The 85547-nt window shown below is 47.3% G+C and carries 72 protein-coding genes and 1 pseudogene (1 of these 73 cut by a window edge); 32 read left to right on the top strand and 41 right to left on the bottom strand.

Annotated features, from left to right (window positions below; translation table 11 throughout):
- The 6 genes from AC6I1F_RS13050 to nrfD all read left to right on the top strand — a co-directional run.
- A partial coding sequence (locus AC6I1F_RS13050; RefSeq protein WP_497801818.1) for a molybdopterin dinucleotide binding domain-containing protein occupies nucleotides 1-1618 on the top strand: 1618 nt, incomplete at its 5' end.
- A gap of 10 nt (nucleotides 1619-1628) precedes the next feature.
- Complete coding sequence (locus AC6I1F_RS13045) at nucleotides 1629-2234, top strand: DMSO/selenate family reductase complex B subunit (RefSeq protein ID WP_160335031.1); 606 nt, start codon at nucleotides 1629-1631, stop codon at nucleotides 2232-2234.
- A gap of 90 nt (nucleotides 2235-2324) precedes the next feature.
- Nucleotides 2325-2996 carry a MarC family protein gene (locus AC6I1F_RS13040; RefSeq protein ID WP_160335030.1) on the top strand — a complete coding sequence of 224 codons (672 nt, stop codon included), beginning with the start codon at nucleotides 2325-2327 and terminating at the stop codon, nucleotides 2994-2996.
- A 542-nt stretch (nucleotides 2997-3538) separates the two neighbouring features.
- Nucleotides 3539-6685 (top strand): formate dehydrogenase-N subunit alpha, encoded by a 3147-nt coding sequence (gene fdnG / locus AC6I1F_RS13035; RefSeq protein ID WP_160335029.1) that lies wholly within the window; start codon nucleotides 3539-3541, stop codon nucleotides 6683-6685.
- A 2-nt stretch (nucleotides 6686-6687) separates the two neighbouring features.
- Nucleotides 6688-7617, top strand: a complete 930-nt coding sequence (locus tag AC6I1F_RS13030) for a 4Fe-4S dicluster domain-containing protein (RefSeq protein WP_251452242.1) — start codon at nucleotides 6688-6690, stop codon at nucleotides 7615-7617.
- 10 nt (nucleotides 7618-7627) lie between these two features.
- Nucleotides 7628-8527 carry an NrfD/PsrC family molybdoenzyme membrane anchor subunit gene (gene nrfD, locus AC6I1F_RS13025; RefSeq protein WP_160335027.1) on the top strand — a complete coding sequence of 300 codons (900 nt, stop codon included), beginning with the start codon at nucleotides 7628-7630 and terminating at the stop codon, nucleotides 8525-8527.
- Nucleotides 8528-8593: 66 nt separating this feature from the next.
- On the opposite strand, the gene AC6I1F_RS13020 is transcribed toward nrfD, so the two are convergent.
- The gene (locus AC6I1F_RS13020) at nucleotides 8594-10087 is read right to left on the bottom strand and encodes a DegQ family serine endoprotease (RefSeq protein WP_251452246.1); all 1494 of its coding nucleotides are present in this window, start codon (nucleotides 10085-10087) and stop codon (nucleotides 8594-8596) included.
- A gap of 315 nt (nucleotides 10088-10402) precedes the next feature.
- Between AC6I1F_RS13020 and AC6I1F_RS13015 the strand changes: the two genes are divergently transcribed.
- From AC6I1F_RS13015 to AC6I1F_RS13005, 3 genes are all read left to right on the top strand, one after another.
- A complete protein-coding gene (locus AC6I1F_RS13015) occupies nucleotides 10403-11374 on the top strand; it encodes an AEC family transporter (protein ID WP_290432658.1) in 972 nt (323 codons plus the stop codon).
- Nucleotides 11375-11480: 106 nt separating this feature from the next.
- Entirely contained in the window at nucleotides 11481-11888 is a 408-nt protein-coding gene (locus AC6I1F_RS13010; protein ID WP_251452250.1) for a Fur family transcriptional regulator, read from the top strand.
- Between the two features lie 28 nt (nucleotides 11889-11916).
- Nucleotides 11917-12480 carry a 6-pyruvoyl trahydropterin synthase family protein gene (locus AC6I1F_RS13005; protein WP_160335023.1) on the top strand — a complete coding sequence of 188 codons (564 nt, stop codon included), beginning with the start codon at nucleotides 11917-11919 and terminating at the stop codon, nucleotides 12478-12480.
- A 104-nt stretch (nucleotides 12481-12584) separates the two neighbouring features.
- Here AC6I1F_RS13005 and AC6I1F_RS13000 read toward each other — a convergent pair whose 3' ends face one another.
- Complete coding sequence (locus AC6I1F_RS13000; RefSeq protein WP_497801817.1) at nucleotides 12585-13556, bottom strand: DMT family transporter; 972 nt, start codon at nucleotides 13554-13556, stop codon at nucleotides 12585-12587.
- Between the two features lie 184 nt (nucleotides 13557-13740).
- Between AC6I1F_RS13000 and AC6I1F_RS12995 the strand changes: the two genes are divergently transcribed.
- On the top strand, nucleotides 13741-14721 hold the full coding sequence (locus AC6I1F_RS12995) for a LysR family transcriptional regulator (RefSeq protein ID WP_251452254.1): 981 nt from the start codon (nucleotides 13741-13743) through the stop codon (nucleotides 14719-14721).
- 51 nt (nucleotides 14722-14772) lie between these two features.
- Here the strand turns inward: AC6I1F_RS12995 and AC6I1F_RS12990 are convergent, their stop codons facing one another.
- Entirely contained in the window at nucleotides 14773-15303 is a 531-nt protein-coding gene (locus AC6I1F_RS12990) for an anaerobic C4-dicarboxylate transporter family protein (RefSeq protein ID WP_497801816.1), read from the bottom strand.
- A 161-nt stretch (nucleotides 15304-15464) separates the two neighbouring features.
- Between AC6I1F_RS12990 and AC6I1F_RS12985 the strand changes: the two genes are divergently transcribed.
- Nucleotides 15465-17276 (top strand): IS1634 family transposase, encoded by a 1812-nt coding sequence (locus AC6I1F_RS12985; protein ID WP_160336414.1) that lies wholly within the window; start codon nucleotides 15465-15467, stop codon nucleotides 17274-17276.
- A 62-nt stretch (nucleotides 17277-17338) separates the two neighbouring features.
- Here the strand turns inward: AC6I1F_RS12985 and AC6I1F_RS12980 are convergent, their stop codons facing one another.
- The 5 genes from AC6I1F_RS12980 to AC6I1F_RS12960 all read right to left on the bottom strand — a co-directional run bounded on the left by AC6I1F_RS12980 (nucleotide 17339) and on the right by AC6I1F_RS12960 (nucleotide 22821).
- Nucleotides 17339-18157 carry an SLC13 family permease gene (locus tag AC6I1F_RS12980; RefSeq protein WP_497801815.1) on the bottom strand — a complete coding sequence of 273 codons (819 nt, stop codon included), beginning with the start codon at nucleotides 18155-18157 and terminating at the stop codon, nucleotides 17339-17341.
- Nucleotides 18158-18460: 303 nt separating this feature from the next.
- A complete protein-coding gene (locus AC6I1F_RS12975) occupies nucleotides 18461-19426 on the bottom strand; it encodes a LysR family transcriptional regulator (RefSeq protein WP_160335019.1) in 966 nt (321 codons plus the stop codon).
- 37 nt (nucleotides 19427-19463) lie between these two features.
- Nucleotides 19464-20363 carry a DMT family transporter gene (locus AC6I1F_RS12970; protein ID WP_290432656.1) on the bottom strand — a complete coding sequence of 300 codons (900 nt, stop codon included), beginning with the start codon at nucleotides 20361-20363 and terminating at the stop codon, nucleotides 19464-19466.
- Nucleotides 20360-21373 (bottom strand): lyase family protein, encoded by a 1014-nt coding sequence (locus tag AC6I1F_RS12965; protein ID WP_251452260.1) that lies wholly within the window; start codon nucleotides 21371-21373, stop codon nucleotides 20360-20362. Before AC6I1F_RS12965 ends, AC6I1F_RS12970 begins: the two co-directional genes overlap by 4 nt.
- A 14-nt stretch (nucleotides 21374-21387) precedes the next feature.
- On the bottom strand, nucleotides 21388-22821 hold the full coding sequence (locus tag AC6I1F_RS12960; RefSeq protein ID WP_160335016.1) for a lyase family protein: 1434 nt from the start codon (nucleotides 22819-22821) through the stop codon (nucleotides 21388-21390).
- Nucleotides 22822-22997: 176 nt separating this feature from the next.
- Here AC6I1F_RS12960 and AC6I1F_RS12955 point away from each other — a divergent pair, with 176 nt between their 5' ends.
- On the top strand, nucleotides 22998-23813 hold the full coding sequence (locus AC6I1F_RS12955) for an alpha/beta hydrolase (RefSeq protein ID WP_301000485.1): 816 nt from the start codon (nucleotides 22998-23000) through the stop codon (nucleotides 23811-23813).
- Nucleotides 23810-24775 (top strand): LysR family transcriptional regulator, encoded by a 966-nt coding sequence (locus AC6I1F_RS12950; protein WP_251452262.1) that lies wholly within the window; start codon nucleotides 23810-23812, stop codon nucleotides 24773-24775. The genes AC6I1F_RS12955 and AC6I1F_RS12950 overlap by 4 nt, the downstream gene beginning before the upstream one ends.
- 341 nt (nucleotides 24776-25116) lie before the next feature.
- Here the strand turns inward: AC6I1F_RS12950 and AC6I1F_RS12945 are convergent, their stop codons facing one another.
- Together AC6I1F_RS12945 and AC6I1F_RS12940 are read right to left on the bottom strand one after the other, a co-directional pair.
- Nucleotides 25117-26079 (bottom strand): agmatinase, encoded by a 963-nt coding sequence (locus AC6I1F_RS12945; protein WP_160335013.1) that lies wholly within the window; start codon nucleotides 26077-26079, stop codon nucleotides 25117-25119.
- Nucleotides 26080-26226: 147 nt separating this feature from the next.
- Nucleotides 26227-27666: an aspartate ammonia-lyase gene (locus AC6I1F_RS12940; RefSeq protein ID WP_251452265.1), complete on the bottom strand. Its 1440-nt coding sequence runs from the start codon at nucleotides 27664-27666 to the stop codon at nucleotides 26227-26229.
- 175 nt (nucleotides 27667-27841) lie between these two features.
- Between AC6I1F_RS12940 and AC6I1F_RS12935 the strand changes: the two genes are divergently transcribed.
- Both AC6I1F_RS12935 and AC6I1F_RS12930 read left to right on the top strand, forming a co-directional pair.
- Nucleotides 27842-28852: a LysR family transcriptional regulator gene (locus AC6I1F_RS12935; protein ID WP_251452266.1), complete on the top strand. Its 1011-nt coding sequence runs from the start codon at nucleotides 27842-27844 to the stop codon at nucleotides 28850-28852.
- 82 nt (nucleotides 28853-28934) lie between these two features.
- Nucleotides 28935-30026: a type II asparaginase gene (locus AC6I1F_RS12930; protein ID WP_497801820.1), complete on the top strand. Its 1092-nt coding sequence runs from the start codon at nucleotides 28935-28937 to the stop codon at nucleotides 30024-30026.
- 162 nt (nucleotides 30027-30188) lie between these two features.
- On the opposite strand, the gene AC6I1F_RS12925 is transcribed toward AC6I1F_RS12930, so the two are convergent.
- Nucleotides 30189-31625, bottom strand: a complete 1437-nt coding sequence (locus tag AC6I1F_RS12925) for an aspartate ammonia-lyase (RefSeq protein WP_160335010.1) — start codon at nucleotides 31623-31625, stop codon at nucleotides 30189-30191.
- Between the two features lie 173 nt (nucleotides 31626-31798).
- Between AC6I1F_RS12925 and AC6I1F_RS12920 the strand changes: the two genes are divergently transcribed.
- Complete coding sequence (locus AC6I1F_RS12920) at nucleotides 31799-32773, top strand: LysR family transcriptional regulator (protein WP_289172124.1); 975 nt, start codon at nucleotides 31799-31801, stop codon at nucleotides 32771-32773.
- 48 nt (nucleotides 32774-32821) lie between these two features.
- On the opposite strand, the gene AC6I1F_RS12915 is transcribed toward AC6I1F_RS12920, so the two are convergent.
- From AC6I1F_RS12915 to AC6I1F_RS12905, 3 genes are all read right to left on the bottom strand, one after another.
- Nucleotides 32822-33988 carry an iron-containing alcohol dehydrogenase gene (locus tag AC6I1F_RS12915; RefSeq protein WP_497801814.1) on the bottom strand — a complete coding sequence of 389 codons (1167 nt, stop codon included), beginning with the start codon at nucleotides 33986-33988 and terminating at the stop codon, nucleotides 32822-32824.
- A gap of 68 nt (nucleotides 33989-34056) precedes the next feature.
- A complete protein-coding gene (gene argH / locus AC6I1F_RS12910) occupies nucleotides 34057-35574 on the bottom strand; it encodes an argininosuccinate lyase (RefSeq protein ID WP_301000483.1) in 1518 nt (505 codons plus the stop codon).
- Nucleotides 35575-35753: 179 nt separating this feature from the next.
- Nucleotides 35754-36785 carry a M20 family metallopeptidase gene (locus AC6I1F_RS12905; protein WP_301000482.1) on the bottom strand — a complete coding sequence of 344 codons (1032 nt, stop codon included), beginning with the start codon at nucleotides 36783-36785 and terminating at the stop codon, nucleotides 35754-35756.
- A gap of 388 nt (nucleotides 36786-37173) precedes the next feature.
- Between AC6I1F_RS12905 and AC6I1F_RS12900 the strand changes: the two genes are divergently transcribed.
- Nucleotides 37174-37827 carry a LysR substrate-binding domain-containing protein gene (locus AC6I1F_RS12900; RefSeq protein ID WP_251452276.1) on the top strand — a complete coding sequence of 218 codons (654 nt, stop codon included), beginning with the start codon at nucleotides 37174-37176 and terminating at the stop codon, nucleotides 37825-37827.
- 268 nt (nucleotides 37828-38095) lie between these two features.
- Here the strand turns inward: AC6I1F_RS12900 and AC6I1F_RS12895 are convergent, their stop codons facing one another.
- The 5 genes from AC6I1F_RS12895 to AC6I1F_RS12875 are packed head-to-tail and all read right to left on the bottom strand — an operon-like array spanning nucleotide 38096 to nucleotide 40908.
- Nucleotides 38096-38686 carry a HutD family protein gene (locus AC6I1F_RS12895; protein WP_251452277.1) on the bottom strand — a complete coding sequence of 197 codons (591 nt, stop codon included), beginning with the start codon at nucleotides 38684-38686 and terminating at the stop codon, nucleotides 38096-38098.
- 10 nt (nucleotides 38687-38696) lie between these two features.
- A complete protein-coding gene (gene ftcD, locus AC6I1F_RS12890; RefSeq protein WP_251452278.1) occupies nucleotides 38697-39575 on the bottom strand; it encodes a glutamate formimidoyltransferase in 879 nt (292 codons plus the stop codon).
- Nucleotides 39576-39578: 3 nt separating this feature from the next.
- Nucleotides 39579-40217, bottom strand: a complete 639-nt coding sequence (locus AC6I1F_RS12885; RefSeq protein WP_301000481.1) for a cyclodeaminase/cyclohydrolase family protein — start codon at nucleotides 40215-40217, stop codon at nucleotides 39579-39581.
- Between the two features lie 17 nt (nucleotides 40218-40234).
- Nucleotides 40235-40417, bottom strand: coding sequence for an anaerobic C4-dicarboxylate transporter family protein (locus AC6I1F_RS12880; protein ID WP_497801813.1), 183 nt, complete (start codon nucleotides 40415-40417; stop codon nucleotides 40235-40237).
- Nucleotides 40418-40446: 29 nt separating this feature from the next.
- A complete protein-coding gene (locus tag AC6I1F_RS12875) occupies nucleotides 40447-40908 on the bottom strand; it encodes an anaerobic C4-dicarboxylate transporter family protein (protein ID WP_251452283.1) in 462 nt (153 codons plus the stop codon).
- Nucleotides 40909-41123: 215 nt separating this feature from the next.
- Here AC6I1F_RS12875 and AC6I1F_RS12870 point away from each other — a divergent pair, with 215 nt between their 5' ends.
- From AC6I1F_RS12870 to AC6I1F_RS12860, 3 genes are all read left to right on the top strand, one after another.
- The gene (locus tag AC6I1F_RS12870) at nucleotides 41124-41525 is read left to right on the top strand and encodes a LysR family transcriptional regulator (RefSeq protein ID WP_251452285.1); all 402 of its coding nucleotides are present in this window, start codon (nucleotides 41124-41126) and stop codon (nucleotides 41523-41525) included.
- Nucleotides 41526-41553: 28 nt separating this feature from the next.
- Nucleotides 41554-42105, top strand: a complete 552-nt coding sequence (locus AC6I1F_RS12865) for a substrate-binding domain-containing protein (RefSeq protein WP_251452286.1) — start codon at nucleotides 41554-41556, stop codon at nucleotides 42103-42105.
- 137 nt (nucleotides 42106-42242) lie between these two features.
- Complete coding sequence (locus tag AC6I1F_RS12860; RefSeq protein ID WP_304474894.1) at nucleotides 42243-43325, top strand: porin; 1083 nt, start codon at nucleotides 42243-42245, stop codon at nucleotides 43323-43325.
- 250 nt (nucleotides 43326-43575) lie between these two features.
- Here the strand turns inward: AC6I1F_RS12860 and AC6I1F_RS12855 are convergent, their stop codons facing one another.
- From AC6I1F_RS12855 to AC6I1F_RS12840, 4 genes are all read right to left on the bottom strand, one after another.
- Nucleotides 43576-44643 (bottom strand): porin, encoded by a 1068-nt coding sequence (locus AC6I1F_RS12855; protein WP_497801812.1) that lies wholly within the window; start codon nucleotides 44641-44643, stop codon nucleotides 43576-43578.
- A 126-nt stretch (nucleotides 44644-44769) separates the two neighbouring features.
- Nucleotides 44770-45930 carry a porin gene (locus tag AC6I1F_RS12850; RefSeq protein WP_160334996.1) on the bottom strand — a complete coding sequence of 387 codons (1161 nt, stop codon included), beginning with the start codon at nucleotides 45928-45930 and terminating at the stop codon, nucleotides 44770-44772.
- A 131-nt stretch (nucleotides 45931-46061) separates the two neighbouring features.
- Nucleotides 46062-47099 carry a porin gene (locus AC6I1F_RS12845; RefSeq protein ID WP_251452294.1) on the bottom strand — a complete coding sequence of 346 codons (1038 nt, stop codon included), beginning with the start codon at nucleotides 47097-47099 and terminating at the stop codon, nucleotides 46062-46064.
- 189 nt (nucleotides 47100-47288) lie between these two features.
- Nucleotides 47289-48488, bottom strand: a complete 1200-nt coding sequence (locus AC6I1F_RS12840) for a tyrosine-type recombinase/integrase (RefSeq protein ID WP_289171657.1) — start codon at nucleotides 48486-48488, stop codon at nucleotides 47289-47291.
- Between the two features lie 216 nt (nucleotides 48489-48704).
- Between AC6I1F_RS12840 and AC6I1F_RS12835 the strand changes: the two genes are divergently transcribed.
- On the top strand, nucleotides 48705-50108 hold the full coding sequence (locus tag AC6I1F_RS12835) for a hypothetical protein (RefSeq protein WP_251453045.1): 1404 nt from the start codon (nucleotides 48705-48707) through the stop codon (nucleotides 50106-50108).
- On the opposite strand, the gene AC6I1F_RS12830 is transcribed toward AC6I1F_RS12835, so the two are convergent.
- Nucleotides 50091-50504: a YbaK/EbsC family protein gene (locus AC6I1F_RS12830; RefSeq protein WP_160334991.1), complete on the bottom strand. Its 414-nt coding sequence runs from the start codon at nucleotides 50502-50504 to the stop codon at nucleotides 50091-50093. The genes AC6I1F_RS12835 and AC6I1F_RS12830 overlap by 18 nt on opposite strands.
- Before the next feature lie 234 nt (nucleotides 50505-50738).
- On the opposite strand from AC6I1F_RS12830, the gene AC6I1F_RS12825 reads away from it, so the two are divergent.
- The 6 genes from AC6I1F_RS12825 (at nucleotide 50739) to AC6I1F_RS12800 (ending at nucleotide 57858) form a co-directional block, all read left to right on the top strand.
- Nucleotides 50739-52232, top strand: a complete 1494-nt coding sequence (locus AC6I1F_RS12825; RefSeq protein WP_160334990.1) for an SLC13 family permease — start codon at nucleotides 50739-50741, stop codon at nucleotides 52230-52232.
- A 262-nt stretch (nucleotides 52233-52494) separates the two neighbouring features.
- On the top strand, nucleotides 52495-53994 hold the full coding sequence (locus AC6I1F_RS12820; RefSeq protein WP_160334989.1) for an ABC transporter ATP-binding protein: 1500 nt from the start codon (nucleotides 52495-52497) through the stop codon (nucleotides 53992-53994).
- Nucleotides 53994-55085 carry an ABC transporter permease gene (locus AC6I1F_RS12815; RefSeq protein WP_251453044.1) on the top strand — a complete coding sequence of 364 codons (1092 nt, stop codon included), beginning with the start codon at nucleotides 53994-53996 and terminating at the stop codon, nucleotides 55083-55085. Before AC6I1F_RS12820 ends, AC6I1F_RS12815 begins: the two co-directional genes overlap by 1 nt.
- Nucleotides 55082-55999, top strand: coding sequence for an ABC transporter permease (locus AC6I1F_RS12810; protein WP_251453043.1), 918 nt, complete (start codon nucleotides 55082-55084; stop codon nucleotides 55997-55999). Before AC6I1F_RS12815 ends, AC6I1F_RS12810 begins: the two co-directional genes overlap by 4 nt.
- 29 nt (nucleotides 56000-56028) lie before the next feature.
- Nucleotides 56029-57183, top strand: coding sequence for a BMP family ABC transporter substrate-binding protein (locus tag AC6I1F_RS12805; RefSeq protein WP_443094412.1), 1155 nt, complete (start codon nucleotides 56029-56031; stop codon nucleotides 57181-57183).
- A 462-nt stretch (nucleotides 57184-57645) separates the two neighbouring features.
- Nucleotides 57646-57858 (top strand): TOBE domain-containing protein, encoded by a 213-nt coding sequence (locus AC6I1F_RS12800; protein ID WP_251453039.1) that lies wholly within the window; start codon nucleotides 57646-57648, stop codon nucleotides 57856-57858.
- A gap of 76 nt (nucleotides 57859-57934) precedes the next feature.
- Here AC6I1F_RS12800 and AC6I1F_RS12795 read toward each other — a convergent pair whose 3' ends face one another.
- A complete protein-coding gene (locus AC6I1F_RS12795) occupies nucleotides 57935-58471 on the bottom strand; it encodes a LexA family protein (RefSeq protein WP_251453036.1) in 537 nt (178 codons plus the stop codon).
- 694 nt (nucleotides 58472-59165) lie between these two features.
- Here AC6I1F_RS12795 and AC6I1F_RS12790 point away from each other — a divergent pair.
- Entirely contained in the window at nucleotides 59166-60962 is a 1797-nt protein-coding gene (locus AC6I1F_RS12790; RefSeq protein WP_289702632.1) for an IS1634 family transposase, read from the top strand.
- Between the two features lie 445 nt (nucleotides 60963-61407).
- On the opposite strand, the gene AC6I1F_RS12785 is transcribed toward AC6I1F_RS12790, so the two are convergent.
- The 6 genes from AC6I1F_RS12785 to AC6I1F_RS12760 all read right to left on the bottom strand — a co-directional run bounded on the left by AC6I1F_RS12785 (nucleotide 61408) and on the right by AC6I1F_RS12760 (nucleotide 66838).
- Complete coding sequence (locus AC6I1F_RS12785; protein WP_251451139.1) at nucleotides 61408-61938, bottom strand: hypothetical protein; 531 nt, start codon at nucleotides 61936-61938, stop codon at nucleotides 61408-61410.
- A 23-nt stretch (nucleotides 61939-61961) separates the two neighbouring features.
- Nucleotides 61962-62906, bottom strand: a complete 945-nt coding sequence (locus AC6I1F_RS12780; RefSeq protein WP_251451137.1) for an ABC transporter substrate-binding protein — start codon at nucleotides 62904-62906, stop codon at nucleotides 61962-61964.
- Between the two features lie 218 nt (nucleotides 62907-63124).
- Complete coding sequence (locus AC6I1F_RS12775) at nucleotides 63125-63538, bottom strand: integration host factor subunit alpha (RefSeq protein WP_160334982.1); 414 nt, start codon at nucleotides 63536-63538, stop codon at nucleotides 63125-63127.
- A 247-nt stretch (nucleotides 63539-63785) separates the two neighbouring features.
- The gene (locus AC6I1F_RS12770) at nucleotides 63786-64436 is read right to left on the bottom strand and encodes a hypothetical protein (RefSeq protein ID WP_289077719.1); all 651 of its coding nucleotides are present in this window, start codon (nucleotides 64434-64436) and stop codon (nucleotides 63786-63788) included.
- Nucleotides 64427-66025, bottom strand: a complete 1599-nt coding sequence (locus AC6I1F_RS12765; RefSeq protein WP_289163899.1) for a hypothetical protein — start codon at nucleotides 66023-66025, stop codon at nucleotides 64427-64429. Before AC6I1F_RS12765 ends, AC6I1F_RS12770 begins: the two co-directional genes overlap by 10 nt.
- Nucleotides 66026-66364: 339 nt before the next feature.
- The gene (locus AC6I1F_RS12760; RefSeq protein WP_289163897.1) at nucleotides 66365-66838 is read right to left on the bottom strand and encodes a LysE family translocator; all 474 of its coding nucleotides are present in this window, start codon (nucleotides 66836-66838) and stop codon (nucleotides 66365-66367) included.
- Nucleotides 66839-66889: 51 nt separating this feature from the next.
- Between AC6I1F_RS12760 and AC6I1F_RS12755 the strand changes: the two genes are divergently transcribed.
- Nucleotides 66890-68983, top strand: coding sequence for an IS1634 family transposase (locus tag AC6I1F_RS12755; RefSeq protein ID WP_289077249.1), 2094 nt, complete (start codon nucleotides 66890-66892; stop codon nucleotides 68981-68983).
- 20 nt (nucleotides 68984-69003) lie between these two features.
- Here AC6I1F_RS12755 and AC6I1F_RS12750 read toward each other — a convergent pair whose 3' ends face one another.
- Nucleotides 69004-69375: a LysE family translocator gene (locus tag AC6I1F_RS12750; RefSeq protein WP_289163895.1), complete on the bottom strand. Its 372-nt coding sequence runs from the start codon at nucleotides 69373-69375 to the stop codon at nucleotides 69004-69006.
- 99 nt (nucleotides 69376-69474) lie between these two features.
- On the opposite strand from AC6I1F_RS12750, the gene AC6I1F_RS12745 reads away from it, so the two are divergent.
- The gene (locus AC6I1F_RS12745; RefSeq protein ID WP_237178731.1) at nucleotides 69475-70410 is read left to right on the top strand and encodes a LysR family transcriptional regulator; all 936 of its coding nucleotides are present in this window, start codon (nucleotides 69475-69477) and stop codon (nucleotides 70408-70410) included.
- Here the strand turns inward: AC6I1F_RS12745 and metC are convergent.
- Nucleotides 70394-71569, bottom strand: coding sequence for a cystathionine beta-lyase (gene metC, locus AC6I1F_RS12740; RefSeq protein ID WP_160334978.1), 1176 nt, complete (start codon nucleotides 71567-71569; stop codon nucleotides 70394-70396). The genes AC6I1F_RS12745 and metC overlap by 17 nt on opposite strands.
- A 363-nt stretch (nucleotides 71570-71932) precedes the next feature.
- Between metC and AC6I1F_RS12735 the strand changes: the two genes are divergently transcribed.
- Nucleotides 71933-73393 (top strand): FAD-dependent oxidoreductase, encoded by a 1461-nt coding sequence (locus tag AC6I1F_RS12735; RefSeq protein WP_251570417.1) that lies wholly within the window; start codon nucleotides 71933-71935, stop codon nucleotides 73391-73393.
- A 133-nt stretch (nucleotides 73394-73526) separates the two neighbouring features.
- Here AC6I1F_RS12735 and AC6I1F_RS12730 read toward each other — a convergent pair.
- The 3 genes and pseudogenes from AC6I1F_RS12730 to AC6I1F_RS12720 form a co-directional block, all read right to left on the bottom strand.
- Nucleotides 73527-73823, bottom strand: a pseudogene (locus tag AC6I1F_RS12730) (HU family DNA-binding protein); the annotation flags it as partial.
- Between the two features lie 416 nt (nucleotides 73824-74239).
- Nucleotides 74240-76306: an IS1634 family transposase gene (locus AC6I1F_RS12725; protein ID WP_497801811.1), complete on the bottom strand. Its 2067-nt coding sequence runs from the start codon at nucleotides 76304-76306 to the stop codon at nucleotides 74240-74242.
- Between the two features lie 398 nt (nucleotides 76307-76704).
- A complete protein-coding gene (locus tag AC6I1F_RS12720) occupies nucleotides 76705-77175 on the bottom strand; it encodes a RepB family plasmid replication initiator protein (protein WP_160336316.1) in 471 nt (156 codons plus the stop codon).
- Between the two features lie 398 nt (nucleotides 77176-77573).
- On the opposite strand from AC6I1F_RS12720, the gene mutM reads away from it, so the two are divergent.
- Nucleotides 77574-78419, top strand: a complete 846-nt coding sequence (gene mutM / locus AC6I1F_RS12715; protein WP_160336315.1) for a bifunctional DNA-formamidopyrimidine glycosylase/DNA-(apurinic or apyrimidinic site) lyase — start codon at nucleotides 77574-77576, stop codon at nucleotides 78417-78419.
- 39 nt (nucleotides 78420-78458) lie between these two features.
- Here the strand turns inward: mutM and AC6I1F_RS12710 are convergent, their stop codons facing one another.
- The 5 genes from AC6I1F_RS12710 to AC6I1F_RS12690 form a co-directional block, all read right to left on the bottom strand.
- Nucleotides 78459-78815, bottom strand: coding sequence for a YgiW/YdeI family stress tolerance OB fold protein (locus AC6I1F_RS12710; protein ID WP_160336314.1), 357 nt, complete (start codon nucleotides 78813-78815; stop codon nucleotides 78459-78461).
- 368 nt (nucleotides 78816-79183) lie between these two features.
- The gene (gene narI, locus AC6I1F_RS12705) at nucleotides 79184-79897 is read right to left on the bottom strand and encodes a respiratory nitrate reductase subunit gamma (RefSeq protein ID WP_160336313.1); all 714 of its coding nucleotides are present in this window, start codon (nucleotides 79895-79897) and stop codon (nucleotides 79184-79186) included.
- Nucleotides 79897-81501, bottom strand: a complete 1605-nt coding sequence (gene narH, locus AC6I1F_RS12700; protein WP_251570605.1) for a nitrate reductase subunit beta — start codon at nucleotides 81499-81501, stop codon at nucleotides 79897-79899. Before narH ends, narI begins: the two co-directional genes overlap by 1 nt.
- Entirely contained in the window at nucleotides 81498-85259 is a 3762-nt protein-coding gene (locus tag AC6I1F_RS12695) for a nitrate reductase subunit alpha (protein ID WP_290144193.1), read from the bottom strand. The genes narH and AC6I1F_RS12695 overlap by 4 nt, the downstream gene beginning before the upstream one ends.
- A 36-nt stretch (nucleotides 85260-85295) precedes the next feature.
- Nucleotides 85296-85547: the end of an MFS transporter gene (locus tag AC6I1F_RS12690; RefSeq protein WP_251570609.1), read on the bottom strand. It continues 1044 nt past the right edge of the window; only the last 252 of its 1296 coding nucleotides appear in the window; the start codon falls outside the window, past its right edge; it ends in the stop codon at nucleotides 85296-85298.

Here is an 85547-nt window from a genome sequence, read left to right as displayed (position 1 = left end):
TGGATCAGTGGATCCCGATCCGCCCGGGTACAGATGCGGCCTTCCTCTGGTCGAAGCTATCGCCTATGAGCTGATTAATAACGGCTGGGTTGATCAGGACTTCCTGGATAAATACTGCATCGGCTACGATGAAAAAACTCTGCCGGCAGATGCGAAGAAGGGAAGCGACTATAAGAGCCATATCCTCGGCAAAGGACCCGACGGCATCGCTAAGACTCCTGAATGGGCTTCAAAGATTACCGGTATTCCTGTTAATACGATTAAATCTCTGGCTAAAGAAATGGGCACAACAAAGCCGTGCTTTGTTTCTCAGGGCTGGGGTCCGCAGCGTCAAGCAAACGGTGAGCAGACAAGCCGCGCGATCGCAATGCTCCCGATCCTTTTGGGCCAGATTGGTCTTTCGGGTACAAACTGCGGTGACGCTGAAGCCAATTACACGCTTCCGGCCGTTTATCTCCCGACAGGCAAGAATCCCGTTAAGGCAACGATTCCGGTGTTTATGTGGACGGATGCGATTGTCCGCGGAAAAGATATGACGGATCTCACCGACGGTATGAGAGGCGTCAAGAAGCTCGATCACAACATCAAGATGATTGTGAACTCGGGCGGCAACACCATGATCAATCAGCATGCAGACTCCAATGCAACCGATAAGATTCTGAAAGATACTTCGAAGTGCGAATTTATTGTCGTCTGCGATAACATGATGACGCCGTCCTGCCGTTACGCCGATATCCTGCTTCCGGACGTTATGGGTCCTGAAACAAACGATATCGCCTGCGGAGGAAGCTCTAACGGCGCAACAAGTTCGATTCTTCCGATGCATAAGGCCGTTGAGCCTCAGTGGGATCAGAAGACTTCTTATGAAATCTGCCGACTGATCGCCAAAGAACTTGGTAAAGAAGAGGAATTCACTGAAGGTAGAACTCAGGATCAGTGGCTCGAATGGTGCTACAACGAAACTCGTAAGAAAGTTCCGCAGCTTCCTGAATGGGAAGTCTTCTGGAAGGAAGGTCCTCAGCAGGTCTACGATTGGAAGAAGAATACTGTCGGTCTGTCTGCCTTTAGAAAAGATCCTCAGGCAAATCCGCTTAAAACACCTTCCGGTAAGATCGAAATCTACTCGGATCGTCTCAATAAGATTGCCGAAACCTGGAAACTTCCCGAGGGCGACGTGATTTCTGCAATCCCGAAATATTGCGCGACATGGGAACAGGCCGGTGACCCGCTGACGAAGAAATATCCGCTTCAGTGCTACGGCTTCCACCACCACGGCAGAATTCATTCAACTTTCCATAATCTTCCCTGGCTCCGTGAACAGCATCCAGATGTGCTCTTCATGAATCCGCTTGATGCTCAGGCCCGCGGCCTTAAGAACGGTGACATGGTGCTGGTATTCAATGACCGAGGCACGCTTGAAATGCCGGTTAAGGTCACAAGCCGCATCATGCCGGGCGTTGTGACACTGCCTCAGGGTGCGTGGTATACGCCGAAGCAGGTTGGAGGAAAGTCGGTTGACGTTGGCCGCAACATCAATACGCTGACCTCACTGAGACCGAGCCCGCTTGCTAAGGGCAATCCTCAGCACACCAACCTTGTTGAAGTAAGAAAAGCTTAGGAGAATGAAGATGAGTCAGCTTGGATTTTTTGTGGATGTATCTAAATGCTCCGGCTGTAAGACCTGCGCCGTGGCTTGTAAAGACGCACATAACCTGCCTGTTGGTCTGAACTTTAGAAAGGTCAGAGAGTATGCAGGCGGAAACTGGAAAAAAGACGCGAACGGCGCATGGGAGCAGGATGTATTTGCTTACTATGTGAGTACCGCATGCAACCAGTGTACCGACCCGGCTTGTGTCAAGGTATGCCCGACTAAGGCGCACCAAAAGCGCGCTGCGGACGGTCTGGTCCTTATCGAGGCAGCAAAATGCATCGGCTGCGGAATGTGCGCTCAGGCGTGCCCGTACCATGCTCCGGTACTTGATGTCGATGCTAAGAAAATGCGTAAGTGCGATGCCTGTGTGGATCGTCTCCAAACAGGCCGTCAGCCGATTTGCGTAGAAAGCTGTCCTAACCGAGCCATCGAATTCGGTGATATCGAAGTGCTGAGAAAGAAATACGGCGCGCTTGCGGATGTTGCTCCGCTGCCGTCTTCTGCGGCAACCAAGCCTAACTTGGTCCTTCTGGTCCCGAAACAGGCTAAACCGGCAGGTGATACGACCGGCGTTGAATACTAAAGAAATGTAAACGAAGAGACGGCAGACCCTGGGGTCTGCCGTCTCTTTCCATTAGAATCTGCTGTTGATCAGTCGAAAGGTTCGCATTTCATGCTCACTTCATTTTTTAATACGTTTCTTTACGTCTTTACCTCACTGGTAACAGTGGTTAATCCGCTTGGAGCGGCTTTTTTCTTTCTTACGATGACAGGAAGAGCTACTCGACAGGAGAGAGCGGAACTTTCTAATCGCGTCGCCTTGTATTTCTTTGTGATGGCGATGTGCTCTCTTTATATCGGGCAGTTTATTCTGAGCTTCTTCGGGATTTCTATCGGCGTTCTCCGCGTCGCGGGCGGTCTTGTGCTGTTTTCTGCAGGCTGGCTGACTCTTAACAGCAGTTCTTCAAGTTCGGAAGCAGACGGCGAAAAGGCTCAGAGCAGTATGGATAAAAAATCTCATTCAGACTTGATGAAACTCGCGTTCTATCCTTTTACTCTTCCTCTGACGCTCGGCCCCGGTGCAATCGCCGTAACAACAGCGATCGGAACATCTATGACGTTCTCTGTCCCGAATGTTTTAAGTACAAGTTTGGCTGCACTTGCGAACGCGCTGCTGGTTTGGCTGTGTTTTAAATATGCGGACCGAATCACAACGGTTATTGGTCAGACCGGTACGGAAGCGATCTCCAGAATTTTTGCTTTTATATTGATCTGTATCGGTGTTCAGGTATTTTGGTCCGGCTTCTCGGAGCTGTGGCTGCACTTAATGGCAACCGCGAAATAGGAAATGGGATTCCCGGCCGTAACCGGCCGGTTTATTTTTTCTTCTTAAAGAAACGAGAATAAAAACTGACAAAAGCAATAATCAGCACGCCGATAATAATGAGCTCATTGCTGTACTGCGCTAATTCTTCTCTTAATAGTTCCATAACTACAGCTCCCTAGTAATCTATTCTAGTTCTATTCTGTTGCTGATTCATGCGGTTATTCCGCTGCTGACCTTTTTAAGCTAAGGAATGAGAAGGACGACAACGACGGAAAAAATCAAACAAATCGAACAAAATTAATTGTAATTAGAAGAAGAAAATTTACAATCTGCAAGGCAAGGGTTACTACCGTAGAGAGGACCGAAACAGAGGGAAATCCTTATGAAGGTTTTCGTGAGAGTGATATTTTAATAAAAAAGGGGTTGGTATAAGGATTCCCCTGCCTAACCGGAAATAACTGACTCCGCAGCCGCAAACCGTTCCTCCCGAATTAGGACAGGGAAATAATAATAGCCGTCACGGTGATCCACAATGGCTCTAATGACATTGGAGACACCCTATGACTACAATAAGCGACGTATACAGCCCGAGAACTAAATTCCGCTGCTCACGGCTCAGAGGCGCGAGAATAGGAAGCACGATCTGTCAGTATTGTGCTGTCGGCTGCTCACAGCTGGGCTTTTTTAAAGGCGATACACTCATAGACGTAGAAGGTGATCCGAGAAGTTCTGTCAATCAGGGTCGGCTGTGCCCAAAAGGGTCCTCTACATTTGCACTTAACGATAACCCCTATCGTAAGGTAAAACCAATGTATCGTGCACCCGGTACGGATAAATGGGAGGAAGTCTCCCTGGACTGGATACTGGACACGGTTGCAAAACGAATCTGGGATTCCCGCAAGCGCGGTTTTGTAGAGAAGGATGGGAAGACCGGAATCACGGTCAATAACTGCGCAAATATTGGTTTTATTGGCGGCAGCGCCAACGATAACGAAGAGTGCTATCTGTTTCGTAAGCTCTTTACCGGCGGACTCGGAATTCTTCCGGTGGAGAATTCCGCTCGGTACTGTCACTCGACCACGGTTGCGGCGCTGAGTCCGACGTTTGGCTTTGGCGCCTGCACAAACCCGCCGCGGGATCTGATGAATTCAGACTGCATTGTGATTATGGGCTCGAATATGGCAGAAGCCCATCCGGTGGCTTTCTACTGGCCGATGCAGGCAAAGAAGAAGGGAGCGGTCACGATCCATGTCGATCCGCGCTATACACGCACAAGCGCCGCCTGTGATCATCATGTTCACATCCGCCCGGGTACCGACATCGCGTTTTTGTCGGGAATCATCCGATATATCCTCAAAAATGAACTCTGGTTTAAAGAGTATGTGCTTGCCTTTACCAATGCTTCGACCATCATCAATCCGAAATTCCGATTTGATGACGTGACCGGCCTATTTAACGGTTGGGATCCGGAAAAAAGGTCCTATAGTGAAGAAGTCGATTCCTGGGATTACGTCTATGAAACAGGTCCCGACGGTAAACGGGGCGAACCTAAACGCGATCCGACACTGCAGGATCCGCACTGCGTGATGCAGCTGCTTCGTCGGCAGGTAGAAAAATACACTCCGGAAATGGTTGGAGAGATCTGCGGCTGCCGTGCATGTGATGTGGTCAAAGTCGCAGAGTTCATGGCAAGGAATTCCGGTCGGGATAAAACAACTGCTTTTTGTTATGCGACCGGATTTACTCAGCATTCGAGCGGAACGCAGATTATCAGAACCTGTGCGATCCTTCAGCTGCTGCTGGGCAATATAGGCCGTCCGGGCGGCGGAATCTTGGCCTTGAGAGGACACTCTAACGTTCAGGGCGCAACCGATATTCCAACGCTGTTCGGAGATCTGCCCAACTACATTCCGCTTCCTGAGATCGCTCCGCAAAACGCGACGCTGAAAGACTACTTGGAAAACGGACATGGTTTTTCCGGTGCGCGCGATAAGCAGGACGGCATGTGGAAACTCGAAACAGAGCGTGGATCCTGGAAGGCGCTTCCGAAGTACATGATCAGCCTTCTGAAGGCTTGGTACGGAGATGCGGCAACGTCAGATAACGAGTACGGTTATCAGTGGCTTCCGAAACTCGGCGGGAATCAGTCCCTGACAGTGACGATGGAAAGAGCTCTGAAGGGAGAAGTGGAAGGTCTGCTGGTATTCGGACAGAACCTTGCCGTAACAAATCCGAACGCAGGATGGAGCAGAGACGCGCTGCGAAGCTTAAAGTGGCTGGTTGTCTGCGATATGTTCGAAAACGAAACAGCTTCAGTGTGGTATGCAGATCCGACAGGCCCTGCGCCTAAAGACTGTCAGACGGAGGTGTTTTATCTTCCGACTTCTTCTCTGATGGAAAAGGACGGATCGGCCAATAATACTGAGCGGCTGATGCAGTGGCACGATCGAATCCGCGTCTCTCCGGGTGACTGCCGATCGGATGCCTGGTGGACTTACCAGCTGGGCAAGCGCCTAAAAGCGATGGCTGAATCTGAAGGACTGCCCAGAGATGAAGGTCTGCGCGCACTGACTTGGATGTACGATGACGCTCCCGGAGCGGTGAACGCTCAGGGGCTGCCCCGTATTGAAGGAGACTGCGATATAGATGCAGTTGCGCTGGAAATGAACGGGGTCGACCTTAAAACCGGGAAACCGATTCAGGGTTCAGGAGAACTGCGCGATGACGGATCCACTCTTTGCGGATGCCGACTTCTCTCCGGTTTTATTAATGAAGACGGTGAGAATCTGATGAAGCGTCGGGAGGCAGGAACTCCGGATCATGAAATTGATCTCTACTACCGCTATGCATGGCCGCTGAATTCCAGAGTGCTTTATAACCGATGCTCATCTGACTTGAACGGCAAACCTTGGTCTGAGCGTAAAAAGCTGGTTTGGTGGGATGAAGCTTCACAGAGCTGGGTCGGTTTTGATCATCCTCAGTTTGATGCCTCTGTCGCGCCCTCGGAGCAGGCGAACGCTTTTGGCGTGCATACGGACGGACGTGCATGGCTGTTTGTGCCTTACGGCATTAAAGAGGGCCCGTTCCCCGTTTACTACGAAACGAGTGAATCTCCGTATAAGAATCTGCTTTGGTCGACAGACCGTGTTCCGGATGTCCGAATCATCGAAGATAAATTGAATCCGATGGTCAGCCCGGGCGATCCGAATTATCCGACTGTCATGACAACGTATCACATGACAGAACATTGGCTAAGCGGAGCGATGACGCGTCATACCCCGTGGCTCGTGGCGCTTCAGCCCGCTAGTTTCATTGAAATCGCGCCGGAAGTTGCTGAGTCAATCGGTGTGACGACCGGCGGATACGTTTCCGTTAAGAGTCCTCGCACGGAAATTCAGGTTAGAGCCTTGGTGACGCCGCGTCTGAGGATCGGACGAATTAGCGGCAAGCCCGCAAGTATTGCGGGACGCTTCGTATGTTCCGGATATAAAGGCGTGATGTGCGATCCGATAACAAATGACTTAAGTCCTGCGGATATGGCTCCTGACGGACTGATTCCAAGCTCTAAGGGCTTTGTTGTGAAGATCGATAAACCGGAAATGAGCAAGATCCGAAAGGCTGTACCGGAGCCTGTCGAGTATCCGGAGTCCATGACAAAACCGGTCCCGGACACCCCGTGGGCCGCTCAGCCTGAAGGGAGGAACTAATCATGAAGATTGACGGCAAGAATATTTTTGACGTAGTGAAAAAAGGTTATCCCGAAGGCGAGCCTAAGAAAAACCATAAAGTTGATCCGTGTTATGCGCTTTTTGATCGGGAAGACCCTCTGCCGCGTCTTCAGGAACTCGCATTCTTTACCGATACATCAATCTGTACCGGCTGCAAATCCTGCGAGGTTGCCTGCAAACAGTGGAACCAGCTGAAAAATGACCCGATTCATTGGTCTGGTCAGAGTTATGACAACACCGGAGATTTGTCCGCAAACAATTGGCGTCATGTTAAGTTTATCGAACGCTTTTCTGAGCACAATGAGGTGGATCGTCCTGCGCCAAAGACGATAGACGCGCTTTTGAACGAACCAAAAGAAGGTCATTGGCTCTTTATGAGCGATCAATGCAAACACTGCCGTACGTCCCCGTGTCATGAAGCTTGTCCGACCGGAGCGATCGTTCGAAATGAATTTGGCGGAATTTACTATCAGACGGATATCTGTATGGGCTGCGGCATGTGCGTTGCGGCCTGCCCCTTCGGAGTTCCGGAAATCAGCAGTGAGAGCGGGCACTCTATGAAGTGCGCCGAATGTTATGACAGACTGCGTGACGGTTTGGATCCGGCCTGTAAAGAGGCTTGCCCGACCGGGGCAATTGACTTTGGACCGAGAGAATACATGGCGACTCTTGCGGAAGAACGCCTGAATTATCTCGTTAAGCATGGTCATCCGGAGGCGCGTTTGTACGGAAAGGATCAATTCCCGCAGTATGACAGTCTGAACTCTTTCTATTTACTGATGGATAAGCCGGAGGTGTATGGTCTCCCGGAGTCTCCTCAGACGCCGAGCCATTACATGGCAGGTGATTATTTAAGGGGCATCGCGACGCTTGTGCTTTGTCTTGCGGCTGTCGCGGCAAGTTTGATCTAAGGAGGCCGCAATGAATACAAATTTAAAACCTTGGGCTAGCAACTATCCGTCTCCGTATGAGGGGCATGACCTGACGCATCGTCCGGACTGGGCAAATATTATTGTTTGGGACGCGTTCTTTAATAATCTCACGGCAGGTTTTATGGTGTTTACCACTGTGGCTTGGTTTCTTGGGGGTCACGTGTTCTCAAACCTTTTGCCTTTTGCGCTGACTCTGGCGCTCATTATTGTGCTGATTGACTTGGCGCTGCTGGTATTTGATTTAGGCGATCCGCCGAGATTTATTCACGCAATGCGTGTTCTGCACTTCAAATCGCCGCTTTCTGTCGGAGTATGGGGGCTTGCATGCTACTCAAGCTGCTTGGGCGCCGCTGTGGCGATTTACTGGCTGACCTATCTCTTTGGAAGCGGAGGTCCGGTGATACATATCTATGCCGGCGTTTTGATGAGGCTTTTCACTGTACTCGCTTTTATCGGAGCATTGGTGGTTATCTGCTATAAGGGCGTTGCGTTCAGCTGCACATCTCAGCCCGGAGTGAAGGACGCACGGTGGCTGACAAGTTTTATGGTATCCGACGCGCTTCTGATGGGATGCGGTTTGTATGCGGTGATGGCCTTTGCTTTAGGATCTTGGACTGTTTGGGCGCAGCTGCTTGTTCCCATGCTGATTCTTCTTTGCGCCAGATGCGTCGCGTTCGCACTGATGTATTTGGAGACTCGGGAGCGCGCAAAGCTTGTTTACCACTCTGAGACCGGTCTTTTGCTCGTGATGGTTTACCTCATTGGCGGACTTGGGGCCGCGGCCTTGGCATTTTTTGGACCTTCCTGCATGGCGATTTCCGGCGTTTTGGTACTTTTGACCGGAATTTTTGAAAGATACTGGCTGATCGGTCTGACTAAGAAAATTTAATTGTGAAAAGAAAAGCCCGCAGATTTAGATTTCTGCGGGCTTAACGGCTTTATTTAGGAGAAAAGATTATTTCTTTTCTTCTTTCTTTTCTTTGTCGTCAAGTTTGACAGCGACATAGATGCGGGAGCCTTCTCTGGCAACCTGCAGTGCGAGTGTGTCTTTCGCGTTTTCTACTGCCTTCTTAAACTGATCGAAGGAGCGGATTTTCTTTCCGCCAACGCTCAGGAGAACGTCGCCTTCTTTAATTCCGGCTTTTGCCGCTGCGCCTTCAGAGGAAACAACAAACAGGCCGTCGCCGAATTTCTTCTTCTCTTCGTCGCTGAGCGGACGAACGGAAACACCGAGGCGTCCTTTAGATTTTGCCTGCTGAGCTTCTGTCGGAACATCGGAGTCACTGGCAGAATCAAGTTTTACCTTCAGTGTCACTTCTTTACCGTCACGAAGCACTTTAACGGTGTGCTCGGTGCTCGGTTTTGCAGATGCGACAGAGCGGGACAGATCGGAAGCCTTCTCGATTTCCTTGTCATCGAAGAAAAGGATGATGTCGCCTTCTTCAATCTTGGCCTTATTAGCAGCGCTGTCCTTTGTGACTTCAGCTACAAGCGCGCCTTTTGCCTTCTCAAGACCGAAGCTCTTGGCAAGTTCCGGAGTCAGAGTCTGAATGACGACTCCGAGCTTGCCGCGATGAACCTTGCCGTCTTTAATCAGATCGTCCTTGATCTGGAGCGCCAGGTCGATCGGAATTGCGAAAGAAAGTCCCATGAAGCCGCCGGAAGTGGAGAAGATCTGGGAGTTGATACCGATCACTTCACCTTTCATATTGAAAAGCGGACCGCCGGAGTTGCCGGGGTTGACGGCCGCATCCGTCTGAATGAACGGAACAAACTGATCGCTCGGCAGGTTGCGGCTTTTTGCGGAAACGATACCACTGGTGACAGTGTTTTCAAGGCCGAACGGAGCGCCGATGGCTGCAACCCACTCACCGACCTTAACCTTTTCAGAGCTGCCGAGTTTGGCGGCAGGAAGATCTTTGGCATCAATCTTGACGACAGCGATGTCGGTTTTTTCGTCAGAGCCGAGAACCTTGCCCTTGAATTCGCGGTTATCTGTCAGGTGTACCGTGATTTCGTCTGCACCGTCAATGACGTGATGGTTCGTCAGGATGATTCCGTCCGGGCTGATGATGAAGCCGGAGCCCTGGCCTTTGCGAGCCGGCATGTCAGGCATGGAATCGTGAGGGCCGCGGAAATCAAAATCCGGACCGAACGGGAAGCCGAAGCGGCGAAGCAGGTCAAGCTGGTCTTTGGGAATACCGCGGAAACGGTCCGAGCCGCCGCGGGAGGGCATAGATTTGGGTTTCTTGGAGACTTCGATGCTGACAACTGTCTTACCGTTTTCTTCAACAAGCTTTGTGAAGTCCGGCAGCTGAGACTGGATCTGCTGAGCAGCCGCAGGTGCGACAGGGCTGAGCGCGGAGTCGTTCTGAAGCAGTGCGCCGGCAGTAAAAGCCAGTGTTACGGCAGCAGCGGCAGCCGTCTTTTTTAATGAAAGTCGGATCATTGAATTAGTCCTTGGTTGATGATAATTAATTGAATGCAATCATTATTGGCCGGGATTAATATTTACTTAAATAAATTTAAGCGTTAATGAAAACCGTAAGAAATCTTTGCGATATTGACGGGAATTTATCTTTGTATACAGACTGAAACCTTGAGAAATAATTTAGTTCCTTCGGGATTTTTAAGAAGGCCGTCTTGATATTTTTCCCGATCAATACTGCCGAGTATCTTCGGAATTTTCTGATCTGCTGAATCTTTTATCGCATTAGTGAAGCGTAAGATCAAGGGATATTAAACAGATAAATCCTCATCCCAAATGGACACGACGCTTCTTGCTCAGTTTGCACTTCAGCTTGAGAAGAGTTCGCCTCTTTTCCTGATGATTTTTCTCGGTTATGCCTTGTCTCGCTGGTTCGGCTTTAATAAGACAGCGAGCAATGTCTTAGCTAAATTTGCGTTCAACATTGCTCTTCCGGCAATGCTCTTTCGACTTCTATCCAATATTTTTGTGCAGGAAGGGCATGCGGATTTACGGTTATTGATTGCATACTTTGGTGCTTGTTTTATTCTGTTTTTTGTCGGCCGTTTTATTGCTCGGAAGGTTCTGGGGATGTCAGCGGTCGGTTCAGCGATTTTCGGAACCGGGTGCGTGTTTTCCAATAACGGGCTTCTCGGTCTTCCTCTGGCGATTGCCATGCTTGGCGAGCAGGTCACTCCGTCCATTTCAGCTGTTCTCTCCATGAACGCTATGATACTTTGGACATTGGTTTCGATTACGGTCGAGTTCGCGCTTCAAACCGGACATCTGACGTGGAGAAGTTTTTTCAGAACGGTTCTTTCCGTTTTTAAAAATCCGCTGATTATTTCTATTTTCTTGGGCGTTCTCTGGAGTCTTACCGGTTTGACGATTCCGTATGTCATTGACGAGCCGATTCGGCTGATCGGCAATTCGGCAACCGCGATGAGTTTGATTGTGGTGGGAATGGGCTTAGCCGAATACGGTTTAGGCCCGGGTATAAAGAAGAGCTTTGTATTGAGCGGAATTAAGCTTTTTCTTCATCCGCTGCTGATTTATACGCTAGCCGTTCTGATCGGGTTAGGGCCTGTAGAAACCACTTCAGTGGTGTTTTTAGGATGTCTTCCGATCGGCGTCAATGTGTACCTGATGTGCAGGCAGTTCCAAGCCGCAGAAGATGTTATTGCCAATGCCATGATTATCACGACCGTGGTGTCTTCTTTCACGGTGCCTTTAGCGGTAACGCTGCTGAGACACACAGGGATTTTCTAAAACTATTACAATCTGATACAAACGATAATTTATCCTAAATGACACATTGTCTCAAATAAGATAGAATTCAATTAACGAATTTTGATTCGAAGCAAGTGAGGTTTAGATGAGGAATACGATTCAAAGACAGCTTGTACTGGACGCGGTTCTGGAGTTAAAGGACCATCCGACGGCCGATGAGGTTTATCAGCATATTGCGAGTACTAACCCTTCTGTCAGCCGAGCGACGGTCTATCGCAATCTGAAGCAGCTTTCGGAGAGCGGAGAGATAAAGCTTCGGCGTATAAGCGGTTCTGCAGAGCGGTATGACCACATTCAGACCAATCACTACCATGCCCGGTGCATTAAGTGTGGCGCAATCTGTGATTTGGAGCTTCCTTATTTGGATCACTTGGAAGAATCGGTTCGTGACAACTCCGGTTTTAAGCTGTTTGGTCATGATCTGACGTTTTACGGCCTCTGCAAAGAGTGTGCCGCGAAAGCTGAAGAAAAAACCGAAGGCAAAAAACAATAACATCAATTCTTTTTTTTGGGGATTAAAAATGAGAAGTATCACCAGTTTTGACATTCAGTATGCTCACCGTTTCTATCGCTTCCAGGGAGAGGCGCAGTATCTGCACGGCCATACCGGTGTATTGACAATCGAAGTCGAGGATTCTGTTGAACCGGGTGTCAACATGGTTTTCCCCTGTAATGAGATTCAGAAAACTGCTTGGGCGGTTCTGAAGAACTTTGACCACGCTTTGATCCTGAGAGAGGATGATCCGCTTCTTCCAGCGATTCTCAATGTTTATGAAGAGCAGGGCATTCGCAACGGCGCTCCGACCAACACAATGAAAGGTGAAGCGATCAAGACTGATTTGATCACCTGCTATCCGGAATGCCGACTGGTGGTGACCAAAGAGACCATGACCGTTGAAGGCATGATTAAGATTGTTTACGACCTTCTCAAAGACAAGCTCAACATTGCCAAGATCACATTTACAAGCGGTGTTAATGCGGCGACACAGGAGTTTGCAACACACGGCTCTAAAGACCGCTGCCCGCTCTGCGGTATCATGCTTGACGAGCATGGCGCCTGCCCCAAGTGCGGATATCACAAGTAAGTTACTAGGGTAACAATAAGAAGAAGTCGGAAAACGAGACGCGTTTTCCGACAAACATTTCCCGGCGAATAGTGAGAGCTAAACGCCGGGTAATTTTTATGGACTTACAGCTCCGAGCGGTTAAGGTCGCTTATCTCATTTTTCTGAAGTGAGTTGAATAGCGTCAGCGCATAGACCACTCCGCTTACCAATAAAACCATTCCGACGAAAAGCGTGAGACTTGGTAATTCGCTTGCATAAACGCATCCCCACACTACGGAGAAGATCGTTTCAAAGACAAGCATGGGCCCAGCGATTGCGGTTGGGACTTTTTGGCACATAGCGTTCCAAAGTGCGGTGGCACCAAAGGAGCATACGATGCCGGCAAACAAGGACCATCCGATGAAATCAATCGGTTTAGGCCCTAAAAAACCTTCTAGATCTCCCGAGGCGCACCATAAAATTATGTAGGCTAAGATACCAAAAGGCAGGAGAAGAAAACACTGCATACTAGCAAAGAAGACCGGGCTGATCTGCGCGTGATCCAACAGCCAGTCGGCATTGCGAATGGGATACCATGTCCACATCGCTGTTGAGGCGCTGGCGAAAATTATTCCGATAAAAAAATTCGGATGCTCCTCGAAATTTGATATCGTTTGTATAAGTCCGTCAAAGTTTGAGAGGAATAGTCCGGCCAGCATCATGGCCAGCGGGATCGTTAGTCTTCTTACCGGAAGAAAGAGTTTGCCTTTTTTACGATCCCTTTCATTTGCAATCAAAGCGACAAGGACAGGGATAAGGCCAAAGAAAGTTGCGGCAAGTGCAACACCCGAGTAAAGAACTGCAGTGAACAAACACCATGGCTGAATAAGATTACCTACTAAACTTAGCCAAAAGGCGCACTTCCAATCTGATCGAGTGACTTTAGCGAGATACTGCCGCTGCAGATATAAGCCGACGACTGCAGTGAGTCCCATAGCAATGGCCCTTGCGATAGATATGTATGTAGTTGGATACTGAGGAAGCAAAAGCGGTAGTAGATAGGTAAAGCCCCACAGCGCACAGGCGCTTAGTCCAAGACTGACCCCAAAAAGCATATTTTTCTCCTTTCGAAGGAGAAATTAGCGAAAAGGTCTGAAGCAATGAAGCGATATATAAGACATTGATCGACCTTCATAAAATGGCCTTATTTTTATGTACTCAGCTTTGTTCCTCAAATAAATTTGAGGAAGTGATAATGTGAGGAATTTTTTGTCTATTTTTCCCTGTTAGGTTGAGATCATGGCTAAAGAGACTAATCTAGATATTCCCTCTCTCAGAATTTTTCTTGAGACTGCAAAGGACTGCAATATGACTCGCGCTGCTGACACTCTCGGAATCAGTCAGCCTGCGGTTTCTGCGGCAATAAAGAAAATTGAGAATAAGTTAGGCTCTGCTCTTTTCGATCGAGATAGACGTCCGATGCAGCTCACCACTGCTGGAAGGCTTCTTTGGAATAGAGCGTTTTTGATTTTGGAACAGTTAGATGATCTAGCTCGGTCAGTCCAAAATTCTATCGAAGGGAAAAAGCCTGATGTTAGGCTTGGTTTCTCTGATTGTATGGGAGCTTGTGTTAGTCCTTTGCTAATGAATGACCTTCTTGAGATCACGGAAAATTTATCCGGTAAGTGCGGATCAACGCCTTTTGTTTCCAGCCTGTTGAGACAAAAAAATATAGATATAGCTCTTTCTTCTGATCCTATGGAGGACTTGGATGAGACGCATGCCATTCATTTTTTAACAGAAAGGTTTCTATTTATTCTTCCCAAGCCTCTGGCGGAACGCAGGAAGATTTTGTGTACTCAAGATCTTATTTCTGCAGTCGGTAACTTACCTTATCTGAGATTTGGAAAAGAGACGTTTGATTTCGTTCAGTCTGAACGGATTTATCGATCCTTGCATTTCATGGACACGAGAAGGATTGAGGTTGATACAAATTTTGCGATGATTAATCTGATTGCATTAGGAAAAGGTTGGTCGATTCTGCCGCCGCTTAGTATGTGGATGGCGAGGGAATATATTGACAAGGTTGAATTTATTAGACTTACTAATGAGGCGACGCGCAGGTATTACGTTCTTTATAATGATCCCGTCTTCGAGATAATTTCCAGAAAGATTTATCGATTTATTTGCCAGATTTTTAAGAAAGAAATTCTTCCTGAGATGGAGAAAGTGTGTCCGGCGCTTCTTGAACATATTCAACTTCACGAGGGCACAATTTAACGAAAAAACAGAGCCTGGTATAAACCAGGCTCAAGTAGTTATCTCAGAATGCTATGCAACGAGTGAAACGAGGCCGAATGCTGAGATAACAGCGATGACAACCATCAAAATTCCGGGAAGCTGGAATGAATGATTAATCACGTATTTTCCGATGTAAGTGGTTCCGGATCTATCCATACCAACAGCGGCAAGCGCAGGACCAGAGGTCGGAAGGATAAACAGGCAGTTAACAGCCGGGAACATTGCGATGAGGTACCAGGGGTTAATTCCGAGAGCAAAGCCAAGAGGCATGATTGCTCTGGTTGTAGCTCCCTGACTGGCCAGCAATGCAGACATACCGGCAAGGATGAAGGAAAAGAGCCAGGGGGCTGCTTGAGCGAGCTGGCCGGCAACAGACATAAAGACGTCCTTGTTAGCAGCAATGAAGGAGTCTGCCATCCAGGCGACGCCAAACACGCAGCCCAGAGATACGATACCGGCTTCAAGAACAGGGCTCTTAACGATCTTTTTAACGTCAGGCTTGCACAAAAGCATCATGATGGCGCCAGCGGCGAGCATAACTGATTCAATGACAAGTGACATCCCGACACCTGTCTTTAGCCTCGTAAATTCTTCCCCAACCCCCGTGGTTGCTTAATTGTTCCCATTTTTTTAGAAGATAAATTTAACTTATATTTGCTTTATATTATGCTTAGGTTTTACTTTTATGATATAATGAGTAAAAATCTGATTCCGGAGAGTCTATGCCTACAATTACTCTGCAGCACTACAAACGAGGTTCTCACTACTACGCCAGCATCATCGAAACCTTTCGAGACCCGGTTACCCGCAAGAACTCTTCTCGGACTTTGGAAGCTTTAGGAGATATTTCTGAAAAAATGAAGGAGGATCCAAACTACCTTCAATCTTTAAAAGACAGAGTCAAAGCTCTGCGCTCGGATGCCTCACGTGCAGAACAACTCCAAGAGGCTGCGGTTCGGCGGATTGCGCCTGCGGTTTCTGATTCTTCGGCAGCTGCCTCAGCTCCTCGGCTGCATTACGGGATGGCTCCCATACGAAAAGTCTGGGAAAAGCTTGGCTTAAACGCATGGTTCCGTAAGGCCGGATACAACAGAAAACTTTCTTGGGATTTAGATTTGGCCGTGTTCTATCAAGTGGCCAGCCGTATTCTCAGTCCCATGAGCCGGCGGGGAATGAGAAGACAATGTCCGCGCCATTTGTTCAAGTTTGACTCTGTATCACTGGATCAACACTACGAAGCTTTAGACATTCTTGCTGCTTCTAAAACGACCATCATCAAAAAACTTGATGAAGCTGTATCCAAGGAAATTGCGCGGGATTGTTCCTTAGTCTTTTATGACGTAACCACTTTCTACTTTGAGAGCTTTGAACCTGATTGTTTACGCGAAAGAGGCATGAGTAAAGAGCACCGGACTCATGAGACACAGGTTCTTCTCGGTTTATTAATTGATCGCTGCGGCATTCCTCTGGACTATGAAGTTTATCGCGGCAATACGGCAGAAGTTAAAACTTTAATGAAGGTTGTTGAGTCGTTCCGGCAGAAATGTCCGCAGGGCAAACCCATCGTTGTGGCTGACAGAGGACTTAACAGCAAAGAGAATCTTTCCAAGCTGATTGAAAACGACTGTGCCTTTATCGTGGCGCACAGTCTTCACCGGCTCAGCAGCAAAGAGTTGGATAACTTGTTTAGCGAGGACGGCTGGAAATATAAATTTGATTCAGAAACAGGCGAGATGTCATGGAAGATGAAGACAATGGACTGTCCTGAAGCGGTTAAACAAAAAGAATCACGAGAGGTTGTTAACCCGCGTTTGATAGTGACTTGGTCGGCTAAGCGGTATGCCCACGACATGAAGGAATTAAATTTGCAATGGGAGCAAGCTAAGAAGATGATGAGCGCCGGCAGCGGCAGAATTGATGCCTCATTTAAACGAGGCTCGAGACAATTTCTGAAAAGAGTAAAGCAGTCGGATCCGGATAAAAAAGCTCAAGAGGAGCGTTATGAACTAAACCGTGAGCTTTATGAACGGAAAATAAGATTTGCAGGCTATTACGGGTTGATTACTTGCTGCGAAGACTTAAGTGATGAGGAGATTTACTCGAGACTGAGAGAATTATGGAAGATAGAGAACTGCTTCCGAGTAATGAAGTCAGTACTGTGTACGAGACCGATTTATGTAAGAACAGAGGCACATATCAGGGGGCACTTTGTTGTTTGTGTTCTGGCATTGGCTTTGGAGAGGTTCATGGCATTTAAGCTTCGTGAGGCAGCTATAGAGTACTCTCCGGAGATGATGGTTGAATTACTGATGTCTCCGACAGTCTCTCCGATTGAAGGGGTAAAAAACAAGGTGAAGCTGTACCTTAAAACGGGAGAACAAGAGCTGGAGAAACCGGAAAGCAGCTACTCTAAGAGCGTGGATCTGAACCAAGAAGCCGAAAAAGTGATGGCTGTCTTTGGGGTTGAACCACTCCCAACACTCACCACCGTGGTTGATATTACAAAGCGTCTCGGAGTCAGATTGCCAATATAAGTGACTTTTGTCTGCTCAAAAAATGATATAACCCTCTGAATTAAGAGGGTTTTGTTTCATTTTTACAAACTAAAGACGAGAATGACAAGTGACATCCCGACAGCTTTGGTCTGTCCTGGAAGAACTCGCAATTCTGGGAAGAAACCAGCTAGAACGATGACGATGATAGCGCCAAGGAAGATAAAGACAGAATAAGTTGCCTGAGGCGGAAGCTTGTGATTGGAGATCGGTTCAGGAGGTAATACGAGACCAGCCTTGAGGCGGGCCTGGTAGGCAGGATCGTTCTTCAGGTCTTTTCCGAAAAGCATGCAGATAGCAGAACCAACAACAACGCCGATCAAGCAGGCAGGGAAAGTGATCATAAGAATAGAGCCTAAGCCGATTTCACCGTGGCCATTCTGTGCAAAGAGGCCAATCATGGCTGCCATGGCCGCAGCAATCGGGCTTGCGGTAATACCGACCTGACCTGCAACGGCTGCGCCTGCCATCGCCTTCTCAGGGCGAACCCCCGCGTTATAGGAGACTTCGTAGATAACCGGAAGAATGGCGTAAACGGCATTTCCGGTACCAGCAAAGAACGTTAAGAAAAAGCTGACAACCGGAGCAATAATTCCAACCATTTTTGGTTTAGCCCGAATGACACGAGCAGCGATGCGGACCAAAATTTCAAGTCCGCCAACGGCTTCCATACAGGAAGCACACATGCAAACTGCCAAGATGATCAGCATAACGTCGATTGGAGGAGCTGTTGGGAAAACTCCGAAACCGACGGCGAGAACGATCAGGCCAAGTCCGCCCCAGAAGCCAAGCGCGAGACTGCCGTGTCGTACACCCATGAAAATCGCGGCAAACACGATTAGTAGTTCAATTAAAGTAATCATAGTAAGTTCGAAGTCGTCTTGGGTCCGGCTTCATCCTCCGTAGGTTGATTTGAGTGAGGGTTAAGGTCCGGTAAATTCGCTGAATAAAACGGAAGTACCGTACCTTTTAATTCTCGGTTTTTTAGGTTTAGACGGCATTAGGAATAAAAGAAAATAAGTCGTCCCTATAAAAATGCCTTATGTCTGTTTAAGCTGCCTTTTATGCATTGAAGGTTCAGACAGCACACCCAAGATATAGTGAGGGTCGCGAGGATTCAATCAACGTAACGGCATGTTTACGATAAGTTAAGAATATCTAATCTTCTAGCGTGAAGTGACAGAAAACAGTTTTTCTGCCGCGGTTTTGAGTTTGTTTTCTAAACTCGATTTACAGATGGCTGTAATTTCAGAGAGTTCCTCACTAAAGCTGTCCTGTTTTGCGATGAGAAAGAGCCGACGGTCAAAGCCTGGAGGAGGGAGCCTCTTTACACGAATACTTCTAAGTGGGTGATGTGCTGCGAAAAGTGTGGAAGGCCGCGTGATTGCCCAGCCATATCCTGCCTCAATCAGTCCTATCATCGCTTCGTCTGAATCAATTTCGCAGTGATTATCAAAAGAGAGTTTCATTCGGGAAAGAAAACTTCGGTTAAGCTTGCCTGCAGCACTAGTTTCTGAAGAAAAAATCAGAGGGATTTGTAACTTTTTTAACTCTTCCCACGTCCAATTGTCTTGATCCGGGACAGAGTTAGGGAAGACTAGAATAGAGGGTTCACGATATACCTCAATTCGACTGATGTTTTCGCAATCCGAGAAATCTGACGCAACTAAAGCGATGTCGAGTTCACCGTTTAAAAGCTGTTCAAGCAGGATCAGTGAGTTTCCCGTAGTCTGAGAGAACTTTGCCAGTTTTGGGCCCATTTTAATCACAATGTCGGGGATGACAAAGCGACAGGCGCTCTCAACGCATCCAAAGCGCAGTGCGATTGCGATGCGTCGGTTATGATAAATCTTATTCAGTGCACCGTTGATTCGCTTTGAAGCACTTAGGAGTTCATCTCTCAGAGCAAGTCCTTCAGGAGTAAGCGAAACAGGCCTCTTCTCTCTATTAATTAATTCAAATCCTAAATGCTTCTCCATCTTTTGGATCGACTTTGTTATTGTCGACTGTGAAGAGCCGAAGTACGCAGCAGTTCTTGTATAGCTTCGGAAGTGTGCAAGCGCAAGGAAAATATTCCAGTTCACTTCTGATGCGTAAAAGCTGTCAGTAAAAGAAGGATTACCTTTGGCCATAGAGACGTTGTCGGGAAAGTAAGATTTTTCTCTTATCTTAAGCGACAGAGGGCTCTTTTTGTTCTGTTTTGTCAAAGAGAAGAAGGATGATGGCACAAAGGATTAGCATGACCCCGACTAGAGTAGAGATGCTTAATTGCTCTTTTAGAAGGAAGATTCCCCAGCAGACTGCTCCGAGTGGCTCAGCCAGACAAAGAGTTGAGGCAGTATTTGAGCTTATAAGTCTTGCGCCTGCTGTTAGAAAAGCAAATGCCACTCCTCCGGTGAATACGCCAAGGCCGAGACAAACACCGAAACCTCTCCATGAACTGATAACCCATTCAGTCGGGTAAAGGAAAAGAACCGGACTTAAAGCGATTGCGATGATGGATAGGATCAGCATAACGCAAAAATCGGAGTCTATATTGAAATTTATCCGGCTGGAGTAGGTGATATAAGCGGCGTAAGTCAGACCGTCCAAGAGAAGAATTCCGATAAAGGTTAATCGGGACGAATCCAGATTAAAACCATTGATAAGTACTACTCCAGTGATTGCAGCCGTAGTTGCGGCAGCCCAAATAAACGACGGAGTGATCCGGAAGAAAATCCAGGCAAAAAGAGCCGCAAATATCGGAGCTGAACCAATCGAGATGACTGCTCCAGCAGCTACGCCGAGAAATTTCATGCCGCTAAAGAAGCAGAGTTGTCCAATAAGCAAAAAGAACGCGCAGATGAAAAGCGGCCTCCATGGGATACGAACTCCCCAGGCAGGGAGTTTGCCAAAGCAAAGACACCAAAGGAAAAGGAAAGCCGCTCCAATGATCATTCGCATTTCCGTGATAACAAATGGGGTCGCTTCTTCGGGAGCAAGGGCTTGCAGTGTCCCGCTGACGCTGAAGCAGACAGCGCTGATGAGAACAAGAAGGATCCCTTTTAGATACTGAGTCTGAGCGCTCATGAGATAACTCTATTTTTGGTGTTTGGGACGACTCCTACAAGGCACTTGTCTGTGAAACTTCTGATAGTTCTTCTCAGAAGGCGACTGCTTTCAATAAAATTCCGAAGTATGATGCCGCTGCTCGCAGCGCTTTCAAGCCAGCCTGACTTGATCGCCATAGACATTGATGCGTGATTTGCATCGACTTGGTCTGAGGTTGAATAAACCATTTCTGCCATAACAGGATTAAGTTTACCCGGCATAATGGAAGAACCAGGCGCTACTGCAGGGAGAATGATCTCTTTAAATCCTCCTCTTGGACCGGTGGCTCTCAATCTTAGGTCGCTTGCGAGCCGCCACAATTGAGTGGAAAGAGACTGCATCGAAGCATGCACACAAAGAAGTGTGCAGGAATCATTAAGGTAATCACATTGATACGGGTCACAGTTCGCTCCATAGCTCTTGCTCGCCTGGCGGATCATTTGCATTGATTGACGAACGCCTGCAGCGTAAATATCAAATGTTTTACTCAGAGGTGCAGTTTTTCCCGCCTCCATAAGATGTGACCGAATCGGGCCGTCAATTTTCTCAAAGCGTTTAGAGAGCATATTTAGCGTATCAGACATATGTTTCGTCTCTTCGAGAAGAAGATTCTGCAGATCATCTACGCATAGTGCTCGCGCCTGCAAATCGATTTGAATGCTGAACTGGCGGATATATGCAGCTATTATTTTGAAAGTTTGTTCATGGGAACACTGAGCGCCAAAGGAGATGAAAATGTGCTCCAACAGTATCCGAGGGCTTTCCTCTCCGAGATTCCCAAACACATCTTCTGTGAGAGAAAGGAGTATCGCTTTTTCATTGGCCTTGGCATGTTCAAAAAGCTCGAGCTGCTGCTGTAGGAAAACAGGGTCAGTTGAAATGCTAGAGATCGAGGTCTCCAAGCATCTGAGCAGACGATGAAAGTACTCCGGATAATCTAACAGTTTTCTGGGTCCGATGTTCAATGAACTTTGGGTTGGAAGTTCCATTTTCTTTTCCCTTTTTACTTGATTTTTCTGAAATTGCCGTATTTTTGGAACATTGCTGTGAGTTCATGCCTATTAGTGAGCTTAAGCGGGTCAAAGAGTTCATCGGCAACTTCCGATGAAATTAATCCTTCTTTCAATGCCGCTTCTTTGCAGGAAATGCCTTCTTCCCAAGCTTTGTGAGCAATTTTGGTTCCGATCTCGTAACCAAAAAGTGCACTTACCATTGTTGCTAATGAAGTTGACATTTCAGCATTTTCTTTTGCATGTGATTCGTTAATCTTCAAAGTATCAATACAGTGGACGGAGAATAGGGCAAAAGCATTTTTCATTGACTCAAGAAGTTCCATCGCATTGACAAAACTTGCGCTGTCGTTGATTGCTTCATCTCCGTCGTTTTCATTAACGGTCAGTGTTGCAACTTGATCAAATGCGACGCTTCTTTGCATGAGTTCGATCATCAGTTCGGGAATAAAAGACGGCCGTCGACCTTCGTAGGGTTGAAGGAAGATTTCGTTAAATCCATGATCCGGACCAGAAGCGTAGACGCAGAGATCTTTAGCGATTCTGGCGGCAGCGCAGCATAAAGCTTTAAGCAGACCGGCAAGTACCATGGTCTCATCGCAATTTTGCATACTGTCAAAAACAGCGCTGTCTTCAATTACTTCTTTGTCCCACACAGGCCAATAAACTTGCCAGCCGAGAACAGAGGAAAGCTCCTTCATGACTGCCTCTCCATATCCGGGCATCTGGCCCATGCCGGTTCCGAGGACCGTTGCTCCGAGCGGTACAGAGCGGCAGCCTTCTCTAAAATCCTGAAGCCGAACACGAAGGCGCCAAATCATGTGCTGCCATCCCCCAAACACTTGACCGAAAGTGTTTGGGACGGCATCCTGAAGGCAGGTTCTTCCCAAGCGAACAGCATCTTTAAACTCTAGAGCTCGCCGTCCAAGGCTGTTTTCTAAAAGTTCTACGCTGTCGAGGACATCTCCGATCATTCGATAAAATACAATCGACTGCACAGTTGGATATACATCGTTTGAGGACTGACACATATTGACGTGGGTGTTGGGGTGAACAGTATCGTATCCCTTGTGGCCAGTTAGCAGCTCGTTGGCTCGGTTTGCAAGAACCTCATTGGCATTCATATTTGCACCGGTTCCGTGAGAACGCCATATGTTGATTGGGAATTGGTCAGCAAAATTTCCCCGGCGCATTTCTTCGCAAGCGTGGATAATTGCTTCTGCTTTTTCCTGAGAAAGAGCTCCAATTCGGTAGTTTGCCGCCGCGCAGGCCATTTTTATTTCGGCCAAGGCAGTCTGAATTTGTCGAAGTTCTCGGAAAGTGTGATCCGTGACGTTATGGTTTTCAGCACAGCGCAAGCTTTGAATTCCATAGTAAGCGTCATCAGGGAGATTCATTTCACCTAGCGCATCTTTTTCTATTCTCATTGTTCTCTCTTGGAATTTATTGATTTGTTGATCACTATATACTTCAAGAGAAAAATAATAATGAATAAAAAGCATAATAATAATTCTAAATTAGAATTATTATTAAAGAGAAATCTCCGATAATCAGGAATATGGAGGATTTATCCCCTGCTAAAACAATATTCTCGGGAGGTTTTATGGGCTTTCTTTCAGACGTTGTTGAAGCAATGTTCTTCAGAACGGATTCAATGCAGTACTGGCACGCTTCTCTGTATGGGTTGAGTGCTGTTCGCGGCGAAATCAGGAACACGGAGAGACTGAAGGAGCACGAAGCCATAGCCTATGAAGTTCTGCTTCCGAAGGGGTTAAGCAATTTTTCTGATGAAAGTCCTTTCGTATTTTTCTTCCATTCTGCTCAATTCAACATGAGCTACAACATGCAGCAAGTGGCTTTTCTTGCCGAAGGCGGCCTCCCGGTCGTGATGTTTGACTATCGAGGAAGCGGCCGCAGCCAAGGTTTGCTGAGCCTGGAAGGGATGCTTCTGGATGCGGAATTAGTTTGGGAGAAGGTTTGCGGATGTTCTGTAAGAAAGAAAAAGGCCATACTTCTTGGTCAAGGAGTAGGCGCTGATGCATTGCTTCGCTTTTATAGCCGTCATGAACGAGACGTGGCAGCCGTAGTTTTAGAGTCGGTTTATGCGACGCAGCGCGGCTGGATTCGGGATCGTTATGGTCCGGTTATCGGAGATATCTGCGCGCGACTCTTGATAGCTACGGATATACAGCCAATTGATATTATTTCCCAGGTTACCTGCCCGTTGATCGTTCTTCGTCCGGGGAAAGATGAGTTCATTCGGGATGGAGAAAAGCGCAGATTTGACAAGGCTCTGCCTAAAGGAGCTGAAATATGGTGCGTGAAGGGAAGCCGCTACCTAGGCATTTTTTCTGACAACGCTTCCCCTTATAGAGTAAAGCTATTTTCTTGGTTCAATCAGCATAAGTTGACGAGATGAAACAAAAGGATACCCATAAATTATCGCAGGATTCTCTTTTTTCTCGAGCTCTTAGCGTGTTTTTAGTTGCGATCGAGACACGAAAGTTTTCGGAGACGGCAAAAAGGCTCGACGTCACTCAGTCATCGGTTTCTCAGACAATAGCTCTGTTGGAGTCGCGGTTGGGATTTTCCTTATTTGAAAGGGATACACGGCCGCTTCAGCCTACATCGGATGCGTTGGAACTGTATTCTTCCATAAAGCAAAGCGATGAAGATATTCGCCAAATGCTTCAGAGAATTCGGATGCGCAATTGGGTCAAACCAGCGATTCGTTTGGGAATGATTGAATCAGTCGGCAGTCTTGTCGCCCCTGAGGTCTGTCAGGAACTAAAGGACAAATTAGGAGTGGTTTCTCTGCTATCGGGACCAAGCGGCAGCCTCTTCAAATCTGTTTTGAATGGAGATGTGGATGTTGGAGTAATTGCCGGGGAAGAAAGCAACAAAGATGTAAAAAAGATTTTTCTTTATGAGGACCCTTGGTTCTTGATATTTCCCAAAGAATTCGAGGTTCCAGAGGACTTAAGCTGGCAGTCGATGTCAGTAATGGGGCTTCCTCTTATCTATCATTCCGCAGACACAGCTGATGGATCGATGATGCAGGATTTTATGCTGCAGCACAATCTTATGTACCCAAAGATATATGAAGCGCAGAGCAATTATTTTGTCTATGCGCTAGTTGCGAACCGACTGGGATGGTCTTTTACACATTTTTTTGGACTGTTGGGTTCGGAAAGAGGTATACGAGACATGAAGATTGCGGCACCTCCGACCGGCCTCCAAACACGTCGGCTATATTTAGTGGCCCGCAGGAATTATTCGGATGAACTACTTGATATTGTAAAGAGGACGCTGATTTCGTCCGTTGAAAAAGTAATTCAGCGTAGGCAAGAGGATCCTTCATTTTTAGTCCTTTTCAAATGAAACCTTTATCAGATTTTCGAAGGACCTTGGACGCCCTGTTTCAAAACGATCGGTCCGAGTTATCGTGCTCTTGTGAGTTTAGATACAGAAGAGATTTATTTTTGAGCGATCCCCGAAGTTTTTCATGGCAGTAAATTTTATTTACCCACGTATCTTTCCTTGTCTTTTTCACTCGTGATAAGGAGTCATTAGAGCTTAAAAAGAGTGCGGTCAAAACTTTTTTTTACTATCGCTTGGAGGCATTATTTCTTCGTTAAATAATAGAAAGATGGAGAGCGCTGGGACCGCTCTCCATCGATGGAAATTATGTCGTCTTAGCGACTTATAGGGGAATAATCAGATTATTTTTTTTGCTGGTGTTTGAGTTCGCCTCTCTTTTCTTTTTCCTTCGTTATGAATCCCATAAAAGCCAGCATTGTCATAGCGCCAAGGCGGGCGGTAATTCCAGACGGATCGTATTGGGGGGCAACTTCGACTAGGTCGAATGCGACAATATTGCCTTTTTTCGCGATGCCTTCAAGCACGTCAGTAACAAAATTGTAGTTTAAGCCTCCGGGAGAGGGGGAGCCTACGCCCGGTGCAGTGCTCATGTCGTAGCCGTCGATATCAATCGTCACAAAGTAGTTCTTTGATTCAGGAATCATCTTAATGACTTCCTCGGCACCAAGAGAAAGCGCTTTGCGAGAGGGAATGACGACAGAACCGTAGTCATAAGCAGCTTGGAAATCTTCTCTTGTATTGCTTCCGAGGCCTCTCATACCAATCTGGCACATTTTAGTAAAATGGGGCATCTCGGAGATCATTCTCATCGGAGAGCCGTTTGTCCACGTTCTTTTTCCGAAGTCAAGGTGAGCGTCAAACTGGACAACGCAGAGATCTTCGTACATATCCAAGGCCTGTGCAGTTGGGATCGTTACCGAGTGATCTCCTCCCATAAAGACCGGAAGAGTACCTTTGGAGATAATTTTGCGCGCCGCTTCGCGGACATTATCAAAGCTGGCGTGGAAGTCCATTGGATCCATATCAACGTCGCCGCCGTCGACTACTTTCACAGGAGCCTCAAGGTACTGAGTCAGTCTTTCGGGATCCCAGAAACCGGCATCGCCTCTGCCGTAGTGGCAGGAAACCTCGCGGATACGGCGTGGACCGAATTTGGTTCCGCTCAAGTAGGGTGCACCCATGTCGTAGGGAATCCCCATGACACAAACGTCTACATCATCAAGCTGGTCAAGATCGGTACAAATAGGGTACTTTGCGAAACTGGCAATACCGGTAATCGGCAGATTATGAATTTTCTTTGGCATTTCATGCTCCTTGGTTTGGCATGAAGCCAGAATAAGGAACTCTAAATAGGAGCACAATTAAAATTAATTTTTACTCGTGTAAGATTAGTCGTAAATAATAATAGGCCGCTGAAAAGTAAGCTCAGCGGCCTGTATGCGAATATGCGGCTAAATCAGATGTTTCTCTTTCTTGAATTCTGCGACAGCTTGAGCAGCTGCCTTAGGGTTCGTCATGAGCATAGGATTGACGAGCTTATCTGCTTCCTTCGAAGTCATAAGTCCCATTCTGACGACCGCTTCTTTTACGGATAAATTATTTTTTTCGCAGTAATGAGCGACTTTCACTCCAAGTGGATAGCCAAGTGCTGCCGCAACCACGGTACTTAGTGCAATTGAGGCGTTTGCCTCTTTCTCACAGCGTTCCTTATTTGCTGTAATTCCATCTATGCAGTGTTTGCGTAGTATCGGAAGCTCTGCGTTCACGAGCTGGAAGCTTTCAAAGAGGCATTTGTAGAATGTTGCATCCCACACATTTAAATCAAGTTCTCCCTCGTCATAGGCCATCGAAATAGCAACATCGTTGCCCGCAACCTGATGAGAGATTTGAATAACCATTTCCGGAACGGTTGGATTTATTTTTCCAGGCATAATGGAGGAGCCGGGAGAAAGTGCAGGGAGGTTGATTTCCATGAGTCCTGAACGGGGGCCGGATCCGAGGATGCGCAAGTCTTTGCTGATCTTTGAAAGTGTCATGGCAACTTTTTTAACCAGACCAGAAACTTCTACGATGAAGTCTGCATTTTGGAATCCGTCAAACAGGTCTTTCATCGGTGTGATGGTTTGCCCGCATTGTTCGCTGATTTCTGCATAAAATGCGTCCATATAGCCTGGTTCTGCACTGAATCCGGTTCCAACAGCGCTACCGCCCATGACTATTTCAAAGCAGCCTGCGCGCATTGAAACTGCCTGGCCTTTAAGACGTTCAATGACAGACGCATATCCCCCAAACTCCTGACCAAGTGTTAAGGGAAGGGCATCTTGGAGACAGGTACGGCCGACCTTGACTACATCTTTAAATTCTCTCTCTTTTGCTCGAAGGGATACTGAGAGCAACCCTAATTCGCGGATCAGTTCGTCAAAGCGAGCAATCATGCCAAGATGAGTAGCCGACGGAATCGTATCGTTTGTAGATTGCCCCATGTTGACGTGTGTATTTGGGTGAACTCTGTCTGAACCCTTTTTCCCGGTCAGGATTTCATTAGCCCTGTTGCCGACTACTTCATTGATATTCATATTGACACAGGTATAGCCTCCGCCTTGCCACATATCAAGAGGAAACTGATCTGCGAACTTTCCCTCGATGATTTCGTCACAGGCCTGAGCGATAGCTTCTGCGATATCGTCATTCATGGCACCGATTTTGCTGTTTGCTCGGGCTGCTGCTTTTTTGATTTGGGCTAATGCCTTATGCATGTCAGGAAAGAAACTGACCGGAAGGTTGGCACATCCGGATACGCCCATCATGCGAGTTGTTTGTATTCCGTAGTAGCAGTTATCAGGAATTTCCATTTCGCCGAGACAATCTCGTTCAATGCGATATTTGCTCATACTTTGACTCCTTGAGGGATTCTGTTTAATGAGCTTATAGTTTCAGATAATCTTTTGATGTTATCAATTATGATAAGAAAGAAAAGTGTTTAAATTAAGTAATACTTAACTCAATATAAAAGTACAAATGATCATGTAAACATGTTAAAAGGCCATAGACTGGAGCGGATCTTTGATGGAGAAAGATAAAATTTTGAGCTTGGTGCAGCTGCATATATTTCTTGTGACGGCGCAGGAGCGCTATTTGAAGCAGGCAGCTAAAATTCTTGGCATTTCTTCTTCTGCAGTGAGTCAGAATCTCAAGGCTTTAGAACAGACTCTTAAAACTCAATTATTTGAGAGAGATACGCGACCTCTGGTGCTGACTGCCTCCGGAAGAAGACTAGCGGAGTTAGGTTCCTATCTCATGGAGCAAAATGAACGGTTGTTCCGGAAAATGGAAGATCAAAGGGAACGCGTGAGTTCTTTACGTCTGGGTCTGGGGGAGTCTGCAGCCGGTTCTTTTGGCCCTTGGCTTATTGCAGCTCTGGAAAAAGAGGTCGAAGATTTGGAAGTTGCCTCAGGCCTGACAAAACCAATGGTCAAGTTATTGAACGATGACAGAATTGATGTTTTGTTTTCTCCGCTTGCGCCGGGGGAACTGGAAGATTTTTATGGTTGGGCGCTTCTTGAAGAGGACTATATTCTTGTTGCTCGGAGAGGAACTGAATCAATTAACACGCTCGACGATTTAAAGCGCTTTACCGCCTCTCATCCGCTCATTGAGTATAACCAAGAGAGTTCGGACCGAGTTCAGGTTCGTCGAATTATTCGCTCTCTCAACCTGGAGGTCAGTGAGCAGGTCTCAGTTTCAACCAGTTATTTGCTGGTTGGACTTGTGAGCCAACTTAACGGATGGTCCATCATCACGCCCACGAATTTATGGAGTTCCGGTTTCTTTCTCGCAGACGTTAGTCTTTATAAACTGCCCGGAATGGATATAAAGCGGACTTATTGGGTCCGATGGCAAAAAGAACCGTCTGAGTTTGTGAAAGCATGCGTAAAGAAATGTGTGGAGCAAGCTTTAATAGGGGCTTTTTCCGATCTTGTTCGTTCGAGGACTCCGGAACTTTCTCGATTTATGAAAATTTACCCAATTCAGAACCTGTATGGAAAATGCGCTTCAGGGATAAACGAATCTTATTGAAAGTATAACTTAAACCAATTTTGGTTTAACTGCATTACAAATAGTGACATGATGAATTGTCTTTTCTCAGGAGAAAATTATGATGAAGAAAACCATCGCCGCAATTTTTGTAAGCAGTTCCTTTATTGCCGGAGTTGCTGGTTCGTGTTTCGCGCAGGCACCTACACAGCACGCAGCAAAGGCACAGCTGCCAAACGTCTGTATTCTTGCAACTGGCGGAACCATTGCAGGCTCAGCCGCGAGCAATACTCAAATGACAGGTTATAAGGCAGGAGCAATTGGGATTCAGACGCTTTTGAATGCAGTACCAGAAATTCATAAGGTTGCCAACGTCCAAGGGGAGCAGATTTCCAATATTGGTTCTGAATCGATGACTCATGAGATATGGCTCAAGCTTGCTAAGCGAGTGAATGAGCTTTTGGCTAAACCGGATGTTGATGCGGTTGTTATTACCCATGGTACGGATACATTGGAGGAAACAGCTTATTTTTTGAATCTTGTGACTAAGTCGGATAAACCGGTTATTTTGATCGGAGCCATGCGCCCTGCCACAGCAATTTCTGCAGACGGTTCGGTTAATATTCTGAATGCGGTTAATTTGGCGGCCTCTAAGGACGCCAAAGGTCGTGGGGTTATGATTGCAATGAACGATGTGATTAACGGCGCCCGTGACGGGCAGAAGACCAATACTCTGAGAGTGGACACATTCCAAAGTCCTGAACTTGGCTACCTTGGTTACTTTGAAAATGGCCGTCCCGTTTTCTACAAGGCGACAACCCGTAAGCATACCAAGGACACAGAGTTTGATGTTTCCGAGCTTAAAGATCTTCCGCGTGTTGATATTATCTACTCACATGTCAACGACGATGGCAAGATGGCAGAAGCTGCAGTTGCTAACGGAGCAAAAGGTGTTGTGCACGCAGGAACAGGCAACGGTTCGATTCATGAGAATGCTGAAGCGGCACTCTACGATGCAGCCAAAAAAGGTATTGTCGTAGTTCGGGCTGCACGTGTTCCGAACGGTCCGACGATTGAATCGACAGAAGCTTGGGATAAAGCAGGTTTTGTTCATGCTGGAACTCTTAATCCTCAGAAAGCCAGAATTCTTCTGCAGCTCGGATTAACCAAGACGAATGACCCCGCAAAGATTGCTGAAATGTTCGGCAAGTACTAAGTTGGTCATCTGATTCCCAAAAGCCGCGGGCCTGTCTTTTAGACAGGCCTCACTTTTTTATGAAAATAATGAAAAAACTTCGGAATCAGAATAGATCCCGAAGTGGAGGGTCCTATGGATATCAGTAAAGGACAAAAAGGGGGGAGAATCAAACTTGATAATTTAAGCGTGTCTTTTTTCAGCTTTCCACTGTGCAATGGCTTCAGCCATTCTCTCCGGGTTCACCAATAATGCAGGGTCAAGCAGGGAATCGGCTTCTTCTTTAGTCATGACACCCATTTTCAGGACTGCATCTGCAACCGCTAAATTATGCTGCTGCGCGTATTTTGCGACTCTGACCCCTTCGGGATAGCCTAAGGTTGCAGCAACAACGGTTGCAAGAGCGATGGTTTCTCTTGCTTCCTGTGCACATTTTTCCCGATTGGCAGTGATTCCGCTGACACACTTATCGATAAAGAGCGGGATTACTTTGGTCAGGAGATCAAACGATTCGAACAGATTCTTATAAAGAGTCGGAGCCCAAACGCTGATTTCCAGTTCTCCTTGCTCAAAGGCCATGCTGATGACTACGTCGTTGCCGCAAGTTTGCTGAGCGACCTGACTTACGAGCTCAGGCAGGATAGGATTAATTTTGCCCGGCATGATGGAGGAGCCGGGGGAGAGTGAAGGAATGGAAATTTCACCCAAACCGGCGCGAGGGCCGGAGCTCATCAGGCGGATGTCTTTTGCGATCTTAGAAATTCCGCAGGCAGCTTGTTTGACCGCAGCTGATACCTTTACGCAAAAGTCATCATTCTGCATGCCGTCAAATAGATCCGTAGCGCTTTTCACGTCTTCTCCGAGCTGAGCGGAAAGGTGCTTGTAGAAGGCCTCCTGGTATCCGGGCGCAGCGCCAAGTCCGGTACCAACAGCGGTGCCACCGACGATGAGGCTGAAACATTCCTCTCTTAGGCTGCGGATATTGGCGGCCTGACGTCTGCAGAATTCCGCATACCCACCGAATTCCTGCCCCAAAGTCAACGGGACTGCGTCCTGCAGGCATGTGCGTCCGACCTTAATTACGTCTGCAAATTCAAGTGCTTTTTGAGCAAAGGCCTCTGCAAGTTTATCAAGTTCTGGGGCGAGCTTATCAAGAGCCGGATAAATGCAAAGATGTTCCGCGCTCGTGACTACGTCGTTGGTGGACTGCCCCATGTTGACGTGTGTGTTCGGGTGAATCGCATCCTGTCCCTTGTGCCCGGTGAGGTACTCATTGGCAAGGTTGCCAATAACTTCGTTGACGTTCATATTTACACAGGTGTAGCCTCCACCCTGGTACATATCCAGCGGGAACTGATCGTCATACCTCCCTGTTAACGCCTGGTCACAGGCCCAGGCAATGGCATCCGCTTTCTCCGCCTCAAGTGCGCCTACGTCTTTATTTGCGAGGGCAGAGGCTTTTTTCATTTGAAATAGGCATTGATGCAGGTAGGGATATTTAATAACTTTTTCTCCAAGTAAGCCGGAAACACCCATGACACGCATGGTTTGGATGCCGTAGTAAACGTTATCCGGGACTTCCATCTCACCGAGACAGTCTTTTTCTATACGAGTTTTCATATTTTCCTGGGATTAGGTTGGTTGAGCATGGAAAGAATTTTCTATTTTTTGCTTGGAAAAACCAAACAAGATAAATAAGATTAAATGTGAACTATCGGTTTTTCTTATGTTGCAAAGGCATGACTCAGATAATTACTGCCTCGCTATAATTTTTAATGATATGAGGTTAGGCAATGCGAAATTTCTCTCTTGAATTAGGACAAATGAAAGTCTTCATGGAAGTAGCAAAGGATTGCAACATGACCCGTGCAGCCTCTGTTCTTGGTCTGACGCAGCCTGCGGTTTCCAGTATTATCAAGAGGATTGAGACTGGTTTAGGGATGGCTCTTTTTGATAGAGATGTTCGACCAATGAAGCTGACTCTTGAAGGGACTGTACTTTATAACCGAGGAGGCAGTGTTATTGAAATGATGGATTCTATTGTGGCGGATATGTATCGGACCGCTAAGGGGAAGAATCCTGATTTGCGCCTTGGATGTTCTGAAGCGATCATGAGTAACTTCGGGGCAAGTCTCATAACGTCTTTAAATCGACACGTCGGACATTTAACAGTGTTGGGCGGTTCTACTCCTCAGGTAGCTGGACGCCTTAAGTCAAACGAGATCAACATCGCACTTTCCAGTGACTTACTTGAAAGAGAACAGGGTGTTCGCTCTATTCCGCTTTTCAGAGAAGACTTTCTTTTGACGGTGAACCGCGACGTATGTAAAAAACTTAATCCTCGAAATTGGGTTGATCTCAGACATTACCTTGAAACCACTCCTTATGTTAGAACGGGCATGGACACGATGGATTACTTTCAAACAGAAAGAGTTCTCAGGTCGATGGAACTGAGACGGCTGACAACGATGGAAGTTGATTCATGTATTGCGCATCTTGGAGTGGTTGCCAAAGGCGCCGCATGGTCGATTATTCCGGTTTTGGCAGCGATCGTTGCCTCTAAGCATCTTGGGAATGTTTCTTTTTTGGATTTCGGGAATAGGAGCGCGACAAGATCTTTTTTCCTAACTTATCGCGAGAGTACATTTAAACCGCTTGCACAGCTGATTTCAGATGAAATGAAGGTTATTTTTGAGCAGGAAGTTTCTCCGGAAATCAGAGAGTTAAAGCCGGAGCTTGGCCAGCATATTTACTGGATTCAGCAATAACAAGGCGGTTCCGTCGAAACTTCAAGTGAGAACCGCCGTATAGACAGATTAGCTGTAGGATGCTTGGTAAATTTGGATGCAGTCTTCCGGTGTTAAGAGAGACGGATCATTCTCAAAAAGAGGGGCCATAACCTTTCTCGCTTCGACTGCGAGGTGTTCGAGCTCTTCGTATGTAATACCGTAATCGCTCATTTTGATATCTGCAATCCCGCAGTTTTGCAGGAGTTTTTCCAAAACTTCAAGAAAATCTTCCGGTTTAGAGGCATCTTTTTTCCCAAGCGCTATTGCCAAGCGAATGAATCGATCCGGACAGCATCCTTTATGGATAAAGTGCGCAAAGTAAGCCCGGCAGATCAGAATTAAACCAGCTCCGTGAGGAAGGTTAGGATGGTAAGCGCTGAGAATATGTTCAAGAGAATGTTGACTTAAAAGTTTGCCTGTCGACATGACGAGACCACCTAATGTATTGGCAAAGGCCATGTGTTCTCTTGCTTCGAGATCCTTACCGTCTTTCACAGAGCGAACCAAATACTTGCCAACGTTTTCAATTCCCGTGATAGAGAACATTTCGTTAAAAAGATTGGCTTTTTTGGAGAGATAGCCTTCAGCTAGATGGTAGAACGTGTCGAGACCCTGAAATGCTGTTTGAAGCGGCGGAACGCTTGTCATCAGTACGGGATCAACAATTGACAGTGTTGGGAACATGCTTGGGTGACCAATACCGTACTTTTCATTGGTTTCGATGTTGTTGACCATCCCGCTGTTGTCAGCCTCGGATCCTGTCCCCGCTGTTGTTGTTATACAGACGATTGGCAGCGGTTTGTGCTGAATCGGCATTCCTTTTCCAGTGCCGCGGATGCAGTAATCCCAAAGATCACCCGGGTTTGTTGCCATGAGAGCGATAACCTTAGCACTATCCATTGGAGAGCCTCCGCCAAGCGCAAGTACAAAGTCACAAGCCTCTTTTTTTGCTTGAGCTGCGCCTGCCATGATGCTGTCTTTTGTCGGGTTTGGGCCGATCCCGTCAAAAACGGAGAAAGAGATACCTGATTGGGTCAGCTGATGCTCAAGCTCAGCTAGGTAACCGTTGACGCGTACAGATTTGCCGTTGGTAATGACAATAAGAGCTTTGCTTCCGGGCAGTTTTAATTCATGGACATGTTTTAAGGCATTGACGCCAAAAACGAATTCGGTTGGGATGCAGAAAGAAAACATGATTTCCTCTTTGAATAAAGTAAGACCCGACTCTCCAGCTAGAGAGCCGGGCACTCTGGGAGAGTCAATTATTTAGAGCGAGCAAAAAGTTCTTGGATCTTAGCTTCAGTTCTTTCCTTCGCATCGTTCAGCTGTCCGTAGCGCTGCTCAACGATTTTTTCGTTTTCCTGAATCCCTAGATGAAGTTCATCAAGTTGACGAACGACTTCTTCCGGAGCGGAACCGCCGAGAGAATTCTTGGAGTAAGCGTTTTTCACCGGGTCAAGACCAAGCTGAATTTGTTCGTTTGTGACTTTAGAGTCAATACCAAAAAGATTTTTTGCAATTGGAGCAATTACGGCAACATCAATTTCACTGGCTTTCTTGTTGTGTTCAAGCATGTGGTTGACTACATGGGCAACGATGTCATGTGCTGTACGGAACGAAATTCCATCGGCACGAACGAGGGTATTAGCAAGCTCTGCCATTGTGCAGAAATTGTTCGTTGCGGTCTGAACCATCAGCTTCTTGTTAAGCTTGATTCCTCTGAAGGTTACATTGAGCAATTCAATGCAGGCCTTCATTTCGTTGAAAGCTGTCCAAAGTAATGTGGGTCCTTCTCCGCTGCTTTCGTTGTTGTGTGTGTAAGGAGTGTTCTTCATAACCATCCATGCAGCGACACAGCAGCCCTCAACATTGGAGGATTTGCCTTTAACATGCTCAAGAGTCCACGGGTTTTTCTTTTGCGGCATGATAGAGGAACAAACCGCAACTTCATCGGCGACTTCTACATAACCGTAGTCCGGGGTTGCCCAAACGTAAAGGTCTTGGCACAGTCTGGTAAAAGTATTGGCCGCAATCCCAAAAGCCGACAGGATTTCGAGAATATAGTCGCGTGAGCCGACGGCATCAATCGAATTGCCGAGGGGAGCGTTAAAGCCAAGCAGATCAGATGTGAAATTACGGTCAATGCTCCAGGTAGTGGACCCCATTGATCCGCCACCGAGTGGACAGAGATTCAGCTGACTCCAGGCGTTTTCGATGCGGGCGTAGTCACGAGACATTCCATTGAGGATCGCAGAACAATACTGGGCGAATGTGATCGGCTCAGAGGGCTGCAGATGCGTATATCCGGCCATAACGGCGTCTGTATTGTTGCGGGCAACGGTTTCGATTGTCTTTCGCATCTCGTTATAAAGACGGCAGATTTCCAGATAAAGCTTGCGCACATCCATACGGCAGACTGTGGCGTAAAGATCGTTGCGGGATCTGGCGGTGTGCTGCTGGCCTCCGACTTCAATGCCTACCTTCGAGATCAGGTAGTTTTCCATATTGAAATACATTTCTTCCAGCTCAGGGCGAAGCGGGAAGCTCGGGGTGTCACCCATTGCGGTCATTTCTTCAGCGACTTCAAGGATCTTTGCGGCGACATCCGTTTTGATGATGCCTTGTTTCTCCAGCATTAAGACGTGCGCTTTATTGCACTGGACATAATTTTGGAACGAACGTTCCGCTTCTTCTGCGCTGATGCTCGGTTCGATAACGTACTTGATGACTTCCGCTGCGGGAGGCTGTTTGATTTTGCCTCTGTTGTTGCCTTGAATCATTTATGATTTCCTTGGTTTGTGTTTAAGACAGTCTCATTTTTGTGTATCGGTTATCAAACAACAACAACCATATATAAAGCTTATAACACGGGATTAAAAACGTTAATGGGATCGCCTCAGGCACAGTTGATAAAAAAGGCCTTCAATGAAGACTGAAGGCCTGTGTCCTTATCGTTCTTTTAACTAAGAGCGTTGACTACTGTCATCATATAGACCTTGATGAAGTCAAGATATTTCTGCGTGCTGATCTTTTCGTTGACTTTGCCCATTTCATTTTCGCCGTTAGCGGCGCCGAAGTTTGGAATCGGCATGTGAGTTGCTTTACGGATCCAGGCGGCGTCTGAGCCCCAGGGTTCAGCAACCATTTCCACGTCTTTACCCATGACTTCCTTGTACGACTTGGAGACTAGCTGGATAAACGGGTCATCCTTTGGGATGTCCAGAAGCGGGCGTCTTGAGGTGACCGTGAGCTGATAGTCAAAGGAATCGTCTTCTTTCTTCAGAGCGTCCAAGACATCAGTAATCTCTTTCAATGCTTCGTCATGGTTTTCTCCTGGGACTAAGCGTCGATCGAACCAGAATGTTGCCTCAGACGGGTAGACATTAGCTGCCTTGCCGGAGTTCATAACGGCAATGGTGAGGTGCGGAGGCGGCAGTCCTTTCGAGGAGGGACGTGTGATCAGGGTGCTGTTGAGCACCTCCAGTTCCCCGATAGCTGTGACGGCTTTTTGAAGTGCTGTTTTCCCTTTGTAGAGCAGCGCGGTATGTCCGGGCTCGGATTTATAAGAAATGTAGCCTCTCAAAATTCCGCCGTGCTGAGGGACGAGCATTCCGTCACTCGGCTCCATGCAAATACCAAAATCGCCGCGCAGATAGCCTTTGCTGAGCAGATATTGAACGCCAAGCTCGCCTCCGAACTCCTCGTCGCACATCCAGCTTAAAAGCACATTACCCTTGGGGTCAAACCCCATTTTTCTTAGGAAGATAACCGCCATGAGTGCGCCGGCGTCTCCGCCTTTCATATCAGAAGCGCCTCTGCCGTATATGCAGCCTTCATGCTCTTTTCCCGACCACGGGCCGAACATACCGGGGTCCTCCGGATCCGGAGGAAACACGTCCATATGACCGTTAAAAACGAAAGTTTTTCCTTTTTGACTGCCTTCCCACAAAGCAAGCAGATTCGGACGGTGAGGCTTCGATTCGATCCACATTGAGGTCGCTGTCCTTCATGCGCTTTTCAAAGACGAAACTGACCGGCTCTTCGTCTCCGGTCACGCTAGGGGTCCTCAGGAGCTCCTGAAGGCATTCGATAGCTTCGGTTCGGTTGGTTTCTACAAAGTCTGAGATTTCTTTGGCTGTAATCATTTTTTCCTATGAGGGAGTTTAGAGAGAACAATGATCAGACTGCTCCTAACATAAGAAAAAGAATATATTTATAATCAAAGTATTATATTTAGTATTGATTTTGACTTATGCAGAAGCATCAGTCGAATTGGGATCTTTGCAACTCTGTTATGGCACGTTACCGTTTTTATGTGTGCTGCGAAAGTCGGATCTTTTTCTTTAGCTGCAGAGACGCTCTCTGTCACATAGCCTTCGGTGTCCCTTTCCGTTAAATTTATTGAGGATAAACTGGGTTTCGATCTGTTTGAGCGTTCGACAAGACCGCTTCGCCTCACACCGGAGGGAAGCGCGGTGATGGAATTGCTCCAGCGATACCGAATGGAGTTCTCTGAACTGCTGCAGCGTATTCGCAGTGACAACTTTATTCGTCCGATTCTGCGCATCGGATTAATAGAATCAATCGCGGCTTTTGCTGCGGCCTCCCTTGTAAAGTCACTCAAACCTTTATGCGGTCAGCTGAGACTTAAGGTCGCTACATCGGAAACGCTGATGGCGCAGATTTCCAACAGAGAGCTCGATGCGGCGATTATTTCCTCAGAACTTTACTCCGGAGAATATTTTGATCCGGAGCCGATTTTCTCGTCTCCGCTGGTACTGATGCTTCCGATCGATTCCCCTATTGAAGTGATTGACAGTTGGGCTACTCTGCTCCGAGCGGGAATCCCGTTTATCCATCATCCCAAGATTACAGCGGACGGGATTGCCATACAGAGGTTTACAGACCGCTTTTCTCTTAATTTTCCCTACATGTTGGAAGCGGATAACAATCGAGCGATTTTCCAAATGATTTCCGCCGGATTGGGATGGAGTTTTTTCAGCCGTGGAGCCTTTTTGAAAGCGGACCGCTAACGACGGTGAAAATTTTAAAAGCTCCTGTCGCTATGCCGAGCCGTAAGGTTCAGTTGGTTTGTCCGCATCTATCAGATCGAACAATACGGGAAACGATTAAAAAGTCACTGTCGAGTCTGGTTGTCCAAAAGAGCGAAACCCGACTTAGTCCCTTAGCCCCTTGGCTTTGCCGCGAGATAAAGATTTATTAAAAAGCCGAAGGCCTCATGGAAAGAGGCTTCGGCTAAGCAATTGCGGCTTCTGATTAATTTCTATGACGGACCGTTATCTAATATCCGCACGGAGCATCCGGCTTTCTCGGGGAGATGGAAGCAGACTCTGCTGTGTCTGTGTCTTCGCTAAGGAAGTAGAGGAAGTCTTCTTCGTGAAGTGAAAGAGATCCTTCTAGCGAAGCACCGGAGCAGTGAAATACGGTATCAGCGGTGCAGAAGAATCCTGCTAGATACTGTTTTTGGGGATCGAAAGAGAATTCAGCTGATCCTTTGACAGCCTGAACTGCACCGGAGAAGGAGTTATCCGTAAGAAGATTGAAATCCTCATAGGCCCCCTCAGATGTTGTTTTCCAGGCACCTTGGAAGATATCTATCTCGTAGGGCTCGAGATGCACGGACTTTTTCTCTCCCGACTGCAAGACATGCTCCATTTGAAGCAAACCTTTTCTCGGGCTGATATGACGGGTAAAGCCCGTGAAATCAGAAAAGAGTGAAGAGCCTCCGAAGTAGACAGCGGAAGAAACACGGATTTTAAAATCCTTGTTTTCCCATGTGGAGCCTTCCGGCAGAAGCAGGACTTCCTCTGTGCTTCCGCCTGCCCATGAGTGGACGATACAGTCTGTTTTTGAGTTTAGTCTGACAGCCATGATCTGCCTCTTAAAGGATCTGTTTCTTGCGATCAAAACCTTCGAGCTGCATATAGAATTCGCAACAGTCCATCAGAGCGTCGAAAGGGACCATTCCGCAGACTTCAGTGCCGATAATGCTGAGGCCGTAGCGTCTTGCTTCGCTTCTGACCATTTCGATAATTCTGTAAAGTGGAACAATCTTGTAATTAATCATGCAGCTGACTTGGCAGACATTGCGTTCAGCGATGTAAACGCCAATTGCTCGAGCATCCTCATAACCTCCTTTTGCCTCACGGAAGGACTGGGCAATGTGTTTTGCAATCTTTACATCCGGAGTGTTGAGCGTGATGTTGAAGGTAACCATCGGGCCTCTTACGCCAAGAGGCATAGCGCCTGCAGTTGGGTGCATTTTGGCTTCGTCGTAGTCGGGAGCCCATTCCGGCTGAGAGATGAGTTCGCAGAGGCCTTCATATTCCGGGTGACGGACGTTCTGGAGTTTAACGCGTTCCGGTTTTTTAGCCGCTTTTTCATAGAGGTAGACCGGGACTTTCAGTTCAGAGGAGACTCTTTCGGCCAACTGATTTGCGTATTCGACACATTCTTCCATTGTTACATCTTCGATCGGGATGATCGGGCTTGCGTCAATCGCACCGATGCGCGGATGCTCACCCTTATGGTGATTCATGTCGATGTTTTCTACAGCGGCCTTGCATGCTCTGAATGTTGCTTCTAAGACTGCCTGAGGTTCCCCGATGATCGTGTGAACGCAGCGGTTATAAGCAGGGTCCACATTGACGTTAATAAGGCGCGCGTTGGGAACGGAGGCAGCAGCTTCAGAGATCTTGTCAATGACTGCCTGATTCTTTCCTTCACTAACATTTGGAATACATTCGATAATTTTTGACATTTTTTACTCCTTAGAAAGTTTCTTATATCCGATCGCCAGTAAGGCTTCCTCAGATTCACGAGCCATTTTCTCGCTTTCCTCTATGTTTCGAAGGGCTGCTTTTACATAGGCATCATCCTTGATAGAGCCTAAGTTAATACGGGCATTTAGGAGAGCTCCTAGAACTGCGTTTCTCGCATTCATTGCTGCGATCATTGCGTCGGTGATTGCGTTTTGGTTGCCCTCGAGCAGCGTGGGAATGAGTTCAAAGATTTCGGTAGAGACAAGTGCCACCTCCAGCGGAACTTTAGAGGCGAGTTTAAGAGCCTCCTGAATCTTCTCTTTTCTCCGCAGCTTTTCTTCCTCCGTTGCTTTTGGCAGTTTAAATGCAGCCATAACACTGTCAAAGCTCGCTGCATCCTTTTCGACGAGAGTGAGAAGACGTGCCTGCAGAGAGTTCGCTTTCTCTTTAATGGCCAAAAATTCCGGAGATGGCGAACCGTCTTTAGGAAGACTAAGGTTTGCGACCATTTCAGCTAAAGATGCAGCCGACGCTCCTGAAAGGGCGGAAATACTTCCTCCGCCCGGGGTTGGAGCTTCGGAGGCTGTAACTTCGCAGAATTCAGTTACGGTGAGGTCGGTTAAGTTGTTTATGGGATTCATGTTTAATCCAATCCTTTTTATTGCAGAACGAGCGGCGCGATTAAGAATGCAGCGGCGACACTGGTGATTGTCGTAACCATACCGGGAAGGAGATAAGAATGGTTGATTATGAATCGACCAATTTTTGTTGTACCTGTTGAATCAAAGGTGACTCCGGCAACGATTGTGACCGGAATACATATAAGCATGATTTGCTCCATGCCGATTCCATGCGGAGTCAGTAGGACAATCAAGCTGCCATTGCTGCAGAAACGGGGCTTGCTGTAATTGCCTGTTGGCTCGCTACGACGGAGATAGGCATCGGTCTTTCAGGACATACACCTGTTTCTCTGGAAACATTAGCGATAACAGGCAACAAGGCAAAAGCGATATTTCCAGTTCTCGCCATGATTGTGAAAAGATAGCAAACCATCGAGGCTAAGAAAGAGATGTATTTTGGATTTGCACGAAGGATACGTTCGGCAACATCTACTAGAAAATCTATTCCGCTCGCTACATGCAACGCAGCCGCAGCGACAATAACGGATGTGATGATCAGCATCACATCCATTGGAGGGGAGGAAGGGGCGAGGCCGCAGAAAATAGCAAGAACAGCAAGCTTCATACCGCCGGCGATACCTAAAAAGATACCGCCTAATCTTGTGCCAATAGCTAAGGCGACGAGGACAACTAAGAGCTCAACTGCAAACATAATCTGTACTCCTTGGTTGGCATTTCAAAAGAGTATTAGAAGAGGAGGAGGCTGTAGACTGATTACTCTTGATTTGTAGTGAGGCGAACAGCCGACAGCAGAGTCCAATTTAATCGAGAAGTTATAAAACAGCGAGAGAGTTGAAGCTTCACTAACAAGTGATATTATTCTCAAATAATGATCCCTGAATAGCAGAGATAGGAAGGAGACTGGAAGTGACAGCAGGCTTAAGAGACTTCAGTGGTTTCTATACTCGCAGCTGTGAGATTTTTATTGTATGCGCCCGTCTTAAATCCTTCTCTGCCGCAACGGAAGTGCTGCAGACAAGTCAGTCATCCATTTCTCAGACAATAAAGCGTTTAGAGAATTCCCTCCAGTTTAATCTTTTTGAGAGGGAGACTAGACCTCTGAGAACAACGCAGGAAGGTGAGGCGCTTTACAAGAAACTCACTCTTGATGCCGAGCAGAATCGAAGGATGATAGAACTGTTTCGTACAAGAAATTATTTAAAGCCGGTATTAGATATTGGTTTAATTGAATCAGCAGCCTCGTTCTGCGGTGCGGAACTCACGCAGGCTTTGAAAGGCAGTGTTGGTTCAGTTGAGGCTGAGTGTTGAGACGTCTGACAAACTTTTGATGAGTCTAATGGAGCGAGAACTGGACATGGCTGTTGTATCCGTGCCGGAAGTTTTATCTCCCACTCTGCAATGGAATCTTTTATTTTTAGAACCCTGGGTCGTACTTTTCCCAAAGAGTTATCCTCTTCCGTCTCACGATCCTTTGAGCTGGGAAGAGCTCCAGCTCTGTGGTCTGCCTTTTATTTATCATGGGAAATACACTGCAAACAGCCGATGTTTTAATGCTATTAAGGGTTTTGAAAGAAGAGCTCCGACAAATAAGTTTGAGCTTGACAGCAACTTCATGATTTATGAGTTTGTCAGCCAAGGTATAGGCTGGAGCATTACTCAGCCGCAAGGTATTTCTTTGTTTAGAAGTTCTTCCAAAATTCAGGTAAGGAGGGCTCCTGCGGAGTTAGAGAAGCGAAAAGTTTTTTTAGTTGCCCGCAGGAACTGCAGTGAGGATCTGCAAGCGAAAGTCTGTAGAACAATTCAACAGATTATTCAGAGAAAAGTTGAAGATACATTGGGACAAAGTGTCTCGTGGCTTCCTAAAGAATTTCAGTTTGTATCCGACTGACAGGAAAGAAAACAATAGTTTGTACATTTTGAGATAGATGAGCTTTGAAGAAGAATCCCGTTGGAGCTTGCTTCTAATTGTTGCTAGGAATTTGAACTTTCTGCAAGTTTATTAACTTCAATTGGAGTATTTCTCAAATGAAAAAAACACTTTTAGCCTTGACTGTTATGGGCGCTTCCGGTGTCGCCTTTGCTGCTTCCAACGTCACTCTCTACGGTGTTATCGATACATCTGTCGTTTTCACACATGACGGCGGTGCAAAAGATGCTAAGAACGTTGTTGACATGCAGTCCGGCTTCCGCAACGGCTCTCGTTGGGGTATCAAAGGCGTTGAAGAACTCGGCAACGGCTACGCTGTCGGCTTCATCCTTGAAGATGGTTTCAACAGTGACGACGGTAGCGGCGCTCAGAAGATGAACGGCGCTTTCTCCCGTGAATCCAAGCTCTACATCAACGGCGGTTTTGGTCAGATCGGTTTTGGTCGTTTAGGTACTCTGGCTAACGGCGCTCAGTCCAACAGCATCCTCTCCGGATGGGCACTGGGAACAAGCTACCAGACACAGGGTACACTGACTTCCTTCATGAAGAATAACGGACGCGCTAATAACGCTATTGCTTATGTCTCTCCGAGCTTTGCCGGCTTGACAGTTCATGCCATGTATTCCAATGGCACAAAGACAGATACAGCTGAATGGGCCAAGAACGACCACTACTATGGCTTAGGTCTTGCATATCAGCTCGGCGGTTACCGCAACACTCTTATTTTTGAATCTGCAGACAATAAGGGCGGCAACGGTGAAACAGCCTACAACGTTAACCTTGGTCTTGGATACAACTTCGGTGCTATCACTCCGCAGTTCGCTTACCAGTATGCTTGGCAGGATACACAGTACAAACAGCACGTCTTTGGTTTGTCTGCAGCAGCTCCGGTTGCTGGCGGTACAGTTAAGGCCGGTGTCAAGTACCTCCTCGGTAAAAACGAAACAGATACTTTCAAGGCTGCTACAGGCGAAGACAAGTATCGCTCTCTCTCCATCAGCGCTGCCTATGAATATCCTCTGAGCAAGCGTACAACAGTTTGGGGCTTCGCCAGCTGGGCTGATGGCGACAAAGGCTATTCTGCTGACAACCTGAAGAACCTTAAGGCTGCTGGAGACACACTTAAGACCGCTAACTTCGACGGCTATGTCTTCTCTGTTGGTATGACACACAACTTCTAATCTAGCTTTAAGCTAACTTAGATGTTAGGGCCTCCTTCGGGAGGTCTTTTTTTACCTTATAAAGTGTTAGTAACGATTAATAGACCTTGAGGCTAAGGAATTTTTTCTTAATCGCGGGATTGTTATCTCCATCCATCTCAGCAAGGATAGATACTTAATGTTTTAGATTCGATAAAAGAACTCCGGCTATTCAAATGCAAGGGCCTCCCGAAGGAGGCCCAAGAAATACCTAAACTAACAAGTAGTTAGATTAGAACTTGTGGCAGAGGCCAAGATAAACCTGATAGCCATTGTATTTTGTATCAGTTGTGTCTTTCCAAGCCTTTCCGCCGTCAGCATAACCAGCGTAAGACTTGATCATCGTACGCTTGCTCAGCGGGTATTCGTAAGCAGCGCCAACAAGCCAGGCATTATGTTTATCTTCTGTTCCAGCAGCTGCGCCGTCATTCTTACCGAAGGTGTAGCGGGCACCAACTTTGATTGCACCGCCGCCGGCGTTAATCTTGGCGCTCAGACCGAACTGATGGTCTTTGTTGCCCTGATCCTGCCAAACATACTGATAAGCGAACATCGGAGTAACCGCGCCGAAGTCCCAAGACAGGCCGTAGTTGATGCCATATTTCGGATTGTGGTTTGTAATTTGTTCCTTACCATCAACTTTGAGGGAGTTCTTATTCTGTGTAGCTTCAAAGATTAAAGAAGAAAGAATCGGGCCGTTAGCATACTTGGCACCAATACCATAGTAGTGGCCGTTCTTTGACCATTTGTTCTTGTCGTCAACGGCTAATTCGTTGGAGCCGCTGTTAGAGTACATGGCGTGAATGGTGACGCCGCCAAAGGACGGAGAGGCGTAGGAAACAACGTTGTTCATACGCTTGGCAACGAAGTCAATTGCATTCCAAGCGCCAGAGCCGTAACCTGTGCCGAAGACCCAACCGGAGAGAATTGCTCTGCTCTGAGCGAAAGCTAAACCACCAGTACGACCGAAGGCGACAGAACCAAATCCGCCGTTAACATAAAGGATAGATTCACGATTGAAGGCTTTTCCAGCAACACCTTCACTGCCGTCGTCTGCATTGAATCCCTGTTCAAGGATGAAGCCAACGGAATAACCGTTGCCGAGTTCTTCAACACCTTTAATACCCCAGCGGTTGCTAGAGTCAAAGCCGGCTTTCAGGTCGACAATTGTGTCTTTGTGTTTAGCCTTGGAAACAACAACGCCTTCTTCGATGAGGCCGTACAGTGTTACGTTGGAAGCGGCAAAAGCCAGAGAGGAGAAAGCGCCGAGGACGCCCATCGCTAAAAGTGTTTTTTTCATTTGAGAAATACTCCAATTGAAGTTAAAAACTTGCAGAAAGTTCAAATTCCTAGCAACAATTGAAGGCACTCAAAATGTAAAGGCCTCCCGAGGGAGGCCAATATTTGAACTAATTTTTTTGCAAGATTAGAACTTGTGGACCAAGCCAGTCCCTACAGTCCAACCATTGAACTTACCGTTTTCTACATCTTTGTAGAGCTTAGCTCCGTCTGAGTAACCAGCAAAACCATAGAAGTAAGTACGTTTACTCAGCGGATAGCTGTAACCAGCGTCAATATTCCAAGCTCTGTACTTCGTGTCAGCGCCGATAGCATTAGCGATATGCTTGAAGTCTCCATCGAGCTTGCCCAATAAGTAACGGGCACCCAATTTAGCAGTGCCTCCTGCTAAAGGTGCAGAGGCACTCAGACCAAAGGCATGTTGAGAATACACATCAGATTCCCAAGCATACTGATAGATACCCATGGCAGTTACAATACCGAAATTGTATGCGCCACCGGCAGTAACACTGTAAGCAGTCTTACGGTCCTCAAAATTCGCTTTAACAGCATCCAGCTTTTTCAGATCATCACCTTCGATCAGATCAAGTCCGAGGGTCTTAAGATAAGAATTAATTCCAGTGCCGATCCCCTTTTTTCCGCCTGTACCCTTCCCATCAAGGGCCTCAAAAATTACAGAGGCAGTTGCTGCATTACCCGCATATTTCAAACCTAAGCCGTAATAGTGTCTATTTTTAGACCATTTTTCGTTATCGGCGGAAGTACCATTAGAGTACATCGCATGAACAGTAACACCTCCAAAGGAAGGAGATACATAGGCAATAGCATTGTTCACACGGCCATTGCCTTTAGCGAAACTTGTCCAGCTGCCCTGATCTTCATAAGAGGTGCCAAAAGCCCAACCTGTGAGGATGTTGTTGGACTGAGCGCCGCCTGCAAGGCTGCCTAAGCGGCCAACTCCGATTTGACCGAAACCTCCGTTGATGTAGAGCTTGGATTCACGAGAGAAGGCTCCGTTCATGTCCTGAGCGCCGCTACCATCATCACTGTTGAAACCATCTTCAAGGATGAAGCCGACAGCGTAACCGTTGCCGAGTTCTTCAACACCCTTGATGCCCCAGCGGGAACCAGAGTCGAAACCGCTCTTCATCTGAACTTTAGTAGTGTTGTGTTTTACCTTGGAAACGACAACACTTGTATCGATAACGCCATAAAGGCTAACATTGGAAGCAGCAAAGGCAACACTAGATGCACCCATGACAGCTAAAGCTAAAAGTGTTTTTTTCATTTGAGAAATACTCCAATTGAAGTTAATAAACTTGCAGAAAGTTCAAATTCCTAGCAACAATTGAAGGCACTCAAAATGTAAAGGCCTCCCGAAGGAGGCCCAAGATCAATCCAAGTTAAACCAAACTCAGATTAGAAGCTGTGGCGCAGGCCAAGGTAAACCTGATAACCGTTCATAGCAACATCTTCTGTATTCTTCCAAGCTTTGGCGCCGTCAGCGTAACCGGCATAAGCCTTGACAGCTGTTCTCTTAGAAAGGGGATAGATATAAGCAGCGCCAATATTCCATGCGCGGACTTTCTGTTCTTCAGCACCGATAGCGTCATCGTCGCCGAAGAGATAACGGCCGCCAGCGAGGAGATCACCACCACCTACAGCAACCTTAGCAGAAAGGCCGAACATGTGAGTCTTTTTGCCTTCGTCCTGATGTGCCCACTGGTAAGCAAACATCGGTGTTACAGTACCAAGGTTGTATTCGAAGCCGTAGTTAATGACATACTGAGTCTTTTTCTTAGCATCGCCAGTTGCATCTTTATGATCAACTGCTTCGAGGATTAAGCTAGATTTGATCGCGTTAGCGTTGTAGAGTGCACCGAGGCCATAGTAATGGTTGTTTTTAGACCATTTGTTTTCATCGGCAGACGTGCCATTGGAGTACATAGCACTAAGTTTGAGGCCACCGAAGCTCGGAGTCTGGTATGCAACAGCATTATCCACGCGGGAGAAGGATGTGCCAATAGCACTTGTCCAGGAAGAAAGACCGAAGCCTGTTCCGAGAGCCCAACCTGTCAGAATAGTATTGGACTGAGCGCCGGAAGAAAGTGTACCGGTACGGCCTGCACCTAAGCGTCCGAAGGGGCCAGTTACATAGAGGAATGCTTCACGGCTGAACTGTTTGCCGCCTGTAGCTTCGCCGCCGTTGTCAACATTAAATCCCTGTTCAAGGATGAAGCCGACAGCATAGCCGTTGCCGAGTTCTTCAACGCCTTTGATACCCCAGCGAGAGCCCTGGTCAAAACCGGACTTCAGCTGAACTGTTGTGTCCTGATGTTTGGCTTTCTGAACCAGCACACCTTCTTCAATAACACCATAGAGTGTTACGTTGGAAGCGGCAATAGCCAGGGAAGAGAAAGCGCCGAGGACGCCCATTGCTAAAAGTGTCTTTTTCATTTGAGAAATACTCCAATTGAAGTTAAAAACTTGCAGAAAGTTCAAATTCCTAGCAAGAATCATCTGCAACGCCATTGTGATAAAAAAGTGATGCAAGAGCAACAAAAACTGTTGTATTTGCGCAAATACGACACTTTTAATTGATATAAGATATGGTAAATCAATATTTCGTTGTTGTTTTACAACAAATCAGCTTTTTCTTTCTGTTGTTTCTTCGCTCTCGAATAGAGCATCAGCCCATTGCTGCAGGATGGCTCGGCGCTGTTCAAGTAAATCGCTTCTTTGATAAGCAGAAACTGTTTCATTGCCGGTCGAGTGCATGAGACATTTCTCAGCCGTTGTCGCATCAATATTATTTTCAGCGCACCAATCCCTAAAAGTAGATCGCATGCCGTGCATGGTACTGCTTAGTCCAAGTGAAGTTCGCAAAAATTTTCGCGGAGTCTCCCGCCGTATCGGTGATTTGCCATCTACTGAAAATATAAAACAGCCTTTAGAACCTTTCTTCAGACTTTTTAGAATCGCACACGCCTGTTTTGACAGCGGGACTCGAAAAGGCTCAAGTTTCCCGTCTTTGCGCCTGGAAGCCGGACATATCCAAACTTGATCTTTCCATGAAATCTCATTCCAGTGCGCCTGAGTGAATTCTACGGATCGAGTCGCTGTCAATACGCCAAAAAGGAGCGCTTTTGCTGCCGTCGCTTCAGAGTCCATCAGCTTCGGAATAAGAGCTCTTAAGTCACTAAAGCTTAGGGATGAAAAATGTTTCTGCTCGGAGCACTTCCTGGGAGAGGGCAGAAACATGTCTAAATTTCCGCGCCATGAAGCAGGATTTGCTCCGGAATACAAGCCGTCATGAATCGCATAACTGAAAATTTTCTCTAATCTTCCCCTTAATCGACTCGCCGTCATTGTCTTTTCGATCCATATGGGATGAAGGATTTTTAAAACGTCGTTTTTAGTGATTTCGTCGACAAATTTTTCCCCAATAAAAGGATTGCAGTAATTGGCTATAGAAGACTTCCAGGAGGACAGCTGACTCGGATTTTTCCAGAGTTTGACTCCGGCAAGCAGCTCAATGACTTGCATGGAGTAGTCTTTAAAAAGCGGCCTTTTTCTGGGCTCATCAGACGGATTTTGTCCGGCGACCGAAAGAAGTGTTCGGAAAAAATATGCTTTTTGTTTTACTTCGATGATGGGAGTTTTGGAGGCGCTTCCAAGAGCCATGTCCCTAACTTTTCCGCTTTGATCCAAATATCTGAAAAAGTAATTCCGGTACTTCCCGTTGGCCCGTACTCTAATATAGAGATTCTTCTCGAGTCGGTGCGTACCGTCTGTCAGTTCGAAAATTTCCCTTTTTTTAAATTTTCCAATGCTCGCGTGTGACATTTTTTCCTCAATATATGTGTGCTGCACTTTCGACTAATGAGGCGGCAGCGTGACCTCGTCAGCCGAATTTATCTATAGATTTCCCAATACGAGCATTGGACTTAGGAAAGAATCCGCAGTAGCTTACTTGAACATAAATTCAAATACAATAGCCGGAGTTCCTTCTAATTTCTTAATCAAAAAAGAATGCGTTTTCGGACATATCTGTTCTATTTAATGGCAGTCACACTTTCGCTGCCGCTGCTTGTACTGACATACACGCAGTACATGATGATTGAACAGGAGATTGAAAGAGAAAATACGCTGCTTGTGGAGGACGCCTCTGCCCTCAGCAATAACGTTAAGGGTAGAGTGCTGGCCGCAAAAGGTCTTGTGACCATGGCGGCCAATGTTTATGCCTTAGAAGGTCAGCAAAATCATTATCGTCTCAATAAAATCCTGATTGGTCTGAGAGATGCGCTCCCATATTTCTCCAATGTGCATTTTGACAGCCCCGAAGGAGTGACGGTTGCCTTTGACCCGCCCAGAAATCCGAAGGGTGAGAGCAATATTGGTGTTGACCATACTCAGCGGGAACATTGGAAACTGGTAAACGGGCAGGATTTCCCAATCGTCTCTGACGTTATTCAGGCGGTAGGCGCTGCGTCAGGTCCGATCGTAAACATCATGTCGCCTGCGGTGAATGAAAAGGGAACGGTTGTTGGTTACGCGGTGTCCGCTCTGAATCTTCGGGCGCTTTACGATGAGGTGGTTGCCGGACTCGGTTTGAAGGATTGCGTCGTTTGGATCCTTGATAGTAAAGGGATGCCGATTTACGCAAATGACAGATCGGATTACAAGGATGCCATCATGCCTCGAGAAGAGATCCGAAAATATTTAGAAGGGCCTAAAGTTGTTTCTAAAGTTAACCGTCCGAGCGGTTCGAATCTAGTCGGGGTGATCGCACCTATCGAAGGATTGGACTGGGTGGTTGGTATATTCAAACGTGCGGAAGATCGTGAAACTATGGTGCTTTCTTTAATTGCGACCAATCTGCTGATCTTCTTATTCCTCCTGCTTTTTTCCTTCATGATGGCAAGATTTGCGTGTAAGCCGCTGACGGATAATGTGTCGCGCCTTATGCTGCAAGTCAGAGAGGGAAGAGCGGTACCTACCCCAAGCGAAAAAGTCCAGACCCCGATTGAACTCGTAGAGCTTCAGAAGGCATTTTGTCGGCTTTTAGGGAAAGTTCAGAGCCATCAGAGCGAAATTAAAGAGCTTAAGGATCATTCTTCCTCGAGTCTGTCTCGAGAGTTAGAGCTGACTCGTGATGATGCGAAGTTCCTGCGGCAGATCATCATGTCAAGTCCGCAATCGATTGTTATCACGGACTCCAACGGATTTATCCGCCTTGCGAGCGAAAGGGCAGTGGAACAGTTCGGTTCTATCAATATAGGGACTTCGTTCAAACGCTTGTTGAGAACAAAATTTGAGTTGGAAGATTCAGGCAGCGAACGCTCGGGCAGCGATCTCGTGAAACTGAAAGAAACCGCAACAGGTAAGGAGTTCCTGCTCTTTAAATCTCAGTCCTATATCGGCTCGGAAAAACGAGAAATCTACGTTTTAAGCGAAAGGATCTGATTTTTTAAAGACTCTGTAGGAGTACCCTAAACTCGGCAGTAAATGATCCGTGATCTCTTTCATTGAGATTTCCCAGCTTTGATCATTAGTGCACGGATGGCAATTGATGAAATCGCAGTTAAGGATCTTTTCGTCGAGGATAAGCTCCACTTTGTGCTCTTTATCAAAGATCAGACCAAGTAAGCAGACAGCTCCGCGAAAGGTTCCGAGCAGCTCCGCAAGCTCTTCTTCCGCTGCGAAAGATAAATGTCCGCATCCGAGAAACTCAGAAGCTTCTTTTGCGCTGAAACGATCATCAGGAGGAATGACAAAAAGAAAAAATCGCTTCTTGTTTCTGAGAAGCAGAGATTTGCAGCAGTGCGCTCCGGCGTTCTGAGCAATTTTTTCCTTCTTCACACGTTAAAACCGGTTCGTGGTGAAATACTTCGAAAACTATCCCTGCCCGACAGAGATAGTTTGATATCGTTCTAATGTTCCTTTGGGTGATAACTTGGTCCATAAACAGTAAAATGAAGAAAGTTGATGATTTGATTGTAGTAATCACAGGAAAAAATGCAATATTCAGTTGTAAACTCTCTAACATATTGCTCATTGGCTAATACCTAGAAGGATATTTTAGGAAAGAACAACATGTCTCAAGCAGAAATCGGCTCTTTTCCTCCGGCCGTAAAAAAGTTTTTCTTATTAGGGGCGCCTCTTGCCGCGCTGTTTGTTTTTTGGATACTGCCTAATACCTATACGGATATCCATGGCGCGTCGATTGTATTTCCGACAGCAGCAAAAGCCTGTCTGGCTGTGGTTGTATGGATGGTGCTTTGGTGGCTGTTTGAGCCGGTTCCGATACCGGTGACCTCATTGCTGCCGATTCCGCTTTTCCCGCTGCTTCATATCGCGACGCCGACTCAAACAATGGCGCCGTACGCTTCGAATACGATCTTCCTTTTCATGGGCGGTTTTATTCTTGCCATCGCGGTACAGCGATGGAATCTGGATAAGCGTATTGCGCTGACAACGCTCAAGCTCGTCGGCACTAAAGCGTATGCGATTGTGGGCGGATTTATGGTTGCAAGCGGCGTTCTGTCGATGTGGGTTTCCAATACGGCGACCGCTGCGATGATGGTTCCGATTGCGATGGCGGTACTCTCGCTGGTCCGTGCGCAGAAACGAGGCGGCCCGATTGACGAGGAAGAAGAAAATTTCAGTGTGGCGATGCTGCTTGCTGTTGCATACGGTGCTTCTATCGGCGGTATGGCGACAATTATCGGTTCTCCGCCTAACGGCATTTATGCGCGTTTCATGGAACAGCATTTCAGTCAAACCGTTTCATTGGCAAGCTGGATGAAGGTTGGTCTGCCTCTGACTCTTGTCCTTTTGCCGGTTTGCTGGTTCCTGTTGGTAAAGGTCTTATTCCGCAAGTCTCTCAACGAGATCGAAGGCGGAGCCGAGTGGGTGAAAGAAGAACTTCAAAATCTCGGACCGATGAGTAAAGCGGAACGCTATGTTTTCCTTGTCTTTTTGATTGCGATCCTGCTTTGGTCGTTTGGCGGGATGATTCGTCCGCTTGAATTTGGCGGTATCAAACCATTCTCTTCTTTGTCCGACTCCAGCATTGCGATGCTGTGCGCGATTTCTTTGTTCTGTATCCCGATTAATAAGGACCGCACAGTTCTTACTTGGACGGACATGAAGGATTTGCCTTGGGGCGTTCTGCTGCTGTTTGGCGGCGGTCTTTCTATGGCGGCAGGACTCTCGATTACGCAGTGCGGTCACATTATCAGTGCCAATGCGTCAGTTTTTGCGGGCCTGCCGAAGTGGATTGTTCTTCTCGGCGTCAGTTTCCTCGTGATGATCGCAAGTAACTTTACTTCCAATACGGCTTTGGCAGCGACTTTGATGCCGCTATTAGCATCCGCGTCAGAACCGATGGGCGTGCCTGCGGATCAGCTGCTTTTAGTAACCGCGCTTTCAGCATCCTGCGCATTCATGATGCCTGTCGGAACACCGCCTAACGCGATTGTGTTCTCTACAGGGCGTATGAAGATCACGCATATGGTGAAGGCCGGCGCGGTGATTACGGTTGCATCTGTAATCGTGATCGGCGTTTTCACGATGCTGTTCCTTTGATCGTCCGCTGATGCCTAAAAGAGACCGGTCCGAAGAGCTGTTTGGACCGGTCCTTATATACCTGAAAGATCTGTAGCTTCATCGAAAAAGATTCGTTTGAACATGCGTGAAGCGAGCGGTTTTTTTTCATGTCAGAGTTGGATTCTGTGCCGGAGCGCAAAGCGTAGAAAGTCAGCTTCTGATCAGGAGTGATTATTTAGAAATCGGCCTAGACCACAGGCTGATTCTGTTAAAATTCTTGCCTCTAACCATTGAGTCCGTGATGCCCCCACGTTTAAAACTGAATAAGATTACAAAGCGATACGGAAACACGGTTGCAAATAATTCGATATCGCTGGAAGTCATGCCGGGAGAAATCCTTGCAATCCTTGGAGAGAACGGAGCCGGGAAAAGTACCCTGATGAAGGTGATTTTCGGTTCGGTTGTTCCGGATGAAGGAGAAATATTCTTTGACGGAAAGCCCGTGCAGATCCGTTCACCGGCTGATGCCAGAGAACTCGGCATAGCGATGGTGTTTCAGCACTTTGTTCTTTTTGAGACGCTGACCGCAAAAGAAAATATTCTTCTTGGCATGCCCAAAGGGACAGACCCTGACGCGCTTGAGAAAGAGATTATCGAAAGGAGCGCTCATTATGGCATTGAGGTCGACCCGAATGCGGTGGTTAATGACCTCTCGATGGGTGAGAGGCAGCGCGTTGAGATTTTAAGAGCGCTTCTGACGAATCCCAAACTTCTGATCTTGGACGAACCCACGTCCGTATTGTCTCCTCTTGCGCTTCAGGCATTTTTTAAGACGCTCCGACAATTGTCATCCGAGGGCGTCTCAATTATTTTTATTACGCACAAATTAAACGAAATCCGAGAGCTTTCAGATCATTGCACGGTGATTCGCGCCGGCGAAGTGGCGGCTAACGTGAACCCTAAGGAACACACTGAAGAACAGCTTGCCAAGCTTATGATCGGAAATGATTTGCCGGAAATCCTTCCGAAACCGGATATTAAGCCTTTGCCCGGGCTGGAGGTTTCCTTTAACGGTGAACGCGTCACTTTTAAGAGCCAGTATCCGTTAGTTGGAAAGATCTCTGTTCCGCGCGGCAAGATCGTCGGTGTGGCGGGAATTTCAGGAAACGGCCAGAGTGATTTGATGAAGGCAATTTCGGGAGAAGTTCTTCTTTCCAAACAGGCGGTGAAGATTTGCGGCTCTGCCGCCGGAGATCTTCGCGTTCAGCACAGACGCGCGCTCGGGCTTCGCTACATTCCTGAGGAAAGGCTTGGAGAAGCGACGGTTCCGGAGATGAGTCTTGAAGCCAACACGCTTCTCACAAGCAATCTCTTCTTGGCAAAGGGCTTCATGCGCAATAAGATGATTCATCGATTTACAAACTCGGTGATTGAAAAATTCAAGGTGAAATGCGGCGGTTCCAAGGCTCCGGCAGATAGTCTTTCCGGAGGGAATCTTCAGAAATACATTGTCGGCCGAGAGCTTCTGCATAATCCCAAGGTCCTGGTCCTTAACCAGCCGACATGGGGTGTAGACGCCGGAGCGGCAGCGCTGATTCGCAACGCCCTGATTCGGCAGCGAAGCGGCGGCAGCGCTTTACTGGTGGTGAGTGAAGAATTGGATGAATTATTCGAGATATGCGATGAGCTGGTTGTTATGAGCGAGGGCAAAATATCGCCTCAGGTGAAAGCTCAGGCTATCTCGGTTGAAGAGATCGGACGCTGGATGTCCGGTCTTTGGCCGAAAACGGAGGACGCATAATGAACTTTCCGATCGCTATTTACAATCGCGAGCGTCCGAACCGGTTCTTAGCAGCGGTTTCTCCGATTCTCGCGGTGATTCTCACTTTAGCTTTAGGCGGCGCAATCTTTGCGATGGTTGGCAAAGAACCGCTTTACTCTCTGTATGTATTCTGTGTTGAACCACTTTTAACGCTTCGCGGCTGGGGCGAACTCGGCGTGAAGATGACGCCGCTTATTCTCTGCGCGTTGGGTTTAGTGGTTTGTTACCGCGCCAATATTTGGAATATCGGAGCAGAAGGTCAGCTCATTATCGGAGCGCTTTGCGGCGGCTACGTCGCGCTTCAGGCGAGTCCCGATCAGAGCGGGCTCTTCATGATTTGGGTGATACTTGCGTCGATTGTCGGCGGTGCTTTGTACGCGAGCATTACGGCATGGCTGAGAGATAAATGCAACGCGAACGAGATCCTGGTTTCTTTGATGCTGGTCTATGTCGCTGAGCTTCTGCTTTCCTGGGCGGTACAATCTCCGCTTAGGGACCCGCAAGGACTTGGCTTCCCTCAGAGTCCGATGTTTGAAACCGCAGCAACGCTTCCGATCATGATCCCGGGTACACGTATGCATTGGGGCGGCGGACTTGTTGTGATATCGCTCTTTTTAATCTGGCTGATCATGTCCAAGATGTTTATCGGTTTCCAGGTTCGTGTCGCGGGTCTTGCGCCGAAAGCGTCAAGTTATGCGGGTTTTTCGAATCGAGCGATGATCTATTTCGCACTGCTTTTGTCCGGTGCGCTTGCGGGGTTGGCCGGTGTGATTGAAGTGTGCGGACCGATCGGTCAGCTAACTCCGAAGATTTCTCCGGGATACGGATTCGCCGCGATTATTGTGGCCTTTGTCGCGCGGCTCAAGCCGGTTGGAACTGTGCCAGCTGCTTTTGTGATGGCGCTTTTTTATCTTGGCGGAGAACTTGCTCAGTCTCGTTTGGGGACTCCGGCCGCCTTAACAGGGGTTTTCCAAGGCTTGCTGCTTTTCTGCATTATGGTGTGTGACTCGATGATCTTCTGTCGTTTCCGCTGGGTTGGTTTCGGTAACTGGAAAAAGGAGGCGGCATGAGTGTAGCGGCCTCGTTAATTGCGACCACGATGAATGCGAGCACACCGCTTTTGTTAGCGGCGCTCGGGATCTTAGTTGCTGAGCGCTCCGGGGTTCTAAACCTTGGTGTTGAAGGTATTATGCTCATGGCGGCGATTGTCGCCTACATAGGTGCAGTGGAGAGCGGCAGTTTTGCGGTTGGCTTTTTAGCGGCGATTTTGATCGGCATCGCTTTTGCTCTGTTTTTTGCGATTTTCGCAGTCGGACTGAGAGCAAATCAGCAGGCGTCTGGTTTGGGCGTCGCGATCTTCGGAGCAGGACTTTCGGCCTATATAGGCATTCCGTATCAGGGAGCAGTGCTCCCGGAAAGGGGCCCTGACGGAATTATGTTCCTCGACAAGATTCCTTTTATCGGAGAAGCGTTCTTTAGCCAGCATTGGATTGTCTATTTGTCGCTTCTGATGATCCCTGCGGTTTGGTTCTTCCTCTACAAGACTCGAGCCGGATTGGTGGTCCGAGCGGTTGGAGAGTCGCCGTTCAGCGCTAATGCTCTTGGATACGATGTCCCCTTGATTCGCTGCTGCGCATTAGCGTTTAGCGGAGCCTGCATTGGTTTATCCGGTGCCTACCTTTCCCTTATTTACACACCCTTATGGGTTGAAGGGATGGTTGCCGGACGAGGATGGATTGCGCTAGCTTTAGTGACATTTGGAACATGGCGTCCGTTCCGTGTGTTCCTTGGTGCCTATCTGTTCGGCGGTATGACCATGCTGCAGATGAATCTGCAGAGTATGGGAATTTCAATTCCGACGCAGTTTATTTCGATGGCGCCTTACTTAGCGACGATTATTGTCTTAGCACTGATTTCGAGAAATCCGAGATGGATTCGACTGAATATGCCGGCTTCTCTTGGAAAACCTTTTATTCCGCACTAACGTGCGGCCTTACATTCATAACGGTGGAGATAAACGTGAGAACTTCATTGAAACTTGTGGCAGCTGTTGCGGCACTCGCTTCTGTTTTTGCACTGAGCGGCTGTGACGACAAGAAAGGTGACGCTTCTAAGCCTGCGGACGCGGCAAAACCTGCGGCAGCTCAGAAGGCAGACGCCAAGGAACCTTTGAAAGTAGGTTTTGTATATGTTGCTCCTATTGCGGATGTTGGTTATACCAAGCAGCATGATCTTGGCCGTCTTTATGCGATTGAACAGGTCGGCAAGGATAAGGTGACGACTACTTTCGTTGAGAATGTTCCTGAGACGGCTGATGCCGAGCGAGTGATCCGTCAGATGGTCAATGACGGGAACAAGCTGATTTTCGGCACAAGTTTCGGCTATATGAACTACATGCAGAAGCTTGCCAAAGAATATCCGGACGTTAAGTTTGAGCATGCAACAGGCTATAAGACAGCCCCGAACATGACAACCTACAACATTCGTTTTTATGAAGGCCGTTATTTAGCCGGTATGCTCGCCGGAGGTGCAACTAAGAGCAACATTATCGGATATGTCGCTCCTTTCCCGATTCCTGAAGTTCTTCAGGGCATCAATGCGTTTACGTTAGGCGCCAAGTCGATCAATCCGAACATTCAGGTGAAAGTGATTTGGACGAATGCCTGGTACGATCCTCCCAAGGATACAGACTCTGCCAAGACTCTGATCGGACAGGGTGCGGACGTGTTAACACAGCACACCAATACTTCTGCGGTCGCTAGCGCAGCGGAGTCTGCCGGCAAGATGGTGATCCCTTACAACAGCAATATGAAGTCTGTCGCGCCGAATGCGCAGATTGCGGCTCTGGTCCTGAACTGGGGACCGTACTATGCGAAGAAGATGCAGCAGGCGGTGGACGGTAAATGGGATAAGACACCGGTTTGGATGCACTACAGTGACGGAGCATTGTCCTTAGAAGGCATTACGGACAAAGTCCCGGCAGATGTCGTAAAGAAGATGGAAGAAGTGAAGGCAAAACTTGTTAAAGGAGAGTTCCATCCCTTTACCGGTCCGATTAAAGACAATGAGGGCAAAGAAACGCTCAAGTCCGGAGATGTTATGAACGACAAAGATCTGTCCACGATGAATTATTACGTGGATGGTGTTATTGGAAAAGTTCCTAATTAATTTCCCGGCTTAATTTAGCAAAGGCGTCTTCGGGCGCTTTTGCTTTATCAGGGATCGAATTTCAAAATATGTGAAAAAGACCACAAGTCAGGAACGAGTAATGATCTTCTTTAACCGTGGGAATGCATGTGCGGAATAGCGAAGTGAAACGTCCCAGCCTTACGTAGTTTCTATTTTTTAAGTAATTACACCTAAAATTTGCTGATATTTTTTCTATTTGTAACGAGAAGGGGCCGTTGAGCCGCTATTTATACATCGTACGGACTTGTTGGAATTTCGATTGCTGCAGTGACTTAGAAAAAATCTAATAATAACAAAGAGTTCTGTTTTTGAATAGCGCCTTAATACCTTTCATAACGAAGGGTTTTACACCTGGAGTATAGCCAGAGAAAGAAGCGAGAGATTTTTTGAATGCCGATAAGATGATGGCTCTTAATACTTTTATATCAAATGGAGTTAAGCATGAAATTATCCGCTCGCAACTGTATCGAAGGCAAAATTGTTGAAATCAAGAAAGGTCCTGTCAGCACCGAAGTCACAATCGAAACTAAGTGCGGACAGAAGCTGGTTTCTTCTATCACCACAACCAGCGCAGAAAATCTTGGTCTTGAAGTTGGCAAGACAGCTTTCGCTGTGATTAAAGCTTCCAATGTTATGGTTGCTGTGAACGAATAATTCGTAGGCTCGTTCCGTTTTTGGAGAATTAAGGTTATGTTTTGCCCTTTAGGCGGCTCAGCATAGCCTTAATTTTTTATTCAAGATGCCGTATAACGTATGAGACCGTCCCGAGGATCGGATGCGGCAGCGGGATAGTCGGGTACTGGGAATGATCATAACTTTCTGAGATAAGACGTTCCGGCTGAATATCCGTAAAGTATCTTCTTAGCGTGAGTTTCCCATCATGCTGTAAAAGGACAATTTGCCCGGGGCGAGGAAAAAATCCGTGTTTCACGAGGATTAAATCGCGCTGATGGATTCCGGTTCTGTCCATAGAGTTGTCAGGTGCATAGTAAAGCTGTGTGTCTTCCTGAGGATCTATCAGCATTTCATTCAGATTAATTTTCGAAGAGGAGAATCGATCAATTGCCGGAGGAGGCGTGCCTTCATCCGGGGCTAGTCGAATCTGCGTTCTGACCCATTTAGAGCCGCCGAGTTTTTTGAATTTAGCCAGCAGCTCCTCGGTCAGGATAATTGTGGTCGTTTTTGCGCCGATAAGTTTTTTTCTGCCTGCGCCGGGCCGAACACCGCCGCGCGTTTTCTTTGTCGATGTTTTCTGATCAGATTCCATTTTCTTCTCCGACGAGAGAGATCATTATATAGAGGACGATTCGGTTCTCATCTGCGGCGGTCAGCGATTTTTTAAAGCAGAAGGCTCGCATCGGTTCGCAGATCTGCCTAAGCCGCATGCAGTGTTACCGGTTGAGGCCGTCTGTTCAAGAACGACGGCTAAGGCAAAATCTGATGCTCTTTTTGGGATATTTCTTTCGGTAATAGCAAGAATTAGCTGTGGTCTTTTTCACACAGATAAGGAAAATTTTGTGGTCAAAAGCACATTGTTCCCAGACGCAGAAATAGAGTTTCGTGAGATTCACGGCCGGGAGAACAATGAACCGGGTTGCTAAACGTTGGTGCTTATTCAAATCCGACTAACGCTTAATATGCGAAAAAGACCACAAATATTTTCGTATGGGGTATCGGTGTCGGAACAGAGCTACAAGAAGATATAAAAAGGGTAATTTTTTTCTGGAAGCAGGATTTATTTAGGGATAATGGGTGTGCTACCATCCCATTTAAAGGAGTATTTAAAAATATGTGCTTTTGACCACAAATTCTCCCGACTTTTCCAGAAAAATGTATCAATAAGCTTCTTTAACCTTCTGAATATTCAACGATAAATTCGAAATTTTTTCTAGAAAATTTAACGACAAGGTAGCTCAACTAAGGCTAATTATGATATAATTATCAATAAGGAGGAGTGAGTCGTGTCCATCTCAATTTCGGAAAGAAAGGTAAAAGGCAAGGTCTATATCTCTATCGTCGAGAAGTATCGAGATCCAATTACAAAAAGGTCCACAACTCGTCAGCTCAAAAGCTACGGGAACAAGGAACTATTTCTGCAGAAGCACCCTGACGGACTCGAACTTATCAATTCAGATTTAAAGCTCTTCCGGGAATCAACTCAGGCCTATGCGGAGGCGACCGAGCTGCCGAACGGCAGCGGAGTCTCAATCGTTGACAGCGCAGCGAACTCCACTGAGTTAGGCAGTTCATTTCTCGTTTCACCAGCACCGTTTCTAACGATTTGGAACAAGCTTAAATTAGACCAATACTTCAAGAATCTAGAGCGCAATTACAGAGGAAAGGTTCCGGTCGATTTAAATAAACTGGCCTTTTACAATGCGGTTGCTCGGATACTCAGGCCTGAATCAAAACTAGGAACGTGGATTGACAGGAATAGATATCTATACGACTTTGAGAGCCTTTCTCTCAAGGATATGTACAACTTGCTGGATATACTTGACGAACGCAAGCAAAAGATCATTGATCGGTTAAACGCGGCAATAGACAAGCTTTATCAGAGGGATCTTACGATCGCTCTTTATGATGTCACCACCTTTTACTTTGAGAGTTTTATCGAAGATGAGCTTCGTGCTCGAGGTATGAGCAAAGAACATCGAACCCAAGAAACACAGGTAGTGATGGGCTTACTTGTAGACAGCGAAGGAATACCGTTTGGCTACGAGCTCTTTAGAGGTAATACTGCCGAAGTCGGCACAATGCTTGAGGTGGTGGAAGGCTTTAAAAAACGTTACCAGTTAAACAACGTAACGATCATAGCCGATGCCGGGTTAAACCAACTCATCAACTTGGAATCCCTTGAACAGGCCGGGTTTAAATATATTGTTGGCTATCCTCCCTACGTAAAACTAAACCGTACAGAACAAGATTCTCTTCTGGAAGAGGACGGATGGGAGAGTTATGACTGCGTAGAAGATTCTTGGCGCATCAAGCGAATGGCTCTTCCAATCAACAAGCGCGTTTATCCAAAGGGTGAGCAATCGAGAAAAATCCAGCTGGAGGCTGAGTGCATTGCAACGTTCTCTTTATCACGTTATAAGCACGACTTGGATGAACTGAGAAAAAAGACAACACGTGCGAAAGAACTCGTACGAAAAGGAGCGAAAGCTGTCCAGGCAGCTAATCGCAACGGCTATAAGAGTTTTATTAAATCAGAGCTTAAAGAAGTTCAATTTAATGAAACGCTTTACACCAAGCGTCTTAAATGGTGCGGTTACACGGCCTTGCTGACCAATATCGAAGATCAAGATCCGAGCGTCATTTATGCACTGCTTCGACAACTCTGGAGAATCGAGGATAACTTTAGAGTGTTAAAAACGGCGATTGAAGCCAGGCCGGTCTACGTATGGACAACCAAGCATATACGGGGTCATTTTGTACTGTGCTATATCAGCCTTGTCCTGACTCGTTTAATGCAGAAACAGCTGAAAGAGGATGCCTTGAAATACTCTGTAAGGCAGGTTGTAGAAGCCCTCAATGCGCTCAGCGTCTCCCCCTTGAATGCATTAAGAAAAAGTAAAAGTCAGCTATATCAGTGTGTGGTTGAAAACTCTGAAGGGAGCACGTCCTCCGGAGAGTACAAACCTCTTCTGGAAATTGCCAATGACATCTGGAAATCGTGCGGCTTGGAGCCCCTGACGCGTCTTGAGAGTCACGGCTCTTTAGTTAGGAAACTTGGAAGAAGCTTTAAAATCCGATGAATCGTTGAACTACGAAGTCGCTAAAATATAAAATCGGCTAAAGGCTTGGTACTCACGGGTTATACCGCGAAATCGTTTTAAAAATCAAGGAAAAGTCGGGATAAAAAGGGTAATTTTTTGCTGGAAGCAGGATTTATTTAGGGATAATGGGTGTGCTACCATCCCATTTAAAGGAGTATCTAAAAAATATGTGCTTTTGACCACAAATTCTTCGGTCTGATGCTCAACGCTGCACCGTAGAAAAGAAAATATGCGAAAAAGACCACAAGTCGAAGACGTTCTTGTGGTCTTTTCTTCATATTTAGGAGGATCTGATCTCTTGAGTTTTCTCAATGATTCGAACGGTATCACTGATAATTCGAGTGGTAAAAGTAGTAAAGCCCCTGTAACTGCAGGAGCTTGAATAAGAGTAGCGCTTTCAGATGCCGGCGGTTTTGCTGTCTGATCAGTACTCGATCTTGAACAGATTCTCTACGTTGGATGAGAGTACCGCGTCATAGAGCCTGCCCTTAAAATCGATCCAAGTCTCGGTTTCTTTCTCATTGGCAGTGCCTGTATAGAATTTACGGCCGGCGGCTAAGAAATCCGGAGACACAATGCCGTCGACAGCAGTCAGCTTCATGACTTTATTTCCGTAACCGATTTCGAAATACAGCTTTCCAAAGATGCATTCCGGTGCACAGATGTCTTCTGAGGGTAAAGCCATGAAACGGTTTCGGGTTACACAGCGCCCGATAAGTTCTGCTGAATCGGTAATACCGGGGCCGGGGAAAGCTGTTTTTAGAGTGATAAGTTTGCGCTGAGCCACTTCACCTTCAGGCACCAGTCGATCAAGCGCATATTTCATCATGCGAAAGCAAAGGGCAAGACCACCGCAGCGCTTTAGTCCATGATAGGTTTCACAGTCGTTAAGCGTGATAACGGTGATGGTCTTTCCGCCATTTTCTGTCACGCGAATTTCTTCAGCATTGGTCATTTAAAACTCCTAAAGTAGAACTGTTATTCGAAAGCAAGCGGAAGGACTAATTCCTCGACTTTTACAGGATTTCTCATCATCCCGTTATCCTTGAGAAATTTCTCGTTGACTCTGAGATCGTTCACATCTTTCTGAGTCATCTTGTCAAAGTAGTGGCTTCGTTCAATGAGAGTCTTAGCGTTCTCAACAGAAATTCCGTGCTCTTTAGCGCCCATTTCTGCGGTTTGATCCGGGTTGTTTTTCATCCACTGAAGCGCTTCCTTATAGACTTTGCTGACGCGTTTGACGATATCTGGGTGTTCTTCGGCAAATTTCTGAGTGGTGGTCATGACAAGCGTGGGCTCAACCAGTCCGTCGGCGTTTACGATTGTCTCGGCTCCGGACTTGTTCGCTTTGATAAGCGCGCTGCTTGCGACAAGCGCTGCGTCAGCCCGACCGGCCATAATGGCGCTTAAAGCTTTTGGAATTCCCATGTTGATAAACTGCACGTCACTCTCTTTGAGTCCTTCTTTCTCTAACGCGGCGACAAGAAGCTGATGCAGGAAAGTTCCTTTGGGGCCGACTACCTGTTTACCTTTTAGATCTTTAATTGTCAGATGCGTACCGGGTTTGGACACAATGGCAAAGTTTGAGGTTGGATGAGCAGTGCCTGTCAGAATGCGCACAGGCAGACCCTCTGAATTCAGCATGAGTACAGCCGCAGTGTTCATATTGCCGGCGATATCAAGACTTCCGGCACCCATTGCGCGGGCCGCTTCCGGACTCGTCCCCATGTTGTGCCAGTTGACTTTGATCCCTTCCTTTTCAAATTCTTTTTCAAGCATCTGACGGTCTTTCATGACGAGAAGCTGAAGTACAAAAGGAGGTTTAACGTAGGAGATGTTGAGTTCTTTAATCTGAGGCGCGGCTGCCGAGACGGCAGAAGCCGCAAGAATGAGGATTGAGGCAATGAGTGATTTAATTTTCATATGAATTCCTTGAACTAACTGATATGTAGATCGAGAATAAACAATATTGAAAATTATAATTATTATCATTTACGAATAACGAAAGCTGTTTTTTGATCGATTGATACGAGTAAGGGATTACTCCAGCAAAATGAGAATGAGATTTATTTAGATGAGTTAAAACTTAAAGACAAAAAAAAGACCGAACGATGTCGGTCTTGAGACTTTAAAAATAAAGATTAAAGCACTTTTTCTATCGAGGACTGAAGAATGGCGTCATGTTTACGGCCTTCTACGACTTCATTACGAAGCTGACCGCTCGGGTGGAAGGAAACGACTTGACGAGCTTTGATAACGGCAGCCTCACCGGACTTAGGATTGCGGCCCGGACGCTCGTTCTTCTTCTTAATTGAGAACACGCCAAAATTTGAAAGCTTTAAGTCCTCGCCTCGAGCTAAGCATTCGAGAGACTCCTGAAAGAAGAGCTCAACGATTTCTTTACAGAATTTTTTAGGCAGCCCGAATTGTTCATAAATCACATCAGAAAGATGGCTCTTGGTTAATGTGTCGCCTTCCTTCAGCAGGCTGCACAGAACCATTGTTGTTTCTTCTTTCTGCTGTTCTTTAACAGCTTGTTTTGGAAGTTCTTCCATGATCTTCTAATTTTGGGTTAAACGAAAGGAGGATTCTATACCAATATTGCTTTGTTGTCCTATTTCGTTAATTATTAAGCAAAATTACGGATAAGCATTTGCTTTTCGACGAGCGACTCCGAATTCGTCTGAATAGAAAAATCGGGAGGATGCGCGACAGAATCCCACTAATTATGTCTATTTACCACTGACTCAATATGAGCAATTAATCCAGCGATTCTTTTTTTATTAAATTGTTAAAACTCGATTAGTCGTTTAAAGAAAGAGCAGTGGCAAGGATAATGAATAATCCGATTAGGACGGCCATCCAAAAGGCCGCAGAGGATTTTTTCCCGGATTTGCTTTTTATTGGTTCGGCGCCCTGAGGTGTGCGATGAAATGACAAAGGATGCTGAATGTATGTTTCGCCGGCAGTTTCCGGAAGACCTTCCGGATTAAGCGCCTTAGTCACTTCACTAAAAAGCGCGGCAAGTGCATCTTCTTCCTTAAAAAGACCTTTGACGCTCTTATTGAATATCGCGGCTTCAGCGGTGAAAGTGACAAGACATGGGATCTCCGTCTCCGGGTCTTCGAATACCGCAGAAATTAAAATCGGATCACCGGGATGGCTCTTGCGGTCGCGTGAAAAGACAAAAAGGGCGCTGCGGTAATCCAAAGACTCTTTGAAGGGCTTTTCCTGTATGGGTCGAACGTAATACTCCAGTTCGAATGAATCCCAAATAAATGCTTTGGACAGCGTTTGACTTCTTACCGGCAGACCCATAACCGGCGCATTCCCGGTTATAGGAGGCAGGGTCTCTTCCGAGCGCACCTCGAGCTCCGACTGATGAAAGGAGAGATTGGGGATCATGTCGGCTATTTCCTGAAAGCCGCTGCGATTCTGAGGTTTTAACTCCATGAGGTATCTCTCTTGATCAGAAAAATCGGATTTTGCGCTGACAGGCGATCAAAATGCGACGTCTTTTGGGCGCGAAGCATCGAAGCAATGTCGGTAATGTATGGTTCGTTCCATAGATTGATGTAGGCTTTCTGAGGGCCTCCGTGAAGGATACATTCCTGAGAGAAAAATTCGATCAGGATATCTTTCCAGGGATAGAAATTAAAAGACTTCCGCCCCCAGAACTGTTCCTTCTGAGGGAATTCAACGCCTAAATCAGAAATTCGGCACTGCATGAATTTTAAGGTACCGCCTTCCTTAAGAAGCTCGCTAAACTTTTTTATGCGGGCAAGCATCGCAATGTTCCTGAAGACATAAATGAAGCTCTGCCATTCGCTTTCCTCATCGAAAGCAAAGCGGACTTCCTCTCCGTTAGACATGCGAAATCCCCAATGTCTGAACCTGCAGGAGGGGGCGTTTTGATCGGCTTTGAAGTTTGAGGCACAGTAAAAGAGAGAATCTATTTCCGCTAAGAGATAGTTTTTCCCGTCATAGGAGAGTTCTGTCTCGGACAACTTAATTTCAGAGCCGCCGCGAGTAGTAAAGCTCGATTCTTCAAAGGAAGTTTCGGCGCCAAGGTTGACGTTTTCCCGTGCGATCTCGGAACGGGAGATGATCTCTGTCAGTTCGCCTGCATAGGCTTTTAAGAATGAGGGAAGAATCTTGTGTTTTTCCTGCTGCCAAATAAAAAAGCATTCATCAAGAGGGTTGAGCGTGAAACTGTCGTCAAGACAAAAGGCTTTGAACTGCGAGAAGGAAGAAGCGGTTTTGGCGGCCAGCTGAAATCCTTCGGAGACGGTTTCTGTGCTGCCAAGCCGAGATTCCCGGCCGATATATTTGATGAGAGCCTTAAACTGTCTCAGCGCCTGCCTCATGCGGCTTGAGAAGAATTTGTCATAGCGTCTGAGCAGAATGTCGGTTAATCGTTCTGAGCTGCGCTGATGAGGACATGCGGCCGAGAGCATCCGATAAAAACTCCTAATGGTTTCAGAAGAGTAGTTTTGGAGGATATGTTCAACAAAAGACGTCTGAAAATACGGGACAAGAGGAAGAACGGTATCCAGATCCTTACGGGTCAGTTCCTCAAAACCGGTGCTTTTTCTCTGTTCATTGATCCGTTTCAGGATCAGCTGCAGATCTAGGGCCGCAAACTCTTCCTGGATCCCGACTATCTCACGGATAAAGTCTTCCGCATCTTGCGTGCTGAGTGATGCGGCATACTTTTTTCTCAGGTGCGCAAGCCGCAGATGCATATGGCTGAGCGTGCCGTCACTTTTATGATTGAGAAGTACCGGGTCGCCTCGAGCAGTTACGGTCAAATACGATTCATGGTCCTTGACTTCATCACTGTCACAAAGAGAGAGGACTTCTGAGAGCGAGCGCTCAAGACTCGTCTGAGTATCCTGCGCTGCCGCCTGTGCAGAGTACGGAGAAGAACCTGAGGCAAAGTATGTGGGCATCAGAATTGCCGGCAGCTTGCGTACTCGGATGCGTTGTTCATCGAGTTTTTGAATAAATGGTTCCTTCAAACCGGGAAGTGCGCTCGGCATTTGATCTCTGACAGGTATATTAGAGTTAACAGGTTTTTAACAATGATACTAAAGAGGCGCTGAGAGACATGCCGATACGGCTCAATTCGGAAACTGAGTCTGCTGTTTTCAGGCAAAAAAAAGCGCTTGAAAAATAAATTCAAGCGCCAGTCTAAATGTGATGGTGGAGGATCGGTCGTTCTGAACGAACTTCGGAGATCCCCCGGAGATTCCATCACCAACCTCAAATCCCAAGGAGAAGTGACAATATTTAATTGCCACGGACAAATATTAGCACAAACAACTAGGTATTTCTACTACCATATCGATACGGCACTCATTTTGAGTTTCTATTTGTTGCTAGACAGCGTAAAGCTTTACCAGCACTGAGGCGGAAATCAGCCAGAAAAGTACGGCTCCAGTTCTATTTACGATTTTGGAAAACTTTTCATTCATCCAGCGGCCAGCCGCATACGCCGCGCTGTAGCTGTAAATAATATGAACCAGCCAGCAGGTAACAACAAAGATGCTGATCAGTACCGTCAGCTGCAAGGCATAGGAGCTCGTATGACTGACAAACTGCGGCATCAGAGACAGCAGGAAAATAATCAGCATCGGGTTCGTGAGCTGCAGCAGCGCTGCGCTCGAGAAAATCTTAAAGCGTGCTTTGGAGGGACTGGGGTCTTTAAAGCTTTCAATCCGTTGAGAGAGACTGTGGGGCGGTGCAACCCAGCTTTTATAACCAAAATACCTGACTTTAGAACTATCTAAATAAAAAAATCTTTCGCATCCTAGACAGGGTACATTTTTTATCTTTTTATTAAATATATACATGTAGTAGGTTATTGTATGGTATAATACATATTATCTCAGGAGTCTGCGACTATGTTCCTCAAATTTGAAAAAGGCGGTAAGAATCGGCAGTACGAATATGTTTCTCTTGTCGAGGCGTACAGAACCGAAAACAACAAGATCAAGCATCGCGTTATTGAGCGCTTTGGTAGAAAAGATCTTTTGTTAAAAGAGGACCCGGAGGCCATCGTCAAGCTTCAGGCTAAGTACGGCGGAACTCGAGAGGAAAAAGATCGAAAAGCAGCAGACATTCGTGTAAAAAAAGCAATTGAGGACTTGCAGCAGGCCTCGGACACTCTGACTGATTATCCAGTTCTCAAATACGGACATTACCCTATCCAAGCTTTATGGAAAAATGTTCTGGAGCTTGATCGAAAGTTTGATTACCAAAATAAAATCCGCAGATTTAAGTTTGATCTGAACAAAACTGTGTGTCTGCTGAGCGCAAGTAAAATCATGGAACCGAGCTCAATCCTCAGATTATTTGACGAGCAGGATAAATACCTTGGAGCCCCCATCTTTGGGGTGCCCCTAGATAGTATCTATGACAGTCTGTCTGTCGTCAGCGAGCAGAAAGATTCTTTAATGAAGTGGACTAACAAGGCCATCAGCCGAGAAGTTCCTGATGACCGCGCTTCTCTCGTCTTTTACGACGTTACCAATACCTACTTTGAATCTGCAATGACTGACGCAGAAAGAGGATATGAGCAAGCGGACTTTGCTCAGAACCTTCTAGACATGGCCTCACAAGCAAGGGCTCTAGGTACGCTTTCTGAAGAGTGCTTTGACGACAGCGGGAATGTAATCCCAGAAGCTCTGCCTGCTGAATTTATCGACGCGGTGCTTAATGAGAAGATCCAATATTTGAAGATGAGAGGTCCTTCTAAAGAACACCGGTTTGATCTACCTCTTGTATCTGTCGCTCTTGTCATTGACCGTTACGGCTTTCCAATGGACTTTGAGGTGTTCTCAGGCAACACATCAGAGTTCAAGGGAATGGAAAAAGTCATAAAAAAATTCCAAGATAAGTACGCCATAAAGGAAACAATCGTCGTTGCCGACCGAGGATTGAACTCTGGTGCGAACCTGAAGATGCTCAATCATAAGGAGTTAGGCTTTCTGATGTCTCAAAAGGTCACAGGACTTGGAGAAAAACTAACCAAACGGATGCTGGATCAGTCTTTGTACGATTGGTTTGATGAACAGAACACGCAGCTTGGCCGCTATCAAGTAGTTAATAACTGGCAGAAAAACAGTTCGGCGGGAGCTATTGATTGCACTCTCGTGTTTACCTTCAGCGAAAAGAGGAAGAAAAGAGACGAGAAGATTTTAGAAATTTGGAAAGATATCGTCTTAGCCAAGAAAGCTCAGGGTGTTAAGGTAAAGTCAAAAAGGAGCGGCTGGTCATGTCTTGCCAAAACAAAGGATGATCTCCGTGAAGGTTCCGTCATCGTAGGAGTTGATGAAAAAGTCTACGAGAAGAAAAAGGCCCTATGCGGTTATGCCGCAATCATTTATAAGGGAGCGCCTGAGTTTAAAAATACAGTCACAGAGGAAGGAGAAATTATCAGGGAAGAAATCCCGGGCAGTGCGAAGCCCTTGTCGCCTCAGACTATAGCCGGATGTTATCACCAGCTGAATCAGATCGAGCAATGCTTCCGAATTATGAAGACAAATCTGGGATTAAGACCCATGTATGTATGGAACTCAGAGCATGTCAAAGGACATATAACCGTGTGCATTCTGGCCTTGATGTTAATCAGACTGATCCAATTTCGTCTCAAAAATGCCGGCGCTCCTATGAGTGTCTATCAAATATGCCGCAGCCTTCGCGATGCAGAAGTCGTCATCTGGAAAGACAGCAAAGGGGAACTATTAGCTCACCCGACTCGTAAGGGAGTAGAAGAGTTGAGAAAAGGTCGAGAACGGATGGACGTACAGAAATTGATAGAACTTGCCAGAGATTTAAAGAAAGAACCTAAACCCATCGATTTGATTATGCAGGTATGCGGACTCTCTCCATTGAAAGGTACATACTCAAGGAAGGAATTACAGCGGGCGTTAGGAACTAAATTTGCAGATGATCAAACCATGGTTGGTCCGTTAGTCTGGGAAAGTCTGCTTTAACCTACAACATAAAAATAATTTTAAAAACTCGGCAAGTCTCGATGGAGGCTAGGTTGCCGAGTTTTTTTAAAGTTAAAACTTCTAAAGTCAGGTTGAGAGAGACTGTGGGGCGGTGCAACCCAGCTTTTATAACCAAAATAGATCATGAGAAGGCAGCCCGCGATCTGCAGTCCGGCAAAGAGCTTGGGAGAACTGGTAATTACCGCGCCTAAACCGGTCGCCGCGATAATGCTCATGATCAAGTTGCCCAAGGCGACACCCGTGGGAGAGCAGAATGCTCTGCTTTTTCCGTACATTACAGCGTTCTGAAGGGTATAGAGAACGCCTGCTCCGGGAGTGATGCAGGTGACTAAAACAACCAGAAAATAAAGCATCAGGTTTGTTGAATCCATTTCTTTTCCTTTAATTTATTATTTGAAAAGTGTAAAAAGAAATGATTTATTAAAACTCAAGAGTGATACTAAATATTTAACACAGAATTTTTGAATTTTATGCAGACACGCTTTGATTACAGGACGATGCGTCAGCTGATGCTGTTTGCGGTCGTGACTCAGGAAAAGAGTATCCGTAAAGCGGCGAAGCGTTCGAATATGTCGGTGCCGCCTTTGCTCGCTCAGCTCGATGAATTGGAAGACCGGCTTCAGGTACAGCTGCTTGAGCGCACGCCTCGAGGTGTACGGGTCACGCCGGAGGGTGCTGTATTGGTGCCTCTGGTTGAACAGTTTCTGCGCCAGGCGGAGGCTCTAAGCTACTCCGTGAATCAGATGACAAAAGCCGCAAGCGGTGTGTTGACCATCGGCGCCAACGCTGAAGCCATGATTTTCTTTATCCCAAAATTAAAGCGTCAGCTGGCAGCCAACTATCCGAAAATATCCCTTTTTGTGAAGGAGATCGATTCGTTTCAGACGGAAACTGAGCTGACAGAAGGTTCGATCAGTATTGGCATTTCTTTTTTTGATTCGCTTAGCGACCGAAGGTTAAAGATGCGGGTCCTGCGGATGGAAAAACCGATTGTTGTACTCGGAAAAGAGCATCGACTTGCGCGGCATCGGGAAATTGAAGCCAAGGATCTGAGCGGCGAAAGTTTTGTCTTCTCCCGCCGCTCAATCGCGCCTCGGCTGTTTGACGGGCTGGTTCATTTCTGTGAGTCGCAGGGCGGATTTACGCCGCGCATTGTGCACGAAGTGGATTCCTCTCCGCGGCAAATGGCATTTGTGAGCTGCGGACAGGGCATCGCATTCCTTCCGGAATCTTTTTATCCGTGGATGCCGCCGAATGTCAGCGCGCATACTCTGAAAAATGCTCCTGCGACTCTGCCGCTTTCAATGGCGTGGAATCCGTTGGTGCTTTCTCCCATCCGAGACGTTGTGCTGAATGAAATTTCTCAGTTTTTTGCCTTACATTCTGCAGCTACTGAATTGCGCTGAATGCATGTTCCAAATCTGTGATCAGATCTGAGGGATCCTCCAGGCCAATATAAACACGAACCATTCGATCCAGATCCGTGCGGTTTCTTACAGTGCGTTTGCCGTAGCATCGAAGGATCAGACTTTCAAAACCGCCCCAGGAATAGCCGAGACCGAATAATGTCAGTGAATCGAGAAACTTGTCGATTTGCTCATCGGTGAAATTGGGTTTGAACGTAAAGCAAAAGAGTCCGATAGGACCGGAGAAGTCGCGCTTATAGATCGCATATCCCGGATCTTTCGGGTAGGCGGGCCAAAGAATGCTTTCCACTTCTTTTCTTTGGCTGAGCCAGTCGACGACAGCCTGCGTATGCGCGCCGATCGCATCCATTCGAACTTTCAGTGTGCGCAGGCCGCGTAATCCGAGATAGCAGCTTTGAGCGGACGCGTACTGTCCAAGTATTTTGCTCACACGTTTAACTTCCGGCCAGGTTCTCTCACTGCAGGTGACGGTTGACATCAGAACGTCGGAGTGACCGCAAATGTATTTAGTGGCCGCATGAATGACCACGTCCGCGCCGAGCCTGAGCGGGTTGAAGTTCAGCGGTGTGGCGTACGTATTGTCAATCATTGTGATGACATCTTTTTTCTTCGCGGCGGCAATAATGGCAGGAACGTCCTGCATTTCCAACGTGTGACTGCCCGGGCTCTCCATGTAAATGAGCCGAGTGTTCTGCCGGATGAGCCTTTCAATTCCCGAGCCGATCAGCGGGTCATAGAACTCCACTTCGACGCCGAGGCGCTTGAGAAGAGTTTCACAAAAATCTCGGGTCGGGCCGTAGACCGAATCGGTAACGAGAACGTGGTCGCCGGCCTGGACGAAGGCAAAGAACGGAGTAACGCAGCCCGCTAATCCGGTGCCGTAGGCCCAAGTTCCGGCTCCGCCCTCGAGCTGATTCATTGCTTCATAAAACGCCTGATGAGCCGGGCCGCCTTCTGTGCCGTATGTGAAGCTCGGTTCTCCGTTCATCTGAAGACGGACTCGGTTCTTCATATCCGCGATGTCATGATGCAGGATTGTTGAGCCTTCATACGGCGGAATGTTCACATAACCTGAACTCTTATCAAGGTCTCTGCCGAGGTGCACCAGTTCAGAATCGATCTTTAAACGTTTACGCATAGATAAGTGTTCTAGGAGTGTGATGTCCGTAGTATAGGCCCGATAAAGCACTGTCATCCGGAACACCCCGGCAATGCGGAAGGTTAATGTTTATAAGAACTCGTGATGCAGAAGGATCATGAAATAATTCTAGGGATTTATACCTATATCTCAAAATTCCAGCAAATTGCTTGTTAGTCATAACATTTTGATTTGGAGGGATAATTTGAAATTAATTTTCTTTTGCATGAAAAATATTACTAAAAAATAGTCAATCTATGAATAATATTTGTTAGCTGATCCTGGCTAATACTAGTAACAGACTGTTATTTTGAGTAAAATCAGCTTGTTTTTCTAAAAACATCATTAACGAGGTGAATCTAAATGAAAAAAATCCTTCTGGCTTCCGTGGTTTCTGCCGCTTTTGCTGTTCCTGCAGCTGCCGCAGATCACGCTGATGTGGTCGTTATCGGTGCCGGCGGTGCCGGTCTCTCCGCCGCAGTGACCGCTCATGATCTGGGTAAAAAGGTCATCGTTCTTGAAAAAATGGCCTTTGTCGGCGGCAATACAAACCGCGCAGCCGGCGGTCTGAACGCTGCTGAAACCAAACCGCAGGGAAAGGCCGGTATTAAAGACACCATCGAAACCCATTTCAATGACACGATGAAGGGCGGCAAGTACCTGAACAATCCTGACCTCGTTCATGTTCTTACCGACAACGCCAGATACTCTGTTGACTTCATCAACTCTCTGCCCGGCGGAGACCTGACTGATGTCGGTATGATGGCCGGTGCCACTAACAAGCGTTCTCACCGTCCTGCGGGCGGTGGCTTCGTCGGAGCCAACGTTGTTAAGACTCTTGCTACTGCCGCTAAGGACAAAGGCATTGACGTCAGAACCAACGCTAAGGCTGAGAAGCTGATCGTTAAGAACGGCCAGGTTGTCGGAGTTCAGTACAAGGACAAGAATGGTGTTAAGACCATTGACGCTAAGGCTGTTGTTCTTGCTTCCGGCGGTTTCGGCGCTAATCAGGAACTGCTGACAAAGATCAATCCCAAGCTCAATGGCTTTGGTACAACCAACCAGCCGGGCGCTACCGGTGACGGTATCATCCTCGGTGAAAAAGCCGGTGCCGATACAGTCGATATGACTCAGATTCAGACTCATCCGACCGTAGTTCCCAACAACGGCGAAATGATCACTGAAGCGGTTCGCGGTAACGGCGCTATCCTTGTCAACCAGGACGGCAAGCGCTTCATCAACGAACTGCAGACTCGTGACGTTGTTTCCGCTGCTGAGCTCAAACAGCCCGGCAAAGTCGGCTACCTCGTTTTCGATACAGCCACTCGCAAGAGCCTGAAAGCGATCGAAACATACATCAAGAAGGGCCTCGTTACAGAAGGCGCCACACTTGACGAACTCGCCGACAAGCTCAAGATCAACGCTGCCAACCTGAAGGCCACAATGGAACAGTATGCTAAGTTCCAGGCTGACAAGAAAGACGCTGAATTCGGCCGCGCCGACATGCCGCGTCCTCTGACAGAAGGCCCCTGGTTCGCTGTTCAGGTGACTCCGGCAGTCCACCACACAATGGGCGGTCTGAGAATCAACACTGAAGCTCAGGTTCTCGATAAGAAGGGGCACGTTATCCCGGGTCTCTTCGCTGCCGGTGAAGTCACAGGCGGTGTTCACGGTGCCAACCGCCTCGGCGGCAACGCTATGGCCGACATCGTTACATTCGGCCGTATCGCCGGACGCAACGCTGCTGAACAGCCGACAGGCGTGATCGTTCCGCGCGGACAGAAACCGGAAGACGCAGAAAAAGCTGCTGTTGCCGGCAAGTAATCTGCACGACAAATAAGCGAAGCCCTTGATAGAAGGGCTTCGTGAAAACAAATAAAAAACGCGTATTGATTTTTCAAAACGCGTTTTTTATTTAACCCGCAATTGAGCGGGTTAAATTGAGGTCGAAAACGAATTACTTAGCGTTTACGGCATCTTTGAACTGCTTGCCGGGAACAAACTTAGGAAGTGTCGCGGCAGGGATCTGAATTGTTTCGCCGGTAGAAGGATTGCGGCCTTCATGGGCTTTGCGAACAGAAGATTTGAATGTGCCAAAGCCGATAAGTGTGATTTCATCGCCTTCTTTGACAGTGTTGATCACTTGTTCCATGACAGCGTCAATGACAGCTTTAACGTCGGCTTTTGTTTTGCCGGTTGTGTTGGCAACGGCATCGATCAGTTCAGATTTATTCATCTCGTTTTCCTTTCGTTTTCGTTGATGAAGAGAACAAGATCATAAAACAAAAATATAATGGGTGAAAACTTTTTAAATAGGAAGTGCTCATTTTTAGTTTTTTATCGATCAGCCTCTTGTTCTCAGTGCCTTTTTATTCATAGCACATATAGCTTCTACTATAAAAATTTTCTGTGCTCGAGTACTTTTCTTGGATATGAGAAGTGAACGCGGATCACTATTAAACGGGAGGAACTTTCTAGAATAAAGCCTGCATGCGCAAATATTTATCCCGCTTTCGATTCGTGTTCTGATGCAAAACTCAATGGTGATTTGTACGAAATTTAAATATAAATATCGGGATGTTCCCCCGACTTTAGGAGAATCTCGTAAATAAAAAAGCCCTCATCCCTTGTGTTACTTAGGTTGAGGGCAGTTTAAGAATTATTCCTGCGTCATAATAAATCCAACCTCTTTAGAGTCGGAACAGCGCTGTTAAAGTCCGGGAACTTTGTCTTTAGACTTCTGGCAAGCTCATGTAAGGAACAGAACCTATTTGGCATTTTTAATCCGCAAGCCTCTAAGATCTCCGGTGTCTTCGATGTTTTTATCTTCCCGCTTTTAATCATTTCTACAAGTTCAGAAGTGCTTTGCCGCTCAAGACCTTTTCTGAGATTGCTGCATTGCTCTACAGTTGCAAAGACTGACCTTTCTTCACTTAGCAGTAGTGGGGCAACGTTTGCCTCTCGAAGACAAGTGGAGATTTCCTCAGCTGTCACGTGTACGGAACTTTTTTCAGCACGATTTTGTATAAGCCGGACAGTGATAAGCGCAAGGTAAACCAGCAGACAATGCGCAATGATGTGCTTTGAGTTAAACACATACATCGGGCGCAGACCGAGATTGGACTTCATAACCCTGAAGCAGTCCTCAATGCAGTTAAGACGATGATACATACCGGCGATTTCGGCATCTTTGAGGATCGGATTTTCTCTTTCAGAGACCACTCCGTCTTTGTCTGCTTGTATCGGCGATTCCTTATACACAACGGCAACATAACCGCATAGAGCCAGTTTGTTTTGCAAGACCTTTTCATCAATTCCAAGAATTGGCTGATCCTTGCCGTTTTCTGTTTTTGCCAAACAGGCCCAACCGGTTTTTCTCGGTCCGATTTTGACTCCCGCCTGTTTCTTCGCAAGAACGATTCCCTGCCAGAGTTTCAAGATGGCCTGATCACGCTTTTGTCGTTTTTTGTTAAACGTAAAGACTAATGTACAGTTGATTTTTGAACCGTTCCCACCCGATTTCTCCCAATCGGAGACCACTTGATAAAGATTGTCATCTGGAACTTCACTGTTTAGCGGCTGATAACGTGACCGGTCCAGCATCTTTTTCGTTAGCGTTTCACCGAGCTTGGTGACTTTTTGAGCCATCAGAAAGCCCATATTGTTCCCGTTCAGCATCGTTAAATTTTCAACCGAGTTCAGGCCTCTGTCAGCTACAACTACCGCTTCTTCAACATCGTATTTTTCTTTGAGTTTGCGGATTGATTCCGGCATTTTTGCAAACTCTGAGGCATTACCGGCATAAACCTGGAAATCCAGAGGAATGCCGTTTTGATCAATGACTAAAGCAATAGAGACAAGCGGTAAGTCAAAGCGATGTTCTTTTGAGGGTCCCCGCATTCTGAAATAGCGATACTTATCGTCCGTAAGCTTTTCAATGAACGCTGCCGGAAGATTCTCGACGATGACATTTCCTTCTCGATCAAGACAATCGACTGGAAGCTCTTCGCTTATAACAGCCTGCTTAACCGTATCGATTAAAACCTCCGCAAAGTCAGACCTCTCATAGTCCTTCTCTTTATCCGACATGGTGGTTTCGAAATAAGTGTTCGTTACGTCATAAAAGAGCAGACGAGTTCTTCCGGTACCGAAGGATTGATTCATCCGGCGATTGACCCACTTAATAATTTCTTCTTTGAGATCGAACAGGTAGGTATAGGCGTCATAACAATTGTCTAAAGTTATGTCTTTGATCGGGTCGCCTAAGTACTCGTCTTTTCGCCTAAAGGTTTTCTCAATAGAGCCCGGTTCAAGAATCTTTCCGGCCACCAAGTAACGGACCAGGCTGTTCAGATCAAACTTTAGCTTGCTTGTTTGCTGCACATACTTGAACTTTCGGTCTAAAGCCAGGTCTTCTTCCCAAATCTGTTTGACAGCAAAGTGCCCGTAATTAAGCAGCGGCAGAGGACTTTGAACACGAGATTGGTCCACTTGGAAGGCTAATGTTTCTTCAAGATCTTTTAGACGCTGCTTTTGCTGCAGCTCGAGTTTTTCTTTGTGCTGACCGTTGTACTTGGCTTTGAGTTTATTAACTGCTTCCGGATCCTCTTTCAGAAGAACATCGAGTCTTCCAAATGTTTTGACAACACGATTTCTTGTCTTGCCGTTTTCATCTCTATATCCCTCAAGCAGCTTGACGTATTTATATTTGCCGCCGGTAACGATACCGATAAACATAGTAGTCCCTCACAAAGAAATCACTACAACATTATAACATAGAAATAAAGTAAAAACAAGTGAAAAAATAAGAACCACGTAGGTTCTCGAAAAAATTTAGAGAACTATTCTCCTAAAGTCGGGTTCTAGAATAAAGCCTGCATGCGCAAATATTTATCCCGCTTTCGATTCGTGTTCTGATGCAAAACTCAATGGTGATTTGTACGAAATTTAAATATAAATATCGGGATGTTCCAGAAGCGTTTTTCGATATGCCGTTTCAGTATCCCGATTAGAGTTTTTTGATTGTTGATATTCAGAGCGGCCGCCGATAAATTTTAAGGATTTCGTTTAAATAATTGTGGTCTTTTTCGCATATTTACAGCTGAACCCTTCAGGAAAAGCTTTTTTCTTAGCGGCTAATTTCCTGACTCGTCACCAAACAGCCCTAATTCTCTCTGGATGGGAGAAGACTTTTTTTCACGAATCTGAAGAGATTTAAGAATATCCGGAAGGTAAAGTTTGACCATGTCGGAGAAAAGGTAGCCGACGGCTTTATCGTCTTCGTAATAACGAAGCTGTCCAAGCCAGCGATAGAACTCCATATCCTCATCGCTTTCGGCTTCGATCCCGCCGCGAATCATGACAAACTGATCAAAGAGTGAGGAGGATTCCTTTTGAAGTGTTTCGAAAGCGAGCTGAGGCTCCATGTCTCTTAATAAAGAGATATCTGCGGCAGTCACCGGATAGAAGGCTTTTAAGTCTATCGCGTCCGAAGTTTTCCCCGATAAGATGAAAGAAAGGATCTCTGCCTGGACAGCAGTGAGCTCCAAAACACTCTGGAGAATATCCTCTTTATATAAGGTTCCGCTTTTAGACTTGGTCTTCATGATAATTCCGCAAATGATTCGAAGAAATTCTAGCAGTTTGCCTTATTCAATAGGTTTCTGCCGAGGCTTTTGCGAAGGTTGGGCGATACTTTCAGCCGCATGAATCGATATAGTACATATGTACTTACTACATAGAAACCCTAGGTGTGATGTGGTATAAAAGCGACTATATTGTTCGAAAGGCAAAGCAATGGAGCTGCAAAATGGCAGAGAGTAAATCTCAGGAGCAAGAACTATTGATGCGTCGAATCCCTTCAGTGAAGAGACTCGACTCGGTTCGTCTAGATAGTATTCAGATGCCTTCATTTTTGCTCTCTCGAGATCGTTCGGTACGTCGCACATCAAAAGTTCGTACGTGGTTATTCGGCAGAGCTCAGACCACAAGCTAAGGAAGAAGCGTGCCTGAACTTCCTGAAGTGGAAATCACGAGACGCGGTATTTTGTCTCGAATTAAGGGACGAACCTCTACCGGCGCATTGGTGCGGGAGGCTCGGTTTCGAAAGCCCGCCCCTAAGAATTTATCCAACCTGATTCAAGGACAGGAGCTTCTGGATATAGAGAGGCGCGGCAAGTACCTTATCTGGAGGTTTGAACACGGTTCCATCGTTTCTCATTTAGGTATGTCCGGCGTTATGCGAGTGGTTAATCCGTTGGAAACGCCGCCCGTAAAGCATGACCATATTGATTTGAATTTCGGAGATCTAACGGTTCGTTATCACGATCCGAGACGGTTTGGATTCCTGGTATGGCTCGATGAAAGTGAAAACCCGTATGAAATGGCGGAAATACGAAAATTAGGGCCTGAGCCTTTTTCTGACGACTTTAACGCCAAAGATTTATTTGCCTCGCTTTCTAAAGTGTCTGTCCCGATTAAAGAGGCGCTTCTCAGCGGGAAACACGTTGTCGGAGTCGGCAATATTTACTGCTCGGAATCGCTTTTTAAAGCCGGGATCAATCCGTTTGTACCCGCAAATCTTCTTTCAAAGAAGCGCCTCGAAAAGCTCGTGAACGCGGTCAGGGAAGTTCTTGAAATTTCTCTTCAGGAAGGAGGATCGACACTGCGGGACTTTGTTTCGGCTGAAGGCGAGAAAGGATACTTTACGCTTAGCGCCTGTGTATACGGGAGAGAAGGCGAACCGTGCGTGAAGTGCGGCCGCCCGATTAAACGAGCGGTTCAGGCCGGGCGCGCGACATACTACTGTTCCCTCTGTCAGCGCATGACGCGAGGCGCAGCACAAAAATAAAGCTCGCAGACGTGCGGGCTCGAAATCGATAAATCTAAATTACTTCAGAATTTCGATCGGTTTCTTCACATCGTATTCAGTTTTCATCAGGTCTTTGTCGACTTCAACCGTCAGGCGAACGATGTTGTTCGGAGTGACAGTCTGACCGTTCCAGTATTTGTGGTCGATTTCGACATCGATGGTGCCGGAAGCATCTTTGAATTCATAATGATCGCCGCGGATGTTGCGTACGATGGAGCCTTCAATGATCGCATAGGCGTCATCAGGCAGAGATTTGAGCTGGGCAGTCGAAACCACCTGAGCTGCGCCCGGGCCCTGGAAACCGCCGGCAGCCTGTGCCGGAATCTGTGTGGCTAATGCACCGAAGAGCAGTGCTGCAAGAATTTGTTTTTTCATATTTATTCCTTTTAATATCAAACTTGAACGATAAGGGCCTTTGCTTATCTAGCCAACCGTTAGCGCTTATATTAGACCCCGGATTGTGAAAATACAGCGGAAAATCATTTCTATATGTGTCCATCAATTCTCGGTGTGAATTCATTATTTATCTATGAAAGTAAATTACTCTTAACGCATTGAATAATCAAAATAAAATAATCAATTATGTTAAAAAGACCACACTAGAAAACTATTAATGAATTTACTTATTTTGGTGTGTGTTCAGGCCGCAGCAATGACCGGCCTCTCATGAGCGTCTCAGCGCTTCTTTTTGGCAAAAGAAAATCCCGCGCTGATTTACGCGGGATTTTCAGGGAAGAGACGGATTACTTCATCGGCTTGCCGTTTGTTCTCATGATCTGATGAGGTCTCAGCAGATAGAACGGAGTGAAGTAGCCGCTCCAAATGTGAATCAATCTTGTGAACGGAACGATCAGGAAGATCATCAGTCCGGTGAAGATATGCCACTTCTGCCAGTCAGGAACCTGCAGGATCAGCTGCCAGGCATTCGGATCGAAGGTGAACAGTCCGCGAACCCATTCTCCGAAAAGAATAATGGTCGCGCCGGAGCGGTCATATTCGTATGAATTGATGACGCAGCAAATGCCCAGAACGATGACGGCAATCAGCAGAAAGAGGACTAAGAAGTCACTCGGTCTGGAGCTCGTGCGTACTCGTTCATTGAAGAGTCTTCTGCAGGTCAGGATCAAAAGACCCGTGATCGCGACGAGCGCGGAGAGGCCGCCCGCGATAATTTCCAGCATCTGATGGATGCGGGGCGTCAGCCCGATGTCGTCCAGGAGCCACGTAGGAGTAAAGAGTCCGAAGCAGTGGCCGCAGAAGAGGAAGATGACGCCGAGATGAAACAGGTTTGCACCTAAAGTCAGTCCGCGTTTATCTAGAATTTCGCTGCTTTGCGACTTCCAGCTGTAAGGCGCCAGAACGAAGCGGGCGATACTTCCTACAACGAGGACTGCCATCACGACATAAGGAAGCACTCCAAAAATCAGGTAGTGCCATATCAGAGTCCAATTACTCATTATTTGCCCTCCTGTACAGAGTCATTTGAGCGCTGATATTCTTCAAAGAGCGGAATAATCTTGCGATTCATCGGCCCTCCGAAGAGCGTATCGGCTCTTTGTCTCTGATCAAAGCCGCCGCCCGCGTTAAAGCCCTGTTCGCCCTGAAGCAGAACAGTTGCCTGATTATTGCGGTTGGCGCTCGGTACAACGAAGCGGTCCTTGAAGTCTGCAATGGCAAGCAGTTTATGCATATCGCAGACATCTTGGAGCGTTAAACCGAGCTGGCTGAGTCCTTCGTCAAATCCGGACCCTTCAAGCTGTTCGGGCAGTATTTCGCAGCTAAGGAACTGACTGATGCCGGCTTTGTCACTGTACTGACGAAGTACTGTTCTTTCCGCAAGCAGTCGGCTCAAAGCTTCCTGTACGGGCTTAATATTTCCTGCTGTCAGAAGGTTGGCCAGGTACTGAAGCGGAATTCGCAGACTTTCTAAGTCCGGAATAAATCCTTTCAGCGAAAGCTTGCCCACGTCGACCGCCTGAGCGATAGGCGAAAGCGGCGGTACGTACCAAACCATCGGCAGAGTTCTAAATTCCGGATGCAGCGGAAGCGCGATCTTCCACTTAGCAATCATCTTGTAGATCGGAGAGCGTTTCGCTGCTTCGACCCAGTCACGGCTGATGCCGGCTTCCAGAGCGGCAGCTTCAACTTTCGGATCGTTAGGATCCAGGAAAATCTGAGTCTGAGCTTCGTAGAGATCTCCGTCGTTCGGCGTAGAGGCCAATTCTTTAATACGGTCTGCGTCATAGAGCATGACGCCCATGTAGCGAATACGGCCAACGCAGGTTTCCGCGCAGACGGTCGGCATGCCGGATTCAACACGCGGATAGCAGAAAATGCATTTTTCCGCTTTGCCGGTTGACCAGTTGTAGTAGACCTTCTTATAGGGGCATCCGCTCATGCACATACGCCAGCCGCGGCACTTGTTCTGGTCTACCACGACAATGCCGTCTTCCTCGCGCTTATAAATTGAGCCCGAGGGGCAGCTTGCGACGCAGGCCGGATTCAGACAGTGTTCGCACAGGCGGGGCAGATAGAACATGAAGGTGTTCTTGTACTGCGCGTAGATATCACGCTCGACATTCTTGAGGTTAACGTCCTCAACAGTCTTGATATCGACACCGCCCAGGTTGTCGTCCCATGCGGCCGAGCCCTTGATCTTGGCCATTTTCTTGCCGGTGATGTAGGAAATCGGCTGAGCCGTGACGCAGGTTTTCATGCGGGGCGCTTTCTGCAGATTCTGATAGTCGAAGGTGAAGGGTTCGTAATAATCATCGATCTGAGGAAGTTTCCCGTTGCCGAAAATACCCGCTAAAAGTCCGAGCGTAGTGCCTCGGCGCAGGCGCAGTTTGCCGTTATGCAGCTCCCATCCGCCGGTCCATTTATCCTGATCTTCCCAGCGTTTCGGATAACCGACGCCCGGCTTGGTTTCTACGTTATTGAACCATATGTATTCCATACCGGGGCGATTTGTCCATACGTTTTTGCATGTGACAGAGCAGGTATGGCATCCGATGCATTTGTCCAGATTTAGGACCATGCCGATTTGCGCACGAATCCTCATAGCGTACCTCCCTTCTTCGGCGCTTCCTCATCCATCCAATCGACTTTATTCATTTTTCTGACCCAAGCGAAGTCGTCGCGGTTCGGAGCGATTGTTCCATAGTAGTTAAAGGCATAAGAAAGCTGAGCGTAGCCTCCGATCATATGGGTCGGATTCACAATCACTCGGGTTGGAGAGTTGTGGTCTCCGCCTCTTTGTCCGGTGATTTCAGATCCCGGTGTATTGACGGTCTTTTCCGTAGCGTGCTGCATAATGCACAGACCCTCCGGCATACGAGAAGTGACGATCGCTCTTCCGACCACCGCGCCGTTGGCATTCCAGCATTCGATCCAGTCGTTATCGACAATGCCGGCGTTATTCGCGTCGATGTCATTCATCCAAACGACAGGACCGCCTCTTGAGAGCGACAGCATGCGTTCGTTGTCGTAGTAGGTCGAGTGAATACCCCATTTCTGATGAGCGGTCATAAAGTTCAGAACGATGGCTTTATTACCGTTGTCGGTGATGTTCTCAAAACCTTTGAGCGCACGCTGATTGGCAGGAGCTCGGTACTGAGCGAACTGCTGACCGAAAGCTCTCATCCAGCTGTGGTCCTGATAGAACTGCTGGCGTCCTGTTAACGTGCGCCACGGCAGCTTCATGTTGGTGTTCTGCCAGAACGCCACATACGGGATCTCGCTGTTTTCAATACCCGACCAGTCGGGCGCGGTGAAAGTCTTAGCGGGACGATGCGCAAGATCGTCGAAAGTGATCTTGTCTCCGATGTGTTCTTTAGAGAGAAAACTGCAGTCAACTCCGCATTGATCCTTCACGAAGGACCAGCTTCTATAAGAGAGCGCGCCGTTGGTTTCCGGCGATACACGCATAATGAAGTTGGCGGCGTTGATATCTGTCTCCATCTTGGGGCGTCCCTTAGCGACGCCTTCCTGGACGGTACCGTTGATTTGTCGCAGCTCTTCGATTTCCGGGTCCAGATCCCACTTGATGCCGCGGTTTCCACCGCCGTTCTTAGAAAGGAGCGGACCGACAGACGTGTATTTCTGATAGATGGTCCGATAATCACGCGGAATGACGTGAATCAGCGGCGCGGTTTTACCCGGAATTAAGTCGCATTCATCGAGGTACCAGTTCTTAACATCAAGCGCCTGGCCGAGCTCGTGCGGGCTGTCGTGTCCAAGCGGTGTCAGAACGACATCGGTTACTTCGGCGAAGTCCTGCGGATATTCAGCGGCCATTTCGGAGAGCTTCTTTGCGATGGATTTAAACGTATCCCAATCGCTTCTGCCTTCCCAAGAGCACTGAACTGCTTTTACGAACGGATGGATAAAGCTGTGCATATCCGTCGTATTGATATCGTTCTTTTCGTAGAACGTGGCTGCAGGAAGCACTATGTCCGAATAAATGGACGTGGTGCTCATGCGGAAGTCCATATTGACGAGCAGATCAAGCTTGCCTTCAGGCGCGGGACGTTTTGTCTGCAGCTGCGGAATCAGCGCCGGGTCTTTGCTGTCAAGCTCCTGGCCAAGTACTGCGTTCTGCGTGCCAAGCAAATGCTTCAGGAAGTATTCCTGACCTTTGCCTGAGGAGCCGAGCACGTTGCTTCGCCAAATGAAGAGGTTTCTCGGCCAATTCTCTTCAGCGTCTAAATCCAGGCAGCTGAAGGATATGGATTTGTTTTTAAGCTGTTCAATCAAGTAAGCCTGCGGGTCTTTTCCGGCTTTAGCCGCCCGGGAGGCGATCTCAGTCGGATTGACGTTTAACTGCGGTGCCGACGGCAGCCAGCCCATCAGTTCGCTTTTTACGTTGTAATCAACGTATGTTCCGTTATAGACCTTAGTGTCAGCAAGCGGAGAGAGCATATCGCTCAGCGGAATACGTTCATAGCGCCACTGATCGGTGTGCTCGTAGAAGTAGCTCGTTGAATTCATGTGCCGCGCGGCCGGTTCCCAGTCCTTAGCAAAGGAGTATTCGCTCCAGCCTGCTTCCGGTCTGATTTTTTCCTGACCCACATAATGGCACCAGCCGCCGCCTGTGACGCCGCATGTGCCGCACATCAAAAGAATGTTAATGATGGAGCGGTAGGTATTGTCTGTCTGGAACCACTGGTTGACGCCCGCGCCCATGAGCACGCAGGCGCGCCCCTTGGTCTTGGAGGCCGCAGTGGCGAATTCGCGGCCGAGCGTGATGGCGTACTGCGGTTCTACTCCGGTGATCTTCTGCTGCCAAGCCGGAGTGAACGGAATGTTGTCCTCGTAACTCTTTGCGCATTCTCCACCTAATCCGCGGTCAACGCCGAGGTAGCTTCCGAACAGATCAAATACGGTTGCGCAGTAAATTTCCTTGCCGTTGGCGATGACTTTTTTAACCGGGACCTTACGGACCATGATATCGGAGGGCATCGCATTGTTGGGGAAGCCGTCTCTTTCTCTGCCGCCGAAATACGGGAAGCAGACATCGATAACCGCGTCGGAGTCCTTGACAAACGTGAGTTTAGGCTTTACGGATTTTCCGCTTTCGCCGTCCACTTCGTGCAGGTTCCATTTGCCGAGGTCCTGACCTTCTTTCTGTCCCCAGCGGTAGCCCATAGAGCCCTGCGGGACAGCAAGTGAATCATCTAATTCATTCCAGACGACGGTTTTCCATTCCGGGTTGTTGGTCTTATCGGCACTGTAGCCGATGTCGCATGCGCGAAGGTATCTTCCTGCGGTGAACCGGCCGTCCTCACGGGGCTCCATGGTCACAAGGACCGGGAAGTCGGTGAGATTGCGGCAGTACTCGGTGAAGTACGGATCAGGATGCTCGTAGTGGAACTCTTTAAAGATGACATGGCTCACCGCCATTGCGAAAGCCGCGTCGGTAGCCTGTTTGGGATGAATCCACCAATCCGCATCTTTTGTCACTTCAACGTAGTCCGGGCAGACATTGACGACCTTAGTGCCGTTGTAGCGGCATTCAGTCAGAAAGTGAGCGTCCGGAGTACGCGTCATCGAAATATTGGTGCCCCAAACAATGATGTAGCTCGAGTAGTACCACGCTTCGGATTCTGGTACGTCGGTCTGTTCTCCCCATGTTTGAGGAGAAGACGGAGGAAGGTCGCAGTACCAGTCATAGAAGGAAAGAAGGGCTCCTCCGATCAGACTCAGATAGCGAGTGCCTGCTCCGTATGAGACCATGGAATAGCCCGGAATCGGCGAGAAACCGGAAATGCGGTCGGGACCGTATTTCTTAACGGTATAGAGGTTGGCTGCGGCAATAATTTCGAGCGCCTCATCCCATGTTGTGCGAACAAGACCGCCCAAGCCGCGAACGGACGTATAGGACTTTCTCGCCTGTTGGTCCTCGACGATGCTTGCCCACGCTTCAAGCGGTTTCATCGTCTTGCGGGCGTTTTCCCAAAGTTCTTTGAGTTCGGCTCTGATCAGCGGGTGTTTGACGCGTGAAGCAGAGTACAGATACCAAGAGTAGCTTGCGCCTCTCGGGCAGCCTCTCGGTTCATGATTCGGTACTCCGGGCGGTGTGGGCGGGTAATCTGTTTCCTGAGTTTCCCACACGACGATTCCGTCTTTTACGTAGACCTGCCAGCTGCATGAGCCGGTGCAGTTTACGCCGTGGGTGGAACGAACGATCTTATCGTGAGCCCAACGATCCCGATAAGCCTGTTCCCAGCCTCTGTCCTGCTCTACAACTTCACCCCAGCCGTCGGAGTATGAACCGACTTTCTTAGAGAAGAAGAGGGAGGACTTCATGATTCCGGACATATTGTTCTCCAGTGATTTATTGTTTTGGGGCGACGATTAGCAAAGATTCGGAGCGTTCTTTCTGTCGTAGTAGTAGAGGTTGATCAGAAGGATCGCGATGAATATCACTGTGGTGACGCCAAACATCATGCCGGCTCCGCATTCAGCAAGGAGCACGCCGATAGTGAAGGGGCCGTATGCGCCGATAGCGCTTGTCCAGCCGACAACTGCTCCGCCCTGAAGCGGCGGGAAGAGTACAGCCATTTGTTCGGTTGTAGAAGCATTGCCGACACCGGTCCAGAAGAAAAT

This window comes from Parasutterella sp. St.1A3 (assembly GCF_059728705.1).
Note: the sequence above shows the minus strand (reverse complement) of the source record. Positions and strands in the feature narration are given on the sequence as shown.

What these genes read in the sequence shown, in the direction of transcription:
- AC6I1F_RS13045 (WP_160335031.1), top strand. Translation starts at nt 1,629, where the DNA reads ATGAGTCAGCTTGGATTTTTTGTGGATGTATCTAAATGCTCCGGCTGT.
- AC6I1F_RS13040 (WP_160335030.1), top strand. Translation starts at nt 2,325, where the DNA reads ATGCTCACTTCATTTTTTAATACGTTTCTTTACGTCTTTACCTCACTG.
- fdnG (WP_160335029.1), top strand. Translation starts at nt 3,539, where the DNA reads ATGACTACAATAAGCGACGTATACAGCCCGAGAACTAAATTCCGCTGC.
- AC6I1F_RS13030 (WP_251452242.1), top strand. Translation starts at nt 6,688, where the DNA reads ATGAAGATTGACGGCAAGAATATTTTTGACGTAGTGAAAAAAGGTTAT.
- nrfD (WP_160335027.1), top strand. Translation starts at nt 7,628, where the DNA reads ATGAATACAAATTTAAAACCTTGGGCTAGCAACTATCCGTCTCCGTAT.
- AC6I1F_RS13020 (WP_251452246.1), bottom strand. Translation starts at nt 10,087, where the DNA reads ATGATCCGACTTTCATTAAAAAAGACGGCTGCCGCTGCTGCCGTAACA.
- AC6I1F_RS13015 (WP_290432658.1), top strand. Translation starts at nt 10,403, where the DNA reads ATGGACACGACGCTTCTTGCTCAGTTTGCACTTCAGCTTGAGAAGAGT.
- AC6I1F_RS13010 (WP_251452250.1), top strand. Translation starts at nt 11,481, where the DNA reads ATGAGGAATACGATTCAAAGACAGCTTGTACTGGACGCGGTTCTGGAG.
- AC6I1F_RS13005 (WP_160335023.1), top strand. Translation starts at nt 11,917, where the DNA reads ATGAGAAGTATCACCAGTTTTGACATTCAGTATGCTCACCGTTTCTAT.
- AC6I1F_RS13000 (WP_497801817.1), bottom strand. Translation starts at nt 13,556, where the DNA reads ATGCTTTTTGGGGTCAGTCTTGGACTAAGCGCCTGTGCGCTGTGGGGC.
- AC6I1F_RS12995 (WP_251452254.1), top strand. Translation starts at nt 13,741, where the DNA reads ATGGCTAAAGAGACTAATCTAGATATTCCCTCTCTCAGAATTTTTCTT.
- AC6I1F_RS12990 (WP_497801816.1), bottom strand. Translation starts at nt 15,303, where the DNA reads ATGTCACTTGTCATTGAATCAGTTATGCTCGCCGCTGGCGCCATCATG.
- AC6I1F_RS12985 (WP_160336414.1), top strand. Translation starts at nt 15,465, where the DNA reads ATGCCTACAATTACTCTGCAGCACTACAAACGAGGTTCTCACTACTAC.
- AC6I1F_RS12980 (WP_497801815.1), bottom strand. Translation starts at nt 18,157, where the DNA reads ATGATTACTTTAATTGAACTACTAATCGTGTTTGCCGCGATTTTCATG.
- AC6I1F_RS12975 (WP_160335019.1), bottom strand. Translation starts at nt 19,426, where the DNA reads ATGGCCAAAGGTAATCCTTCTTTTACTGACAGCTTTTACGCATCAGAA.
- AC6I1F_RS12970 (WP_290432656.1), bottom strand. Translation starts at nt 20,363, where the DNA reads ATGAGCGCTCAGACTCAGTATCTAAAAGGGATCCTTCTTGTTCTCATC.
- AC6I1F_RS12965 (WP_251452260.1), bottom strand. Translation starts at nt 21,373, where the DNA reads ATGGAACTTCCAACCCAAAGTTCATTGAACATCGGACCCAGAAAACTG.
- AC6I1F_RS12960 (WP_160335016.1), bottom strand. Translation starts at nt 22,821, where the DNA reads ATGAGAATAGAAAAAGATGCGCTAGGTGAAATGAATCTCCCTGATGAC.
- AC6I1F_RS12955 (WP_301000485.1), top strand. Translation starts at nt 22,998, where the DNA reads ATGGGCTTTCTTTCAGACGTTGTTGAAGCAATGTTCTTCAGAACGGAT.
- AC6I1F_RS12950 (WP_251452262.1), top strand. Translation starts at nt 23,810, where the DNA reads ATGAAACAAAAGGATACCCATAAATTATCGCAGGATTCTCTTTTTTCT.
- AC6I1F_RS12945 (WP_160335013.1), bottom strand. Translation starts at nt 26,079, where the DNA reads ATGCCAAAGAAAATTCATAATCTGCCGATTACCGGTATTGCCAGTTTC.
- AC6I1F_RS12940 (WP_251452265.1), bottom strand. Translation starts at nt 27,666, where the DNA reads ATGAGCAAATATCGCATTGAACGAGATTGTCTCGGCGAAATGGAAATT.
- AC6I1F_RS12935 (WP_251452266.1), top strand. Translation starts at nt 27,842, where the DNA reads ATGGAGAAAGATAAAATTTTGAGCTTGGTGCAGCTGCATATATTTCTT.
- AC6I1F_RS12930 (WP_497801820.1), top strand. Translation starts at nt 28,935, where the DNA reads ATGAAGAAAACCATCGCCGCAATTTTTGTAAGCAGTTCCTTTATTGCC.
- AC6I1F_RS12925 (WP_160335010.1), bottom strand. Translation starts at nt 31,625, where the DNA reads ATGAAAACTCGTATAGAAAAAGACTGTCTCGGTGAGATGGAAGTCCCG.
- AC6I1F_RS12920 (WP_289172124.1), top strand. Translation starts at nt 31,799, where the DNA reads ATGCGAAATTTCTCTCTTGAATTAGGACAAATGAAAGTCTTCATGGAA.
- AC6I1F_RS12915 (WP_497801814.1), bottom strand. Translation starts at nt 33,988, where the DNA reads ATGTTTTCTTTCTGCATCCCAACCGAATTCGTTTTTGGCGTCAATGCC.
- argH (WP_301000483.1), bottom strand. Translation starts at nt 35,574, where the DNA reads ATGATTCAAGGCAACAACAGAGGCAAAATCAAACAGCCTCCCGCAGCG.
- AC6I1F_RS12905 (WP_301000482.1), bottom strand. Translation starts at nt 36,785, where the DNA reads ATGTGGATCGAATCGAAGCCTCACCGTCCGAATCTGCTTGCTTTGTGG.
- AC6I1F_RS12895 (WP_251452277.1), bottom strand. Translation starts at nt 38,686, where the DNA reads ATGGCTGTCAGACTAAACTCAAAAACAGACTGTATCGTCCACTCATGG.
- ftcD (WP_251452278.1), bottom strand. Translation starts at nt 39,575, where the DNA reads ATGTCAAAAATTATCGAATGTATTCCAAATGTTAGTGAAGGAAAGAAT.
- AC6I1F_RS12885 (WP_301000481.1), bottom strand. Translation starts at nt 40,217, where the DNA reads ATGAATCCCATAAACAACTTAACCGACCTCACCGTAACTGAATTCTGC.
- AC6I1F_RS12880 (WP_497801813.1), bottom strand. Translation starts at nt 40,417, where the DNA reads ATGGAGCAAATCATGCTTATATGTATTCCGGTCACAATCGTTGCCGGA.
- AC6I1F_RS12875 (WP_251452283.1), bottom strand. Translation starts at nt 40,908, where the DNA reads ATGTTTGCAGTTGAGCTCTTAGTTGTCCTCGTCGCCTTAGCTATTGGC.
- AC6I1F_RS12865 (WP_251452286.1), top strand. Translation starts at nt 41,554, where the DNA reads ATGGAGCGAGAACTGGACATGGCTGTTGTATCCGTGCCGGAAGTTTTA.
- AC6I1F_RS12860 (WP_304474894.1), top strand. Translation starts at nt 42,243, where the DNA reads ATGAAAAAAACACTTTTAGCCTTGACTGTTATGGGCGCTTCCGGTGTC.
- AC6I1F_RS12855 (WP_497801812.1), bottom strand. Translation starts at nt 44,643, where the DNA reads ATGAAAAAAACACTTTTAGCGATGGGCGTCCTCGGCGCTTTCTCCTCT.
- AC6I1F_RS12850 (WP_160334996.1), bottom strand. Translation starts at nt 45,930, where the DNA reads ATGAAAAAAACACTTTTAGCTTTAGCTGTCATGGGTGCATCTAGTGTT.
- AC6I1F_RS12845 (WP_251452294.1), bottom strand. Translation starts at nt 47,099, where the DNA reads ATGAAAAAGACACTTTTAGCAATGGGCGTCCTCGGCGCTTTCTCTTCC.
- AC6I1F_RS12840 (WP_289171657.1), bottom strand. Translation starts at nt 48,488, where the DNA reads ATGTCACACGCGAGCATTGGAAAATTTAAAAAAAGGGAAATTTTCGAA.
- AC6I1F_RS12835 (WP_251453045.1), top strand. Translation starts at nt 48,705, where the DNA reads ATGGCAGTCACACTTTCGCTGCCGCTGCTTGTACTGACATACACGCAG.
- AC6I1F_RS12825 (WP_160334990.1), top strand. Translation starts at nt 50,739, where the DNA reads ATGTCTCAAGCAGAAATCGGCTCTTTTCCTCCGGCCGTAAAAAAGTTT.
- AC6I1F_RS12820 (WP_160334989.1), top strand. Translation starts at nt 52,495, where the DNA reads ATGCCCCCACGTTTAAAACTGAATAAGATTACAAAGCGATACGGAAAC.
- AC6I1F_RS12815 (WP_251453044.1), top strand. Translation starts at nt 53,994, where the DNA reads ATGAACTTTCCGATCGCTATTTACAATCGCGAGCGTCCGAACCGGTTC.
- AC6I1F_RS12810 (WP_251453043.1), top strand. Translation starts at nt 55,082, where the DNA reads ATGAGTGTAGCGGCCTCGTTAATTGCGACCACGATGAATGCGAGCACA.
- AC6I1F_RS12800 (WP_251453039.1), top strand. Translation starts at nt 57,646, where the DNA reads ATGAAATTATCCGCTCGCAACTGTATCGAAGGCAAAATTGTTGAAATC.
- AC6I1F_RS12795 (WP_251453036.1), bottom strand. Translation starts at nt 58,471, where the DNA reads ATGGAATCTGATCAGAAAACATCGACAAAGAAAACGCGCGGCGGTGTT.
- AC6I1F_RS12785 (WP_251451139.1), bottom strand. Translation starts at nt 61,938, where the DNA reads ATGACCAATGCTGAAGAAATTCGCGTGACAGAAAATGGCGGAAAGACC.
- AC6I1F_RS12780 (WP_251451137.1), bottom strand. Translation starts at nt 62,906, where the DNA reads ATGAAAATTAAATCACTCATTGCCTCAATCCTCATTCTTGCGGCTTCT.
- AC6I1F_RS12775 (WP_160334982.1), bottom strand. Translation starts at nt 63,538, where the DNA reads ATGGAAGAACTTCCAAAACAAGCTGTTAAAGAACAGCAGAAAGAAGAA.
- AC6I1F_RS12770 (WP_289077719.1), bottom strand. Translation starts at nt 64,436, where the DNA reads ATGGAGTTAAAACCTCAGAATCGCAGCGGCTTTCAGGAAATAGCCGAC.
- AC6I1F_RS12765 (WP_289163899.1), bottom strand. Translation starts at nt 66,025, where the DNA reads ATGCCGAGCGCACTTCCCGGTTTGAAGGAACCATTTATTCAAAAACTC.
- AC6I1F_RS12760 (WP_289163897.1), bottom strand. Translation starts at nt 66,838, where the DNA reads ATGTATATATTTAATAAAAAGATAAAAAATGTACCCTGTCTAGGATGC.
- AC6I1F_RS12755 (WP_289077249.1), top strand. Translation starts at nt 66,890, where the DNA reads ATGTTCCTCAAATTTGAAAAAGGCGGTAAGAATCGGCAGTACGAATAT.
- AC6I1F_RS12750 (WP_289163895.1), bottom strand. Translation starts at nt 69,375, where the DNA reads ATGGATTCAACAAACCTGATGCTTTATTTTCTGGTTGTTTTAGTCACC.
- AC6I1F_RS12745 (WP_237178731.1), top strand. Translation starts at nt 69,475, where the DNA reads ATGCAGACACGCTTTGATTACAGGACGATGCGTCAGCTGATGCTGTTT.
- metC (WP_160334978.1), bottom strand. Translation starts at nt 71,569, where the DNA reads ATGCGTAAACGTTTAAAGATCGATTCTGAACTGGTGCACCTCGGCAGA.
- AC6I1F_RS12735 (WP_251570417.1), top strand. Translation starts at nt 71,933, where the DNA reads ATGAAAAAAATCCTTCTGGCTTCCGTGGTTTCTGCCGCTTTTGCTGTT.
- AC6I1F_RS12725 (WP_497801811.1), bottom strand. Translation starts at nt 76,306, where the DNA reads ATGTTTATCGGTATCGTTACCGGCGGCAAATATAAATACGTCAAGCTG.
- AC6I1F_RS12720 (WP_160336316.1), bottom strand. Translation starts at nt 77,175, where the DNA reads ATGAAGACCAAGTCTAAAAGCGGAACCTTATATAAAGAGGATATTCTC.
- AC6I1F_RS12710 (WP_160336314.1), bottom strand. Translation starts at nt 78,815, where the DNA reads ATGAAAAAACAAATTCTTGCAGCACTGCTCTTCGGTGCATTAGCCACA.
- narI (WP_160336313.1), bottom strand. Translation starts at nt 79,897, where the DNA reads ATGAGTAATTGGACTCTGATATGGCACTACCTGATTTTTGGAGTGCTT.
- narH (WP_251570605.1), bottom strand. Translation starts at nt 81,501, where the DNA reads ATGAGGATTCGTGCGCAAATCGGCATGGTCCTAAATCTGGACAAATGC.
- AC6I1F_RS12695 (WP_290144193.1), bottom strand. Translation starts at nt 85,259, where the DNA reads ATGTCCGGAATCATGAAGTCCTCCCTCTTCTTCTCTAAGAAAGTCGGT.